The sequence below is a fragment of the Hyphobacterium lacteum genome, assembly GCF_036330345.1.
GTDB lineage: Bacteria > Pseudomonadota > Alphaproteobacteria > Caulobacterales > Maricaulaceae > Hyphobacterium > Hyphobacterium lacteum.
Map to the genome: position 1 here is coordinate 338,962 of NZ_JAZDRP010000003.1, position 110,340 is coordinate 449,301.

Here is a 110,340-nt window from a genome sequence, read left to right on the forward strand (position 1 = left end):
GATCGCATGACCACGAATTAACGTGCTCTCCTCCGTCCGGAGGGGAATAGTCCCCCGCCAGAACGAGGGGGATGAGATGATCCATTCTGCACGGCTATTCGCGGCCGCAATTTTGACCGCTGGCTTCAGTGCCGGCGCTTTCGCACAGGACCAGGACTCACTCGATGCGCTGATCGATGCGACCTATGCGGTGATTTCCGGCGGTGTCGGAGAGCAGCGCGACTGGGATCAGATGCGCAGCCAGTTCCTGCCAGACGGGTCGATGACGGTCGTCAATCCGCGGCCCGATGGCACGACACTTGCTCGCACGCTCACCGTCGACGATTACATCGAAGCCAGCAGTGAATTCCTGATGCAGGTCGGATTTGTCGAACGCGAAACCCGGCGCGCCACCTATATCTATGGAGAGGTCGCGACGGTGCTGAGTGCCTATGAAGGCTATCGCACAGATACGGACGAGGTCTTCGTCACCGGCGTCAACACATTCGTTGCGGTCTGGACGGAAGGCGAATGGAAAATCGCTTCCATCAACTGGCGCAACGGTGTCGCCATTCCTGTCGAGGATGCCTTCATTGATCGCGCAGAATAGGTCTGCACGCATAGAAAAAGCCCCGGAGCGGAAGCTCCGGGGCCTTTCCTGAAGCGGACGGCGTGGGTCCCTAGAGACCGGCCTTGGTCAGTTCTTCTTCCAGTTCTGGCAGGACCTTGAACAGGTCTGCCACCAGTCCGTAATCGGCGACCGAGAAAATCGGCGCTTCTTCGTCCTTGTTGATGGCGACGATGATCTTGGAGTCCTTCATACCGGCCAGGTGCTGGATGGCACCGGAAATGCCCACGGCGATGTAGAGCTCGGGGGCCACGACCTTGCCGGTCTGACCAACCTGATAATCGTTCGGCACATAGCCGGCATCCACAGCGGCGCGCGAGGCACCGACCGCGGCGTTCAGCTTGTCGGCAATCTTGTCCAACAGGACGAAATTGTCGCCCGACTGCATGCCTCGGCCACCAGAGATGACAATCTTGGCTGCCGTCAGTTCCGGGCGGTCCGACTTGGACAACTCTTCGGACACGAATTGCGACTTGAACGGACCCGCAGGCGCATCGATGGTCTCGACGCTGGCAGAGCCGCCATCGCCCACCTTTTCAAACGTGGTCGGGCGAACCGTGATGACTTTCTTCGCGTCGGAAGACTTCACCGTCATCATCGCATTGCCGGCATAGATCGGACGCACGAAGGTGTCGGCGCTTTCCACCGCGACGATCTCGGACAGCTGCATCACGTCCAGCTTGGCGGCGACACGCGGGGCAAAGTTTTTGCCCGTCGTGGAGGCGACCGCCATCAGCACATCGTAATTCGCCATCAACGGCACAACCAGCGCTTCCAGCGCTTCGGCCGTCGGTTTGGCGAAAACCTCAGCGTCGGCGTGCAGCACCTTGGCGACACCGTCGAGACCGGCAGCGGCCTTGGCGACGTCACCGGCACCGGATCCGGCGACCAGGACGTGAATGTCCCCGCCGATTGCCTTGGCAGCAGAGACGGCTGCGCGCGTGGCGTCATTGAGGGTGGCATTATCGTGTTCGGCGACGAGAAGGATGCTCATCAGATCACCCCTTCCTTGTTCTTCAGCTTGTCGACCAGTTCGGCGACGCTTTCGACCTTGATACCGGCTTCGCGCTTGGCAGGCTCGGTGACCTTTACGACCGACAGGCGCGGTGCGATATCGACGCCATAATCGCCAGGCGCCTTGATATCGATCGGCTTGCGCTTGGCCTTCATGATATTCGGAAGCGATGCATAGCGCGGCTCGTTGAGACGCAGATCGGTGGTAATGACCGCCGGCGTTTCAACAGCAATGGTTTGCAGTCCGCCATCGATTTCGCGGGTGACGCTGGCCTTGCCGCCATCAATCACGACTTCCGAGGCGAACGTCGCCTGCGGCCAGTCGAGCAGGGCCGCCAGCATCTGGCCGGTCTGGTTCGAATCGTCATCAATCGCCTGCTTGCCCAGAATGACCAGGCCCGGCGCTTCTTCTTCGACCACTTTGGCCAGCAGCTTGGCAACCGCCAGAGGCTCCACCGTTTCATCGGTCTGGATCAGGATGCCGCGATCAGCACCCATGGCCAGAGCGGTGCGGATGGTTTCCTGCGCCTGGGCCGGGCCGATCGACACCACCACGATCTCGTCGACACCGCCTTTTTCCTTCATGCGCACGGCCTCTTCGACCGCGATCTCACAGAAGGGGTTCATCGACATTTTCACATTGGCAAGATCGACGCCTGTCTGGTCGGGTTTGACCCGCACTTTCACATTATAGTCGATCACCCGTTTGACGGGCACGAGTATCTTCATGGAACTTCCCCGGTCTGCGCGGGCGTGGAACAGCCCGCATCAATCCTCTGGACAAGAAATAGGGCGCGAAACTGCAATTGCACACCGCGGAAGTCAACGCATCTGCCGCACCGCACAAACCCGCATGCACAAAGGCCGGCCCAAGCGGACCGGCCTCCGTTCAGAGTGACGTGGACGTCAGCTATTCGCCGTCGGTCGCCGCCACTTGCAGCTCGGTATTGATGGTGATGACCACCTCGTCGGAAACCGCCCCGGCATAGATGCCGATGGTCTGGCCCCAATCGGTGCGGGTAATCGTGCCCGTGGCGGTGAAGCCGGCCGTGCCATCATCGCGCAGGCGATTGAGCGTGACATCCAGCGAAACCGGAACCGTGACGCCGATAATCGTCAGGTCGCCGGACATCGTGCCGGTCACGCCATCCTCGGTTTCAAAGCCCGTGGCTACGAAATGCGCGGTCGGATATTCGGCGGTATTGAAGATCTCGTCCGAGTTCAGGTGGGCGATGAAACGGTCATGGTGTGCACCCACCCAGATGCCATCGACCAGGTTGAAAGTGATGTCGACGGTCGAGTTGGACGGATTGTCGAAGTCCAGCAGAAGCGTGCCGTCATAATCGGTCAATTGCAGGGATTGGCGCGACAGCCCCTGGTGCATCCAGCTGGCCTCGATCAATGTGTGAGCCCTGTCGAAATCATAGGCGACCGGATCGGCAAGGGCGGCCGTCGCGGTCAGTGTGGCAATGGCGGTGGCGGTCAGGAATTTCATGGGGAGGCTCCCGGTCTCTCATAAATCTGGTAGCAGCAGAGTGCCGATGACTGCAACAAATAGACGATTGCCGGTCAGCGGCTAGTCGGTGGGGTTGCAAATTGCTTGTTCCCGAGCGGAATTAATCGCGGGAAGCTCCGGGCACCCATTTGACGTCGGCCCGGCCTTCGTCATTGGCGATGCGCGCTAGCACAAATAGCAGATCGGACAGCCGGTTGAGATAGCGCACGGTTTCCGGGTTCAGCAGCGGATCGGTGTCAGCCAGCGCCACCGTCCGCCGTTCGGCACGGCGGCAAACGGTGCGCGCGACATGCAGGCGCGCTGCGGCTTCCGAGCCTGCTGGCAGAATGAAGCTGTCCAGCGGTTCCAGCTTCGCATTCCACTCGTCGATGGCGGTTTCCAGCGCTTCGACCTGTTTTGCGGTCACGCGCAGCGGTTCAAAACCCGGGTCTTCGCCGGTGTCCGGAACACACAGATCAGCACCCAGATCAAACAGCTCATTCTGGATCCGCTCGAGCAGCTTATCCAGCGGAGACCCCGCCAACATGACCCGCGCCAGCCCGATAGCGGCATTGGCTTCATCGACACTGCCATACGCTTCAACGCGGAGATCGGTCTTGCCGACCTCGGACATGTCACCCAGCCGGGTCCGGCCGGCATCGCCGGTCTTCGTGTAGATTTTGGTGAGGCGAACCAAGCGCTAGCCCGCCATCGACTGTTTGATCATGAAGCCCACCACCATCAGGATGATGGCGACGAACTGGATGCCGACCCGGTAGCGCATGAGCACGTTCGAGCGTGCTCCGGCGCCTTCGCCGCCCCGCGCCATATTCACGAAGCCGAGGACAAGCGTCACCAGTACAGCCAGAAGTGACAGGACGATCAATATGTTCAGGAACATCATCATGAGCGATTACCTAGGCCTCAGCGCGGTGCGCGTCCAATCACGCTTTGTCGCACCCTAGCTGCGCCAGCGCAGCGTCTTGTTTTCTTTCAGCGGATTGACGAAATCAGCGCCCTCCTTGCGATGCTTCTCCCAGTTCCGCCGCAGGGCGAGATACCATTTGGCCGGAATGTCGCTGTCATGGATGAACATCTGTGGCGGATCGTAGGACAGACCGATCGCCTGCGAGTCCACGGCCGTTGAATCCTGCTTCATGAAGACATGGATGGCGCGCCGGATCAGCCATTTCGGCACCAGCGAGACCGCGGCATGGTTCCAATAGAGAATGATCGAGATGATGGTCTTGTTGGCGCTCACCGGCGTGACAATCGTCACCGTGGTGACGTGCTTGTCGCCCGCCTTCATGTATTCCGGGCGCAGACCGGGCAGCTCCAGCTGGATCTCGGTCGTGATGTCTTTGCCGAACAGCTTGTAGATGAAGGAGTTCGAGGACGGCTTGTGCGGCAGCATGGAAAAGCCGCGATCGATCGGTCCGAACGTCTTCTGCTTTTCATGCATGGTCTTGGGCGTGCGCCACCATGACTGGTTATGGATATAGGGAATGTGCGCCGGATCCATCAGGCTGATAACGGCCGCATCCATGTCACAATGGAAATCGCACTCCTCATACATCCGGACTTTCGAATCCCGGGGAATGTCGAGGGTTGGCGGCGGCAGGCAGGGCTCGGCATCATGGTCATAGCCAAACCAGATCCAGACAATCCCGTAGCTTTCATGCACGCGATAGGTCTTGGCTTTGATCTTCGAGATATCCATCGCCTCGGTCTGATCGGCCGTCAGCGAGGGAATGAAGGCGCATTGTCCGTCGGGCCGGAAGCGCCAGCCATGATAGGGGCACTGAACCTCGGTGCCGGTCTCGCCCTTCACCATTTCGCCGCCGGACAGAAGAATCGCCCGGTGTGGACAGATATCCGTCATCGCAAAGGCTTCGCCCTCATGCGTGCGGCCAAACAGGATCAGTTCGCCCAGACGCTCCTTCTGGACCATCTGGCCGGGTTTGACCTCGTCCCCGACAATCCCGAAATACCAGAGATCGCGCAGGAAGACGTCATTTTGAGCGGTGTCGTTAGCCATGCCTTCGTCTCTAGCCCTTGCCGGGCGGTTTCGCCAAGCCGCGAGATGCCGCAGTGCGTGAACGCCGTTGCACCCAGTAGACGCCAGTCATCACCAGGGCGGCGCCCGCATATTGCATGGGCGCGAAGGCTTCGCCGAACATTATCCAACCGGCGATGGAGGCCACGACGGGCTGGATCAGGATAATGATCGAGGCCACCGGGGCGGGAACGCGGCCCAGCCCGAAGGCAACACCTCCCTGACCGATAATCTGTACGCCGACGGCGAGCCCGATCAACACCAGCCAGTCAGTCAGCGTGGGAGGCATGATGTCTTCACCAAAGCCAAGCGCTGTCAGTGCCAGGATGGGCGCCGTCACCAGAGCGGTGAAGAAAATCACTGTGCCGGTCGAGGCAAAGCGGCGCGCCTGCCGCACCGCCAGAATATAAGAGGCATACCAGACCGCTGTAGCAATCGAGAGCGCATCGCCCGGCCAGCGATCTGGGGCCACGGTCAGGTTTCCGGCTGAAAGGAGGGCCGCGCCGGCGACGGCCAGTCCGGCTGCCATCAGGAATTGCCGCGTGATGGTTTCCTTGAAGATCAGCCAGGCTGCCAACACCACGAAGACCGGCTGGAGATTGGCGAGGAAGGTCGCATTGGCGACGCTCGTGATCTTGATGCCGGCATGCCAGAAGGCGAGATCGCCAGCGAACAAGAGGCCGGGCAAGGCAAGATGGAGCCATTTCTTCGGGCCCGACGGTGCATCGGCCTTGGCGGGTGGGTTGCGGTCGAACTGCATCCACGCGAACGCAAAGGGGATCGTCAGCGCCATGCGCCAGAAACCGACGGTTTGCGGGCCCAGTTCCGACAGCTTGACCAGCGGTGCGGCCATTCCAATAGCCACTGCCCCCATGATCAGAACGATCAGGCCCACAAGCACAGATTTTTCGGACGTGTCGGTCATGCCCCCTCCTGATCGCCCGCTTATACCCCTTCCGGGGAAAGGCAAATCACCAATTGAAACCGAGCTGCAGACGCAGCTCGCGCGCGCTGATGCCGCTATCGCGGATGGATTTCAGCGTCAGGGATCTGTCCCGCTTGGCAAGCCGTTTGCCGTCCGGCCCCGTCAGCAGGGCATGATGCCGATAAACGGGGACGGGAAGGCCAAGCAGGGATTGCAGGATGCGGTGCACGGACGTAGCGAAAAACAGATCCTCGCCTCGTATGACATGGCTGATGCCTTGCAGCGCATCGTCCATGGTGACGGCGAGGTGATAACTGGTGCCGACATCCTTGCGGCCGATAATGACATCGCCAATCAGATCGGCCCGGATGGCGATCTCGCCCGTTTCGCCGTTGGGGCCATGGCCTTCCTCGATGAAGGTGAGCCGCGACAGATCGCCCAGCTCGGCCTCGACTGCGCGCAGAGACAGCCGCCAGGCAAAGGCCTCGCCGGCGTCCAGCCGTTCGGTTTCCTCGTCCGCGCTCATTGGTTCGGCCGGGCGGGGATAGATCGCGCCGTCCGGTCCTTCGCCGGGATGATGCGGCGCACGCGCAATATCCTCCAGGATTTCCTTGCGCGTCTTGAAACAGCGATAGACGAGGCCGCGAGCTGCCAGCTGATCAATGGCGGCATGGTATTCCGGGAAGTGCTCCGACTGACGTCGGACAGGGGCCTCCCACTTGAGACCCAGCCAGGCCAGATCACCATGGATCGCCTGCTCGAATTCCGGCTTGCAGCGCGTCGTGTCGATATCCTCTATCCGCAGCAGAAAACGTCCGTCTGCCGCGCGCGCAGCATCAAAAGCACTCAGCGCCGAAAAGGCATGGCCCTTGTGCAGATAGCCGGTTGGCGAGGGGGCAAATCGGGTCACGAATTCGCTCATGTCTTCAGTGTTTCGCGCCTGCGCTTGCCATCTTCAAGTCCCCGCGCTCAGCCCTATAGTCCGCAACGATGATGATTGACGGACCCAGACAGCCACCCGCCAACGGGCAAAAGCCGCGCAAGCTGGTGATTCTCGTGCATGGCTATGGCGCCAATGGCGAGGATCTGATCGGCCTGGCCGGTCAGTGGGCCCGCGATTTGCCTTATGCGCAATTTGTTTCGCCCAACGCCCCCGAGCCGGTGCCGGGCGCGCCCAATGGCTATCAATGGTTCCCGATCACCCGGCTGGATCCGGAAGAGGCCAATCGGGGCGTTGAAATGGCGGCGCCGATCCTCAACACCTTTATCGATCAGGAGCTGACCCGTTACGGTCTGACCGATAATGATCTGGCACTGGTCGGCTTTTCTCAGGGCACCATGATGTCCCTGCATTGCGGTCTGCGTCGGTCGCCCGGTCCGGCCGGTATTCTGGGATATTCCGGCGCCATGCCCAGCCGCATGACGCTGAAGGAACAGATCCGGTGCAAGCCGGCCATCCAGCTGATCCATGGCGACCGCGACGATGTCCTTCCGCTGGGTATGATGTTCGATGCCGCCGAAGGCCTCGCCGAGGCCGGCGCGTCCTGCCAGTGGCATATCTCGCCCGGCGTGCCTCATGGAATTGGTCCGGACGGGCTGGACATTGGCGGGCGTTTTCTGGGCAAGGTGTTTTCCGGCGCCTACGCCTGAGAAATCCCTGCTCAAGGGTTAACATCAGCGTCATAGGCGCGTTACGTATTTGGCGGTATAAATAGTCCATACGGAGATCGGCGTGATTCGCTGAGAATCCCGCCGCATCACCGTTCAGGGAGGTGCGTGTTCAGGACGCTTGCTAGGCATATGTGCATGGCCGGTCCCACCCCGCAAAAGGGAGGGCGCCATGCAAGTGCTTGAAAAGGCCCCGTCCGGATGGCCCTGTCTCGTTCTCAATGCCGATTATCAGCCACTGTCCTACTGGCCGCTTTCCGTGTGGAGCTGGCAGGAGGCGGTGAAGAATGTCTTCCTTGACCGCGTCACCGTGGTCTCGACCTATGAAGACAAGATCCGTTCGCCGTCCGTGGAAATGGAAGCGCCATCAGTTGTGGCTTTACATGAATACGTCGCCCAGAACCGGGCGCCGGCTTTCACCCGCTATAATGTCTGGCTGCGCGACGGTTTCGCCTGCGTCTATTGTGGCCGCGACAAGGTCGAGGATCTGACCTTCGATCACGTCATCCCGCGCTCGAAAGGCGGCTGCACCTCGTGGGAAAATATCGTCGCGGCCTGCTCGCCCTGCAATCTGAAGAAGGGCGGACGCACACCCCGCCAGGCCGGCATGCCCGATCCGCGCGCCTATCGCCCGAACATGCACCAGCTGCAGGCTCAGGGAAGGCGATTCCCGCCCAAATACCTGCATGCCAGCTGGATGGACTATCTCTACTGGGATGCGGAGCTGGAGCGCTAGAGTATTGCCAGCAAAAGTGGGAACCAGTTTTGCGGTTCGGCAATACGGCTGAAAGAGTCTTCTATATCTTTGTCGTCAGCGCGATGGCCGTGCGGCAGCCAGCTTCGATAACCCGCGACAGCACCGGATAGCCGAACGCCTCCCTCGCGCCTTCGTCGACGGCGAGGTCCTTGTGCGCGACTTCCTCGTCGCGGAACTGGGTGAAGCGCGTCGATAATTCGGTTTCACCGGCCGCTTCCAGCTCGGCGATCTGGTCGGTGTAATGGCCCTCGATCACCGTCTCGACCGCTTCGGTGCAGGCATGGGCAGCTTTCTCGCCCATCAGCGCCGTGGCGACGCCGAGTGTGCGCCCGGCAATTTTCCAGATCGGCATCAGCGCGGTCGGGCGGACACCGCGTGTGCGGATATAATCATCAAAGGCATCCAGATGCGCCTCCTCGTCTTCGGCCATATGCTGCAGCTGGTTGGCGATATGCGTCTTTGACGGGATTTTCGAGAACACGGCCAGCTGGCCCTCATAGATCGCCACGGCACCATATTCGCCGGCATGATCGACGCGAATCATCTCCGCCGTGCGGGCCTCGTCGGCAATTTTGCCGGGCAGTATGGGGCGCGGCGCGCGGCTCACCGGCGCTTGATCCCGATATAGGCCGAGGCAATGGCCAGGCCGAACGACATGATGGCATTATAGCCGGCCATGGAGATGCCCAGCAGTGTCCAGGCCGCTTCATCGCAGAGAACGACCGGGGCTGTTCCATCCAGCACCGCCATCAGATCAACCGTCGAGAAATCCACCGAGCCGGTTGTCGTGCAGCTGGCGGGGCCTTCCCACCAGTCATATTCAATCCCGGCATGCCAACCGGCGAAATAAGCGGAATAGGCCAGGATTGCCGCGAGTAAGATGCAGATCCACATGGCGTATTTCTGCAGGGCAGGGACAAACATCATGCCCAGCCCGCCAGCCAGCCCGGCAAGGATGACGGCCTTGTGGATATGGCGCTGGTCATAGCAGAGCGCGCACGGCTCATAGCCCAGCACATACTGGAAGAAATAGGCGCCCCCGAGGATCAGGGCGGAGGCGATCGCGGCCAGAATCGGCCAGCGCTGGGCAGTGAGGCAAGACGTGATCGAATTCATGGTATGGAGTTTAGGGCGTGGCAGGGGCTTGGAAAAGCGCGCATTCAGCCGCAGGGGCTATCCGCCACTCACAATTCCGCGACCCCATTCGATCAGCGCATAGATCAGCGCCGGGCCGCCAATCACCAGGATGGCGATCCAGACAATCCCGAGCAGCAATCCCAACAGGATCAGCAGACCGTCGCGTGTGATCAGCCCCAGAGATCCGATCGCCACGGCAATGCCCGGTGTCGAGTTTGTCAGCGGCAAGGGTGTCAGGATGGAGACGCAGAACAGGCAGAAGACGGCACCGACCACGCGCTCGCCGATATGGCCGGACAGGAATAAAAGACGCGGCCGCGCCAGACGTTCCATCCAGCCGAACCATTTGCTGGCCGTCCGCCCCATCCGCACCAGCCCGTCCCTGGTCATCTGGCGGGCGCGGAATTTTTCCGGAAACCAGGGTTCGTTGCGGCCCGCGGCCATCTGGAAGGCCAGGGCCGCCATGGGCACGGAAACGATTTGCGGGATGACGTAGAGGAAGGGAATCGTCACCGGAATTGCCAGTGCGAAAAGCATGACCCCGAAGGCCCGCTCGCCGAGCGCCTCGATGAATTCACCCAGCGAAATGCCGTCTTCCGGGGCCGTCTCTCCGATATGGACAAGGCGCGCCACCAATCCTTCGGAGGCATCTGAACCGGGATAGGAAGCTTCGCTCATTCCGCCCTCTTAGTGCGATTTCTCAGGAGTGAACAGACGCCGCGCGGGCCTATTGCATTGGGAAAGGGTTGCGGGCATTTTCCGCCTCCCGCAACGGAGCCCCTGTGGCGGAACTGGTAGACGCGACGGATTCAAAATCCGTTTTCTTCGGAAGTGCCCGTTCGAGTCGGGCCAGGGGCACCAGCCTTCGCTCGCTGACGCGAGCTTCGGCTGGGCAAGCCAGATGCCAGAGCGAAGATAGATCTTATCAGTCTCGGGTGGCGAACATCCTTCCCTGAGCATGTGCCAGTGCCGAGATCATCATCAGGCGTTAGTTCACCAGAACGATGCGCTGATTGGCGCTGGCATAAAGCTCGCGGGAAACCGGTGTCTCGGACGCGTTCGGATCGACCGTTACCAAAAGTGTGCTGCCACCAGAGTAGGTGAACGTATCCGCCACCAGAGCCGTATAGGGCGAAGGATTGCTGGTGATGCCACCGCCCGAAACCGTAAGGTGCTGATTTGGCAGGTAGATATTGCCCTCGTAATAGGTGCCCGCCCCGCCAGACAGATGACTTCTGTCTCCGATGTTCGGTTCATCCGGGTCGAGCATGACAAGCATGGAGCGCATCGGCCCGTCCTGCGGTGCCGTGAAATAATATTCGCCACCGCCTGACCATTCGAGGCCGGCGTCTTCACCCGTCAGGAAGAAGCTGACTTCCTCACCTTCCATCCGGCTGCCGCCCGTCGAGCGGAATTCACCAACGATCACGTAAACACCGGGGTGGAAGATCACATTGTCAGCGCTGGACACATTCAGCCCGCCACAATAGGTGCCCGGATAGAGGTCGAATGTTTCATGGCCAGATACGCGTACCTCCTCGTCATGATCACACGGACCAACGACGGGGCGGTAATGGCTGTAGAAAGGGTCTTCAATGACAGCACAGTCAGGCGTTGGCGCCGGTGTCATCCTCTCGAGGCCTTGTTTTACGCCACCGACGAAACAATTCTCGCCCGAGTTCAGCGAGCCGCCGCCGCTAAAGTTGACGGCTTCATCATTGTTCGAATTGACGTGTACGATGCAGTTCTCAGCATAAAAGCTGGAGCCGCCGGACGCTTCGATTCCACGGTCCTCAGTCAGGTTGAGCGCCAAAACACAGATCGGCAGTACATCGCCAGGCGTAACGCGAGCCGTCGCTGTCACCTCTGGCTCGATCGTATTGATGCCGACGAGTCCCAGAAAATTTGTCGGTATGGCGGTGGATATATCGACTGTCGCATCAGTGCTGGAGACCGAAACCGCGATCGAAAAGTCTGTCAGGTCGTTGAAGTCGGCAAGATTGTTGCGGGTCAGATCGGTAGCTGACTGCACACGAACCGCATCGGTCTGCCGGCGGAGTACCATGGCTTCAAGTGCCCCCGTGTCGGCAGCCTGCTGCATCCGGTCGCGGACATTCTCTGCACGCGCGAGGTCCAGGGCACCTCCGCCTGCCGCCGCCATGGGCAATAGCGCGAGCGAGAAAACAATGGCGACATTGCCACCTTTGTTCGTTAGCCAGCGTTTCGCCAGCTCTACGGTTTGAGCCCTCATTCCTGAGACCCAACGCATGTCAGCCTCCATAATTGGGACCGCTAACATACAATGCAGCTATTGATATCTGGTTTGGAAACACGGTGGATTTTTGGTTAACGGATGCCTGCCGGAAGAGATCGGATTGAGCTGGTTTGTCTTTCATGTTGGAGGGCGCCTCGCGGTCGACCGATGCGGAATGGTTTGCTCGCATTGCCATCCCTCACGCTGCGCGCCATGCTCGCTGCCGGGGGCATGAAATGACCGATTATGAAGCCGCGAGCCTGTTTGCCGACTATCTGAACACCGCCAACATGGTGTTCTCCAACTATATGGCCGTCCTGGTGGCGATGATCTCGGCCAGCTATTTCCTGGCGCACCGTATGGGCCGCTGGGTCGCGGCACTTTTCCTCGTGATCTACACGATCGTCGCGCTGCAGGCCGGCATGGGCGTGTTCTTCGCCTTCACCGATTTTTCCAGCCTCGGTTACTGGATTCACCAGACCCGGCAGGTTGATCCCGGTGATCTGGTTTGGCTGGGCCCGGTCGGGGAGAGTGGGGCCGGCATGCGCAACATGCCGCTTATGGTGGCCTTCATGGTGGTGGGATCCTATCTCGGCTCGATCGCTTTTTTCTTTGTTGTCCGCGCCAACCGGATTCATGCGGATGACGCGAACGACAAGGGCGGAAGCGGCTAGGCGACAACCGCCCCGGCGGTATCCGGACCCGACGATTGATGGCTTTCCCTTCGTGAAAGACGGCGTTTCTGGATGACTGCAGCCGGCAGGCCCCAGGCCAACATAATGGCAGCGCCCAACAGGAAACGTGGAATGGCTTCATCGGCGTTTGCCAGAGCCGGATTTACCCCACCTGCAGAGACGAAGGCCGCAGCATCAATAAACCAGTGGAGGAACAGCACGGTCCAGAGCGACCCACCCGCTGTTCTCACGGTGAACAGCACAAGACCGACACTGGCTGCAAAAATGCACTGCGCATAGATCAGAGCGTCCGGCAGGGGCGAAAACAGACCGAGCAGGTGGATGGCGCCGAAAGCGGAGGAAGTCACAATAGCCGTTGCCCAGTATCCGAGCGGCGCCATCAGCCGATAGAGCAGCCCGCGGAACACAGTCTCTTCACCGATCGACACGAAAAGCGCCATCAGCGCCCAACCGGCGGCAACCGCTAGCGAAACAACCAGTCCGGTTTGCAGCATTTGAGAGGCCAGCAGTAGCGAAAGCGCGATAACCGGTGTGCCGTAAACCAGTGAAGACAGGCCGGCAGGGCGCCTGAAACCGACGGCCTCGAGGCGCCCGAACAGGATTGCCAGCAAAATAATGAAGCCGGCGAACACACCCTTGATGAAAAGGTAGAGCAAGAGCGGATTGCTGTTTCCGACCAGCGCGACGGCGATCCCGCCTCCAAGCACTTGCCAGGCCAGCAGTCCAAGCACACCGATCAGGGCGGCGAAAAGGATGCGCAGATCAAAAGAACGATCAGCCTCAGTCATAGCGATCTCCTGTCATGACTATTTGTGAATATGAATTCGCAATGATATAAAGCGAATATGAATTCACATTTCAACCCGACGGCCGTCAGAATTATCCCGCCCACCCAGAAACGTGGCCGGGAGATGCAGGCGCGGCTGGTCGAGGCCACGCTTGAATTGCTTGAAAATCAAAGTTTTGAAGAAATCAGCATTGCCGACATAACGGGTCAGGCCGGTGTCGCTGTGGGTACTTTCTATCGCCGCTTCACGGCCAAGGAAGCGCTGCTTCCGCTACTCTACGAGGTCTACAATCAGCGCGTGGAGAAGTGGTTCGCGGCCATGATGTCGGATCCCGCCTTCGAATCGCCGGACAGGGAAATTCGGGTTCGCGCTGTCATCGGCCATATTCTGGCGCTGTTCGAAAACAATCGCGGACTTGTGCGCGCCCTCCATCTCAATAGCCGCGTCGATGACCGGATCGTTCCCGATAACGCCAACCCGTCCCGGCAGAATGTCTATCGTGCGATGGCTGAGCTGATATTCCAGGAAAACCCGACCGAAGCCGAGCGCCGTGTCGCGGATGCCATGGTTCTGATCTGCGTGAGCACGAGCGTCGAATACGTCCTCTATCCCAAGCAGACACCCACGGTTCTCCTGCCTGTGTCACGGGCCGAGCTCGTCGACGCCCTGACCATATCGTCTCTGGCCCTGTTCGCGCAGGTTTGACTTGGCCCCCCTGTGCTTTTGTCTACGCTGGCAACCATGACCCAACCCACCGATATCCTCCAATTCTGGTTCGAGGAAACCGAACCGAAGCTCCATTTTGTGTCGACACCGGAATTTGACGCGAAAATCCGCCGGAAGTTCGCAAGGACCATCGAGGAGGAAGCGCGCCGGTTCGACAATGGCATCCATCCCTGGATGGAAACGCCGGAGGGCGGGTTGGCGCTGCTCATCCTGTTCGACCAGTTCACGCGCAATGTCTGGCGCGGCTCGGGCAAGGCGTTCGATTTCGACTCGCTGGCCCGACAGATCGCCCGCACCATGATTGATTCAGGGCAGGACCGGGCATTGCCGGTGGCCCAGCGTTCCTTCGTCTACATGCCTTTCATGCATTCCGAGGATCTGGCCGATCAGGACATGTCCATCGAGCTGTTCACGACGCGCATGCCGGCCGGTAATACCAATCTCCATCATGCCCGCCTGCACCGGGATGTGATCGTCAAGTTCGGCCGCTTTCCCTATCGCAATGAAGCGTTGGGCCGTGCGTCTACGCCGGAGGAGCGCGCCTATCTGGACGGCGGCGGCTACGCACCCGGCTCAAAACGCCCGGCAGAAAAGACCTGACGGCAAAGCTGGCCGCGTGCGGGTCAGCCTGCATTCATCCAAGTCATTGAAAATGCTTTGCTCGGCGCTTACCCGGAATGGCAAGCAGCTTGCTTTGTCAGAAGCCAAACCCGTTTTGGAGCCAGATTGACCCATGATCACCGCCAGCCGCATCACCCCGTCTGACATGCTTTCGCTCGCCTTCCTTCTGGTTGACCGTCACGGTGCCAAGGCGCTGGGCTATGCCGATCTGGCGGTTGGTGAAATGGAAGAAGCCGGCGATGAAGAGCGGGCTGATGCCTGGCGGGCACTGAAAAGCGTGGTCGAAGATGCGCTGGCCGGCCGGCTCGAGCGCGACATGGACGTCACGCTTCACTAAATCGCATTGCGAATCCCGCGAGCCGCGCTTAACTGCTGGTCATGGCGAATTCCTTCAACTGGTCCGATCTGATGGAACGCGCGGGTCTGCCGGACCCGTTTGCGCCCGAGACCAGCCGCAAGAATGGCCGGACAGCCATGCGCAAGCTGGTGCCCTTCATGGAAAGTCCGGCACCGCCTGTTGCCGATGTCCAGGAAATCAGCGTGCCCGGTCCGGCCGGCGAAATCCCCGCGCGTCTCTATGTGCCGGATAATGCCGCTGATGCGCTGATCGTCTTCTACCATGGCGGAGGCTACGCGTTCGGGGATCTCGACAGTCACCATCGCGTTGCCCAGCGCCTGTGCGCCCAGACCGGATGCCGCCTTCTGGCCGTTGATTACCGCCTGGCACCGGAAGCCCCGTTCCCGGCCGCTTTCGAGGATGCCCTGGCCGCTCTGGACTGGGCAGCAAGCGAGCCGATCGGGAAACTGGCTGTGGCCGGCGACTCGGCCGGTGGAGGGCTGGCCGCGGCCGTGACGCTGGCGCGACGCGACAAGATCGATTTCCAGCTCCTCATCTACCCGCTCCTGCAACTGGCGGAGACAAGAAAGATCAAGCCGAAAATGCTTGAGGGGCACATGTTGTCTGCGCGCGCGCTCGACTGGATCCGCGATACGTATTGCGCCGGTACCGATCCCATGGATCCGCGGATCTCGCCCCTGTTTGCCGATGACCTCTCCGGGCTTCCGCCAACGCATATCGTGGCCGCCGAGCTGGATCCGCTGCTTGATGAAGGTCAGGCCTATCGTGATCGCCTGCAGGCAGCGGGCGTCGCGGTCAGCTATCAACTGGCCAAGGGATTGCCGCACGGCTATTTCAACATGACGCGCGTCGCAATCGGTGCCGACAAGCAGTGCGAGCAGGCGGCCAAGGTTTTGCGTGACGGGCTGGGCCTATGAGTTTTTCTCCCGTTTCGGCATTTGCCGAGCTGGGGTCCGATTTCGCCGATCCTGTTGATCCGGCAGATTTTCCGGACCTGAAACTGCGCTGGTGGAATGGGCGCTGGGCGAAGGAAATTGGCCTGGGCGATCTGACCGGAACGCAGAAGGAAGATCATTTTGCCCGGTTCGGGCCATTCGAGGGCTATCCGCACCCGCCGATGGCAATGCGCTATCACGGACATCAGTTCCGGAACTACAACCCGCAAATCGGCGATGGCCGCGGCTTTCTCTTCGCACAGATGCGGGATCCAAACGGCCGGCTGCTGGATTTCGGGACAAAGGGATCCGGGCAGACGCCCTGGTCGCGCACCGGTGACGGCCGGCTGACGCTGAAGGGTGCCGTGCGGGAAATCCTTGCGGCCGAAATGCTCGAGGCGCTCGGCGTCTATACGTCCAAGGCTTTCTGCGTGTTCGAGACCGGCGATCAGCTCCACCGCCATGACGAACCGTCACCGGCGCGCGGGGCCGTGCTCACACGCTTGCAGCACTCCCATGTCCGCTTCGGCACGTTTCAGCGGCATGCCTATGAACAGGCGCCGGACCGGATTGAGGCTCTGATCGGCCATGCTATCGCTGCCTACTATCCGGAGCTGAGCGGATTGAGCGGCCCGGCCCGGACGACCGCCTTTCTGGAGGCCGTGACAGGTGCCACCGCCCGCCTTGCCGCGCAATGGATGGCGGCCGGTTTCGTCCACGGCGTCCTTAATACCGATAATCTCAATGTCACCGGCGAGAGCTTTGATTACGGGCCCTGGCGTTTCTTGCCGACCTACAAGCCGGGCTTCACCGCAGCCTATTTCGACGAGACCGGTCTTTATGCCTATGCGCGCCAGCCCGAGGCCGTCTTCTGGGCGCTTCAGCAGCTGGCTTTGGCATTGCTGCCGGTGGGCGACCGTGACCAGCTGGTCGACGTGCTGAACACCTTCCCGGACGCTTACGAGCGCGAGATGACCATCGCCTGGTGCCGCCGCCTCGGCGTGGCGCAACAGGATAATTCCGGCGATATGGTCCGCGCCTTCATCGCCTTTATGGCGGCCAGCCAGTTGCCCTTTGAAGCGGCAATCTTTGATCATTTCTGCGGCGAGAAGGGGCGGATCAGTCAGTCCGACCGGGACTATTCCGGACCGGAATATGAGGCCTTCGCCAACCTGTTCGCAGAACATAAGCCGGAACGGCCGGAACGGCTGGCTCACTCCTGTTTCATGCAGACCGATCCAGTTCACATGACGATCGAGACGATGGAGGCCGCCTGGGCCCCTGTCCATGAGAGGGATGACTGGTCGGCGCTTCACAATCTGCTCAGTGCGGTTGAACAGGCGCGCGCGGGCTATGATCTTGGAAACAACCGCATCGGCTTTCTGCCGGAGGAGACTTTGTGAGCCTGCCGCTGATCCAATCCCCGATTCTGAACCGGCCCGGTCTGGTGCACGGCTTCACGACGCGTGCGGGCGGCGTTTCCACGGGGGCGTTTGCCAGTCTCAACCTGTCGCGCCGCGAAGGTGATCCCGATGCCAATGTCGCGGAAAATCGTAAACGGGTGCGGGCCGCGCTGGGCGTTGATCATCTGGTCTTTGCCCGGCAGGTCCATGGCAATCGCGTCATCATGATCAACCGTGCGCCGGCCGATGGCGTGGCCGGTGAGGGCGATGCCATGATCACCGACCGGCCCGGTATCGGCCTCGTCGCCCAGACCGCTGATTGCGTGCCGCTTCTGATCCACGATCCCGTCGCCAACACAATCGCAGCCGTTCATTCCGGCTGGCGCGGCACCGTCCAGGAGATCGCCCGTCAGGCGATTGACGCCCTCAATGTGGCCTATGGCTCGAAGCCCGCCGACCTGCTGGCGGCGATTGGCCCGGCTATCAGCCAGAACAATTACCGGGTCGGCCCGGAAGTGCTGGAAGACTTCGTGGATGTGTTCGGTTCGCTGGACGGTCTTGCCGGCCCTGTCGACGCCGAGGGCGGGGCAAAGCTCGACAATACCGCCGCTGTCCATCGCCAGCTGCTGGAGGCTGGGATTCCCGGAACCAATATCTGGGTGTCGGATGCCTGTACGTTCGCCGATGAAACCCTGTTTTCCTGCCGCCGCGCGAAAGGCGGACCGTTCGGCGGCCAGGGCGGGGTGATTGCGCTGGTCTAAACCACGCGCCCGCCATTCATCTCCATCAGCATGCGGCGCAGCTTTCGCATGCCACCCAGCCAGCGGTCTCTGTCGCCGGCCTTTTTCGCGAAGTGATCGGCGACCACCGGATGGGTGAGGATCAGAAAGCGGTTTTCCGCCACGCCGTCGACAATCGTCTTTGCGGCATCCTCGGCACTGATCATGCCATCGACCGATGTCATCACCTCGGGCAGATCCTTGGTCATGTTGGTCTTCACATATTGCGGGCAGATGGCGTGCGCCTGGATGCCATCATCGCCATGGCTGATGGAAATGCTCTCGGCCAGAGAGATCGCCGCCGCCTTGGTCGCGGAATAGGCCGCATCGCCGATCTGGGCGAGCAGGCCGGCTGCTGAAGCGGTAATCATGAAGGCGCCGCCGCCGCGCTTCGCCATACCGGGGATCACCAGCCGGGCCCCATACACAGCCTGCATCACATTGATGTTCCAGGCCTTCTCCCAATTGGCGTTGGGAGCTGACCCGGCACCGCCCAGCGGGCCGTCCATATAGCCGACCCCGGCATTGGCATAGAAAATGTCGACCGGTCCGAGATCCCGCTCGACTTCTGAAATGAAGACCGCCATCTCGCCCTCGTCAGCGACATTGACGCGCTTGCCGAACCCGCCGCATTCACTGGCAACCGCATGGGCCGCCTCGCCATCAAGGTCGCAGCAGGCGACTTTCACACCGCGTGAGTGAAATTCCCGTGCGACGGCTGCGCCGATCCCGCCCGCGCCGCCGGTGACGATTGCGATCTTGCCTTCCAGGTCCATCCGGATTCTCCCCGTTTTTCTGCCCGCACAATGACCGCAAGCCGGCCTGCCTGTCGAGATGCGGGCCTGACAAGACCGTCATCTCTCTCACGCGAAAGTGAAACCGGGTGACCTGCGGCCCGGCTAGCATTGGCTGGTTCGACTGGGGAGTGCGAGATGTTCAAATGGGCGATATCGGCCTTGGCGGTTCTGGTGTTCAGCGCTTCGGCTCTGGCACAGAATGCGCTGCTGACACGCGAAGGCGATGACGGACCGGGATATACAGGGCTATCGGCTAGCGCGCTTGATGCCGTTCCGGGCGACACGGTCACACTGACCCTGCCTGACGGCGAATACGCGGTCGCATTTGATCGTTCGGGCGAAGAAAACGGGACGCGTGTCTGGGTCGGTCATCTCGCAGAGGCAGGTGAGCCCTACAGGCTCATTCTGACCGAAGGTCCGGGTGCAGCCTTCGCCTATCTGGCGACTCCGAACGGCGCCTGGCGTCTCGCGCCTGCAGCGGCGGGACAAGCGTCCATCTGGCAACGCGATCATGGTGCGCCCCTGGAACCGGATACCGATTATCTGTCGCCTGTGCTGACGGACCGCGAATTGCCTGACATCTCGCTGGATGAAACGGCCATCGCCCGGGCCGTGGCAACCGGGTCGAATGGCACGATCGACATTGCCATTGTCTATACGGATGGCATGAGAAGCTTCTACGGGATGGGTCTGATGACCCGGTTGCAGCACCTGGTGAATGTGCTCGACCAGGCCCTGATCGACAGCGATACCGGGCTGCGGGCCCGTTTTGCCGGGGCCACGCCGGTTCCGGGCGTGTGGACCGAAACAACCTCGACGCTGGAATCCATCGACGATCTGTTTGCCGGCGCCAGTTTCGGCCATCCCGGATCCGAACCGGACGTCAATGGCGGCGAATGCTCGAACGGGCCGGGTGGCTGCATCAATAATGGCGATCTCTCGAGCCTCCTGGAATGGCGGAATGCGCTGGGTGCGGATGTGGTGGTGATGTTGCGCCGGTACTGGCGTGCCCAACAAACCTATTGCGGTGTCGCCTATGTCCCCGGTTTCGGGGCTGAAGAAGTCATCACACCTGAAGAAGACTGGGTGCTGGGAATTGCCGTGACCGGGGACGGACCTGACGGCAATGGCACGGCCGCCAATTGCGGTGACCTGACCTTTGCCCACGAGGTGGGTCACAATCTGGGGTCCACCCATAATGTCGAGAATACGAGCAGCCCTGCCGTGTTTCTCTATTCCTACGGCCATCGCATCGATTGCAGCATTCGCACCATCATGGCGTATGACAGCCGCCGTTCGGGCGTGAATTGCAACACCACCAATTATGCGAACGAAGCCTGGGTGCCGCGCTTTTCAAATCCCGGCCATTCCGATTGTTTTGGCCAGACCTGCGGTGCGCCACATCTCGCCGGTTCACCGGGAGATGATACGACGACACCGACGGACAATGCCCGCTCTATTCGGACCGCCGGTTTCAATGTGCGGGACTACCGGCCCGAAGGCATGCCGGTCGTGTCTGCGATCCTTCCCTACAGCCGCACCGTGGCGCAGGGAACACCAGCGACCGCTTTCCTGGCTATCATCAACCCGGCATCCAGCGGCAGTGTCGCCGAGGATTGTGGCCTGGAGCTTCATGGCGCATCGCCGGGCCAGTTTGTATTCAGACCGACAGACCCGGCGACCAATCTGCCCAGCGCGCCGGAAGGCACGCGTGTCGATATCCCCGCAGGCGGGCTGCAGACCTTTGTCTTTTCGTTAACGCGTCCGAGCGCCGAGGCTTTCAGCGATCTGAGGATTGATACTGTCTGTGCCAATCGGGCACCGGCACCCAGCCACGCCGGGGTGAATACCTTCCGCTTTTCGTCCACCAGCCTGTCCCTGCCGGACATTGTCGCTCTGGCGGCTACGATGGGAAATAACGGAATTGTCGAATTGCCCGCAGGCGGCGGAGCCGGTGCCTTTTCGGTCGCCAGTATCAATCTGCGCTCGCTGGGCACGGTAAACGTGACGCCTCAGGCGAGCGCCGGGACACCATCGCTGGAGCTGCTGGACATTTGCCGCACCAATGCCGTCACGGGCGAGTGCGAAACCGGTCGCGCAGCCTCGATATCCCTGACAATGGGAACGGATTCAACCGCGACATTTGCTGTTTTTGTGCAGTCGTCTGGCGATATTGCCAATGATCCGGCGGCCAACCGGATTTTCGTCAATTTCACCACGCCGGGCGGAACCTATGTTGGTGCGACCAGTGTGGCGGTTCGAACCGCCGCGCAGTGAGCATGGACCGGCCGCGTGCCTAGGCTGGACGCGTCCGCTCAATAATATCCAGCGCGCCCTGGCCGATCAGGTCCAGAGCTACTGCCCGTCCGAGGGCCCTGGGTTGATCCGCGGGGCCTGTTCCTTTTGCTCGAAGGCATGTCTGGCCATCGAGGCTGAGGACTTCGGCGGACAGGGTCAGCCCTCCATTTTCAAGCCGGGCATGAACCGCGATGGGTGAATTGCAATGCCCGTCCAGTGCCCACAACACTTCGCGTTCGGCTTCCGCTTCGAGTGCAGCCCTTGCATCACTGATGGCCATCAGTTTTTCCCGCGTTGCCCAGTCGTCCGCCACGCACTCGACGACAACGATTCCTTGTGTCGCCGCGGGCAGGATGTCTTCGGTCTCGAAGGTGTGGCTGATCCGGTCTGACAGGCCGACCCTGCCAAGTCCCGAAGCTGCCATGATCAGACCATCTGCGGGCGGCGTTGTACCGCCATCCGGCAGGGCCTGGCCAATACCATTGTCCAGCTTGTGAATGCGCGTATCGGCCGCACCGCGGAAATGGATGATCTCCACTCCGGGATAATGGCGGCGCAATTGCGCTGCGCGCCGGACCGAATTGGTCCCGATGCGAAAGCCTTCGCCCTGCGCGGCTTCGAATTCTTCAAAAGTCCGGCTCTGCGGCAACACCAGTGCATCGCGGGCATCTTCACGTGGGCGGTAGGCACCAAAAACCAGGCCAGGTGTTTCCTCGTTTCCGGGAACATCTTTCAGCGAATGCATGGCCATATGGATATCGCCACGGCGCATCATCTCACGGATCCCGGCAACGAAGGCACCACCCTTGCCACCATGAACCAGAAGCTTGCTGGTCTGGTCTGTATCGCCGGCTGTATCGTTTTCGGCGATTTCCACGCGAAGACCGGCATGCGAGACTTCCAGGGCCGCAATGATTTCATGCGTCTGGGCCAGGGCCATCTTGCTCTTGCGTGTACCGATTTTCATTCTGGATGACCCCGAACCGCTGACTGGTGACCCCGGCAGGATTCGAACCTGCGACCTCCAGATTAGGAATCTGATGCTCTATCCTGCTGAGCTACGGGGCCATGATGGACGCCCTAGCACAGCGGTTGAAAAAGGGGAAAGAGATCAGGCCGCTCTGGGGGAGGCCGCGAACACTGACGGTGTCAGCCAGCTGCTGATATTTCGCGTCAGGGCCGGCAATCCCTGGACATCCAGATCGCCAGCTGCCCGGGCGTCCTTGTAGGTGCGGTCACCCATCCAGACATCCGACATGGCTTTGAGTGTGGTCGTGAACCAGACATCCACCTCGCGCCCCGGATCATTCAGGCAAACATCGACCTTGTGCCCCTCTACGACAATCCACCACAAATTCTGCCGGTCGAGATCCCGGAATTCGAACCGGATGATCGTGGAATTTCCGGGCAGGTTCTTCGGGTCGATACTGCGTTCCAGATAAAGAAGCAGCATTTCCGGGTCGAAGTCCTCCGATACATTCTCCCGTGCCCAGCAAAGCCCCCATTCGCCCAGCGCGATAATGACAGGCAGTAATTGCTCGCAAGCAGGCGTCGGGAAATACTCATAGCCCCGGCCGCCCTTGATCTGGCGCCGGACGACCAGACCGTGGCCCTCGAACTGTTTGAGGCGTGTCGTCAGCAGCGCCGGCGATATGAAGCCAAGCCCGCGCTGAAGCTCGCTGAACCGGCGTCCGCCCATCAGCAATTCGCGCAAAATCAGCAGGGACCAGCGCTCGCCGACAATCTCGGCGGCTTTCGAAACCGGGCAAAACTGGTTGTATTTCATGGGTATGTCCTCCCCGGGAACCCTGGGGCCAGTATACCAACAAACTTCAGAATTTGTAGCGGTTTACTTCAAACCGTGAACTAAACCTGCGCGGCGGGTCCGGATATCTCCCTGTTCATCGGCAGGGCAACCAGCCGGTTGTTCTGAAAACCAAATGAGAAATTATTGAAAAGGAAGACTGACATGCCGCTCGTAACGATTGACATCATCAAGGACGTTTTTACCCACGATCAGAAGCAGGAAATGATCAAGAAGGTCACCGAGACCATGGTCGAGCTGGAAGGTGAAAACCTTCGCCAGGTCACCTGGGTCCGCATCAACGAAGTCCAGCAGGGCGATTGGGGCATTGGCGGCCATTGCCTGACCGCTGACGATGTTCATGCGCTCGCGAGGGGACAGGCTGCAGCCTGACCGCCAGCGATCTGAAACAGAAGGCCGCCTTTCCGGTAACGGGGAAGGCGGCTTTTCTGTTTTGGCCGGGTATTTCTTTTGCCTCGGCAATACGCTTCCAATCCGAAACAACCCCGAACGGCTTCGTCAACCAAGCGGTTTTCATTGTTGTGGCGTCTACCGACGGATGGACCTAGGCTGGCGCGTATTGCCTGATGTCTGCAAAAGAAGAGGGGGCAAGCAGCGCCATGAAACAGACAGTCATCGCCGTCTCGGGCGCCCTTATACTATCTCTCTTGCCGGCCGCTGCTCATGCAGGAGATTTGGGAGCAGCGATTTCGCCAGCGGCTCGCGCCGTCGCCTTGCCGTCTGGCGGCACGGCTGCCGCGACCACCTATGCAACGGTCATCAACAATACCGATCGCGCACTGGGTAACTGCGAGGTGAGCCTGCCCGGCCGCTTCGGCGATCTGCGGCTGGACTATGCCTGGACAGATCCGTCGACCAATGCGCTGGTGGCAGGAAGCGAGAACGTTCCCTTTTCTCTTGCACCGAGGGCGTCCCAATCACTGGTGCTGGCGATTACCGCGGACGCCGTTTTCGACGGTGTTGTCCCCCCTGTATTCGAGTGCGCCGACAGTACGCCAGCCGACCCGCTTTACGGTGTGAACACGCTAGAGCTCGTGGTTTCCGATACGCCTCCCGTCGATATATTGGCGATCGGTGTCGCGCTTCCGGATAATGACGGTGTCATACGGATAGCCAGCGAAGGTGGCACCCAGGCGATGGCGGTTGCCGCTATCAACATCGGAGCGGCCGGCAATGTCACCGTTCGGCCGGAAGGCGTTTATGGCCAGAATGCCGATTTGCCGGCAGATCTGACAATCTGCGAGACGGCGCCTGACAGCCAGTGTCTGGCGGCGCCGTCTGCGCAACTCATTCTTCCATTCTCATCAGATGAGGTCCGGACTTTCGCGGTCTTTGCACGGGCCTGGCCGGGCAGTGCGATTCCGCTGGACCCTGCCAACAGCCGTGTCGAGGTCCGTTTTCTCGTGAACAACCAGCTTGCCGCCGCCGCCAGCGCGGCGATTGCTGCCCCCGGGCCGGATTTTCAGGTCAGTTCTCGAGACGCTTTACGCCTCGCCCAGCAGGCCACTTTTGGCGCCAATCAGACGCTGATTGAAAATATCCGGCGGACTGGTCTCGAACCCTGGATAGACCAGCAATTGGCGATGACCGATTCGACTTATCAGGATCTGGCGACCGAGCTGGTCTCGACCAATTTTTGCCGCGACATGCCCAACCAATGCCGGGTGGACCATTTTACGGCGTTTCGCCTGCAAATGCGTTTTTTCCAGAATGCGATGAGCAATCCGGACCAGCTGCGCCAGCGCGTCGCCTGGGCGTTATCGCAAATACTTGTCGTCTCCGAGCACGAAGTGGAGGTGAACTACGCGCTTGCGAGATATCAGCAGATGTTACTGGAAAACGCGTTCGGCAATTACCGGGACATTCTCGAAGGCGTGGCGCAATCGCCCACCATGGGAGATTATCTCGACATGGTGAATTCGAGCGCCAGCGCGCCCAACGAGAATTTTCCGCGAGAGCTGATGCAATTGTTTTCACTTGGCGAAGCCCGTCTCAACCGGGATGGAACGCCGGTGCTCGACGGAACGGGCCGGATTGTTCCTGCCTACACAGAGGACGACGTCCTGGAATTGTCGCGCGCCTTGACCGGCTGGGTTTATCCGACACGCCCAAACGAGCTGCCGTCCTTCAACAACCCCCGTTATTATGACGCCGATATGTCGGTCTATGCGACTGAACACGATTCTGACCAGAAGACCTTTCTCGGCGTCGGCCTGATCGGTGGACAAAGCGCCGATGCCGATCTGGAGCAGGTGATCGACATCATTTTCAATCACTCCAATGTACCCCCGTTTGTGTCGCGTCAGCTGATCCAGCATCTTGTCACGTCCAACCCGTCGCCAGCCTATGTCGAACGGGTTGCGGCCGTATTCGAGAATAATGGCCAGGGTGAGCGTGGTGATTTACGGGCCGTGGTAAGGGCCATTCTGACAGACACAGAAGCACGCAATCCCGATCCCGACCCGAGTCGGGCGGGCAAGCTGCGTGAACCTGTCCTGCTGCTGACATCGATCATGCGCCTCGTGGGTGCGGAGACTGACGGTTACGCCTTCTTGCGGCGTCTTGGCGGCATGCATCAAATTCCCTTTGAAGCCCATCACGTCTTCAATTTCTATCCACCGGATTATGGTTTGCCCGGCTCCGACAGCCTGGTCAGCCCGTCCCAGGCGCTGATCAATATGAGCACGGTCTTCGAGCGACATAACGTCGTTTACGACTGGACCTATAACGGCAATGAAAACCGGTGGGACTGGCGGCCGACCTCCAATTTCGAGGGCGCGACGGGAACGCAGGTGGATTGGTCTTCCTGGGGACGGCTGGCGCAAAACCCCGGATTGCTCCTGAATGTCCTCGACGAGTATGCGCTGGAAGAAGACCTCACCCCGGAGCAGCGGCAATTGATCATGGATGCGATGGCGGCGCGGACCTATTGGGGCGATCCGCTGGAAGAATCGCGCCGGCGCGCACGGCTTGCGATTTATCTGATCGTGACCTCGCCCTACTTCCAGATTGATCACTAGGAGCGCGCCATGCCGATCAACAGACGAGAAATTCTGAAGCTTGTGGCCGGTTCCAGCGCAGCCGCGCTCATTCCGGCCTTTGCCCGAGCCCAGACCGTTGGCACCGGTGCCGGTTACCGGGCTATCGTGGCCCTCTTCATGCATGGCGGCAATGACAGTAATAACATGCTGATCCCCAATGATGTGCGTTATACCGATTATGCCAGTGCACGCGGTAGCGCGATTGCCGTTCCGCAGGACCAGTTACTGCCTCTTGCCGGGACGCCCATGGGCGTCCACCCCTCACTGTCGCCTTTGGTGCAATTATGGAATGAGGGTGATCTCAACTGGGTCCAGAATGCCGGGACACTGCTTCAGCCGCTGACGCGCGAACTTTACCAGGACCGTCCGGATCTGCGGCCGGTCAACCTGTTCTCCCATGATGCCCAGCAAAATCTCTGGCAAACCGGTGGGGCAGCCAGCGAACTGCTAACCGGATGGATGGGGCGCGTCGGTGATCAATTCGTGGATGCAGGTCATCGTTATCCGTCCGTCTCCTTGTCCGGCGCACAAAGAGCTCTGATCGGTGATCGCAATTCACCCCTGCTCATTTCCGGATCAAACCTTTCCCGAAACGGCTATGACCCGGGCAATACGTCAAACAGTGCCACGACCAGGCGGGCCGCTCTTGATGCGCTGATGGCTGCGCCACAAGTGTCGGATCTGGGCAATCTGACAACCGCCATCATGCGCAACGACCTTGAGGCGGGGGCTGTGCTGAATGATATCCTGAATGGTGACGCTTCCGTCGTCGACGCAGCGTTTGTCGATCCTCAGGGTAATCCGGTCACCGGAAATCTTGCGACATCCCTGAGGCATATCGCTCGGCTGATTGAAGCCAGAAATATCATTGGCTCGACGCGCCAGACCTTCATGGCCGAGACCAGCGGTTTCGATAATCACCGCAATCAGGCGGCGACGCATGCCGAGTTATTGTCGAACATTGCGCGCTGCGTGTTTGCTTTCCAGAACACCATGCGTGCGCTCGGTGTGGCGGATGACGTCACCCTGTTCTCCATGTCCGACTTCAACCGGGTCTTCCGGGGGAATGGCTCTTTGGGATCCGACCACGCCTGGGGCGGGCATCATTTCGTTGCCGGTGGCAGTCTTATCCCGCAGCAGATGTTGGGCACATTCCCGGATCTGACGCTCGGCGGCCCGGACGACATCCGTGATAATGGCCGCTGGATCCCGTCGACCTCGCTTGAGGAATATCTCGGTGCGCTGGTCAGCTGGCTGGGCGTCGGGGCGGCTGACATGCCCTATGTCTTCCCCAACTGGTCGACCTGGAATGGCGGTGGCCGTGGACCGGTTCGCCTGTTTGCCTGATCGCGCCGGGACTCGACTTTAGCGCGAGTAAGCGCTTTTCTGAGGGAATGAAGCCTCTCTACACCGCACTCTTTTTGGCACTCTGCCTGAATACGCATGCCATGGCGCAATCAGCCGGGGCGTATCGGGCAGACGATTGGGGTATCGTCTCGCTCGATGGGCCGGAGGGCGAGCCCATAAGTTTGCGGCTCGCCGGCGTGGAATTTCCCCGACCTGGATCGCCCGGGCATGCCCTGGCAATGCAGTTTCTTGACCGGCTATTGTCAGAAGCACCGTCAGTCATGGTGACCGGGAGCGGAAGCCGCACCGACCGCTATGGCCACTTCGTGGGCGACATTGATCTGGGCGGCCAGAGTCTTGCTGCCCGGCTGGTCAGCGACGGCTATGCCATGGCCTATTCCTGGCAGAACACACGCCAGGAAGGTGCCAGTCTGCTGGCAATGGAAAGTCAGGCACGGGAGAATGGGCGAGGTCTGTGGGCTGACGGCGTGTTTGTGGTGCGCTCACCGGATCCGAACTTGCTCGCGCTTTACCTGGAAACCGTCCAGATCGTGGAAGGCCGCGTCGTCGCGGTCGCAGAGGCGCGGGAACGAACCTATCTCAATTTCGGTTTCGACTACCGGACCGACTTCACGGTTTCGATAGCTGCATCCGATGTCAGCCTGTTTACCGAAGCCGGAATTGATCTGGCAGAGCTGGAGGGCCGCAATGTCCGGGTCCGGGGATGGCTGGGTGCGATCAACGGTCCATCTATGACAATTGATCACCCGGAAAGGCTTGAAGTGCTGACTCCGTTCGAGGCTGACTAGATCAGGCCGGCAGCTTCCGGATCACCAAAGCGGCTGGTCAGGGATTTTTTCAGCTTGGTGAGGGCCTGGTGTTCAATCTGCCGAACGCGCTCCTTGGAAATGCCAAGCCGCTCGCCGAGCGCTTCCAGCGTCACAACCTCGTCTCCAAGCTTGCGTTCGCGGATGATCAGTTGTTCACGGTCGGTCAGGCATTCCATGGCCTCGTAAAGCCATTGGCCCCGCTTCTCGGCGTCATGCGATTGCATGACCGCTTCTTCCGGTGCCGGGCGCTCATCTTCCAGAAGGTCCTGCCATTCGCCGTCGCCATCCTCCGTGAAAGGCGCGTTCAGCGACCGGTCGGACGCCGCCAGGCGGGACGACATTTTTTCGACTTCTGCTTCGGACACCCGCAGCGTCTTGGCGGTCTTCTTGCGATTCTCCGGAGACATCTCGCCGCCATTGATATCGTTGATCATGGCACGTACCCGGCGAAGATTGAAGAACAGCGTCTTCTGCGCCGATGTGGTGCCGGTGCGGACAATCGACCAGTTCCGCAGGACATAATCCTGGATGGAAGAACGGATCCACCATGCTGCATAGGTCGAAAAGCGAACTTCCCGTTCGGGTTCGAACCGGGCGGCCGCCTGCATCAGGCCGACATTGCCCTCCTGAACCAGGTCGGAGAAAGGCAGACCGTATTTCCGGAATTTCGAAGCAATGGCGATTACAAGACGCATATAGGCCTGAGTCAGCGCGTGAAGAGCTTTCTCGTCACCTTCATCCCGCCATCGGATGGCAAGCGATTGCTCTTCTTCGCGCTCCAGCAGTGGCGCGTCCATGGCAGTGCGAAGAAAGGCGCGGTCCGGATCAGCGGATCGCGTGCGGGCGGTGGGGTTGGTTGCCTGTGCCATGCCGGGTTCTACGGACCGGGCCACGGCGTGGATCACCCTTAGCTGCAAATAAAACACCCGGCGCAGAGGCCGGGTGTTTCAAAGTCGGATTTTTCGAGCTGAAAAGCCTAGGCAGCTTTCTTCAGCAGCGTCTTCGACAGCATGTCGCGGGCTGCATCGTGCTCGATATTCTCGACCGCAGCGACTTCACGCACCATCCGGTCGATGGCGGATTCATATAGCTGACGTTCGGAATAGGATTGCTCCGGCTGGTCTTCGGCGCGGTGCAGGTCGCGAACGACCTCCGCGATCGAGATCAGGTCGCCGGAATTGATCTTGGCTTCATATTCCTGGGCGCGGCGGCTCCACATGGTGCGCTTCACCTTGGCCTTACCCTTCAGCGTCTTCAACGCATCCTTGACGATGCGATCGGACGACAGCGGACGCATGCCGGATGTCTCCGCTTTTGCCGTTGGCACACGCAATACCATTTTGTCTTGTTCGAAGGTCACGACATAGACTTCGATATCGAAGCCCGCGACCGAATCTTTTTCCACACCCACTACGCGGCCGACGCCGTGCGCCGGATAAACAATATAGTCGCCCTTCTTGAAGGAGCGGTTGTCATTCGCCGTTTTTTTGCTCATGGACACTCTCGTCTGGACAAGGAAAAGACACACAGCTTCCCTTCTTCTGAAGACCCCTTTTTTCAAATAAAGTGGCCCTCAAAAGGGTGTGTGTCCTTCTCCCCCGGAAATAGGGCGTGCCTTCTGCTCCGCCCAACGCCGGTATTGTATATCATAATTTTTGGTTAAAAACAATTCGTTGCCGGACGAATGGTTCAAGAACCCTTGCCGGGCTTCTCCGAGAAGTACTTCTCGAACTTGCCTGTCTCGGTATCAAATTGTTCGGCATCAGACGGCGGATCAATCTTAACGGTAATGTTCGGCCAGATTTCTGCGAACTTGGAATTTACCTCCAGCCATTTGCCGTCGGGATCGTCCTCTGTGTCGGGTTTGATCGCCTCGACCGGACATTCGGGTTCGCACACACCGCAATCGATGCATTCGTCGGGATGGATGACCAGGAAGTTCTCGCCCTCGTAGAAACAGTCGACGGGGCAGACCTCGACACAATCCGTGTATTTGCAGCGCACGCAGGCGTCGGTGACTATGTACGTCATCGAATATCATCCCGGAGGGTTCGTCAGCGAAGGGCGCGGAAATGACCCTTCGGCGGTAAAATGTCAACTTTTCCGGGCTGCGGCCTCTGCGCGCGACCGTGCCAGTACCCGTTCGCGGTCATCGACGGCCAGCAAGGGTGCGATGCGCCGGATAAAGCTGTCCTCGAAGGGTGATTTCTCACCATCAGCCATCGCCACCGCCCAGAGGTGCTCGATAAGGGCGACGCGTTCGGAAGCCGGCAGGCAGGCTTTTACGACCTTGGTGAACTGGTGGTGATCCGTCGCGTTCTCGGCGAGATCTTCGGCTTTTTCCTGCATCGCCGCTGCCGCTTCATCGTCAAGATTGAATGCGGATTTCAGGATAAAGCTGATCTTTTCGGCTTCCACATCTGCATAAATGCCGTCCGCCAGCGCCGCCTCTACCAGCAGTGTTGCTGCCGCGACATGCGGGTCCAGCTCGGACCGTGCCTCAGCCGATTCACCACCGGTCATCATCTTTTTGATGGCTTCAAACATGGTTTCAGTCCTCTTCCGGATGGAGATCGTAGAGACCGCGCGCTTCCGATGCTGGTCCGCGCCTCTCTCCCAGGGCCGTGATCGTCAGCCGGACAATCCTGCTTCCAAGCGGGAAGGTCAAGGAATCTCCGGGCCGTACCAGTGTCGAGGGTTTCTCGATACGTCGCAGCGCGCTGCCTTCGCCGATCCGGATCCGGCCCTTGCCGACAAATCCTGTTGCCAGCGCCCTCGTTTTCACAAAGCGGGCGCGCCACAGCCAGATATCTATCCGCACGGCTTCAGTGCTCATTTCTTTGCTGTCTTACGCGGTTTCCGCCGGGGCCGATTGGCCGGCAGGGACGGCTTCAGCTCGGCGAGAGCCGCAAAGGGGGTGTCAACGGGAGCAGGCGGCGCCGCTGCCGCCTTGCGGTGCTGCAGATGGCGCCGTGCCCAGCGCTCGCCTTTCGCTTTTTCCGGGTCAGGCCCTTTTTTTACCCGCCGATAGCCCAGAGCGTTCAGAACGCCGCGAAGATCCTGGACCGAACACCCCATCAGCGAGGTCATGGCCGGCGTCGGCTCGAAATCACGCTTTGATTCCTTTTCCCTTACGTCCCGGATCGTATCGGCCAGCCTTTCCAGCATGTCGATGCGGACCGTTCTCGGACCGCAGCGCTGAAACCCGGCCGCGGCCAGATCGGCGGGTCCGAACCTGTCGTCCGAGGGAACGCTCATCAGGCCGGGTGCCGGCAGGAAGAGCCGGCCGGGATCATCTGCCTGGACCGAGCGCAGCAGGGCTGACAGGCTGGCGGCTTCCGGCTTGATCAGCGCAGGCATGAAAACCGCAAACTCACCGATCCGAATACCCAGCTGGCGAAGGCCGCGGCGCTCCTGCGGCGAAAGGTGACGCACATCTTCCTCGACCGCGCGGCGGGCAATGGCACCGCCATTCTCTGCCAGCCGGAACGCCAGGCCGCGTGCCAGGCCGGGCAATTCGCCAGCCTTGTCCTCGTTGAGCAATGTGACCAGTGGCGCCAGCTTGCGCGCAATCCGGTCATGCAGCTGTGCTTGCAGGTTCTGTTTTGCGCGTTCGCAAGCCTCTATCGACCCGAGCTCACCGCCAATCAGTGCAATGCCGGGCTTGTGAACGGCGGCACCGGGCACCAGCCGGGCGACTATCCAGTCATTCCACTCGATACGGGCGTCAGTACGAATGGTCAGATCGCCCGAAACAGTTCGGGCAAGAGCACCGAGACGCCGGTTGATCTCCGGCCGCAAGGCTTTCTCGGCGGCCTGCCGCAGCGCGCGAGCCTCCAAGGCTGAGCCTTCCGCATCGGCCCGGAAAACCAGACCTTCCAGATGACCGACCGTATGGCCCTCTACCATCACCGCGCCATCAGTCAAAAGGTCGGTCTCAAGCGCCTTGTCGGCTCGCAATCCCTTGACCAGTGCCGCCGTCCGGCGATCGACAAAGCGCTGGGTCAGATGGTCGTGCAGGGCATCTGACAAGCGGTCTTCCACTTCGCGCGCGCGCTCTCGCCAGACATCGGCTTCCTCGGCCCAGTCCCCGCGATGTGCGACATAGGCCCAGGTTCTGACCTGCGCGAGGCGCTGCGACAGGACTTGGACATCACCGCCGGTCTTGTCGAGGCGGTCGAATTGCGCCGCCATGGCGTCAACAGGAATCCGGCCCTGTGGCCCCCGCAGATGGCCAAGTATCTGGTTTATCAGCCGGACATGGGCATCCAGCGAGACTTTTCGGAAATCCGGAATCCGGCAAACATCCCAGATCAGCTCAGTCCCCTGCGGTGTCCGGCCCATATCCCCGATGGCCGGATCTTGCGCCAGCTGGTTGAGCGACATTTCGTCGATGGTTTCGCGGGTCCGTCGCAGCATGGGATCGCGGGACGGCCTTGCCAGGCTGGATTGCAGACGTTCGATCGACCGCAAATCCAGATCGCTGTTCCGCCACTGCAAATGGTCGAGATAGACAAAAGAATGGTTCTCGATGGCCGCGATCAGTTCGGTCTCGAAAGGCTTCGACTGCCCGGCTTCGCCGAACGTACCGTCCTGACGGAAACGTCCGGCCCGACCGGCGATCTGGCCGATCTCGTGCGGAAATAACTGGCGCCGCCGCCGGCCATCGAATTTCTCGCGTTCGGCGAAGGCGACATGATCGACATTCATGTTCAGACCCATGCCGATGGCGTCTGTGGCAATCAGATAGTCAACTTCGCCCGACTGGTAGAGCTCGACCTGTGCATTGCGGGTGCGCGGGCTCAGCGCGCCCATGACCACTGCCGCCCCGCCGCGCTGGCGCCGCATCAGTTCGGCGATCGAATAGACGCTTTCGGATGAGAAGGCGACGATCGCCGATCTGCGTGGCAGGCGCGCCAGCTTGGCCGGTCCGCCATAGGTCAGGGTCGAGAATCGCTCGCGGGTGATAATGTCCGCATCGGGCACCAGGTGCCGGATCACCGGGCGCATGGTCTCTGCCCCCAGCAGCATGGTCTCTTCGGTCCCGCGTGCATGCAGAATGCGGTCAGTAAAGACATGCCCGCGTTCAGGATCAGCGGCCAGCTGGATCTCGTCGATCGCCACGAAGGCCGCGTCGAAGCTCAGCGGCATGGCTTCGACGGTACAGATGAAATAGCGCGCACCGGGCGGAACAATCTTTTCCTCGCCCGTTACCAGCGCCGTCGCGCGATAGCCCTTTTCCTTGACCACCCGGTCATAGATTTCCCGCGCCAGCAGGCGCAAAGGCAATCCGATCATGCCCGAACGGCGCGCCAGCATGCGTTCCACGGCAAGGTGGGTCTTGCCGGTATTGGTCGGGCCGAGAACGGCTGTAAGGGCGCTGTAGGCAGACATGACCGCCATATAGCGGCGTTTGACCTATTCGGCGACCGGATCGACGGAAATTGAGCGGGCTTCGATCGTGATCGCACCGAAACCGGAATTGGTGCGGATACGGACCGGCAGATGAATCGCGCCATCCGCAAACGGTGCCAGCCACAGGACGACCGGTTCGGCAATGTCCGATTCGGTAGGCATATCTTCAGGATCATAGCCGGCGATTGGCTCGTAGAAGGCATGGCAACGGATCGTTTCGCCGCGATAGGCGCGGGTGCGCAGCGTATTGCCGCCAGCGACTTCCAGACGCAGATCATAGCGCGCCTTGCCGTCAAACACCGGGATGCGGCCCGAGCAGACGTCCGAAGGATCGCTGGTCTGGCGTAGCCCCAGGCGCAGAAGCGCGCTGATCGGATCGACCGCGCCATCGCGTTGTTCCTCATTGGCGGGCGGTTCGCCCATCGAGCCGAAAGGCGGGTTCACGTCTGCCGTGGCAACACCATCCGGGAAATTGATCCCGACTGTCCGACCGGATCCGCTGGAATGATTGAAGTGCTCATAGCGCCAGGGACGCAGCGCGCCGTCCGCATAGCCGGTGATCGAGGCCTCGATATCGGCATCAGAGAACAAGGCCGCCAGGCCGGCCGTGGTGAAGCGCGCATTGGCACCGTAATTCTCATCGGCGATTTCACCCGAAAGCGTAATGTTCGCGACCCGGAAAATCAGCACCGAACCGGAATAGTTCACACTGATCGCCAGCGGCGGCGGTGCCGCCATACTGGCCATATCGGCATTATCGGCCAGCGCACTGGACGACAGAAGAAGGGCTGAGGCAGCGAGACCCGTTACCAGCATTCAAATACTCCGTTACAACAAATCCCGCCCGCTGAGATCGCCCTTTCACCTATCGCCGATCCAACATGGCTGCAAGATGAATGCGGATAGCGCGCCGCAGTGCTTGACGAATGCATCCCGCTTGGGTAAGTCCCGCGGCTCTTCGCCGACAGAAGTGTCTGGCGATAACCGAATTCATTATTGCGAAGGTAGTAGCCATGTCCCGGCGCTGTGAACTTTCTGGTGTAGGTCCTGCAGTGGGTAACAATGTTTCCCACGCCAACAACAAGACCAAGCGCCGCTTCCTGCCGAATCTGTGCGACGTCACGCTCGCTTCGGAAGTCCTCGGCCAGTCCTACAAGCTGCGCATTGCCGCCAAGACACTGCGCAGTGTCGACCATGTCGGCGGTCTGGATGCCTATCTGTTGAAGGCTGGCGATGATCAGCTGTCTGATCGCGCTCTAAAGATTAAGCGCGCCCTGAAGAAGGCTGCGGCGACGGCCTAGCTCTTCCGCCAAGGATGAAGTTTGAACGCCCGTAGCCACGCTGCGGGCGTTTTCATTTGGAGTTGCCGATGATCCTCGTTTTGCCGGTCGATATCCAGAAAGGTCTGGATGAATACGCCTATTGGGGCGGCGAGCGCTCCAATCCGGCTTTTGAGGCAAACGTTGCCCGGCTGCTCGCAGCCGCCCGGCAAATGGGTCACGAGATCATCCATATCCGCCACGATTCCACCAACCCGAAGAGCCCGTTGCGTCCCGGCCAGCCCGGCAATGAGTTCAAGGCGCAAGCGGCGCCCATGGAGGGCGAGCCGGTGATCGCCAAGTCGGTCAACTCGGCCTTTATCGGTACCGATCTCGAACAGTGCCTGCACGATTTGGCCGCCGATCATCTGGTCATTTTCGGCCTGACCGCCGAGCATTGTGTCTCCACAACAACACGCATGGCCGGCAATCTCGGCTTCCGTGTGTCGCTGGTGGGTGATGCCACAGCCGCCTTCCCCACGGTGACGCCGGATGGCGAGGCGATCGATGCGGAAACCCATCACCGCGTTCACCTCGCCGCCCTGCATCGCGAATTCGCAACCGTGATCACCACAGATGAAGCGGTTTCCCTTCTGTCGGCAGGCGACTAGTTTCCTTTTCGAAGAGAAGGGGACAATTCATGCGTTTCATCAGTCTTATTGCCGCCATCGCTCTGGCGGCCTGCTCGCAACAGGAACAATCCATGACGGTGGACGCCGGCATGGAAACCGCCCAGCCGGCCGCAGACAGCATCTTCTTCGGCGGTCCCATCTACACGGCTGACGAAATCCCCGATTTGACTATGGAAGAATCGGTCAATGCCGACGACACAGTCGACATGGTGGCGGTGCGCGACGGGATCATCGTCTTCGCCGGTTATATCGATGAAGCACCGGAATATCTGTTCGGTGAGCAAACCGAGATGATCGATCTCGACGGCGCCGCCATGTATCCCGGCTTCACCGATGCCCATGTTCACGTCATGGGGCTGGGTTCGCGCGAGCGGCTTTTGAATCTGGAAGGCACAGATTCCATTGAGGATCTGCAGGCGCGTGTCGCAGAGGCCGCGGCAGACCTGCCGGACGGCTCTGTCCTGCAGGGTCGCGGCTGGATCGAAACGCATTGGCCGGAAGGCCGCTTTCCCAACCGGCAGGATCTGGACGCCGTGGCGCCGGACGTCGCTGTTTTCCTGACCCGTGCTGACGGTCACGCACTGGTGGCCAACTCACTGGCGCTGGAGCGCGCCGGTATCAACGCCGGCAGCGTTGCTCCGGAGGGTGGCGACATCCTGCGCGATGATGATGGTGAACCCACCGGCATGCTGATCGATGCGGCGATGGGCCCCGTGCGGGCACTCGCAGGCGGATTTACCGGGCAGGATCGCGCTGATGTCTATCTGGAGGGTGCCTGGTCGGCGGCCCGTTATGGCTGGACGGGCGCTCATGACATGTCCGTGCCCTGGGCCGATGTCGCAATGATCGAGAGCCTGTCGGAAGAGCTGCCGATCCGCGTCTATATCTCCGCCAATCCGGATGGGCTGGCACCGCTGGTGGCCGATGGACCGGTGTTCAGTGATAACCGCCGGGTCATCGCCCGGGCGGTGAAGATGTATATGGACGGTGCGCTGGGATCACGCGGGGCTGCCCTGTTGGAACCCTATAGCGATGATCCGGCCAATTCCGGCCTGGTGCTCAGCCGGGAAGATGAAACCCTGTCGGCCATGGTTCTGGCGCTGGAAAACGGTATCCAGCTGAATATCCATGCCATCGGCGATCGCGGCAACCGCATGCTGCTCGACTGGATTGAGGAGGCGCAGAACGCCACCCCTGCCGGCGAAGATGCCGCCGCCAACGGCCGCTGGCGCGACGAGCACACCCAGATCGTCGACCCCGCGGATATCCCGCGCTTTGCCGAGCTGGGGGTCATTCCGTCCATGCAGCCCAGCCATGCCATTGGCGACCTCTTCTTTGCTCCGGACCGTCTGGGGCCGGATCGGCTGGACGGCGCCTATGCCTGGCGGGCGCTGATCGATTCAGGCGTGGTGATCGCTGGCGGCTCGGATGCGCCGGTCGAGCGCGGTGATCCGCGTATCGAATTTTACGCCGCCGTCGCGCGCCGTGGGCTGGACGGTACCCAGACCGAGGACTGGCGCCCGGATCAGGCTGTGACGCGGGCCGAAGCCCTGCGCATGTTCACGGCCTGGCCAGCCTATGCCTCCTTCCGTGAGGATGAGGTCGGCCGCATTGTCGAAGGTCTGCGCGCTGATTTCACCGTCTTTTCGGACGACATCATGACGATCCCGGAAGAGGATATCCTGACCGTTGAACCGGTGATGACGGTGCTGGATGGCGAGATCGTCTGGCGGGCGGAATAGGTCTGTCTCTTTTTCCTCCCCCGTTCACGGGGGAGGTGGCAGCGAAGCTGACGGAGGGGGGCAATGGCAAGCGAAAGCCCCCCTCGGCCTTTTTCCCCGCTTTCGCGGGGACAGGCAGGCCACTCCCCCCGCAAGCAGGGGGAGAAAACTACTCGGAATACTCTTCCGTCAGCAGACCGGGCAGTGCAAAACTGAGCAACAGCGTCCGCTGGCCGGGATTGTAATTGTCATCCGAGAGGATGAAGAGGCGCCTCTCGCCATTCACCTCGCCAATGGAAATGCCCTCGAAATTGTCGATCGTCATGCCGGGTTCGAGTTCGGCGAGGACATTCCAGCCGGTTGAATATGCACTGAGTGTGACATGGTCCGGATTTGATCCCACGGGGTCGGGATGGCTTGTAATCCTTATGCGGTTACCGATGTCTCGCGAATAAAATCGTTCGAGCACCAATAGACCGAATTCGGATGTCGCCAGACCCGTAATGCCAAAACCCTCGGCGGCATCATGATCAACGACTTCCGGCTCTTCGCCATTTTGCATATGCCAGATCGAATGCGGGCGGCCTTCAACGATCGGATATTCGATCCCCGCCCAGTACCCGCCTTCAACGGGTGCCAGGCTTTCAATTCCGCCATTCTCGCGCAGACGATCCGTGCCCGGCGGGGCGGGCAGGGGCGTTGGCATCGCGATGGCGACGCCCGACCAGTCCGGTGCGATGTCATAGCGGGAGATACGGTGTTCTCGCTCGAAGCTGACCGCATAGGCACCATTACCCAGCGGGGCGAGGCCTTCGGCATCGGCGGCATCACCGGTCAGGTGTTGGCCATCCGGCCCCAGCATGGGCGCATAGAAAGTCTGCGACAGGCCGGTCAGCCAGCCATTGCCGTCAAACTCCAGATGCGCGGTCAGCCAGTAGGCGGAATCGGAAATCGCCAGCATCCTTTCGCCTTCGATTTCCATGGCCGACAATCCACCGAACCGCTCATCCGCCGAGGTCAGCACCAGGCCGCCGCGATACTCCAGCCCGCCGACATCCGTGCGTTCCGGCGTCTCCGGATAGAGCGGCACGCTTTCCGTCTCGATGCGGATCGGGCCGGGCTCGTCAGCCCCGCTACAGGCTGCAACGGCCAGTACAGCAACAAGGATCAGCGCTCTCATATCTTCGCTCCCAGCTCGGCCCAGTCGGCCTTCTTCAGGCCGCGCGTAACGTTCGACGACGACGGATTGATGGCAGGGCCCTTCACCGCCGCATCCTTGTCGAACAGGGCGGCCAGCTGCTCGGTCATCGCCCCGCCCAGCTGTTCGACATCGGTGATTGTCACCGCGCGCCTGTAATAGCGGGTCACGTCATGGCCGATCCCGATGGCGAGAAGCTCGATGTCGGACCGGTTCTCGATCTGGGCGATCATCTCGCGCAGATGGCGCTCCAGATAGGCGCCCGGATTGGCCGATTGCGTACCGTCATCCACCGGTGCCCCGTCCGAAATCACCATCAATATCCGCCGTTGTTCCGGCCGCATGGACAGGCGCTTCCATGCCCACAAAAGGGCTTCGCCGTCGATATTTTCCTTGAGCAGGCCTTCGCGCATCATCAGGCCGAGATTGACCCGGCTGCGCCGCCAGGGTTCGTCAGCATTTTTATAGACGATATGGCGGATATCGTTGAGGCGGCCCGGATTGACCGGCTTGCCGGCCTCGATCCAGGCTTCCTTGGCGCGCCCGCCCTTCCAGGACCGGGTGGTAAAGCCGAGGATTTCCGTCTTCACGCCGCAGCGTTCCAGCGTCCGCGCCAGAATGTCTGCACACGAGGCCGCCGTCATGATCGGACGGCCGCGCATGGAGCCGGAATTGTCGATCAGAAGGGTGACGATCGTGTCGCGGAATTCGGTTTCCTGTTCCTGCTTGAAGGAGAGCGGCGAGGTGGGATCGGTGACCACGCGTGTCAGCCGGGCCGGGTCCAGCACGCCTTCTTCCAGATCAAACGCCCAGGAGCGCGTCTGCTGGGCCATCAGCCGGCGTTGCAGCCGGTTGGCGAGACGCCCGACCGCGCCCTCAACGCCCTTCATGTGCTGGTCGAGATAACGGCGCAGCCGGTCCAGCTCTTCCTCATCACACAGATCTTCCGCGCGGATGATTTCGTCGAATTTGGTGGTGAAGATGCGATAGCTTTCCGCCGGCCGGTCCTCGAAGCGGACATGGTTGGGGCGCTCGGCACGCGCCGCCTCGCCACTGTCTTCCTGGCTGTCCAGCTCGCCCATATTCTCGTCGGACTGGAAGTCGATCTCGTCATCATCCGCCGACTGGCCTTCGGCGTCGACGTCTTCCCCCTCATCGCCATCAGGCTCGCTATCGCCATCATCCTCGCCGGTCTGTTGCTCGCGCTCCATGCCGGCATCGTCATCATTTTCCTTGTCGGACTCTTCCGGATCACCGCCCAGCTCGTCCGCCAGGTCCAGATCCCGGATCACGTCTTCCAGCGCTCGCGCGAATTTCTTCTGGTCACCGGCATTCTCGGCCAGCGCATCCAGCGCTTCACCGGCGCGTTCTTCCAGATCATCGCGCCAGACCCGCATCAGCCCGTCGACGGCCGGGGTCACCGGTTCGCCGGTAATCCGCTCACGCACCAGCATGCCGACCGCTTCGTGCAGCGGTGCCTGCTGGCGATCCTCCACACGGTTCCAGCCTTTGGCGATGGCTTTCGCTTCCAGAGCGGCGTTCAGATTGGCCGCCACGCCGCGCATCGCCTTGGCCCCGAGGCCTTCGACGCGCGCCTGCTCGGCGGCCTCGAAGATGGCGCGGCCCTGCGAGCCTGGCGGCAGGGTTTCGGAAAACACCTGCTTGTTGTGGTGCAACAGTTTCAGCGCCAGGGCATCGGCCCGCCCGCGTGCGGCCTTGGCTTCAGCGGCGCTCACCTCGCCGGGATTGGGCAGGGTCAGCTTGCCCTTGGCATAATTGGCGATCTCGCCGCCAAAGCGCACTTCCAGATCCTTGTCCTGGGCAATCGCCCGGGCGGAAATGGCCAGAGCGCGCTTGAACGCATCGGCGAGGGGATTGTCGGTCATTCGGCGTTCTTTTTGATCAGACGAAAGGCGGAGTAAACGTAAGCGGCAAGAAGCGTGATCATGATGAGCCCGAAGAAGCCCATTGCGATGCCAAATCCAATACCGCCGCTCACGAGGCCCCATAAACTATGCGCCAGCAGGTAATAGGCTAGCGCTGCAACGAGGAGTCCAAACACCAGAGTGACGACGAGTATGAACGCCGCCCTCAACATCGTGCCCTAAGCCGCGCTCGCGGGCTTGGCCGGGGTCGGCTTCAGCGGCGCTTCGGGCAAATCCTCGCCGAAGACGCGCTGATAGAATTCAGCAATCGTCGGGCGTTCCAGCTCGTCACACTTGTTGAGGAAGGTCAGGCGGAAAGCCTGTCCTATATCGCCGAATATCTCGGCATTTTCCGCCCAGGTCAGCACGGTGCGCGGGCTCATCACGGTGGAAATATCGCCATTCATGAAGGCATCGCGGCTCATATCGGCCACCTTCACCATGTCGGCGATGGCCTTCTGGCCTTCCGGTGTGCCGCCGAATTCTTTCAGGCGCGAGGCGATGATCTTCTCTTCGGTCTCGGCCGGCAGATAGTTCAGCGTTGCCACGATCGACCAGCGGTCCATCTGGCCCTGATTGATCTGCTGGGTGCCGTGATAAAGGCCCGTCGTATCGCCCAGGCCCACCGTATTGGTGGTTGCAAACAGGCGGAAATAGGGGTGCGGACGGATCACCTTGGTCTGGTCCAGCAGCGTTAGTGAGCCCGAGGCTTCCAGCACGCGCTGGATCACGAACATCACATCCGGACGGCCGGCATCATATTCATCAAACAAAAGCGCGACCGGGCGCTGCAGCGCCCAGGGCAGAATGCCTTCCTGGAATTCGGTGACCTGCTTGCCATCGCGCAGCACGATGGCGTCCTTGCCGACCATGTCGATGCGGCTGACATGGCTGTCCAGATTGATCCGGATCATCGGCCAGTTGAGGCGCGCGGCGACCTGTTCGACGTGAGTGGATTTCCCGGTGCCGTGATAGCCTTGGATCATCACCCGGCGATTACGGGCAAAGCCGGCGAGGATGGCGCGCGTGGTGGCCGGATCGAAGACATAGGCCTCGTCCACCGGCGGTGTGTGCTCGTCAGGTACGGAAAAGGCGGGCACTTCGAAACCGGGGTCGAAACCGAAAAGGGCTTCGCAATCGGCAATCGTATCGGGCTCGGAAAGAGGGAAATTATCGCTCATGGCACTCATATATCGGGCAGGGCGCGCTCAAGACCAGCACGCGAGTCATCTGCTCACTAGCACGGGGTCTGCAGCCGGGAAAAGAGCGCACACGGTCACACCGTGTTACGCCATCCCCGCATTCTTCAGGATCTGGTAGGCGTGGATCACCCGGCCCAGCTGTTCTTCGGAGGAGCGGTCGCCACCATTCGCATCCGGGTGAAAGCGTTTCACCATCTCGGCATAGCGCTTCTTGACCACGCCCTTGCTCTCGGATCCGTCGAGTTGCAGCGTTTCCAGAGCAGCGGCCTGCAGCTTGCCGAAGCGGCGGCGATTAGGCTCGGGAGCGGGATCGCCTTGCGGCCGCTTGCCAAACAGGCCGAACGGGTCGGCAAAGCCGTCGCGGAAATCCTTTGAGGCTTTCTGCGCCTTCCTGTTCTTTCCGGTATTGGACCGGAAATTCCAGGTCGGGCGGTGGCCATAATGTGCCGAGGCATTGAAGGCCGCGACCGCGTCCTCATCCATGTCCTCGAAGAAATTCCAGGACTTGTTGTATTGCGCGGCATGGCTCTGACAGAACCAGTGCACATCATTGAGGTCGGCTGTGCCTTTCGGCGCGCGGCAATCTCCGTGCGCGCGGCATCCCGGCCATTCGCAGACACGCTCTTCCGGCGCCGCCTTGTCGGTCGGCGGCTTGATGCGGATGTCCTTGAACCGCGGGCGGTATGTAAAATCGCCGTCCATTGCCCTAAGTATGGGGCCCAAGGCCTTAAGCGGCAACAAACAGGAGGTGCAATTGGCGGGTGAGGTTCAGCAGCGGATCGAGGAAAAGCTCAAATCTGCCTTTTCTCCGCAGGAATTGGCGGTAACTGATGAAAGTGCCCTTCACCATGGTCATGCTGGCGCGCCCGAAGGCGGGCAGAGCCATTTCCATGTCGAGATCCGGGCCGATTCGCTGTCCGGCCTGTCCCGGGTCGAGCGCCAGCGGGCGATCAACAAGGTGCTCGCCGAGGAACTCGCCGGGCCGGTGCACGCGCTGCGCATGACGGTAAGATAGTTTCCTCCTCCGTTCACGGGGGAGGTGGCAGCGAAGCTGACGGAGGGGGCCATGCCCCCTCGGCCTTTCAGGCCACTCCCCCCGCAGGCAGGGGGAGAAAATTCAAGCCTCGAAGGACGGCCATCAGAATGACCCTCTACATTGATGCCGATGCTTGCCCGGTAAAGGACGAGGCGATCCGCGTGGCCGAGCGTCACCGGACCGAGGTGAAACTGGTCTGTGATGGCGGGCTGCGCCGCCCGCAGAGCCCGTGGGCCCAGCTGGTCATCGTTCCGGAAGGCGCCGATGCCGCCGATGACTGGATCGCAGAGCGGATCGGTCCGGGCGATATCTGCGTCACGGCAGACATTCCGCTGGCGGATCGCTGCCTGAAGGCTGGCGGTGCGGCCATTGATCATCGCGGCAAGCCTTTTGATGCCGACAATATCGGCTCGGTCCTGGCAACGCGGAATCTGATGGCAGATCTGCGCTCGGCGGGCACGATGGAAGGTGGTGGCGGCAAGCCGTTTTCCGCCCGCGACCGCTCGGATTTCCTCAACGGTCTGGAAATCCTGTTCCAGAAACTGAAGCGCTAGCCCTCTTCCGGCAATGCCGATACCCGCATCTTGGCGATCTGGTTACGGCGCCGCTCGACGATCTCGAAACGCTTGCCATGAAAGCTGAAAACCTGGCCGGTTTCCGGAATGGTCTGGCTCTCATGGATGACGAGGCCCGCCATCGTAACGGCTTCCTCGTCCGGCAAATCCCAGTCCAGCGCCCGGTTGACGTCACGGATCGGGGTTGCGCCATCGATCAGCCAGATCCCGTCTTCCTCCATCTTGACGCCTTCAACGGTAATGTCGTGCTCGTCCTCGATCTCGCCGACAATTTCTTCGAGAATGTCTTCCAGCGTGACCAGACCCATCAGCGCGCCGTATTCATCGACCACCAGGGCGAAGTGCTCGCGCTTCTCGCGGAAGGCGTTCAGCTGGTCCAGGAGCTCAGTGGTTTCCGGCACAAACCAGGGCTCGCGGCAGACCGCCTTTAGATCGATGGCTGATGGATCGCCGGCGGCCTTGAGCAGTGCCCGCGCCAGATCGCGGGCATGCAGGACGCCGACAATGTTCTCGGCATCGCCCTGAAAGAGCGGCAGCCTGGTATGCGGACTATTCAGCGCGTAGGCGAAAATATCAGCCACCGGCAGTCCGGCATCGATCATGGTGATGTTCTTGCGATGCACCATGACGTCATCGACGGTCAGTTCACGCAGATCGAGAACGCCGCCCAGCATGTCACGGTCATCCTTGACCACGCCGCCTTCCTGGTGGTGCAGATCGATATGGCCGCGCAATTCGTCATGGCTCGACAGGACCGGGCCTTCGACATTGGCGCCAAAAATCCGAAGCGTTCCCCGGACAATCGCCTGAACTGTCGCAACGATCGGCGCGAACAGCGTCACGAATATGGAAATCGGCAGGGCGACGGCCTGGGCAAAACGGTCCGGATTGGACAAGGCATAGGTCTTGGGAAGGACCTCGGCAAAGATCAGGACCAGCATGGTCATGACCAGCGTGGCGTAAGCAACGCCGGCTTCGCCGAAAAGATGAAGGAAAACCGCTGCAGCAATCGATGAGGCGAGGATATTTACCAGGTTATTGCCCAGCAGGATCGCCCCGATCAGGCGCTCGCGGTCCTCGGTCAAATGATTGACACGGCGGGCGGAAACCTCGCCGTCCTTTTCCAGTTGCAGCATGCGCGCCCGCGAAACAGCGGTCAGCGATGTTTCCGAGCCCGAGAAAAAGGCGGAAAACAGGAGCAGGAGCACAATTCCGCCAAGCGAAATCAGGATCCAGGTCTCGATCATTGTATCTTGTCTTTCAGGAAGTTGAGAAGATCGGCCTCATCGGCCACTTCGTGAATAAAGGCATTACCGATGCCGCGCGCAAGAACGAGGCGGATTGCCCCTCCCGCATTCTTCTTATCATGGCGCATGCGTTCGACCATAGCCTCGGCAGTAAACGGCGCGCCGGGCAGGCTGCCCAACCCGGTCTCCAGCCCGACCAGCTTCAGATAATCCTTCACTCGCCGGGCATCGTTTTCCGGACAAATCCCCAAGCGGACAGAATAGTCGAAGGCCAGCGCCATGCCGGCGGCCACCGCTTCACCGTGCAGCAGCGCACCTTTCGCATCGCTCTCCAGCGCATGACCGAATGTGTGACCGAAATTGAGCAGCGCCCGCTGTCCGGCTTCGCGTTCATCGGCCTCGACAATGTCCGCCTTGAACTGGATGGCGGTCTTCAGATGCGCCTGCAGATGCAGTGCGGTAAGGCTGTCCCGATTGGAATATTCAAGCTGGTCGAAGAAATCGGCATCGCCGATCAGGGCCGCTTTGATGATTTCGGCATAGCCGGCCAGCAATTGGCGCTTCGGCAGCGTGTCCAGAAAGGCAAAATCGGCGACAACCAGGCGGGGCTGGTGGAACGCGCCGACCAGATTCTTGCCCTGGGGCATGTTGATGGCGGTTTTTCCGCCGACCGAGGAATCCGCCATCGCCAGCAGCGTAGTCGGAACCTGGATGACATCAATGCCGCGCTTGTAAATGGCCGCGGCAAAACCGGCGAGATCGCCGGTAACACCGCCGCCGATGGCAATGATCGCATCACCTCGCTCCAGCGCGCGCTCCAGTAGCTGGCTCAACACGATTTCCAGCATGCCAAAGGATTTGGCTGTTTCTCCTTCCGGGATCTCGATCGGGGCTCCGGCAATCTGAAGGTGGCCCAGACCGGTTTCGACGAAATCTTTGTGCAAACGAAGCACATTGGCGTCGGCCAGCACGGCATACCGGCGCTCAGGCGATACGGCTGCAAGGCGCTGGGCGATCGACCAGGCGCCCTGTCCGATCAGGATTTCATAGCTGCGCTCGCCGAGGGATATGGTGACCAGTTCAGTCATTGACGGCCTTCAATGGAAACCCGAGCGGCACCAGGGCTTCCAGTATCCGTTCCACGGCAGTGGCATGCGGGCCCTGATCGCCCTCGATCTGGATATCCGCCTCGGCATAGGCCGCTTCGCGCTTGGCCATCAGTTCGGCCATGACCGCGCGGGGATTGTCGGTTCGAAGCAAGGGGCGGTTGTCACGGCGGGATACGCGCTCCATCAGCGTATCGAGATCGGCCTTCAGCCAGATCGAAATCGCCTTTTCGCGCACCAGCTTGCGGGTCTCGTCATTGACGAAGGCGCCGCCGCCCAGGGCAAGAACGGCCTGGCCCTCTTCCAGCAGCCGCGCGATGACGCGGCGCTCTCCGTCCCGAAAGGCGGCTTCACCGAAATCCGAGAATATATCCGCGACAGGCCGGTCGGCCGCTTTCTCGATCTCTTCATCGGCATCCTTGAACGGCAGTTCCAGCGCAGCGGCAAGCCGCCGGCCGACCGTTGTCTTGCCTGCGCCCATCAGCCCGACCAGCACGATGGGGCGGCCGTCTGCAGCGCCGGATGCAGAATCTTCACTCATGTCTGCACCATATAAGCCTTCGCCGTGGTCTGGAAATTGCCGCATTCAGCCGTAATGTGACGCCAAGCCTTGGAGCCTGCAATGCGTAACACCTTGATTGCCCTCGTCATCGGACTTGTTGTCCTGATCGGCGGATTTTTCGCGCTCGCCGCTATTGGCGGCAATGCCCAACCCGATCGTGAGGAGGTGCGTGTCGATGTCACCGATGAACTCACTCGCTAGTCTCGCGGCGATCCTGTCTCTCGGCACGGCCGCGGCCCAGGATATCGAGGTCCGCCAGCTTGGTTCGCTCGATCCGTTGGAAGTCGGTGTGGCGACCAACGGGCTCGGCGAGAATTTGTGGGCCGGATCGACCGTGCAGACCGCGCTGAATGCCCTGGAAGGCCTGCCCGCCAGCAGCGCGGAGTACCGCTCGCCAGCTCGCGCCAATCTGGTGGCACTGGCCCTGTTGTCGGGTGGCACACCGCCCCAGGGTGGGCGTGGCAACAATTCGCTGGCCAGCCTTCGCGCCGATCGCCTTCTGGCGGCATCCGGCGCTGAGGCGGTCTACAGCCTGCTCGAACGCACGCCGGGGCTCGACAGGGCACCTGACCTTGCCCGTCTGCATGCCGAGGCCGCCTTCGCTCTGGCGGCCAATGAAGCAGCCTGCCGCACAACGAATGGCCTCGTCATCGGCCGCGACCAGCCATACTGGCTCCGCGCCCGGGCCTTCTGTCATGCCCTGGCGGGCGAAGCTGCAGCCGCAGAGCTGTCCGCTGATCTTGCCCGTGTGGAAGAGGCGGATGCGAATTTCGACGGTCTTCTCTATGCCATCACAATCGGCCGCTGGACGGTTGATGAGGCGTCTGCCGATACCGGGCTCGACTGGGCACTGGCGGCAGTATCTCCGACAGAAGGCCGCCCGGTCGTCGATCTGTCCGATGCCCCGGGATGGCTGGTTGATGTCGCTGAAGCATCGTCAGCTCTGCCGGATCTGACCGCGGAACCGGCTCTGGCGCTGGAGGGGCTGTCCATGCAGGAAGGTGCCGCACGCGCCCAGACGCTGGAACAGCTGATCTATCAGGATTACGACCGGCTGGTCGCCGCGCAAGCTTTGGGACTCGCCTTCATCGAAGCGGATCGCAACAATGATTTCATGCGCGCAGCCCGGCGTTATGGCCGGCAGGTCGCGACCCTGCCTGTCACCTTCGAGACCATGGATCATGCCGGCCGTTTTGCTCTGGCCGCCTTGTCTGTGGGCGATATCGCAACGGCGACCCGCTGGCGAGAGGCGCTGGAAAACGGCCCGCCGGCGCGGACGCCCGTCTACGATCCCACCAAGCCGGATGATCTGATCGGTGCAATTCCGCAACCGGATCAGGCGGAATGGAATCCGCCGTCGCCCGCCTACATGGTGGCGCTCGATCTGGCTTTCCGCATTGCCCAAAATCAGGTGCGCCGGTCGTCGACCGATGCTCTGGTGCAGGCGCGTCTTGAGTCCGGAGCCTCCGGTCTGGGCGATGTCGCCGGCCTTGCAGGCCTGGGCATTTCCGTACCGCCGGATTTCCGTCTCGCCCTGTTCAATGCCGAGCCGGAAACGGTTTCACCGATGCTGGCAGCGATGGATGCCGCCGCCATGGCGGGGGCGCGTGCCGAAACCGCCTTGCTGGCAGCACAGATACTGGATGACGGCCCGTCAGGTGCTTCACCGATGGAGATGATGCGGATTACCGGCGCGCTGGACCGTGTCGGTCTTCGCGATATTGCCCTGTCGGTTGTCCTTGAGCGGATCATTGTGGAGCTGGCGTGAGCGACACGCAGCTCATTGATCTGTTTCTGGACATGATGGCCGCTGAACGCGGCGCATCAAAAAATACGCTGGATGCCTATCGCCGTGACCTGGAGGACATGTCCATGCGGCTGTCGTCGCGCGGCCGGAGCTTCATGAGTGCTTCAACGGGAGATATCGAGGCGTGTCTGGCGGAAATGGCACGCGAAGGTCTGTCGGCCTCAACGACCGCAAGACGTTTATCGGCCACCCGGCGTCTTTTCCGCTTTCTGCTGGCAGAAGGCCGGCGGGCCGACGATCCGGCACGATCCATGTCGGGACCGAAACGCGGACGGCCCTTGCCAAAAGTCATGTCCGAAGCTGACGTCGATGCGCTGTTTGCGGCTGCTGAGGCGCTGGAGGGGGTTCGCGGCGCGCGCGCTCGGGCGCTGCTGGAAATCCTCTATGCCGGCGGTCTCCGGGTGACCGAGCTGGTAACCCTCTCGCTCAATGCGGTCACCCGCGCACAAAGCACGCTGCATGTGACCGGCAAGGGCGGCAAGGAAAGGCTGGTTCCGCTCACCCCGCCGGCGATGGAGGCGATCCGGGACTGGCTGACCGTTCGCGAAAACAGCCTGCCCAAGGGCAATCCATCGGCGATGACCAGGGCTCAGCGTTTCCTGTTTCCCTCCTCCAGCGCCGCCGAAGGGCATCTGACGCGCGAACAGTTCGCACGTATCCTCAAGGACATCGCCGCTGCGGCCGGGCTGGACCCGAAAAAAATTTCGCCCCACGTCCTGCGCCATGCATTTGCGACACACCTTCTGGCCAACGGCGCGGACCTGCGCAGCGTGCAGACGCTGCTGGGTCATGCTGATATCTCGACCACCCAGATTTACACTCACGTTCTCGAAGAGCGATTGAAGACATTGGTTGAAACCGCCCATCCGCTGGCAAAGCGCTGATATCCACCGGCATTCGCGGCTTGTTCCTTGCAAGCCGGATGGCTAGGTTGCGCGGCGCTTCCGCAACCGGATGCAAAACAAGACAGGCTACATGTCAGACCCGACCCGGACCTATCTCGATTTCGAACGCCCCGTGGCCGAGCTCGATGCCAAGATCGAGGAACTCGAATCACTGGCCGCGTCCAATTCCGCTGACGTGCCGGATGTGGCCGACGAGATCGCAAAGCTGCGCCAGAAATCGGCCGATCAGCTGGCCAGCCTCTATGAGAAGCTGGATCCCTGGCGCAAGACCCAGGTCGCCCGCCATCCCGAGCGCCCGCATTTCCGCGATTACCGCAAGCATCTGATCGAGGATTTCGAGGAGCTGTGTGGCGACCGGCGTTTCTCCGAGGATCCGGCGATTGTCGGCGGCATTGGCCGCTTCAATGGCCGGTCCGTCGTGGTGATGGGTCATGAGAAGGGCCGCGATACGGCCTCGCGCCTGAAGCACAATTTCGGCATGGCGCGTCCGGAAGGCTATCGCAAGGCGATCCGCCTGATGGACATGGCCGAGAAATTCAACATGCCGGTCCTGACCTTCGTCGATACGGCCGGTGCCTATCCCGGCGTCGGGGCCGAAGAACGCGGTCAGGCCGAAGCCATTGCCCGCTCCACCGAGCGCTGCCTGTCGCTTGGCGTGCCGCTGATCTCGGTAATCGCGGGCGAGGGTGGTTCAGGCGGCGCTGTGGCTCTGGCCAGCGGCAACGCCGTCATCATGCTCCAGCATTCCATCTATTCGGTGATCTCGCCGGAAGGCTGCGCCTCCATCCTGTGGAAGGATTCGGCGCGGGCCCGCGATGCGGCCATCGCCATGAAGATCACCGCCCAGGACCTCAAGGGCCTGAAGATTATCGATCACATCATCAAGGAACCGGTCGGCGGCGCGCATCGCGCACCGGAAGACACGATCCGCAAGGTCGGTGAGAAGATCGATTCAGTGCTGTCCGGTCTGGAAGGCCTGAAGGCCAACACGCTGCGCAAACGCCGCCGCGAACGCTTCCTGGCGATTGGCCGGCTTGAAGCGAGCGAAAGCTAGAGCCGGTATTCCAGCCAGGGCAATAAACGGCCCGGAAACACGTCGGACGGCCGGTCGGCGATGAAGTCCGCGCCCATCTTTTCGTAAAAGCCACGCGCATCGGGATCCGACAGGATCGTCATCACGCTGTCGCCGGCTTCGCGCAGGCGCTGGGCGGCTTCCTGGAACAGCACACGCCCGGCACCGGTGCCAATGGCGTCAGGCTCTATGAACAGGAGATCCAGCGTGCCCGCGGGCGCATCACCGGGGTGCAGCTGGCATACGCCGAGAATCCGGTCTTCATGATCCAGCGCGACAAAGGCCAGGCCTTTTTCAACGCAGTCTTCCTCGACGCGCAGATAGGGCGCACAAGCAGCAATGAAATCATCATCATAGCCCCAATGGGCTTTTGATCTCAGGCACAGGGCTGACAGCGCCTCGCATTCATCAAGGCGAGCATCCCGAATCCGTAAAGGCTCAGGTCGAGACGGTGGGGCTGCCGATTGCGCCATGGCAATGCTTGTATTTCTTGCCGGATCCGCACGGACAGGGCGCATTCCGCTGGACTTTGCCCCAGGTGGCCGGATCAGACGGATTGCCGGCCATCGCCGTGCGGCGCTGGGTCGGGGCCGTCCGGGCCGCGACCGGACCGTCAGACGGATCGCCCATCTCGTTGCGGCCGGTCCGCGGGTCGATATGCGACGGCTTCATGTCCGGCAGAGGAGCCGGTTTCGGTGGAGCCGCCTGCACGCGCACCTTCATCATCACCTTCGTGACGTCCTCGCGCAGCGAGGACAGGAGGTGTTCAAACAGGGCAAAGGCCTCTGTCTTGTATTCGTTCAACGGGTCGCGCTGGGCATAGCCACGCAGGCCGATCATGGAACGCAGCGAATCGAGGCGTTGCAGGTGTTCCCGCCATCCACGATCGATGGTTTCCAGCAGGATCTGTTTTTCCACCTTGCGCATCAGATCGGCGCCGGTCTCGGCTGCCTTGGCGGCATAAGCCTTGTCGGAGGCGTCTTTCAGACGGTCGCAGATCTCTTCGTCGGCAATGCCTTCTTCCTCGGCCCAGTCGGCGACTGGCGCATCGAGATTGAGGTTTTCCTTCACCGCTTCGTCGAGCCCTTCAATATCCCACTGATCGGGCAGGGCGCGGGGCGGAATGAAGCGCGCAACGGTGTCCTCGACTGTTTCGTGACGCATGTCCTGGATGACGTCAGACACATCTTCATCGGTCATGAATTCGATGCGCTGTTCGAAGATCGCCTTGCGCTGATCATTCATCACATCATCGTATTTGAGGATGTTCTTGCGGATTTCGAAATTGCGTTGCTCGACCTTTTTCTGAGAGGTCTCCAGCGCCTTGGACATCCACGGGTGCTGGATGGCTTCGCCTTCCTTCAGGCCCAATGTCCGCATGATTGTATCGAGCCGTTCCGGCGCGAAAATGCGCAACAGATCATCCTCGACGGAAATGTAGAATTTGGTGCGCCCCGGATCGCCCTGGCGGCCTGACCGGCCGCGAAGCTGATTATCAATGCGGCGGCTTTCATGGCGCTCGGTCGCCAGCACATACAGGCCACCGGCTTCCAGCGCCTTGGCTTTCAATTCCGATACTTCGGCAGCGATTTCCGCGCGCTTGGCAGAAATCGCAGCGTCGTCAGGCTCCTGGCCTTTCGCGCGTTGCTCTTCCTTCCAGTCCTCGAGACGGAAATCGACATTGCCGCCCAGCTGGATGTCGGTGCCGCGGCCCGCCATGTTGGTAGCAATGGTCACTGCGCCGGGTACACCGGCCTGAGCCACGATCCGCGCTTCCTGCTCGTGATAACGCGCGTTCAACACCTGGTGCTTGATCTTCTTCTTCTTCAGAAACTCGGAAAGATCTTCGGATTTCTCGATCGAGACGGTACCGACCAGGACCGGTTGCCCTTTTTCGACCGATTGCTTGATGTCGGTGACAATCGCCTCGTATTTTTCCTTGGCGGTGCGATAGACCTCGTCGTCTTCATCGGCCCGGGCGATCGGCTTGTTGGTCGGGATTTCGGCCAGGCCCAGACCGTAGATCGAATGAAACTCGTCGGCTTCCGTGGAGGCCGTACCGGTCATGCCGCCCAACTTGCCATAGAGGCGGAAATAATTCTGGAAGGTGATCGATGCCAGCGTCTGGTTTTCCGGCTGGATATCGGCGCCTTCCTTGGCTTCGATGGCCTGGTGCAGCCCGTCTGAAAGACGGCGGCCCGGCATCATGCGCCCGGTGAACTCATCGATCAGCACGACCTTCCGGTCCTTGACGATATAGTCCTTGTCCTTCTGGTAGATCTTGTGGGCACGCAGGGCCTGGTTGAGGTGGTGCACAACCATGACGTTCTCCGCGTCATAGAGGTCGCCCTCTTCCAGAAGGCCACGCTCGCGCAGCAAATCCTCGATCTTTTCGTTGCCATCCTCGGTGATCAGGATGGAGCGCGACTTCTCGTCGATCTCGTAATCGTCCTCGTCCAGCAGCGGGATGAGGGCGTCCATCGTCTTGTAGAATTCGGTCTTGTCTTCAGTGCGTCCGGAAATGATCAGCGGCGTTCGCGCCTCGTCGATCAGGATGGAGTCCACCTCGTCGACGATCGCATAATGGTGCCCGCGCTGAACCATGTCCTTCAGCGAATACTTCATATTGTCACGTAGATAATCGAAGCCCAGCTCGTTATTCGTGCCGTATGTGACGTCGCACGCATAGGCTTCGCGGCGTTGATCATCGTTCAGACCGTGCAGGATCACGCCCGTGGTCAGGCCCAGCTTGGCATAAACCTGGCCCATCCATTCCGCGTCACGCTGGGCGAGATAATCGTTCACTGTGACAACGTGGACGCCCTTGCCCTGAAGCGCGTTGAGATAGACGGGCGCTGTTGCCACCAGCGTCTTGCCTTCACCGGTCTTCATCTCGGCAATGTCGCCCTCGTGCAGGACGATGCCGCCGACCAGCTGCACATCATAATGACGCTGGCCCAGCGAGCGCTTGGCGGCTTCGCGGACGGCAGCGAAGGCCTCCGGCAGAAGCGCATCCAGTTTTTCACCGTTTTCGAGACGCTGTTTGAACTCGGCCGTCTTGCCAATCAGCTGTTCATCCGTCAGGGCTTCGAACTCGGGTTCCAGAGCATTGATCGCAGCGACCTTGGGCTGAAGCTTTTTGAGCCGGCGGTCATTGGTCGAGCCGAAGATTTTGCGGGCGATGGAAAGCATGAATGAACCTGTGCATCCGGACGGCGGGGTCTCTGCCGGGTGTCAGACAACTTGACGTCACCCCGTTGGCGGCCCCATTGAAAACCGGACTTGACTTAAGGACGCGTGGAATAGGTGTCAATGAAACGCGGCTGCGACACACATATGTTGAAAACAAAAGCCTTACTGATACTCGCCATGGCCAGCCTTTCCGCTTGCGCGGGGCCGGATTCTTCCAGTGAGGAATCGGCTGAACTTCCACCACCGGATAATGCTGTGGCGGTGGTCGATCAGACCGTGATCTATAATGCGGCTGTGCAGCGCGAGGCGCTTGCCCAGGGCCTGGTCGGGGACGGCGAACGCCTCTCCCCGGATGACCCCGAATATGACCGCCTCGTCGATGAGCTGGTGGATCAGCGCTTGCTGGCGCTGGAGGCCCGCCGCCGCGGCCTCCAGAATTCGCCGGAGGCCCGCCGCCGGATCGCAGCCGCGGAAGAACGCATTCTCGGCAATATCCTGCTGGAAACGGAAATTGCGGTTCAAGTGACGGATGAGGCCGCTCAACGCCTTTACAGCGAGCAGACCGGCCTTGCCCGTCCGGGTGAGCAGATCCGGGCGCGGCACATCCTGGTCGATAGCCTTGAGGCGGCCGAGGCGATCATTGCGCTTTTCAATGATGGCCGGGACTTTGCCGAACTGGCAGTGCAGTATTCCCAGGACGTGGCCACGCGCATTCAGGGCGGGGATCTGGGCTATTTCTCACGCGATGGCGTGTTACCGGAAATTGCCTCCGCAGCCTTTGCCGCCCGGGAGGGTGAACTGGCCGGACCGATCGAGACGGAAGCCGGCTGGCATGTCCTGCTGATTATCGACCGCCGTGCTCCCTCTGGCCCGTCATTTGAGGAAATTCGCCCGTCTATCGTACGCTTTCTGACCTTTGAGACGATATCCCGGCTCGTTGACAGTCTGCGCGAGGACGCCAGCATCGAAATCGTCAGCCCGGAAAGTGAAATCGCTACGGAATCACCGGCGATTGCGCTGGATGCGCCTGAGGCGGAAGCCGGGGAAGGCGCAGAAGATAATGGAAATTAACCCTGTTTTCTCACGTGATTTTAAGGACAAACCTGCAGGATGAGTGACGTCAGACCGGTCCTGCTGGTAGCAGCCTGTGCCCTTTGCGATGCCGATGGGCGCGTGCTCATTGCGCAAAGACCCGAGGGCAAGGCCCTGGCCGGCCTCTGGGAATTTCCCGGTGGAAAGGTCGAGGCCAATGAGACGCCCGAACAAACCATTGTTCGGGAATTGCGCGAGGAACTCGGGATCGAACCATGCGAAACCTGCCTGCAACCGTTCGCTTTTGCCTCGCACCCCTACGAGCGCTTCCATCTTGTCATGCCGCTTTTCATCTGCCGGCGCTGGGACGGTTTCATCGCGCCGCAGGAAAACCAGCAGATCGCCTGGGTCCGCCCCGACAAGCTGGGCAGTTTCGATCTGGCGCCGGCGGACAAGCCGCTGGCTGCCGAGCTGCGCGATCGCTTGCCACCCGCTTCCTGACCGATGAGCGTGGCGGGACAGCTATCGAATATTCCGTGATTGCCGTGATCATCACTGTTGCGGCCGTTGGCGGTCTCGCACTGATTGGCCCGCAGGTCCTGCAGATGTTTACGGATGCCGGTGGAGCCTTCTAGCGGCCGGCTTTTTCGCCCGCAGAGTTTTCCACCACCCCCAACGCGTCGGCCAGGCGCGCCGTGGCCGAGCCCGGCCGTTTCGGGCGCGGTTGATCGGGGTGAGGCGCCCAACCGCCCGCATGAATGATCTCGAAAGTCGCCGGGATTTTCCCGTCGTCTCCGGCAAAACGCTCGGCATAGATTTCCGCGGTTCTCACAAAGAAGCGTTTGCTGACCGGCCGGCGTGAACGCTCGGCGAGATTACTGGTTTCGCCCATCGCGCGCAGATCCCGCATCAGTACAAAGGAATTGCCGTACCGAACCGTCACGCGGTCGACATCTGTGACCGGCATGGCGAAGCCGGTGCGTTGCAGAAGCCCGGCCATGTCCATCGTGTCCGCAAAAGGCGAAACCCGCGCCGAAGCACCACCATGGATCTCGGTTTCGGCCGCCAGCATCGACTGGCGTAACTCCTTCAGGCTGGCTCCCCCGAACACCGCTGCGGCGAAGAAGCCATCGCTCTTCAGCGCCCGGTTGATCTGGATCAGGACACCCGGCAGGTCATTGCACCAGTGAAGCGCCAGGGGGGAGATCACCAGATCGAAACTTTCGTCGGCAAAGGGCAGGCACTCCTCGTCAACGCAGACCTGTCGCGCCAGCTTTTCGGCTATATCCGTCTCGATCAGCGTGCCGATCTTGGCGGCAGCTGATGGGCGTTCGGCCAGCATTTGCCCGAAAACACCGCCTCCACCGAGAACCAGCACGCGCTCGAAATCCCGGTTGATGCTTTCCACCCGGTCGAGCAAATCGTCAATCACACGTTGCAACAGAAAGTCGTATTCGGGCAGACTGGCCGCCGCACGGTTACGGCGCTGACGCAACAGCGCGCGATCAAACAGGATGGGCGGGGATGCACTCATGCCTCCGATATGGCGCGGCTGGCGCTTTAAAGAAAGCCGGGAGCGCAATTGCCGATGTGCTCTGGCCGCCCGTGTCACCGCTGACGGGAGAAACAGTTGGTGCGCGCGGCCAGCTCGAAGCGGACACATGGAGCCGTATCCATTTCCTCGCTGCTCCCTGGTGCGAGACCTGTGGTCTGCCATTTTCTTTCCCGGTCGGGGCAGGGGCGGAATGTGCAGCCTGCATTGCGCGTCCTCCGCGGACTAACAAGGCCCGCGCGGCACTGGCCTATGGCGACGTTTCGCGGCGTCTGGTGCTGGACTTCAAGCATGGCGGACGTCTTGATGCGCTCGACCAGATGGCCCGATGGATGGTGCATGCCGGGAAGGATGGTCTGGCCGGCGCCCAGGCCCTGATACCGGTCCCCTTGCATCCCTCCCGGCTGTTTTCGCGCCGCTTCAACCAGTCCGCCCTGCTGGCGGACTCCATGTCCCGGCAGACAGGAATTCCGCTCGAGACGGGCTGGCTGGTCCGGTCACGCCGCACACCGACGCAGGCGGGCCAGTCCGGCCGGGGCCGCCGCCGCAATGTCGAAGGTGCGTTCCGGGTCACTGCAGAAGGCCAGCACTCTCTGCCGGGGAAAACCGTCGTTCTGATTGATGACGTGATGACCACAGGCGCAACATTCGAGGCCTGTGCTGCGCCCTTGCTGCGCGCGGGGGCCAGCGTCGTCAACGCTGTGGCCATTGCACGCGTTGTGAAACCGACAGATCCCACTACATAGTGGAAAAGGAAAGCTGGAGATTCGATCATGGCGAAGGTCACGATCTATACGCGCGCCATGTGTGGTTACTGCACACGCGCGGTCAATTTGCTGAAGAGCAAGGGCGTTGACTTCGAGGAGATCAATGCCGGGTTTGATGCAGCCAAGCGGCAGGAAATGATCCAGCGTTCGCATGGTGGCCGGACGTTTCCGCAAATCTTCATCGGCGATGACCATATCGGCGGAAGCGACGATCTGATGCGGCTGGAACGGGCCGGCAAGCTCGACGCACTTCTGCAGGCCTGAGGCATGCGTGTCGGCCTAATCCAGATGCGCTCCGGCATCACCATCGATGCCAATCTTGCGGCTGCTGAAGAGCTGATCCGAGCAGCCGCAGCCGATGGCGCAACATTTGTCGCAACACCGGAGACCACGCATCTGGTCCAGAAGGACGCGGACGGGCTTTTCGATGTCCTGCAGACGCCCGACACCGACCCGGCGATGGCGTTCTTTGCCGGGCTGGCGAAGGAATTGGGCATTACGCTGCTGATTGGTTCGATGGCGCTGAAAACTGGCGAGCGACAGGCCGTCAACCGCTCCTGCCTGTTTGGCCCGGACGGCGCTCTTCTTGCCACATACGACAAGGTCCACATGTTCGATGTCGGTCTCGGCGCGGGCGAGACCTATTCGGAATCGACGAATTACCGGGCCGGTGAGAGGGCCGTAATCGCCGACATCCCCGGTGCCCGTCTGGGCCTTACCATCTGCTATGATGTCCGCTTCGCCTATCTCTATCGCAAGCTGGCGAAGGCCGGTGCGCAGATCATCACTGTCCCGTCAGCTTTCACCCGTCCGACCGGCAAGGCGCACTGGGAAGTGCTGCTGCGCGCGCGTGCGATCGAGACGGGCAGTTACATTCTCGCCCCGGCGCAGGGTGGTTTGCACGAGGATGGCCGCAAGACATGGGGACATTCGATGATTGTTGACCCGTGGGGCGAGATCATCGCCTGCCTGGGTCATGACGAGCCGGGAATTCTGATCGCCGATCTGGATCTGGCGAAGGTGGATACAGCCCGCACGCGCATTCCCTCGCTGGCGCATGATCGGCCGTTCAGCGGGCCGGATTGACGGCTTCACTTGGCGTTCAACGCTTTCATGCCCATATATATTCCATGATCCGCTATGCGCTCATATGTGACGGCTCGCATCAGTTCGAAGCCTGGTTCCGCAATTCCGGGGATTTCGACACCCAGTCGGAAGCCGGTCTGGTGGAATGCCCGCATTGCGGCTCACCCTCCGTGCGCAAGGCGGTGATGGCGCCGGCGGTCTCGACCGGCAAGGCCAGGACAGCGCCGGATCCGCAGAAGGTCATGATGGAAATGGCGGGCAAGATCCGCAGTCATATTTCCGAGAATTTCGACTATGTCGGCGATAAGTTCGCGACCGAAGCGCGCGCCATGCATGAGGGTGCCAAGCCAGAGCGCGCCATCTATGGCGAAACCACGCCGGAAGAATCGAAAGCCCTGGCCGATGAAGGCGTGCCTTGCGCGCCGCTGCCCGATCCCTTCGTGCCGAAGGAAGCGAAGAAGCTGAACTAGGCGTCACTTGACCTTCCACAAATTCGCCCTGCCAATGGCTGAATGACCCATTGGCATCGCTTCGGCCTGTTCTTTTTGCTGTCCATCCTGCTGCTGGCACTTGTGCCATTGATCGACCTGGCCGCAGGCGGCGGGCTGATGGATTTCCAGGCCCAGGCCAATCGCGCCAGCGAAGCCACCGGAATTCTCTGGACGTCCAATCTGGTCAATCTTGTACGCCTCGCCCTCGTTGAACCGGGCTTGTGGCTTTTGGTGCTTGGAAGTGCCGTACCGACACTGGCCGGCCTGATATTGCTGGCCATGTCGCCCGCTGCTGCGCGGCAAAGATTTCTGGCAAGGCTCAACCCGCTGGGTATCCAACGGACCAGCCCGCTGTCGGCTCTTGGCAGCTACGGTCTTATCATCCTGCTTCTTGTGACGGCGCTCATTATAGCTGGCGGTATCCGCTACCGGTTGGGTGGTTCCTATATTTTTGCTGTCGATCTCGCCAGCCTGTCCCTGTGGCCCGCCATTCTTTCGGCGGCTTTCCTCGATCAAGGTGCGGTGCTGGAAGAGGGCGGCTGGCGCGGTGTCGGCCAGTCCGTCCTGACCGATGCCGGCGTCTCACCTTTGCTGGCAGCCATCGTGATCGGGCTCGCCTGGGGATTATGGCATGTGCCACGCGACATCTTTGCCGGTTTACCGGGCAGTCTGGGACTGGACACCTACCTTGCGTTCTATCTGCCTGCATTCCTGCTGGGCACGGTAACGACGTCCATTGTCGCCATCTATTTCATGAACCGGCTGAATGGTGCGCTGCTGCCGGCCATCATGGTGCATGGCCTTGTCAACGATTCCATGGGCCTGTCGGGCATCGCCCCGATCGAGGTGGCGCTGACACCTGTTCACCAGATCACCAAGGCGCTGCCCTTGTTGGCCATCTGTCTCGTGTTGATTGCCTTGACAAAGGGCCAGCTGGGCCAGCTCAAGCCTTCACCGCCACCATCAGATAATTGACGCTGGCATCACCGGTGATCTCGAACGCGTCCTGCAGCGGATTATAGCTGACACCTTCGGCTTCGCGGACGCTCATGCCTTCCGATGACAGGGCGGCCCGGACTTCCTCCGGCTTGATCAGTTTTTCGAACCGGTGCGTGCCGCGCGGCAGCCAGCGCATTACCCATTCCGCGCCGAATATCGCGAAGACGAAGGCCTTGGAGGTGCGATTGATACTGCCGACCACCATGATACCGCCGGGTTTGAGCAGTTTGGCGCAATCCTTCAGGAACTGGTCCGGATTGGCGACGTGTTCGACGACTTCCAGGTTCAGAACGACATCGAACTGCGCGTCGCCTTCTTCCAGCAATTGTTCGGCTGTGCCGTGGCGATAATCGATTTCCAGACCCTGTTCCTCGGCGTGAACGGTCGCGGTCTTGATATTGGCCTCGGCCGCATCGACGGCTGTGACGCTGGCGCCCAGCCGCGCCATGGGTTCGGCGATCAGCCCGCCGCCACAGCCGATGTCGAGCAGTTTCAGGCCGGTCAGTGGTGTCTCACCGGGCGCGCGTTCGTAATGCGTCAGGATGGCATCGCGTATATAGGCCAGCCGCGCCGGGTTGAATTTGTGCAGCGGCTTGAACTTCGAGTCCGGGTCCCACCATTCCGCGGCGATGCGCGAGAATTTCTCGATCTCTTGGGGGTCCACCGAGGGGCGGGAGAGTTTTTCCGGAGCGTCTGCCTGGGCCATGTCTGCCACTCTTTTTTCTGCGGATAATTGTGACTGCCTTAATATGGCCTCGTGAACTAGCACTTTCGAGCCCGGCGTGAAGCGGTTATACGCCGCAGCAGAGCATGCGAGGGTCCGGCTTGACCACGAGAGTCCTGAAATTCGGCGGAACATCTGTGGGATCGCTGGAGCGAATCCGGGCGAGTGCGGCCATCGCCGCGGCCGATATCCGACGCGGTGACAAGGTTGCGGTCGTGGTCTCGGCCATGGCGGGCGAGACTGACCGCCTGCTGCGCCTGGCTGGCGGGCTTGGGCATGGGCTGGGCGACGAGGAAACCGATGTTGTCCTCAGCGCCGGCGAACAGGTCAGTGCTGCCCTGATGGCGATGGCATTGCGGTTGGAAGGTCTTGAAGCCCAATCCTTCCTGGGTTGGCAGGCCGGGATCCGCACCGATGGTCCGCCGGGCGCGGCCCGCATCAGCGGTCTGGACGCCTCCCCGATTCGCGCGGCCATGGAGAAAGGCCATGTGCCTGTCATGGCTGGTTATCAGGGCGCGTCGAAGGAAGACCGTTTGCGGACGCTGGGACGGGGTGGCACGGATCTGTCGGCGGTTGCGCTGGCAGCGGCGCTGGAGGCGCATTGCGACATCTACACCGATGTCGATGGCGTTTTCACGACCGATCCGCGGATCGAGCCGGATGCGCGCCGCATCGAAAAAATAAGCTATGATGAAATGCTGGAACTCGCCGCGCAGGGGGCAAAAGTGCTACAGACGCGCTCGGCGGAGTTTGCCAAGGCCCGCAATGTTCCCTTGCGGGTCTTGTCCAGCTTCGCAGAGCCGGGCCAATCGGAAGGCACGATGATCATGCAAGCCGAAGATATCGCAGAACGCCGCATTGTGTCGGGCATCGCTTATGCGCGCGACCAGGCTCGAATTGCGCTGCGCGGCCTGTCCGGTGCGCCGCAATCGGCCGCCAGCGTGTTTGCTGGCCTGGCCGATGCTGATATCGGCATCGACATGATTGTTCAATCGCCGGCCAGCGAATCCGGGCGGACAAATCTGGAATTCACCATCGATTATCGCGATCTCGACAAGGCGCTGGAGAAAATCGGCGAGAGTGATGCGCGCGAAGTGCTCAGCGAGACTGGGCTGGCGAAAGTGTCGGTCGTCGGGCTTGGCCTCAATCGCCGGGCGGATGTGGCGCGCATTCTTTATAACGCGCTGGCCGAACAGAAGATCGGTATCCGGACGGTGTCGACTTCCGAGATCAAGATCAGCGTTCTGATCGAGAACGACGCCGTGGAGCAGGCGGTGCGCGCCCTGCATGCCGCCTACGGGCTGGATGACGCCTGATGGATGATGTCCTCAACAATTCCGAGGCCAGGGATCTGGCACCGGGCCCGCGGCGGCTGTTATCGCGCCTTCGCAGCCTTATGGCGGCTCAGGAAAATGCGCAAAAACGTCTCGATCATCTGACCGGCATGATCGCCGAGGAAACCGGTGCCGACGTGTCGTCCATCTATCTCGCCCGCCGCTCTGGCGCGCTGGAATTGTGTGCGACTCACGGGCTCAAGCAGGAAGCCGTCCACAATACGCGTCTCCAGCATGGCGAAGGCCTGGTCGGCCAGGTCGCGTTGACCGCCAAGCCCTTGTCCGTAGCCGATGCACAGCAACATCCGGCCTTCTCCTATCGCCCGGAAACCGGCGAAGAGCCTTTCAAATCCTTTGTCGGTGTGCCGATCCTGCGCGGCGGCCGGCTGGTCGGGGTCCTGACCAGCCAGACCATCGATGGCCGCCAACTGGCCGATGGCGAAATCGAGACGCTGCAAACCGTGGCCATGATCCTCGCCGAGATCATTGCCTCCGGGCAGATCATCGCACCGGAAGATCTTGCGGGTCTGGATGTCCGGCCGTCAAAGTCCGAGCGGTTCCAGGGCGGTGCTTTCTCACCCGGCCTGGCGATTGGTGTGGCCGTGGTCCACGAACCGCATGTCTCGCCGGTTCGTCTGATCGCCGACGATCCCGACGACGAGGAAGCCCGGCTGGACATCGCCATCAATGAACTTCGGCGCGCGATCGACGACATGCTGGATGCCGGCCGCCTGCCATTTGGCGGACCGACCCGCGATGTGCTGGAAGCCTACCGCATGTTTGCCCATGACCGCGGCTGGCTGCGCCAGTTGCGCGATGCGGTGAAACAGGGGCTAACGGCAGAGGCTGCTGTCGAGCGGGTCCGTAATGAACACCGCGCACGCCTGATGCAGGCCAAGGACATGAATTTCCGGGAACGGCTGCATGATCTGGAAGACCTCGCCAACCGGCTGCTGCGCCATCTCGACGAAACAACAAAGGATGCCGGCGCGCCCTTGCCGGACAATTCCGTTCTGATTGCTCGCTCGATCGGGCCGGCTGAGCTGCTGGATTATGACCGCTCGAAATTGAAGGGGCTGGCGCTTGAGGAAGGGTCGGCCTCCAGCCATGCCGTAATCGTGGCCAAGGCGTTGGGCATCCCGCTTGTGGGCCGCGTCGAGGGTGCGCTGGACCGTGTGGAGACCGGTGATCCGGTCATTCTCGATGGCGAATTCGGCCTGCTCCATATCCGCCCCAATGAGGAGGTGCGCGAAGCCTATGCCGATCGCGCCGAGGCGATCACCCGTCAGGCTGCTGAATTCGCCAAGCTGAAGGACACGCCGTCGGTAACTGCCGATGGCCAGGCGTTCGAGCTGCATCTCAATGCCGGTCTGCTGGTCGAATTGAAGCGGCTCGAGGAAACCGGTGCGGCGGGTATTGGCCTCTTCCGGACCGAATTCCAGTTCATGGTCGCCGATACCCTGCCCATGGTGGAAGAGCAGACGACGCTCTACAGCGCGGTGATGGATGCCTGTGGTAGCCGCCCGGCGGTATTCCGGACCCTGGATCTGGGCGGTGACAAGGTCACCGCCAGTGCTCCTGCCATGCGCGAGCCCAACCCGGCGCTGGGCTGGCGGGCAATCCGCATGGGCCTCGACCGTCCCGGGCTTCTGCGCCTGCAATTACGCGCCCTGATCCGCGCCGCTGCCGGACGGCGGCTGGATGTTCTTTTCCCGATGATTGCCGCACCGTGGGAATTCTTTGCCGCCTGCGACATGCTTGAAGCCGAGATCGAGCGCGCCCGCAAGCATGGCCACCAACTGCCGGAAAGCTGGCATGCCGGCCTGATGCTGGAGACACCCGGCATGGCTTTTGCCATCGAGGAGGCTCTGCCGCGCGCCGACTTCGTGGCTGTCGGGGCCAATGATCTGATGCAGTATTTCTTTGCCGCCGACCGGCTGAATGCCCGTGTATCGGATCGCTATGATATCCTGTCCCCACCGGCCTTGCGGTTGTTCCGGCATGTCCAGCAGGCTTGTGCGGCGCAGAATGTTCCGGTCTCGATATGCGGGGAGACAGCCAGCAAGCCGCTGGAGGCGGCTGTGCTGTTGGCGCTGGGCTATTCCAAGCTCTCCATGGCCGCATCCAGCATCGCGCCGGTCCGGACTTTGCTGAACGATGTCGACGTTAAAAAACTTGGCGCGTGGCTTGCATCACGGCTGGATCAGCCGGGCCGCACCTTGCGGACCGGGTTGCTGGAAGCCGGAGATGATGCAGGATTACCGCCAGAAGCTGTTGATAACTCGCGTATCATCTGAAATTATCAGCACCTACGCGCTTGTCAGGCGAGCCTCGCGCGGATCAGAAAACCAGGGCAATCAGAGCCTTAGAAAGCAGGAAGCGTGATGTCCCAAGGGACGTCGAATACGGGATTTGTGCCTGTTGATGCGGTGTATTCCGACAATGGAGGCGCTTACACGCGCCTGTCTGCCGGTGAACGCCTGAAAGAAGCCCGGACCAAGAAGGGTCTGACGCTCGATAGCGCCGCGGCCCGCACGCGCATCCGCCGGGACTATCTTGAAGCTCTGGAAACCATGGATCCGCGTGGCCTGCCGGCCCAGGCCTATGCCATCGGCTATCTGCGCACCTATGCCCGCTTCCTCGAACTGGACGATTCGGCGCTGGTCGAACAGTTCAAGGCCGAAGCCGACACCCAGACCGGCCGCGCCACGCCGACGGCCCCGCAACAGCAGCGCGAAATCAAGCTGCCGCGCGGGTTGATCGGGGTGGTCGCCATCCTGGTTCTCGTTGCCCTGGTGGCCTGGTGGTATTCCAATGCCATTTCGGGAGACAGCGTCTTCGACGATATCCCGCCACCACCGGATTCGGAACTTTCGGCCAATGGCGGCAATGACGTCTTTGCCTCGGATTTGCCGCGCGTGGCGTCGGCGGATATCTGGGCCGATCTGCCGACCCTCAACCCGGCCGATGATGAAGTGCCGGACGTCGTCCTGCGCGCCAGCGCTGCGGTCTTTCTGGAGGTCCGTGATGGTGCCGGGCGGATCCTGTTCTCACGCGAGCTGGCGGTGAACGAGGTCTATCGCCCGCTTTCCGAAGCCGGGCTGACGATTTCCGCAGAGGATGGCGGTCTGCTGACGATAGAGGTCGAGGGCCAGAACCCGCGCCTGTTGGGCGAGGTCGGCCAACCGGTCAACGATATTCCTCTGGTTCCGGTCGAGACCGCCGACCCGGCGTAAGGCCGCACCCCCTCGCAACCGGGTTCGAACGGGGCTATATCCGCCCGGCTAGCTTTTTGAGTACCGGTCCATGCACGAACAGCATCGCGAAGTCCGTCCCTGGCGCATGATCGAGCGCCGGCAGAGCCGCAAGATCCATGTCGGCAATGTCGCTGTGGGCGGGGATGCGCCGATCAGCGTGCAATCCATGACCAATACGCCGACCGCGGATGCTGATGCGACGATCGCCCAGATCCGCCGTCTGGAAGAGGCAGGAGCCGATATTGTCCGTGTGTCCTGCCCGGATGAGGACTCCACCCGGGCGTTCAGGACCATCGCGAAATCGGTTTCCATACCGCTCGTGGCGGATATCCATTTTCACTACAAGCGCGGCATCGAGGCCGCCGAGGCGGGCGCTGCCTGCCTGCGCATCAATCCCGGCAATATCGGATCGATGGACCGGGTAAAGGAAGTGGTGGCGGCCGCCCGCGATCATGGCTGTTCCATCCGCATCGGCGTCAATGGTGGTTCGCTGGAAAAGCATTTGCTGGAAAAATATGGTGAGCCGTGCCCTGAAGCCATGGTCGAGAGCGCGCTGGACCATGCCCGCATCCTCGATGATCTGGGCTTCCATGAATACAAGATCTCCGTGAAGGCCTCCGATATTTTCCTCACCGTCGCCGCCTATCAGATGCTGGCAGACGCCACCGATGCACCGCTGCATCTCGGCGTCACCGAAGCCGGTGGCCAGCGCATCGGCTCGGTGAAATCCGCAATCGGCATGGGCAATCTGCTCTGGTCCGGCATCGGCGATACGATCCGCGTCTCCCTCTCGGCCGATCCGGTCGAAGAGGTGAAGGTCGGCTATGACATGCTGAAATCGCTGGGCCTGCGAACCCGCGGCGTAAATATCATCGCGTGCCCGTCCTGCGCCCGGCAGGGCTTTGACGTCATCAAGACGGTCGAAACGCTCGAAGCGCGACTGGCCCACATTTCAGAGCCGATCTCGCTGTCGATCATTGGCTGCGTGGTGAACGGGCCGGGCGAGGCCATGTTCACCGACCTCGGCTTCACCGGCGGTGGCAAGGGCTCGGGCAAGATGTATGTGTCCGGCAAGCCGGATCACAACGTCACCAATGAGGAAATGGTCGAGCACATTGTCGAGATGGTCGAAGCCCGCGCCGCCGAGATGCGCGCTGCGAAGGATGCGGCGGAATAGGAAATGAAACTCTACGGCCTGAAAAATTGCGATACCTGCAAGAAGGCAATGAAGGCGCTCGACGCGGCCGGACAGGCCTACACCTTCGTCGATATTCGCGCCGAGGCCGATGTGGCCACTTTGGCACCTGAATGGCTGAAACAGGTCGAGACGGCGAAGCTGATCAATACCCGCTCCACCACATGGCGGCAGCTGGACGAGGCCCAGCGCGCCCGCGCGGAAAGTGATCCCGCCGAACTGCTGGCGGATAATCCGACACTGGTGAAACGCCCGGTGATCGAACAGGGCGGCAAGGTCCTTGTCGGCTGGACGAAGGACGTCCAGGCGGCTCTGGGCGCCTGATGCCCGCCGGTCCGGCTGAGGCGGCCGCCCTCCGCAATACCTGTGATATCCGCATCGGTTTTCCGCGCGGCGATGCCGGCACTCCGGCCGACTGGCTGCGCGCGATTGCCGATTTCGTTGAAGCGGAAAAGGTCAGCGACGAGATCTACATGGCTGGCGAGTTGGCTGGCCGGCTGGAGGATTATTGCGCCGATCTGATGGGCAAGCCCGCCACGCTCTGGTTCCCGACAGGCACCATGGCGCAGATGGCTGCCGCCCTGATCCATGCCGGCGCCACTGGCCGCTCGACCATTGGTCTTCACCCCACATCACACCTCCTCCTGCACGAGGATGACGGCATTTCCGAACTGGCCGGGCTGACCCCGGTCAGAATCGGTGAGTGGTCCCGCGTCATCGAAGCGCGTGATGTTGAACAGGCCGGCGATCTCGCCTGTCTCTTCATCGAACTGCCACAGCGCCATAATGGCGGGCTATGCCCGGACTGGCAGACGCTGAATGCGGCAATCGACGCGGCCCGTGCCGGCGGGGCCCGCCTGCACATGGATGGTGCGCGCCTGTGGTCCACACGAGAAGCCATGGGTGGCCGCTCCTATGCCGAAATCTGCGCGCCTTTCGACAGTGTCTATGCGTCCTTCTACAAGGAAGTGGGGGCGCTTGGCGGCGCGATTCTCGCAGGCGATGAGGATTTCATCGAAGAAGCCCGGCTCTGGCGTCATCGGCAGGGCGGGCTGCAGGTCCGCGGCTGGCCGCTGATGGCGGACGCGATGCGGCGCCTGCCTTCCGTCATCGACGCCATGCCGGACTGGATAAACGGCGCGCGTGAGATCGCGGCGCTGATCCACGAGTGCGGTTTTGATATCGAGCCCCTTCCCGTCCAGACCAACATGTTCCATGTGCGCCTTTCCTGCGCGAAGGCGGACTTTGCCGATTTGCGCGACCGCATCGCCCGCGAAATGAAAGTCTGGATCGGCGGGTCCGGCTGGGATCTTGATGGCCGTCCCGGCATGTCGCTGGAGATCGCCGTCGATGGCATTCTGGCATCGGCCGATCGGTCTCGCCTGCGGGCGGCGTTCGAGCGCCTGGCAGAATTGCAGGGCTGATGGGCATTCTGGCCGCATTGGGCAGATTTCGCGATTCCTCCTGTATCCTGTAGTTATTCATTCGCAGTCTGGCATGGAGGGTCGCCATGGGAGCCGTGGATTCCAGCTTCACCGGGTCTATTCCGAGGAATTATGATCGTTATTTGGGCCCGAATATTTTCGTTGATTATGCCGCCGATTTGGCAAGCCGGGTGGCGGCGTATGAACCCGCTTCGATCCTGGAGCTTGCGGCCGGCACGGGCATTGTCAGCCAGAAAATTGCTGAACGCGCTCCAGTAGCGTCATTCACGATCACTGATCTCAATGAAGACATGCTTGCGATTGCTGCCGAGAAAGTCGGGCCGCGGGTAAAAAGGCAGGTTGCAGACGCAATGAACCTTCCTTTCGAAGCTGACAGCTTCGACATTATCGCCTGTCAGTTCGGGGTCATGTTTTTTCCAGACAAAGCCGCCAGTTTCTCCGAAGCAAGGCGCGTGCTGAAGCCCGGCGGGCGCTACGTTTTCAACGTCTGGGCCAAAATGGCGCGCAATCCCTTTTCGGAAACAGCTTTTGATGCGGGCAGCCGTTTTCTGCCGGACAATCCGCCTCAATTCTATAAAGTACCTTTCAGCTATCCTGATCCGGAAATCGTCGTTGCGGACCTGAAGGCTGGAGGCTTTGCCCATATCGAGTTCGAGGTGCTTGATCTTGAAAAGCCGGTGGCCAACTGGCGCGACTTTGCCAAAGGCCTTGTTCACGGAAACCCGTTGAGCATCGAGTTGCAGGCTGGCGGCGTGGATCCGGATCAAGTGGTTGAAGCAATTGGCGATGCGTTGATTTTGCGTTTCGGCGAAGGCGGTACCATGCCCCTTCAGGCCCTTGTGTTCACGGCAGGCTAAGAATATCGGGGGTTCCAGACAGGCAGAATCTCTCCACTCTCCTTTCATGACCAAGCTTGCCTCCATCTGCGTCTATTGCGGCTCCAATGCCGGTACCCGCCCGGAATACGCAGCGGCGGCAAAAGCCATGGGCAAGGCGATCGCGGACCGCGGCTTGACGCTTGTTTATGGTGGCGGAAAGGTCGGGCTGATGGGCATATTGGCCGATGCCTGCCTGACAGCCGGCGGCCGGGTTGTGGGCATCATCCCGGAATTCCTGGCCCTGAAAGAGGTCGCGCACCCCGGACTGACAGAGATGGTCGTCGTCGACTCCATGCATACCCGCAAGGCCGAGATGGAGCGCCGCTCGGATGGCTTCATTGCCTTGCCCGGCGGGATCGGCACGATGGAGGAATTGTTCGAGGTCTGGACCTGGAGCCAGCTGGGACAGCACCGCAAGCCCTGCGGCCTGCTGGACGTGACGGGTTATTATGCCGACCTAAACGCCTTTCTTGATCGTATGGCAACGGACGGTTTCGTCAATCCGGAACATCGCGGCATGCTTCACGTCGGTGAGGACCCGGTCTCATTGCTCGATGCTTTCGCCGCTTATGAAGCGCCGCCGGCCGATATCCGCATCAAGGTCCAGCAGACCTGAGGCCTTCCCCTGCATCGCGAATTACGCCTAACTCCCGTCCAACAGGGAGGCTCAAACATGGATTCTATTCTTACCCCGGCCTTGGCGCTGATCTGCTGGACGCTCGTCATGTGGATCTGGATGTATGCCACGCGCATTCCGGCCATGCAGAAGGCAAAAATCAATCCGGCTAAAATTACCAGCAAATCGGATCTTGACGTCTTGCCAAAGGAAGTCACCCGCATTGCTGATAATTACAATCATCTGCACGAGCAGCCCGTCGTGTTCTATGCACTGGTTTTCTATGCCGCCGCAGCCGGTTCGGACACATCGCTGATGATCATGGCCGCCTGGCTTTATGTCATCCTGCGTATTGCGCACAGCCTTATCCAGGCGTTGTGGAATTTCATTCCCGTGCGCTTCCTGGTCTTCAGCCTGTCCTCACTCGTTCTCTTCCTGATCGCCGGCATCAATGTCGGGCATCTGTTCGGGAGCTAACAGCTGATCCGGCAGGTAATTGCCCTGTGGCGCTTCCGGCACCAGAGTCTGGAAATACACCGCTGCTGCAGGATCATACGGCTCCGTCATCTGGCTGTTTAGCCAGGTGCCGATGAGATGCAGCCCGTGCACATCGCAAACGGAAGCTGCCATTAGCGCTGCATCCGAGGCCAGTTGCAGACGCCGGTTCACATCGTCCTCTGAAGCAGGGATGTCCCCATTCAGATAGGACCGAGCCAGTGTTGCCATGGCGATATGCTCGCCAGCGGCGGCGGCCTGTCGCAGCCAGTGTTCGGCTATTGCCGGATCGACGGGAAAGCCGAGCTCGCCGGTCAGGTGCGCGTTGCCCACCTCATTCATCGCCGTCGGAGAGCCGTCTTCCGCAGCCGCCAGCAAGGCGGCTCCCAGATCCGGGTCGGATATCGGGTCATTGCCACGCGCATAATTGAAGATCACCAGCACCGCCCGGGCTTCAGCATCGCCGCGTTCAGCACGCGCGATCAGGTCCGGCGGCGCATCGGTGAGGTCTGTCGCCCACAAGCGCTCCAGCTCATTTGCCGAACGCAGCGCCACCATGCTGTCGCGATCGCAGATTCGCGCCTGCGCCAGCCAGAGTTGACGCAGACTGGCAGCGCGTTCGAGGTCGAAGGACGCCGGATCGGAAGGCCGGGAATCCAGCCAGGCTCCAACCGCGGCAAACAGGGCCGCGCCGGCGATGACGAAGAGTAATTCCTTGATATAAAGCGGCATCACAGAGAGCGAAGCGTAATAATGTTCTGCTTTCTATTGGGTCGGCCCCGTTTTCGGCATCGTGCCGCCCCGCCAATAAACAGCGCCCAACGCATGACATCTCTCCCCCTCGATGCGGGAGGCAGGATAACCGCGGCCTCTATCTGGCTTCAAGCATTTCCCGTTCCCGAAAATCCCGCTAATGAAGCGCCATGCACGCACCTGAAGCCCGCCTGGAACAGGTCATTGACCGGTTCGAACATGTTGAAGCCCGCCTTGGCGCTGCCAGCGATGGCGACGAGATCGTCAAGCTGTCGCGCGAGCACGCCGAGCTGAAGCCCGTCGCCGACAAAGCCCGCGAGCTGAAGGCCGCCCGTGCCGAGCTCTCCGATCTCGAAGAGATGATGGAGGGCGACGACAAGGATATGGCGGAAATGGCGCGCGAGGAGTTCTACGCGCTGAAAGAACGCCTGCCGGACCTCGAACGCGAGGTCTCGCTGCTGCTCATCCCGAAAGACAAGGATGACAGTGCCAACGCCATGCTGGAAATTCGTGCTGGCACCGGCGGCGACGAAGCCGCGCTTTTTGCCGGCGATCTCTACGAGATGTATCGCCGGTATGCCGAGACCCAGGGCTGGAAATTCGAGCTTGAATCCGCGAGCGAGGGCGATGCGGGCGGATATAAGGAAGTCATCGCGTCCATCTCCGGTAATGGCGTGTTCGGTCGCCTGAAATTCGAATCCGGTGTTCACCGCGTCCAGCGCGTTCCGGCTACCGAGAGCCAGGGCCGTATTCACACCTCGGCGGCCACAGTAGCCATCCTGCCTGAGCCGGACGAGATCGAGATCGATTTGAAGGACGAGGATATCCGCGTCGACACGATGCGGGCCTCCGGTGCCGGTGGTCAGCACGTCAACAAGACGGATTCCGCGGTGCGCATGACCCACATCCCGACCGGGATCGTCGTGCTCTGCCAGGAAAAATCCCAGCACCAGAACCGCGCCCGCGCCCTGCAGCTGTTGAAGACCAGGCTCTACGACATGGAACGTGAAGCTGCGGATGCCGCCCGGGCCGGCGCCCGCAAGTCGCAGGTCGGATCCGGCGACCGCTCGGAGAAGATCCGCACCTATAATTTCCCGGAGAACCGGGTCACCGATCACCGCATCAAGCTGACACTCTACAAGCTTCAGGACATCCTGTCCGGCAATGCGCTCGACGAGGTCGTCTCGGCCCTCATTGCTGAAGACGAGGCCGCGCGCCTGGCCGCCATGGAAGAGGCATGACGGGCAGGGTTGTTTCTCTCGCCCGCCATCCGATGAAGGGGTTCACCTCCGAACCGTTAGATACGGTCCAGCTGAGCGCGGGAGCGCATTTCCCCGGAGACCGGCTCTATGCCGTCGAGGACGGCCCGTCGGGATTTGACCCGGATTCTCCCGAGCACATCAGGAAAATGGCGTTCACTGTCCTCGCGAAATTGCCGTCTGTCGCCGCGGTCCGCACAAAATGGGATGAGGATGAGGGCAGCCTGACAGCCTGGCATCCGGATTTTGGCGAAATCACCTGCGATCTCGATGGCGAGGCCGGACGAAACATGTTCGCGGTCTGGCTTTCGGGCGTGCTGGCCGGGCAGGTTGGTGGCCCGCTGAAAGTGGTCGCCGCGCCGAATGGCTACCGTTTCATGGACAGCCGCTCGGGATATGTCTCTGTCATCAATTTGGACAGCGTACGTGACCTGGAGGCGAAGACCGGCCGCCAGATCGATCCGGCGCGCTTTCGCGGCAATATCATGGTTGAAGGCTGGCCGGCCTGGTCGGAACTGGACATGGCCGGCCGCGAGTTGCTCATCGGTGGCGCACGCCTGGGAGGCTTGAAGCCGATCGAACGCTGCGTCGCGACCCATGTCGATCCGCATTCCGCGGAACGCGACATGGATGTTGTCTCCATGCTGCGCGAGCATTACGGCCACTTCAATTGCGGGCTTTACGTGGAAGTGCTCGGGAGCGGACGCGTCCAGCCCGGTGATGAGGCGCGGTTGGTGTGAGTTTCTCGCCCGAACAGACGGCAAAATGGCTGGAGAGCTTGAAATCGGCCGGCATTGACGAGGCCAGCCAGGATTTGCGCCACCTGATCCTCGCCGGGGATTCAATCGCTGATATCGATGCCATGGTGGAGCGGCGCTCAGCCCGCGAACCGCTTTCACAGATCCTGGGCGACAAGCCCTTCTGGACACTGGATCTGAAAGTCACGCCTGACGTTCTTACCCCGCGGGCTGATACCGAGACACTGGTGGAAACGGTTCTCAAACAGATCGAAAGCAAGACAGCCAAAGTCGAAATCGCCGACTTCGGCACCGGGTCGGGAGCCATCCTTCTGGCGTTGCTGGCGGAATGTCCCAACGCGTCCGGTCTGGGCATCGATATCAGCGAATCGGCTCTGGAAATCGCGAAAGAGAACGCCTTGCGGAACCAGCTCGCTGATCGGGTGGAGTTTCGCATCGGCAACTGGGCGGAGGCGATTCCGGATGAAAGCCTTGATATTGCGGTTTCCAATCCACCCTATATTGCCAGTGCCGTCATCGATACACTCGATCCAGAGGTAAGGGATTACGAGCCGCACCTTGCTCTGGATGGCGGAGACGACGGGCTCGATGTCTACCGCATTCTTTTACCAGAGCTTTTTCGCGTCTTATGCCCCGGAGGCCTGATGGCCGTCGAGATCGGATATGATCAGGCAGATACCGTCATGGTGCTGGCAAAGGCAGCCGGTTTTGAAAACCCCGTCATGACGCGCGACCTCGTCGGGCAACCCCGCATTATCCATGGATTCAAGCGGGAAAACCGAGGTGGCAATACCCTCTTGGAAAATGAATGAAGCCGGGCTAGCTTTACAGACAGGTTGTTGGACGCGCTCAGGGGCGAGGCTGTCGGGCGCGAATAACCAGCAGACTTATCGTCCGTTTTCGTTATCAATTCTGATCTTCAACGGATGATGCGCGCCGCGAGTACACGGGGGAAAGCGGCTCAGGAACAGCCTTCAACTTGCGAGGATTGGCGGCATGAAGCGTCAGCGCGGACGGGGCCGGGGTAAACCCGGCGGTAATAACAACAACCGCAATTTCGAAAGCAATGGTCCGGATGTGAAGATCCGGGGCAATGCCTCGACTATCCATGAAAAGTACATGCAGCTGGCTCGCGATGCCTCTTCATCCGGTGACCGGGTGATGGCCGAGAACTACTACCAGCATGCCGATCATTACTTCCGTATTGTTGCTGTGCAGCAGGCCGAGCAAGAACAACGCCGTCAGGCGCGCCAGCAGCAGGAAGAAAACAATAATCGCCGGAATAACCGTCACCAGAACAATTCCGACGATGGCGGCGATAGCCAGCAGCCGCAGGGCGCCGAGCAGAACCAGGGTGATCAGGGCGAGAATGACCGTCCGCGCCGTGGTCGCCGGCCCAAGCGTCAGCCGTCCGAGGACAAGCGCGATCCGCTGGAAGTCGTTGATCCGGGACAGGGTGAGCAGCCGGACATGAAGGCGGAAGGCGGCGATGATGAACAGCCGCGTCCGCGCCGCGGCCGCCGCCCACGCAAATCCGGTGATGGCGAAACCGGGGGTAGCTCGGAAACCGAAGCGGCCTGATCTGTTGCCATTCCGAATAAAAGAACCCCGGTCAACGCGCCGGGGTTTTTTGTTGCCTTGCCGCACTTGTGTGTTGATTGGGCAACACCTATCTGAGTCTCAGAAACATTGCCGTGCTTCGAGCAAGGCGGCATCCAGTTTGCAGTCTCGCCTGATGGGGGATGAATAGAAACATGAATTTCGAGACCTATACTGATCGTGCACGATCCATCGTGCAGCGCGCCCAGCAGGACGCGCTGGCCTCGCGCCACCAGCAATTCACGCCGGAACACGTCCTCAAATCCCTTCTGGATGATGAGGGCGGCCTGGCCGGGAATTTGATCAAGGCCGCCGGCGGCAATCCGCAAACCGTTGTCGATCTGACCGAGCAGGCGCTGGTGCGTCTGCCAAAGGTCGAAGGCTCGGGTGCCGGCCAGATCTATCTGGCGCCACAGACGGCCGAAGTCTTCAAGACTGCCGAGGAAGCCGCCAAGAAGGCCGGTGACCAGTTTGTATCGGCCGAGCGCCTGTTGCAGGCGCTGTCGATTGCAAAGGGTGCCCATGCCGCCGATATTCTCAAGAATGCCGGTGTCAGTGCTCAATCATTGAACAATGCGATCAATGACATGCGGGCAGGCCGTACTGCCGACAGCCAGTCGGCGGAAGACAGCTATGAAGCACTGAAGAAATATGCCCGCGATCTGACCGAGGCTGCGCGTGATGGAAAGCTGGACCCGGTCATCGGCCGCGACGAGGAAATCCGCCGCGCCATCCAGGTTCTCTCCCGCCGCACCAAGAATAATCCGGTCCTGATCGGTGAACCCGGAGTGGGCAAAACGGCCATCGCCGAAGGTCTGGCCCTGCGCATCGTCAATGGTGATGTACCGGAAAGCCTCCACGACAAGCGTCTACTGGCGCTCGACATGGGCTCGCTGATCGCCGGTGCAAAATACCGCGGTGAGTTCGAGGAACGCCTCAAGGCCGTTCTCGGCGAGGTCGAGAATGCCGGTGGCAATATCATCCTCTTCATCGACGAGATGCATACGCTGGTCGGCGCCGGCAAGACCGATGGCGCCATGGATGCGTCCAACCTTCTCAAACCGGCTCTGGCGCGTGGCGAATTGCACTGCATCGGCGCGACTACGCTGGATGAATACCGCAAGCACGTCGAAAAGGACGCTGCCCTGGCCCGGCGTTTCCAGCCGGTCTTTGTCGGCGAACCCACGGTCGAGGACACGATCTCCATCCTGCGCGGGCTGAAGGACAAGTATGAAGTCCACCACGGGGTGCGTATTTCTGACAGCGCGATTGTCGCTGCCGCCACCCTGTCCAACCGCTACATCACCGACCGTTTCCTGCCCGACAAGGCCATCGACCTGATGGACGAGGCGGCTTCGCGCCTGCGCATGCAGGTCGACAGCAAGCCGGAGGAGCTGGACGAGATCGACCGCCGCATCATGCAGCTGAAGATCGAGGCTGAAGCCCTCAAGAAAGAAACCGACGATGCCTCCCGGGCGCGGCTGGAAAAGCTGGGCAAGGAAATTGCCGAGCTGCAGTCGAAATCCGATGAAATTACCGCTGCCTGGGTGGCGGAAAAGGACAAGCTGGCGTCTGCGACCGAGGTCAAGGACCGGCTCGATCGGGCCCGCGCCGAGCTGGCCGATGCCGAACGCCGGGGTGATCTCGGCAAGGCCTCGGAGCTGAAATACGGTGTCATCCCGGAGCTCGAATCGAAAATTGCGAAATCCGACGAGGCCGAGGACGGTGCCCTGGTGAAGGAAGTCGTCGATGACGAGCAGATCGCGGCCGTCGTCTCCCGCTGGACCGGCGTGCCGGTCGACAAGATGCTGGAGGGCGAGCGCGAAAAGCTCCTGAAAATGGAAGACGCGCTGCGCGCCCGCGTGGTGGGCCAGGACGAAGCGCTGGCGGCTGTGTCCGATGCCGTGCGCCGGGCGCGAGCCGGGTTGAAGGACCCCAATCGTCCGATCGGCTCCTTCCTCTTCCTCGGTCCCACCGGGGTCGGCAAGACCGAGCTGACCAAGACGCTGGCCAACTTCCTGTTCGACGACGAACAGGCCGTGACCCGCATGGACATGTCGGAATACATGGAAAAGCACTCGGTGGCCCGCCTCATCGGCGCCCCTCCGGGCTATGTCGGCTATGACGAGGGCGGGGCGCTGACCGAAGCGGTTCGCCGCCGGCCCTATCAGGTGATCCTGTTTGACGAGATCGAGAAGGCCCACCCGGATGTCTTCAATGTGCTCCTGCAGGTGCTTGACGATGGCCGCCTGACCGATGGTCAGGGCCGTACGGTCGATTTCCGCAATACGCTGATCATCATGACCTCCAATCTGGGGGCCGAATTCCTGATGGCCGCTGAGGATGTCGAAGCGGCCCGCGAACAGGTCATGGGCGCCGTGCGTGCGCATTTCCGGCCTGAATTCCTCAACCGCGTGGACGAGATCATCCTCTTCCGCCGGCTGGAAAAGCAGCACATGGGCGCCATTGTCGATATCCAGATGAAGCGCCTGTCAAAGCTGCTTGCCGATCGCCGCATGACAATCCAGCTCGATGATGCTGCCCGTAACTGGCTGGCCGAGAAAGGTTTCGATCCGGCCTATGGCGCGCGGCCATTGAAGCGCGTGATCCAGAAAGAGCTCCAGGACCCGTTGGCGCGGCTCCTCCTGGAAGGTGATCTGAAGGATGGTGACGCCATCAAGGTGTCGGCCGAGGCCGGCCATCTGGTGATCAACGGTACTGCCATCGCCTCACGGGACGCCACGCCGCCCCCGGATGTGAAGGTGAACTGATCACGAGGATCAAAAGGGCCTGCGCCATAAGGCTCAGGCCCTTCCTCTATGCGGCATTGGCTCGTAGCTGCATGAAGACGCCCAGCCGGTCAGCGACCTGCCAGTGGCTATTCAATAGCCCGCCCTCGAAGCCGTAGATCGTCATCCCGGTCATCGTTATGATCTTGCCCGTGGCTTCAAAGCCCGCCACCGGCCCCAGATGCGTGCCCTGCCAGTTCCAGGACACAGCGATCGCATCGTCATCGGCCAGCATGGAAACCACGTCGAACGACTGATCCGGGAAGGGCGCCCGCGATTTTTCAATCCGGTCCCGGTAACCGGGATGGTCCAGGACCTGACCTTCCCACGGATCGCCGGGGTCGTTCAGAATGGCATAGCGCTGAGCAATGAAGTCCGGAATCGCGTCGTAGTCGCCGCGGCTCCAGATCCGGTCGAGGAATTCGGACAGGATTTGTTTTTTCTGATCGCCGGTCATGCTGCGCCCTCCAGATCGAGCCGCAAATGCGGTTCGCCGTTCGAGGTCCGGGTCACCGTCTCGCCATTGCGTTTGATGGTCGCCTGGATACGCCGCCGGAAGGCGGAGAAACTTTCAAACGTCACCACATCGACAGCTTCATCGAGGTCGAGCGAGATCCGCATATAGGCTTCATCGCCGCCAAGCGGTTGCAGGGCGACAATGCGGGCCTTGAAAGCCTGTCCCAGATAGCGGCCGCCAATCGTGCCGCCGACAGCCAGCGGAAGGGGTGGCCGGTTACCGGCAGCGGCATGCAGGGTGTTCCAGTCACGATAGCCATATTGCCGGGCCACCAGTTCCAGCGATTCACCATGCTTGATGAAGTCACCGTCTTCGGCGAGTGCGTTGCGCAATCGCCGGGCTTTTGCCTTGAGGTCTGCCAGTGAAGGCAGGGGCGTGGAATGAGTCATTGTTCCGATCCTTCGTCAGGATCCCGATACGCGCAGAAGGGGTCCGCATTGCCTTCATTCCGGGATCACGAAAGATGCCGAAACAAGTTTACAAGGGGCTTTCACCAGAGGATTGCTGATCCCGCGGACGGCCGGCAGCCCTGACCGGTCGCGGTGAATACGCGCGCCTGGCACCAAGGTCAAGTGAACAGGACTATTGTGCGCCCGGCGTGCCCTCGGCGGAGACGATGCGGGAAGCGGGTGTGTCACCCACTTCGGCGGCGTTCCGGGCATTATCGCGAATGGCGATAATACGGTCGCGTTCGGCCTCGAACAGAGGGATTTCACCTTCTTCCAGCGTCCGGCCGGTCGGAAGATCCAGCGCCATCGGGTTCACCGACTGGCCATTATGGTGCACCTCATAATGCAGGTGCGGTCCGGTAGAGCGGCCAGTCGTGCCGACATAGCCGATCACCTGGCCCTGCTGGACACGCGCGCCTGCGGTCACACCGCGGGCAAAACCCTGCATGTGCGCATAGGCAGTCTGGAAGCCGTTGGAGTGACGGATGCGGACATAATTGCCGAAAGAACCGAAGCGGTCAGCGCGTTCCACCACGCCATAACCGGCCGCATAGATGGGCGTGCCCCGCGGCGCGGCAAAGTCGGTACCCCGGTGCATCCGGTTGTAACCGAGAACCGGATGGTGGCGCATGCCATAGTGCGAGGACAGGCGTGCGCCATTGATCGGTGTCATCATCAACAGGCGCTGGGCGCTTTCGCCATCGGCGTTGAAATAGGCGACCTCGCCATCCTCGGCCTCATAACGGAAATATTCGAGCGGCTCGCCGCGTCCGGCATACATGACGTAGAGCACGTCGCCGGTGCGCATCACATTGCCGTCTGAATCCAGGAAGCGTTCGAAGACCACATCAAAGCGGTCGCCCTCACGGATGGAGCGCTGGAAGTCGACCGCATAGGCCAGAACGCCGGCGAGCTCGACGACAATCCGGTCGGTCGAACCCGCGGCCAGTGCATCGACATAAAGGCTGGTCGTGATGGAGCCGGAAGAGCGGACCAGTTCGCGCTCGAACTCGGCGGTCATCTCGCGGGCCCGGTAGGAACCGTCTTCCAGGCGTGAAACGGTGATCGAACGCTCGATATCCGGCCGGAAGGAAAAGCCGGTCAGGCGTGGCCCCTCATCCTCGGCAGCATCCCGCGGCGTTTGCAGATATACCGTGATATCCTGTCCGGCGCGCAGGCGGCGCACTTCGAACACCGGTTCCAGCGAATTGACGGCGCGGGCGACTTCGCCGGCGGGCGCGCCGGCATCATTGAGGACGCCGGCCAGGGTTCCGCCACTGGGCACGGTGGCGACAATCGTCTGCGTGTCCAGCGGACAGGCCACGCAATCCGTGTAGAATGCCGCATGTTCCAGTGCGCGCAGCTCATCAACACTCGTGATCGTGTATTCCAGCTCACTGCGCTCGATCTCGATCGCTTCGACGGCCTCCGCCGAAACCTCTGCAAGTCGGGCCGGTTCGGTGGCCTCGGCCGGCTCTGCGCCCAGACGGCTGATAATCAGCGCGGCGAGCAGCACAACCGACAGCACAATGCTGGCGATTACCGCCACCGAACGGCGGCGAACATCATCGAGGGAACGTACATCAAAACCGGACATTTCTGGCCTTTAATGGATAGCTAACTTGCTTCGTTCAACGATTAGCAAGAACCGCGCCCGCTGCGGTCCGACATCGTTAGTTTCCAATGCGGGCAGGACAATGACGTGACCGAAGGATATTGCCAAGTGTTTACTGACAGTACGTTTACGTAAGATCAGGACAATGCGGCAGAATCATGTATCAGGATAAAACATGACCGAGACCAGCCCCGCCGATATGGCGCCCGAACAACTCGCCGCGCTGCTGTGCGCCCGTCTTTGCCACGATCTTGTCAGCCCGGTGTCCGCCATGGGCATGGCGTTCAGTGTGCTGGATGACGAGGACGCTGATTCCATGCGCGAGGATGCCATCGAACTGGTCCGGGAAAACGCCCGCCAGGCCGAGGCCAAGCTGTCTTTCGCCCGCATCGCGTTCGGCGCTGCTGGCTCCGCGCCGGGGGTCATGGAGAGCGGCGAGCTGAAAAAGCTCGCCGAGGATTATTTCTCGACCCTGCGCCCGGACCTGGTCTGGAAGGTTACCGAGGCCGGCCTGGAAAAAACGGCAGCCCGTCTCCTGCTCAATCTGTGCATGGCGGCGGGATCGGCGGCGGCCCGCGGCGGTACGGTGACGGTGGAAGCCAATGATGACGGCGCGGGCGGAACCCGCATGCGCCTGGTGGCCGAAGGTCCGCGCGCCGAGCTGAAGCCGGATTTTGAGGCTGCATTGAATGGCCGTGAACCGGAGGATGGTTTCAATGGCCGCTCGATCCAGCCTTACTATGCCGGGCTGATTGCGCGTTCGGCTGGCGGCCGCGTGACAGCCAATCAGGGCGAGGACCGCGTCGAGTTCGTGGCGCTGATCGCGCCCAAGGCTTCACTCGCAGCCTGATCCCTCAAAGTCCTGTTAACCAAAGCGGGTGACGATTCTGTTCCCAATGCGATGCATCGCGTAAGGAACTGGAATACACCATGAAATCTTGCCTTGTCGTGGACGATAGCCGGGTCATCCGGAAAGTGGCCCGCCGGATTATCGAGAGCCTCGGCTTTCACGTGGATGAGGCGTCAGACGGGGCAGAAGCCCTTGAGACCTGCCGCGCGGCCATGCCGGATGCGATCCTTCTGGACCGCAACATGCCGGTGATGAACGGCATCGATTTCGTCAAGACGCTGCGTCAGGACCCCGGCGGCGACAAGCCGGTCGTCATCTTCTGCACCACAGAAAATGACATTCCCTCGATCACCGAAGCGCTGCGTGCCGGGGTCGACGAGTACATCATGAAGCCTTTCGACGCCGAGATCGTGCAGTCGAAATTCCAGCAGGTCGGACTGATCGGGGAGGAACGCCGTGCTGGATAACGGGGCCATCAAATCCATCTCCGCCGAGGCCCGCCGCCGTGCGGGTATCGCCATTCCCAAGGGCCAGACCTATCTGGTGGAAGCCCGTCTCGCGCCCATCGCCCGTTCAGAGGGCTATGAAAGCCAGGAAGACCTGATCAACGCGCTGGCGCAGGTGCCGGAAGACCGGCTCTGGCGCCGCGTCGTCGAAAGCCTCGCAGATCACGAGACCTGGTTCTTCCGCGACCCGGCCCCGCTCGATCATTTCATGTCCGATATTCTGCCTGTGCTGGCCCGCATAAAGGCACGCAAGGCACCGATCCGCATCTGGAGCGCAGGGTGCGGCACCGGGCAGGAAGCCTGGTCGCTGGCCATGCTGCTGGAGGAACACAAGGACCGTCTGGCCGGCATCGATATCGAGATCGTCGGCACCGATATCTGCAGCCGCGCGATCGACCGGGCCCAGACCGGCGCCTATTCCCAGTTCGAGGTTCAGCGGGGCCTGTCCATCCATCGCCTGATCGAACATTTCAAACCGTCGGGCAATCAATGGGTACTGAAGGATTCCGTGAAGCGCTGGGTCCGTTTCGAGCGCGGCAATTTGCTGAAGCCCCAGGAAAATCTGGGCGAGTTCGACATCATTTTCTGCCGTAATGTCCTGTCAGGCATGACCCCGGATGCGCGCAAGCATACGCTGGCGCAATTGGCGACGCGGCTCGCACCGGCCGGCTATCTGGTGCTCGGTCCGGGAGAAACCATTGCCGGGGCCGGTGACCTCTACCGGTCTCTGACCGGTGCACGCGGTGTCTATGCCCGCACCATGGACCGGCAGTCGAAACAGGCGGCCTGAAAGGGTTAGCCCCGGTGGGGTGAACAATACCGAGCCTCACAAATACGGCATCATAAACACTAGCTCGAACGTGAGCTCCACTGACTCGTTCCTCCCCACCCAGTAGAGCGAATAGCCCGAACTGTCTTGGATGCCCGCAATCCACTCCTGGGAGATGGGGTTTTCATACAACAAGTAGACTTCGGCTGGCCCAAAATGACCAATACCTTGGGCGGGGGGTTCGCGATCATCGACGATTATTTGATCGTCCAACAAGTCGAAGACGGCTGCAGCTCTCGGCGTGACTGAGAGGACATCAGAGATCGTTGGGCTTGAAGGAACTCTAGCGCAGTCATGGTCAATGAATTCCGCAGAAAGGTCGTTCAAACGCCCCGAATAAAACTCTGATGCCGCTCTTCGACCGGCCTGGGAAAAATAGGCGCTGCAGATTCTTTGCCTCGGCGCGACATGCAGAATTATTCCGCTTTCGCGGAGTATTGCGAGATGGGTGTCTTCGAGAGCGGGCAAGTCGGTATTTAGGCTCTCTGGCCAGCGTATCCGGATTATTCCATCGTCGCGCCTGCAGGCTTCGAGGTTCGGGATGTTCTGCGTCATTTCCGAAAAGAACTGATTGGCAGTTCGGGTCGGATCCAAAATTTCTTCGAAAATCTCCGCGTAATAGGCGCTAAAACAACGAATGTGGAATTCATAGCTTTCTCGGTCTTGGAAAGAGAGCCGCGCTCGCCGAGCAATGGTTTGAACCGCAGCAGAAAATGCATTTTGAGCATCCTCTGAACGGCCTGAATCCAGATAGGCAGCAGCGATGCCAGCATGAATTTGTAGTTGTCTGGCATTGGCATGATCGCGAACATGCGCATGCGGTGGAACGAACCGGGTGAAGAGCGGTTGTTGTTCGAGGGGCAGGCCTTCGTATCGGTCAATTGCGGGGCGCTCTTCTCCCGCCTCCAGCAGCATCTGGATAGCGAATAGATCGAGCGATAATCGAGCTGAGGCTCGGAGGTCGTCATTGCCTCGCTGCGACGCCAGAAATGACACAAGCTGCCATTCGGCATTTGGAAAAAACACAGGATTTCGAGATTCCAGATACCAACGCGCGGTATCCACCGACATATCCGGCCTCGCAAAAACGTCTTCCAGAAAATTGTCATCCGCATTGTAGACGGCCACATCCGCCAGCACTTCCACGGCAAACGGCCATCCTGATAAAAGGTCCTCGAACGGTGCGCGATTAGTCCTCGATACGACCGACTGACCGGCATATTTCAGCAATTCCGTGCCAAGCGGATGAGATTTAATATCGTCGAATGCCTCAAGCAGGTCTGGCCGCTGAGACAGCTCGCAAACGTTTCCCCAGCCACTGACATTCCAGAGAGGGCAGGTTTCGCGCCAACGATCCAATCGGAGAATGAACCGCGCGGCTTCCTCCGCGTGTTGAATAGACAAATCTTGATTTCGTGACAGCGCCGCCAAAGCCTGGCGTCTGTTTTCGCTGGCCATCGAATACCAGAACTCGATTGCCGGTAGATCATTCAGGGGCGCGCCCCACCTTGATCGACCCCTTTCCTGAATAGCCTGGAACTCAACGTGATCCGCATCCGAGTAGATGGGCTCACGCAACCCGCAAGCAGCTAAAACGAGAACAAGGGCGAGGACGAACAACCGCATCGCTATTCCATAATCGCCCTAAAATTGTGGGTCAATCGGAGGAGTCGAAACGGTGCTATCTCCCTCTCCTCCGGCTCCAGCCGGATCTGCTCTGCCAAGGCATAAGCCATACCCCCGCGTCACCACACTCCTGATATCAGGCAAAGAAAAAGCCCGGAGCGGGGGCGCCGGGCTTTTCCTGCTCGAATGAAGGATGATGGCGTCAGGCCACGTCCTTCTGCTCAACCGGATCTCGCAGCACATAGCCACGGCCCCAGACGGTCTCGATATGGTGCTGACCGCCGGTGGCCGAGGCGAGCTTCTTGCGGAGCTTGCAGATGAAGACGTCGATGATCTTCAGCTCCGGCTCGTCCATGCCGCCATAGAGGTGATTGAGGAACATTTCCTTGGTCAGGGTCGTGCCCTTGCGCAGGGAAAGCAGTTCCAGCATCTGGTATTCCTTGCCGGTCAGATGCACGCGATGACCGTCGACCTCGACCGTCTTGGCATCCAGGTTCACGGCAATATCGCCCGTCTTGATGATTGACTGGGCATGGCCTTTCGAGCGGCGGACAATGGCGTGAATCCGCGCCACCATCTCGTCCTTGTGGAAAGGCTTGGTCATGTAATCGTCGGCGCCGCAGCCCAGACCGCGCACCTTGTTGTCGATATCGGCATTGCCGGTGAGGATCAGGATCGGCGTGTCGATTTTCGACATGCGCAGCGTCTTCAGGACGTCGAAGCCGGGCATATCCGGCAGGTTCAAATCCAGAAGAATAATATCGTAGTCATAAAGCTTGCCCAGATCGACGCCCTCTTCGCCGAGATCTGTCGTGTAAACGTTGAAGCCTTCTGACTTGAGCATCAGGTCGATCGATTGCGCTGTCGCACGATCATCTTCAATCAGCAAAACCCGCATGGAGTATCTCCGCCCCGCTGCGCAACGAATCACTCCGTTGCTAATTCCATGGTTAACGTGCTTCGGACGGTAGATGCAAAGCGTTAACGAAAGTTAACCGCGATTTGACTCAACTGGCAGAATCGAGTCCGTCCCCGATTCGTTCCCCACGCCTGCCCTGACTCGCAATTCCACCCGTTTTGGCGCTAGTGTGCCTGCAATTACGTATCGGGGAGGTTGAAATGCGTTTTGCAGCGGGAGCGATCGCAGCATTAATTATTTCTGCGGCGGCGGTGGCACAGAACCCCGTTCAGATGTCGGTTTTACCCAGTGCACGCGCTGGCGGCCTCAACGAGCCCATCACTTTCCTGGCGACGATCGCGAACGGAGATGACATCGATTATGATTGTCAGGTCCTGTATGGTGGATTCTTCCCGGGCGCCCAGGGCGGCCGGGCGCTCTATTATCCCTGGGATGAAACGAACATCACCGGCCCGGCAAACGGTGTCGTCAGCATACCGGCAGGCGGGCATCAGGATTATATCGTCGAGATCACCGTACCGAATGCCTATTTCGGACCGCTATACAGCGCCATCCAATGTGACGGCCCCGGCGGAGAAAGGCTGAACATTCCCCGTCTGACCAACGTCAATGATTTCTCGGTCAACATCTCGAACAGCAATCAGCCCGATATTATCACCATTGGCGCGACCCCGTCCGGGGATGGCGTTGCCCGCATCCTCGAGGGAGGGCCACGCATCGCCCTGATGACGCTGGCGGCCATCAATATCGGCGATACCACAAACGGTATCATTGCCGAGCCGCGGATCAGCAATTTCGATATTCTCAACGACAACTACAACATCACCGTCTGCGAGATCGACGCCTCTGCCATCTGTATCGGCGAGGAGGCGCGGCGTCTGACGCTGGATTCCTGGGAGAATGGCGAAGTGCGCCTGTTTGCAGTGCGCGTTCCGGTGCCCGCTGAGCTGGGCATTCCGTTCTTCCCGGACATTTTGCGCCTGGGCCTGGACTTTGTGCCGGCCGGTGCAGCAGCGCTCAAACAGCCGGGCATTGAAGCGCCGCAGGCCGAGTGGGAAGTCCGTGTCGGGGGTTTCTACAATGCGCTGGTCGCCCATGGATCCGGGGGGGACACGCCCGATCCGGTCCAGGAATGTCACGTCAATCCGGGCGGCGATGTCGGTGATATCCTGTCGCGCAATCGCGGTGTGTTCATTTCCAGCTTGCCGGACAACGGGAATGGCATTCTCTATGGCGGCATCATGTTGGCGGACGATCAGGCCGATGAACGCGACCGGGATTTTGTCCCGCTGTTCGGAATTGTTGACCCGTCATCATCCTCGGTTGCCATGACCGCCCACGGTACGGGCACCGGCAATACCCAGGTTACCGATGCCATCATCAATATGACATTGACCGGATTCGGCACGCTGAATGGGGGCATACAACTGACCTGGGAGGGTGAAACCGGTCAGTCCAACGATTTTGGTTCATCCGGACAGATCCGTTGTGCGCCTGCGCCATTTGGCGGAGCGATTGATGGATCCATCCCGGTGGCGGGCAGCTTCGGCAATATAATGATCAACGAGTATTCCGGGGATGACATTATCGAAGGTGGCGTCATCGACTTCGTCGACGGTGACATGACTATCGGTGAGCAGAATTTCGGGCCGGTCACCTATTTCACCGACGAAAATGACACCGCCGCTCAGATCGGAGCCGCGAGTGTGTCGCAGCCGGTCTACACGTTCGGCGCTCCACAACTCGGCTTTCACGGCTTCATGCTTGGCGGAAGCTGGGGTGAAACCAATGAAGCCGCCGGGAATGATGCCGATTGTCTCTTCCTGGTCACCTCGGGCCTGCCGGACCCGAGCGCAGGCGAAGGCGCGACGATGGATGCCGGTGTTTATCGCCTGGCACGAATTGATGACGGCACGGGCGAGCCCATTGCCATTCCGGCGCCGGCCTGCCGTTTCTGATTGGATTAACGGTTCAGCATCGATGCAGCGGCTGAGAGCTGCGTCCGCTGAATTTGCTTCGCCGCGTTTACGTGCCTCTAACCCCGATTTGATAGCTTGAGCCTTCACTGCGCCCAAAACAGGCGCTGAAGGATCAAGAATGCAGGCACTGATCGACCGCATCGAGAAGCTGGACCCGCGTGTCATGACAGGGCGCGTCACGGGTGTGAATGGCTTGCTGGTCGAGGTCGAGGGGCCGTCCAGCGGATTGGCGCTCGGCTCACGCGCCAGTGTCGGAACCGCTACGGGCATGGCCAATTGTGAAGTCGTCGGCTTCAAGGGCCCGTCTGCCATCATGATGCCATTCGAGCCGGTCGACGGGATCAGGCCCGGCGCTCCGGTCGCGCTGGATCCGACCGTCGCGACGGTACGCCCGTCTTCAGGCTGGCTGGGCCGCGTGATCGACGGGTTCGGAAAGCCCCTGGACAATGACGGCCCGCTACCCAAGGGCCATATCTCCTATCCGCTGCGGGGCGCGCCGCCTTGTGCCCATGGCCGCGGCCGTCTGGGACCGCGCATGGATCTGGGTGTCCGCGCTCTCAATGTTTTTGCGCCGATGCGCCGCGGACAGCGTCTTGGCGTCTTTGCCGGATCAGGCGTTGGCAAATCAGTGATGATGTCCATGCTCGCGCGCAATGCCGATGCCGACGTCATTGTTATCGGCCTGGTCGGCGAACGGGGCCGGGAGGCCCGCGAATTTGTCGAGGACGTGCTCGGACCGGAAGGCCGCCGCAAGTCGGTGGTCATCACCGAAACCTCTGATGCGCCGGCGCTGGCGCGCCGTCAGGCCGCCCAGCTGACACTCACCGTTGCCGAATACTTCCGGGACCAGGGACTGGATGTGCTTTGCCTGATGGACAGCGTCACCCGCGTGGCTCTGGCCCAGCGCGAGATAGGCCTTGCCGCTGGCGAGCCGCCGACCACGCGGGGCTATACGCCGTCTGTCTTTGCCGAATTGCCGCGCCTTCTGGAACGCGCCGGGCCGGGGCCAAGCGGAACCGGATCCATCACCGGCATCTTTACCGTGCTGGTTGATGGCGACGATCATAACGAGCCCGTTGCCGATGCTGTGCGCGGTATCCTCGATGGTCACATCGTGATGAGCCGCGACATTGCCGAGCGCGGCCGCTATCCCGCCATCGATGTATTGCGCTCGGTCAGCCGGGTTGCGCCTGAAGTCTATGAAAACAATGAAGCCGAGCTGGTGCGCGAAGCCCGCCGCACGCTTTCGGTCTACACCGACATGGAAGAATTGATCCGTCTCGGCGCTTATGCCGCCGGATCAAATGCCCAGACGGACCGCGCCATCGCGCTCAATGATCCGCTGGAAGCATTCCTCGCCCAGGGCAAGGACGAAGCCACATCCATAGAAGAGAGCTTCGCCACTCTGGCCGGGATTTTGGGTGGTGATGGAGAAACACAATGACACGGTCTCACGAACCGCTGATCCGGCTGGCCCGGTTCAAGGTGGAAGAGCTTCAAAAGCAATTGGCCGATATCGACCGGGTGCGCCAGTCGCTGATTGACCAGGTCGAGCGGCTTGAAGCGTCCGTCCCTGAAGAACAGGCTGCCGCGACACAGAACAAGGATGGCTTCCTGGCCTATGGCAGCTATGCCCAGGCGGTGATCAAGCGGAAGCAGAATATCCGCGCGTCCATGGACGAGGTCGACCAGCAGGCCGACGAGATCCGGGAACGCCTGGAAGGCGCTTTCAGGGAGCTCAAGAAATACGAGCTCCTGGAAGAACGCCGTGTGGCGCGGGTCGAAGAAGCACTACGGGCGGAGGAACAGGCGGAAGTGGACGAGATCGCCCAGTCCCGCCGCCGGGCTGCGCACTAACGATTGCCGGAGAAGAAGGCTTCAAACAGCGGCGCAGCCGCTTCGCTGTAATAGAGAGCCTCGGGGATGTCGCGGCGAACCGCGGCACGGGCCGAGAAGAAGGCGGCGAAGACCGGGGCCCGGGCATCCGGTGCGCCGAATGCGCTTTCGAAATCCGACTGCAGATCATCCAGCTCGCTTTCCTCGACCAGCACCCAGACATGCGTCAGGGCACCATCGGCAAACACGAATTCTGCTAACCGCTCCGCGCCGAAATAGTCATAGCCCTGACAGTCGACCTGGACGTGACTGGTCGTCGCCAGCGGCATCTCGGCAATGTCGAACTCGCGAACGATATGGCTGTCGCAGATCGCGTCGAAATCATGGGTTTCCGGCCCGGCGCCAAAGTGGAAGTCGACAGGGGCGCCAACAGCGGGCGGGGACAGGCTGAGCGAAACGGCAGCAATCAGAGACAACATGGGAAACTCCTTGGTTTCCCTGACAGATGCCCGCCGGCGGCTAAACAGATGCGGGCAATGTCAGTCCGTGGTGCCGGCCGCTACCGGTACCGGTGCGGGACACATGCCGGGATCGCAGGAGCGCAGCGAATGGATGAGCGTTTCCGCGTTTGATATCTCGCCTTCGCTGGAGGCCTCGATCCAGGCATGAAGCCAGCGTGGGATGCCCGCTGCCTCGGCCCAGACGCGCTCGATATAATAATCGATCCGGCCTTCACCATCGGCCCGCCACCTGACGGTTTCCAGGCCCTGCCTCCGTTCCGACCACTCGCCACCGACGGCGGTCTCTGTGTCGAAGCTGACGGCGACAAAAGCCTGCGAACCGTCTTCGAACCGGAAGTGATAGATGAAGGGATCGGTCTGATCCCGCGGCGCTTCAAGAACGGCATTTGCGGGCATCCGGACACAAAAACTCCACCCTGGCAGTGTGCAGCCATTCGGCAGAAGCGCCGCGCTGAGGGCGGAGGCCAGCAAGGGGCCCATCAGGCCCGGAACCGGCCTTTCAGCGTGAACAATAGGCCGATCAGCACGAAATAGATGAAGACGGTCGACAACAGGACCAGGCCGCCGCGCCCGTCCAGCCGGGTCAGCATGTAGTTGAAGGCGAGATCCGGCGGCATGCCGGTGCCAATCCGGAAAAAGTAGGGTGTCACCGTGTCAGCCACGAAGGCCAGACCGACAACAACGGGCAGCTGTGTCATCCGCCGCATGATCAGGGCGCCAAACAGCGACCAGACAAGAATCAGCCACCAGTCCATGGCTGTAAAACCGTCTGAAACCCTGTCGATCACTGCGTCCATGGCATCAGACCTTACGCTGCTTCGCGTCCTGCGGCGAGCCCGGCTGCGAGACAGGCAATATCCTTCATGGCATCGCAGTCCGGCGAACGCAGGCTAAGCGGTGACTGGGCACGGATCGCCAGCGGCACATGCTCATCACGTGAGACCAGACCGGCGAGCGCCGGGGCAAAGCCGAGAAAACTCTGACAGGTCTTGCGGAAGGCACCGTAGGCTTCGCGCGCCTTGTTCAGCGTCGGGGCATTGTTGACGACCACCAGTGGAGCGGCGCTTTCATCGCGGATGCGCAGCCGTTTCACAAAGGCATAGGCGTCAGTCAGAGAGGTTGGCTCATCATTGATGACGATCAGCACATCATCAGCTGCCATGGCGAGGCGCAGCGTGGAATCGTCGGCACCGGCGGCCAGATCGAGAATGGCGCGCTCGTAGGACAGCGCGATGGTTGCGCAGGCAGCGGCCAGCCGGTTCACGGCATCCGGCCGCAACCCGGCCAGTCCGCCGGAGCCCGAACGCCCGGAGATGACATCAAAACCGCCAGGTTTTGCCGGGCCGCCCAACACAGGGATGCAGGCATCTTCCAGAAGGACCTGTCCGGACATCACGGCGGCCAGATCGGCATCCGGCTGCAATCCCAGCTGAACGTCGATATTGGCCATGCCCAGATCACCATCGATCAGCAAAAGGCGTTCGCCTTTGCTGGAAAAAGCCTGGGCGAGGGCGGCGGCCAGAACGGTCTTGCCAACACCCCCCTTGCCGGATGCAACGGCCAGTATCCGCCCCGCAGGGGCATGAGACGGCAGGTTCATGCCTCGTCTCCCTCCAGCATCGCGTCCTCGGGCAGATCCTGCAGATCCAGCAGGGTGCGGGCGAAACGCAAGGGTGTCGCCGGAGCCAGCCCGGCACCGATATAGGGGCTGGCCGACAGGTGCGCATAGGCCAGGCCGGCCTCACCGGCGGCCAACATGGCGCCCTTGCGCCGGGCACAATCGGCTTTGGTGATCAGTGTCCGGCAGGCACCGATCGAAGCCATCAGTGACGCGGCCTCGAAGGCATCATCAGGGCTGGTTCCGGCTTCGATCACGGCGATGATTTCGGCCTCCGCAGCGGCTGCGAAAGCCGCCGTCATGTCGAGATCATCCAGATCAAACGGATTGGCGGCAGGCGCATCGATCAGCACCAGCTGGTCGCCGGCCGCCTGCACGAGAGCTTCTGCATCGCGCGGATCGTCGGCCAGCGCATGAGGCAAACACAGCTTTTCGGCCAGTTCTGTAATACGCGCTTCCGCGCCCGCGCGCTCGCAATCAGTGGCGATCAGCAGCGCTGGAACGCCGTGCGCGGCCGCGCGGGCCGCGACCCGGGCCAGCGTTGCGGTCTTGCCGGAACCGGGAGCGCCGGCAAACAACAAGACTTCGCCGGGCTGTCCTTCAATGGGAGCAAAGCGGTAGCGGCTTTCCATGCCCTGGGCCAAAAGGTGTGCAGCCGGACCGTCTTCCTGCATTTCGCAGAAGCGGGCCAGAGCCTCGATGGCGCTGTCGGGAACGCGGTGAAAGCCAAGCGCGCGGATAATGCGGTCTATACCGTCGGCATCATCGCCGCGCTGACGCACAATCTCGCTATGGATTCGTTCGGCGCGCTCGCGCGGAGCCTCCATGACATCGCCGCCCATGGGCTGATCTGACGCTGCGCGGACCTGAACACCGCCACCAGGCGCATCGCTGGTGGCGACGATGATGGCATCCTCGCCCAGCTCCCGCCGGATGCTGGCCATCGCTTCAGAGAGGGAAGGGGCGGAAAAGGTCTTCAGCCGCATTGCCTAGATATGCCCCATGGTTTTCAGACGGGCCGTCGGGTGGATCTCGTTCTGCCCCATGACGATGGTATTGGCGCGAAAGCGCTCCACCAGCGAGCGCACATAGGGGCGAACGCTGGGACTGGTCAGGATGGCCGGCGTCTCGCCCTGCTCGGCGGCCCGCTCGAAGGCGTCGCGGACGGCTGCCACAAACTCGTGCAGTTTCGACGGAGCCAGCGCCAGCTGTTTGCGCTCGCCATCGCCGATCATGGCCTCGGCAAAGGCCTGCTCCCATTGCGGAGACAGGGCGAGGATGGGCAGCTGACCGTCAGGACCGGAATTCGCATGGCAGATCTGGCGGGCCAGACGCGTGCGCACGTGTTCGGTAATCGCGTCGACATGCTGGGAATGCGCGCTGGCTTCAGCAATGCCTTCCAGAATGGTTGGCAGATCGCGGATCGAGATCCGCTCCTTGAGCAGGTTTTGCAGGACACGCTGGATACCGGCGCGGGAAATCTGCGACGGCGAAATATCGTCGACGAGCTTCTTGTGCTCCTTCGACAGGCCGTTGATCAGCTTGTCGACCTCGGCATAGGACAGAAGCTCCGGCATGAATTCCCGCAGGATCTCCGTCAGGTGTGTCACCAGAACTGCCGACGGATCGACAATCGTATAGCCGCGGAACGTGGCTTCCTCGCGCATATTCTCGTCGATCCACGTGGCCGGCAGGCCAAAGGCCGGTTCCTTTACATGCTCGCCTGGCAGGTCGATCTGATGACCCTGCGGATCCATGACCAGCAGATGCTTCAACATCACCTGGCCTTCACCGGCCTGCATCTCCTTGACCCGGATCACATAATCATTCGAGCCGAGGCGCATATTGTCGATGATCCGCACGGACGGCGTCACGAAGCCCGTCTCTTCCGCCATGGTCCGGCGCAGGGCACGGATCTGGTCGGTCAGCTTGCGGCCTTCCACATCATTGATCAGCGGCAACAGGCCGTAGCCCAGCTCGATCTTCAATTCGTCGATGGCCAGGGTTTCCCCGATCGGCGGTTCGGCCGCTTCGGCCTCGGCCGATTCCTCCGCCACTTTTGCGGCTTTTTCGGTTTCCTGATTAGTGGCTTTTCGGTTTGCCGTCATGGCCAGGCCGACAGCGCCGGCAGACATCAGCGCAAACGGGATCAGCGGCATGCCGGGCAGAAGGCCGATCACGCCAGCGGTCGCTGCGACCATGTAGAGGCCCTGCGGATTCCCGGCCAGCTGGCCATAAAGAGCCTTGTCGGCCTCACCTTCAACGCCGGCCTTGGAGACCAGCAGACCGGCAGCCACCGAAATGATCAGCGCCGGGATCTGTGAGACCAGGCCATCGCCAATGGTCAGGGTCGAATAGGTCGAGGCGGCGGTGCTGAAATCCATGCCCGACTGGGCAATGCCGACGACCATGCCGGCAATAAGGTTGATGGCCGTGATCAGAAGGCCGGCCATGGCATCGCCGCGGACGAATTTCGAGGCACCGTCCATGGCACCGAAGAAATTGCTTTCGCCTTCCAGCTCCTTGCGCCGCGTGCGGGCCTCGTCCTCATTGATCAGGCCTGCCGACAGGTCGGCATCGATCGCCATCTGCTTGCCGGGCATGGCATCGAGGGTGAAGCGGGCGGCAACTTCCGCGATCCGGCCGGAACCCTTGGTGATGACGACGAAGTTCACAATCACGAGGATGATGAAGACAATGACGCCGATCACGACATTGCCCTGCATTACAAAGGCCCCGAAGGCCTCGATCACCTGACCGGCCGCATTGGTGCCTTCTGCGCCATTCGACAGGATCAGCCGTGTCGAGGCGATATTCAGGCCCAGCCGTAAGAGGGTGGCGATGAGCAATACGGCCGGGAAGGCCGAGAATTCCAGCGGCTTCTTGATAAACAGCGCTGTCATCAGCACCAGAACCGAGAGGGAGATGGAAATCGCCAGCGCGATATCCATCAGCAATCGCGGCATCGGCAGGATCAGCATCACCAGGATGCCCATAATGCCGATCCCCAGAGCGATATCGCCCCGCAGGCCCTTTTTCAGGAAGCCTAGAAGGTCAAACCCGCCCTGGCCGGTCCGGGAGGAGGCTGTTGCGTCTGCCATCTATTCTTCAGGCCGCACCCGCACGTGTTTCACCCGGTTGCGGTACGCTGACGCCCTGCTCTGTGTAGAGCTTGAGCTTGTTACGCAGCGTCCGGATCGAAATGCCCAGAATGTTTGCGGCATGGGTCCGGTTGCCCAGACAATGATCCAGCGTTTCAAGGATCAGATCCTGTTCCACTTCCGCCACTGTCCGGCCGACCTGGTTGCGCTGGGCCACATCGGCGGCTTCCGCAGCGCGGGAGGCGGTTGTCGTCGCCGAGCCGGTAAACAGCGAGCCATCCGGCATGCGGATCGCTTCCGGACCGATCTCCTGACCCGAGGCCAGCAGCACGGCACGGTGCATGGTGTTTTCCAGCTCTCGCACATTGCCCGGCCATTCGCGGGAGATGAGCGCTGTTTTCGCGGTTTCCGAAATCGGGCGGTCGCCAAGGCCGTTGGCAGCCGCATATTTGCGGGCGAAATGCTCAGCCAGCGCAATTATGTCTTCCGGGCGTTCGCGCAGCGGCGGCAGCGCCAGATTGACCACGTTCAGGCGGAAAAGCAGGTCTTCACGGAATGTGCCTTCGGCAACCGCCTTTCGCAGATCGCGGTTGGAGGTCGCCAGAACACGGATGTTCACCTTGACCGGGCCGTTTCCGCCAACCCGGTCAATCTCGCGCTCCTGAAGCGCCCGCAACAGCTTGGCCTGCAGCCTGGCGTCCATCTCCGAGATTTCGTCCAGCAGCAGCGTACCGCCATTGGCTTCCTCGAATTTGCCGATCCGGCGGGCCACGGCGCCGGTAAAGGCGCCTTTCTCGTGACCGAACAGCTCGGATTCCAGCAGGTTTTCCGGAATGGCGGCGCAGTTCACCGAGATGAAGGGCGCAGCCGCCCGCTTCGACTTGTTGTGAACATAGCGGGCCATCACTTCCTTGCCCGAACCACTTTCGCCGGTGATCAGCACGCTGGCATCGGAAGCCGCGATCTGGTTGGCGAACTCGATGACTTTCTGCATCGCCGCGTCGCGCGCGATCATTGGTTGCTCATCGTCCGCAACGGCTTCGAGGACAGCGGCAATCAGATCGGCTTCGGGCGGCAGCGGAATGAATTCCTTGGCCCCGGCACGAATGGCGGAAGCTGCAATGTCCGGCTTCACATTCACACCGCAGGCGACCACGGGAACCGTGATACGCTCGGATTCGTTGGCGGCAATCAGTGCGGCGATATCCAGTGAGGCATCGACCATCAGTAGGTCGGCACCCTTGCCGGCCCGCAAATGATTGGTGGCCTGGTTGATTGTATCGACCTGAGCGACCTTGGCGCCGCGATCAATAGCGATTTTCGCCGCTGTATGGAGTTGTCCTCCAAGGCTTCCTACGATGAGCAAGCGCATGGCCTAACCCTCCTTGCCGTTGCCGAACGAATTTGCGGTCATGCCGAATCTCCGTCCTTGATGATTTCCGTCATGGTCACGCCCAGCCGGTCATCGACCACGACGACTTCGCCGCGTGCGACTAGACGGTCGTTGACATAGATGTCGATGGCTTCGCCCACTCTCCGGTCCAGCTCGACAACCGAGCCGGCCTTAAGTTTCAAAAGCGAATTCAATTCGATATGAGTTTTCCCGAGCACCGCCGAAACATTCACTGGAACATCGAAGACGGGCGCCAGATCCGTGGCTGACTTCTCATCCTCATCCGCCAGTGTTGCGGCGATGGCACCGGCCTCCGCCTGAGCGGGTGCCGGGACATCGGCGCCCGGCGCGTCTGCCTGGCCGTCGAAATCCGGAAGTTCGAGATCGTTTTCTTCGGACATGGTCCTGCTCCTTATCCCTCAGCCGGTCCGGCGTCGGGGTCTTCGTTTCCAGGCGCTTCCGGCCGGTCCTCCGGCGCCGCCGCCTGCCATTCGGCGACAAGCGCCTCGATTCTGGTCTCCAGATCGGTCTGCGAACGCTCGATCGTGCCTGATCCCCAGGCGAGCCGGCAGTCAGCGCCGGCCATATCCGGATTGGCGCGAACCTTGATCGCACCTTCAAACCCGATTTCTGCGGCAGTCTGTTCGAGGACCTGCGCCACAATGCCGGCGATCGGCCCGGCGCATTCGACAGCAAAATGCGGTTCACCACGAAGATCTGTCATGATCTCCTCGATAAACCGAACCACGCCTTCGGCAGCATTTTTGTCGATTGCGGCTCCGGCAATCTTTCTGGCGGCAATCAGGGCCATACGAGAGGCGTCAGCTCGCAGACTTTCGGATTCACCCTGCAGGCGTGAAAGGATCATCTGCATTTGCGAAGCAACCGCCTGCACCGCCGCGGCCTGCTGATTGGCGGCCTGAGCGGTTTCGGATGCGACGCCGGCCTCGAAGGCTTCCTTGCGGACGATTTCCACTTCATCCGCAGTCAGTATCCGCTTGACGCGATCACCATCGCGCAGCACTTCGCCGTCCTTGGAAAAGACGGTTCCGAAGTCAAATTTGCGCGCTGCGTCGGTCATTCATGCCTTCCTAGTAGATCAACTCGTCTTCGCCGCCGCCTTCGGCCAGCAGGATTTCGCCCTTGGCGGCCAGGTCCTTGGCGCTGGCAACCATGGCGGTCTGGGCCTGGTCGACATCTTTCAGGCGGACCGGGCCCATGGCGGCCATGTCGTCCTTGAGAATCTTGGCCGCGCGTTCGGACATGTTCGAGAAGAAGAGATCGCGCAGGCTGTCGGACGCGCCCTTGAGGGCCAGGCCGAGCTGATCCTTGTCGACAGCGCGCAAAAGCGTCTGGATGCCACCGGGGTCGAGCTTCGAGAGATCCTCGAATACGAACATCAGGGCGCGGATCTTCTCGGCGCTGTCGCGATTGCGTTCTTCGAGCGCGGCGAGGAAGCGGTTCTCGGTCTGGCGATCGAAATTGTTGAAAATATCCGCCATCATTTCATGGCTGTCGCGCTTGGATGTGCGCGCCAGGTTCGACATAAATTCGGTGCGCAAGGTTTCCTCGATCTTGTCGAGAATCTCCCGTTGGACCGGCTCCATGCGCAGCATCCGCATGACCACTTCCAGCGCGAAATCCTCGGGCAGAGCCCCCAGAACGCGCGACGCATGTTCGCCTTTCACCTTGGACAGGATAACGGCGACGGTCTGCGGATATTCATTCTTCAGATAATTGGCGAGAACGACCTCGTTCACATTGCCCAGCTTGTCCCACATGGTCCGGCCTGCCGGACCGCGCAGCTCCTCCATGATGCCTTCGACTTTTTCGTCGGGCAGGAAGGAATTGAGCAGGCGCTGCGTGGCCTCGAACGAGCCCATCAGGGAACCGCCCTGGGAAATCTGGCTGGCAAAGTCGACGATCAGGCGTTCGACCGCCTTCGAAGATACATTGCCGAGATTGGACATGGCCTGGGAAACCTCCCGGATTTCCTCCTCGTCCATCATCTCCCAGAGCTGGTGCTCCTCATCGCCCAGTGCCAGCAGGATCACCGCAGCGCGTTCCGGCCCAGCCAGTTTGCCGGGATCGTCAATCGTGCGTTTTCCGTCGCGAGACATCGGTTTCTTACTCACTCATCCAGGTGCGGAGGATCGACAACGACTCATCCGGGTGGGAATTCACAACGCCGGCAACCTTCTTGATCGAGGAGGCTTTCACCTGACCGTCAATCTTGGCGATATCGATGCCGTCATCTCTCTCGGCCGGTGCGGCGCTTGCTGAGGGTTGCGGCATCTGCCGGCCGCTCTGATCGGCGATGGCGGGTTGTTCTCCGCCACTTTCAATGGCGGCTGCCACGCCGGCACCTGCGCCGCCCGAACTGGCAATGGCGAGGGCCGGGCCGGCGGCCGCGGCATTCTTGGCCAGCGGCCGCGCGACCAGGAAAATCACCAGCAGCGCCGTGATGAACATGACGCCGATCTCGGCGGCCCGCATGATGTCATTCTTGTTGATCGAGAAACCGGATGCGGCCGGCGTTCCCAGCGTCGGATCGGCGCGGGCAAAGCGGATATTGGTGACTTCCAGACTGTCCTGGCGTCCGCCTTCGACCTGTGTGAAGCCCATGGCCGAGCGAACCAGAGCCGTGATCTGTGCCATTTCTTCAGCGCTGCGCGGAACGTAGGTCGTGGTGCCGTCTTCTTCGGTCTGTACCGTGCCGTCGACAGCCACGGCCACGGACATCCGTTCGACCTGGCCGGCTTCGGTCACGCGTGTGGTCGTTGTCCGCGACAACGCAAATTCCTGCTGATCGTTGGAGCTTTCACTCTGACGGGCCGATTGCGGTCCCTCGCTGCCGGCCGTTCCGTCATCCGGAAGGTTTTCCGAAGCCGACACGGCATTGGAAGATCCGTCGGTCTCGGTGCTTTCCTCCGATGATCGCGTGCGGCTGCGCAGGACCGACCCTTCCGGGTCATAGAGCTCCTGGCTTTCGGTAATCGAGTTGCGGTTCAGTTCGAGGCTGACCTGGACGCGCGCCGCGCCGGGCCCGACGACACCCTCGACCAGATCAAGAATGCGCTGGCGGTAAACCTCTTCCATCTGCGCCCGGCGGCCTTCCAGAGCAGCAGCACCGAGGGAATCGCCCTCTTGCGGACTGGCCAGCAGCCGTCCGGTCGTATCGGCGATGGTGATATCATTGGCCGACAGGCCGCTGACGGCACTGGCGACAATATTGCGGATAATGCCGGCATGCTCTGCGGTCAGGTTTCCGCGTGCGGAAATAACGATCGAAGCGGACGGTTCGGCGGCATCCCGCTCGAACAGGCGGCGCTCCGGCATGACGAGATGGACGCGGGCGGAATCGATATTGTCGAGGGACTGGATGGTGCGGGCAAGCTCGCCTTCAAGCGCCCTCTTGGCGTTCATGTTCTGCACAAAGCTGGTCGAGCCCAGCGCATCGGTCTCATCGAAGATCTCATATCCGACGGAACCGGAATTCAGTGCGCCACCGCTGGCAACGCGTACACGAGCCTCATCGACCTGGTTGCGTGCAACATAGATGGATGAGCCGCCACCGCGGAATTCGTAGGCGATGCCCGCCGTGTCCAGTGCTTCGCTGACCCGGGCAGAATCCGACGGATCCAGACCGGAATAGAGCAGCGCCTGACTGCCGCCGCCCATATTGAAACTGAAAAAGAGCAACGCGGCCGCCAATCCCGCACTCAGGCCAAAAATGGCGATGAGGCGCATGGCACCAAGCGATCTCAACTGATCCATCAAGCTGTTCACGTGGGTTCCCGCCGAATCATTGCGCTGCTCCGAAGCAGCTACCCGGCAACTTTTTCCCACTGCCCGCGTAAACGGGGGTTTAATAAGAAGGCGCCCGGCTCATCGAGCCGGGCGAATTTTCCTGGTTTTTCGCAGTTTCCAGGGAAGATCAGGCTCCCAGCATGTCCGGCTTGCCGCGATAATGCTGGATCCGGGTTGTGCGCAGGCCGGCAAGGCCGTGCTTGTCGATGGCGCGCTGCCAACCCAGGAATTCCTCGACCGTCAGACGATAGCGCTCGCAGGCTTCTTCCAGCGAGAGCAGGCCTCCGCGGACCGCAGCAACCACTTCGGCCTTGCGGCGGATAACCCAGCGCTTGGTCGTCGGATTGGGAAGGTCAGCGAGCGTCAGCGGGCTGCCGTCCGGACCAATGACATAGTTTTCCTTGCGAAGCCGAGCTTGCATATCCACCACCCTTGTTTTCACCCGTTGGACGCTCTTTGTCGTCCTTAGTTGAGGGGAAGATACGCCAAGCGTCTTAAATTCCGCCTAAACGCCGTGGTAAATTGTCATTTAACTCAATAACTAAAATGCAAAGGACCTCCCGCCGGGGCGGAAGGTCCTTCACTCAGGAAGTCAGGTCAGTTCAGCGCTAGCGCTTCATCCTGATGGCTTCGTCCAGCATTTCATCGGCAGTGGTGATGATCTTGGACGAAGCGGAGTAGGCCCGCTGCGTGGTGATCAGGCTGGTAAACTCGGTCGCCAGGTCGACATTGGAATTCTCCAGCGTCGAGGAGGCAATCGTACCGGCCGAAGCTGTTCCCGGGATGTTGAAGGTGTAGCTGCCTGAATCCGGCGTGACCGAGAAGGCACCGCCCGATTCAACATTCAACCCGTTTGCATTCACGAAGGTCGCGATCGGCACCTGATACGTCTTGCGGATAATACCGTTGGAGAATTTCGCATAGACGAAGCCGTCACTGTCGACCTCCACACCTGTAAAGGTGCCGAAGGCCGAGCCATTGACCTGCGTGGAGGTCAGGGCGGACGGGCTATCATATTGCGTCATGCCGCCGGGCTGGGTCGGCGAACCGATATCCAGATCGATGGATTGGCCGGCTACGCCGGTCGAGGCCGCCCACTGGAACTGGGTCGCGCCCAGCGGGGCCGTATTGTTCGAGGCCAGGAAATCCAGCGTCAGCGGCAGCGTGGTGTTGGTCAGATCAATCTCGCCATTGGCATCAAACGCGATTGTGCCGGTGGCGATCTGACCATCAACCAGGCCTGCGCCGGTTGTAATGTCGGTCGTGGGCGAAACGTGCAGCTCGGCATGCCACTGATTGGCCGTAGAGCTTTTCAGCATCGAAATGGTGATCGTCCGCGCGCCGCCCTGGCTGTCATAGACTTGGATATTGCGCTGGAAGTCCGGCGTCACACCGCCTGAAGCCATATTATTAGCGCTGACTGTGGGGTCATATGTGGCTTCCGATGCCGACACGGGCTGGCTTGCCTGCAGGTTTGCATTGAGACCGACCGAGGTCGTGGCTTCCGCCGCACCGCCGATGGAGGAGAGGTTGATCGCCTCCAGCCCGGTCAGGTCAGACGGGTTGGTCGTGACCGACCCATCCTGAGCAACCGGCCAGCCGTAAAGGAAGAGGCCGGCATCATTGCGCAGATTGCCTTGCGAATCTGCGGAGAAGGAACCGGACCGGGTGAACAGGACGGCATCCGTCGCCGATACATTGCCGGCTACGGGACGGACTACGAAGAAGCCATTGCCGGCAATCGCCATATCTGTCGGCGAGGTGCCCGGCGTCAGAAGGCCGCCCGTGGTGATTTCGAAATTATTGGTGGTGGTCACACCGCCGGCAGCATAGCGCGATGTCACGCCGTGCGAGTCATAGACCGGGCGGAAAACCGCCGCTGCGCGCTTGTAGCCAACCGTATTCACGTTCGCGATATTGTCGGAAACAGCGGCCAAGGCGCTGGAGTTCGCCAGCAGGCCGGTCGCGCCGGCCCAAAGGGCTGAATTGATACTCATGTGTTTGCTCCCTGAGTTTGTTAGGAGCGTTCTGCTTTTTATCATCCACCCGGCAGATTTCTTTTGCCAAGCGTGGGCCTTTATTGGCCCGTCTGGTTAAACCTCCCTGATGCTGCGGACAGACGACAGCAGCACCTCGATATCGCCCATCTGGACGACAACTTCAGAGCCCGAGAAATCAACGCCAGTGACCCGGGCCGTGGTCTGGATATCAGCCGTGATAGGCTGACCATCCGCATTTAGCGCTGTTATGGACATGGAGTAGACGCCATCATCCAGCTGCCCGCCATTGATATCCGTCCCGTCCCATTCAACTGTGTGACGGCCGGCTGTCACTTCACCTTCGAAGGTGGCGACGGTGCGGCCATTCTCGTCAGTAATTGTGACCAGCGTTCCCTGCGTGTCTTCGGGCAGTACATAGGTCCACTCGGCCTGGCCATCCTGCAAAACGCCCTGCGGCGTGCCGACAGTAGCTTCGCGGCCGATGAAGCCGACCGCCGTACTTTGCGCCGCGGCCGCCTGGATTGTGATCAGGCTTTCAAGATTCTGGTTGGAGCGGATTTCCTGCTCGACACTCGAGAAATTGACCAGCTGGTTCACGAATTCCGTTGAATCCAGGGGGTTCAGTGGATCCTGAGCTTTCATCTGCTCGGTCAGCAGGGTCAGGAACATCTCGAAATTGTTCGCCAGGGCGGACTGTGAATTCCGTGTCGTGCTGCTGAGGCCTAGGCTTTCGATACCGGTTGTCATGGTCTTGCTCCTACAATCTCACATCCACACTGCTCGAACGCGCCAGCTGGAAGCCGTAGAGCTCCCTGGGCAGCGCGGCAGCGACAACATCACCGGCAGCGTTCTCGGCAAAGGCCAGTTCGCTGAAACCATTCGATGATGAGGAATTTCCGTCATTCTCATCGCGATCCTGCGACAATTCGAAGGACAGCCCGTCTCCGGCCAGTTCAAGTCCGGCATCAGCCAGGGCCCGTTCCAGCTCGCGGATATGCTGGCGCATGTCCTGAAGTGTTTCCGGACGGTCGGCGCTGAGCACGGCATGGACACGATTGTCGTGGCTGACATGCATCTTCACTTCGACCCGGCCCAGCTCGGGCGGATCCATGCGGATTTCAAAGCGGCGCTCGCCATTCTGGAACCGTGAGGCGATCTGCGCAGCCAGCGTTCCGGCATTGGCGGGAGTGAAACGGGCCGTGCCCGCTGCCGTTCCCGGGCGCTCGGCCGCACGGCTGGCTTCGGCATGGCGCGCCTGACTCAGCTCGACGGTTTCGCCCTCGGATTCGGGGGCTGGCGGCGGCGTCTCTATATGTATGGGCGTCTGCCCGCCCTTGTCGAAGGACGATTTGCCCAACAGCGCCTCAACGGCCTGTTCCGGCGGCGTCAACTGGACAGAAGGGCCCTGAGGCGTTGCCGGCGTGGCTGGGCTGGGCTGCGCATTGGCCGTCTGCGCGGGCAATTGCGGCGTGGTGGCCGCTTTCGCGCCTGGTGCAGCGCGTGTCAGCGGCTCGAAATCGCCGGCATTGCCGGCCCGGCGCCCCTGAACCCCGGCGTCCGGGCTGGCGGCCGCCATGATCTCCGGTGCGGACATGGCGGCTGTTGCCAGCTGACCGTTCACGGCCGTCACCGCCACGGCGGCATCGGGTTCAATCCCCGCGCCGGACGGTGCTGCAGCTCGGTGGCTGAGGCCTGATGCCGGCTGGACCGGTACGCCGCCTTGTTGCGGTTGCGGCATTTGCCTGGCAGGGCGGGGCGCTCCGGGTTCGGTTGTTGACGATGCCACGTCTATATGATCAGCCGCCGGGCCTGTTCCCGGCATAGCGGTGGGCGCCTGCCCGGTGAGGGGCGGCACGGTTTCTGTTGTATCCGTTACGGTAGTGGCCGCGCTGCCATCGGCTCGCTCGCCCGACGGTTCCACAGCCATGGAGCCGGAACCTGCAGAAATCGTGTCCGGCGGCAGATCCGGCGCGCCGGTATTCACCAATCCCGTGGTGGGGGAAGGCGAAGAGGTGGTGGTTGCCGCGGTCAGTGACGCAAGAACACTACCCGTTTCGGCAGTCTGCGGTGCCGGGGCTGTCAGATCGAAGGGTGTGGCATCGGCATTCTGACCCTGCCGATAGGTCACCGGGACAACAGGCTGGATGGCGCCATTTGCCTCGGTAATGCTGGCAAGAAGGGCATCAAAGCCGCCCGCCGCCGCAGGCTGTCCGGCACTCTTGCCGGTCCCGCTGGCGGACGTCTGTCCGGAAAGGATCGCAAACAGTGCGTCCATGCCGGTTTTGCCTCCCCGAAATCTCCGACGAACCCCGATGACTCGCCTGTCCGCGTGTGGAGCTGCAAAAGACGGGCCACACCATTAATCATATAAGGCATTGATATATTGATGGAAAAAATGAGGTGCCACAGGCGGGTTTCTGCCTGTGGGCAGGAATCTCCCCGTGCCGCAGGGCGGAATCTGCCGGGCTGACAGGTGGCCGATCATCTGGCCCGCACTTTGCGCCGCTTTTCACCGACGGAAATTCTGACGTGCAGGAGAAAAGGCCGCTCCATGTCGAAAAACGACGCGATTTCAATACCAAGGCAAACATTTAACGTTTGCGCGGCCTTGGCTGCCTGCCGTGAAAACCCGGCAAGAACTGCCGTCGGCCCGGCAGAAATGCACGTCCGCGCCCCTGCGCGTGAAGGGAGGTCTCCATGTCGCTAAGTGCCATTCTCGGAAGTGCGCTGTCTGGTCTTCAGGCCAGCCAGATCGGCATCCGGGCCTCGTCCAACAATGTCTCCAACGTCAACACGCCAGGCTATGCCCGCGTCGAGGCCGGCCTCTCCACGCGAGTTGTCAATGGTGTCGGCTTCGGCGTCAGTGTCACCGGCGTTGTCCGGGTAGCAGATGCCTTCCTGCAGGCGGCCTCGATCCGGGCGACTGCCGTTGCCTCGGAATCCGATATTGTTGCCGCAGCACTGGACCGCTTCCAGGCGCAGGTCGGCACATTCGATGATCAGGGATCAATTTTCTCGCGCCTCAACCAGGCCTTCACCTCGATCGGATCGGCCGCCGTCGATCCCGGCCTTAGCGTGTCGCGCCTGTCTGTGGCGGCGGACCTGCAATCCTTCTTTAAGGAAGGCCGCCGGCTCTATAACGAGCTGCGCATCCAGCGCCAGGAAGCGGACTCCCGCATCGGTTCCACCATCGAACGGGTCAACGAGCTGACCGCCGAGATCGCCGCTTTGAATCTGGAAGTGCAATCCCTGTCCGCGGCGGCCGCCGACTCCACTGGCGCCCAGAACCGGCAGGCCGAGCTGATCGACGAGCTGGGCAAGTTTGTCGATGTCCGCACCTCCACCCAGCCGGATGGCCGCATCTTCGTGACCACGACGGATGGCGTGGGCCTGGTTGAAAACGGGTCCGCCATACTGCGCTATCCGCCCTCGGGCTCCGGCGCGGCGGGTGTCGACTATGCCCGCATCACCATCCAGCCACCGGGCGGCACGGTACAGCGCGACTTCAATGCCCATATTTCGGGCGGTGAGCTGGCGGGCCTGATCCGCCTGCGCGATGACGAATTGCCGGCCCTGATGGAAGAGATTGCCGAACTGGTGTCCTCGGCAGCAGATGCTCTTAACAAGGCGCATAACGACGCCACCGCCTATCCGCCGCCGACCACGCTGACAGGTCACAATACCGGTCTTCTGGGCACGGACGCGCTGAACTTCACGGGCGCCACGACGATCGCGGTGACCGGCAATTCCGGTGCGCTGGTCAAGCGCATCGACGTCGATTTCGACGCCGGAACCTACAGCGTCGATGGTGGCGCTGCCGTGGCATTCGGCGGAACCAGTGTCGATGATTTCATCACCTCGCTGAACACGGCGCTGGGCGCGGACGGCTCTGCCAGTTTTACCAATGGCGTTATGTCGATCTCGGCCACGGGCACGAATGGCATCGCCACGCTGCAGGATGCCACCACGCCATCGGATCGTGCCGGCCGCGGCTTCTCGCACTTCTTCGGTCTCAATGATCTGGTCGACTCCATCCGCCCGGTTCACTTCGCGACGGGCCTGCAAACCACGGACAGCCATGGCTATACGGCGGGGCAGGAGCTGATCTTCTCGGTCACGGCGCCGAACGGCTCGGATGTCGGCGACATCACCATTGGCGTCACCGGTGCGACCATGGGAGATATGCTGACCGCGCTCAATGACCCGACGACCGGGCTGGGCCGCTATGTCACCTTCTCGCTCGATGCCAATGGGCGCCTGGTGCAGACGCCGGTGGCCGGCTTCCAGGATTTCGGCGTCGAACTGAAAGCCGACAATACCGAGCGGGGCACAACGGGTATCAGCTTTTCCTCGCAATTCGGCCTGGGCCTGGCGGCCAAGGTGACACGGCTCGACGCTATGAATGTCGCCGAGCGGATCCGCGCGGACTCCTCGCTGCTCTCGCTCGCCAAGCTTGACCTAGATGGCGCGCCGGCCATTGGCGATATTGTTGTGGCCGCTGGTGATGGCCGCGGGGGGCACGCCTTGCAGGGCGTCATGACTGCCCAGCGCAGCTTTGATGCCGCCGGCGGTTTCACCGCCAGCACAGCCACGCTGGAAGCCTTTGCCTCACGCATCGCCGGCGATATCGGTTCCCGCGCTGCGCGGGCCGAGCGGGCCATGCAGTCGGCCCAGTCCCTGAAGGCCGCTGCCGACCAGAAGCGCGCTGATGTCGAAGGCGTCAGCCTCGATGAAGAGCTCGCCAACATGACCCTGTTCCAGCAATCCTATAACGCCTCGGCCCGCCTCCTTCAGACCGCGAAGGAATTGACCGAAACGCTGATCAATCTGATCTAGCGGAGGATCTCATGACCCGTATCGCCACTGCCGCCGCCGCCCAGACTGCCCTACTTGACCTGATGCGTTCGCAGCGCACGGTTTTCGAAACCCAGCAGCAATTGGCCACGGGCAAACTCAATCCGGACCTCAAGGGCGCCGGCCACAGGGCGGAAACCATCGCCGCGGCCTATGGATCGCGCGACCGGGCGGAAGGTTACAAATTTGCCGCCGAGCGGGTCGCCAACAAGATGGAAATCACCGCGACCGCGCTGGACAAGCTGTCGGAAGCGGCCACCGATCTGCGCGTGGCGATGACGACGATTGACGGCACCCACATCATGAGCACGGCCCGCGAGGCGTTCGAGCGCGCCCGCGACGCGCTCTCCACCCAGTATGCCGGCGGTTATGTCTTCGGGGGCACGCGCACCGATACGCCGCCGATCAGCGCCGACTCTTTGAGCGACCTTGTCGCGGCACCGACAGCCGCCGATGTCTTCGTCAATTCCAGCCGCCGCCCGGTGGCAAAACTGGATGACAATTACACTCAGGAAGTCGGCCTGCTGGCCAGCGAGGTCGGCACGGATCTGATGGCAGCCTTCAAGCGCCTGGCCGAATTCGATGCCGGACCGGACGGTCCTCTCAACGGCCCGTTGACCGAGGCCCAGCAGACCTATCTGCAGGGCGAGATCGCCAATGTGCTGACCGCCTTCGACCGGATCAATGACCGGGTAGGGGAGAATGGTGCCCTGCAATCGCGGGTCGAGGCCATGATCTCGAACCAGGACCAGAAGGCCGATTATCTGACCAAGCTGATTGGCGATCTGGAAGATGCCGACATGGCCGAAGCGGCCACCCGCTTCCAGCAGGCACAGACGGCGGTGGATGTCGCGGCGAAAACCTTCTCCACCCTCAGCCAGGTGTCGCTCTTGCCGTTCTTGCGATAGACTTCAGGAATCGTCCCACCATGAACCCGAAAAACAAGAAATCGCTTCACGAAATAGTTCACGAGCGAATTCTGGCATTCTTTGGTGTTGGCGCGCTTGCATTCATCATTTCGTTTTTCGGCGGGTGGGTTTCTGGACAGCCGCTTCAAGACGCCTTTTGGATTGCAACTTTTGCCGGACTGTTTGCGGGTGTTATGGCGATGCTAATCGGCCCAAAGATTATCCATTACCTGGGCGGTCTGAGCTGACCCTTCCTTATTTCCCGCTTTTCGCCTATATCCGCGCTCCCTTAAACGACTGCTTCGGGCCTTGACCCCGTGGGAGAGCGTGATGACGACGAAAATGCGCGACGGCGGCAGCCGCGCTGATACCCTTATCCGTGAGTTCGGCCTGGATGGAGACATTCTCGGCCTTGGCGGCAACCCGGCCGACCACCGCGTCGTGGTCGCGATGTCGGGCGGTGTCGATTCCACCGTGACGGCGACCCTTCTGCACAAGGCCGGTTATGACGTGGTGGGGGTGACCCTCCAGCTCTACGATCATGGTGCCGCCATCAAGAAGAAGGGCGCCTGCTGCGCCGGGCAGGACATCTATGATGCCCGCCGCGCCGCCGAGGAAATGGGCTTTCCCCATTATGTGCTGGACTATGAAAACCGCTTCCGCGAAGCGGTGATGGACGAGTTCGCCGATACCTATCTGGCGGGCGCAACGCCCATCCCGTGCGTGCGCTGCAATGAGCGGGTGAAGTTTGCCGATCTGCTGGCGCAGGCCAAACAGCTGGGCGCAGCCTGCATGGCGACGGGTCATTATATCCGCCGCGTGGAGGGCCCCAACGGGCCGGAACTGCGCCGCGCCGAGGATGCCGGCAAGGACCAGTCCTATTTCCTCTTCGCCACCACGCGCGAACAGCTGGACTATCTGCGCTTCCCGCTGGGCGGCCTGACCAAGGACCAGACGCGCCAGCTGGCCGAAGCCTTCGGTCTCGCCATTTTCGACAAGCCGGACAGCCAGGACATCTGTTTTGTACCGGACGGCAATTATGCCGACATTGTCGAGAAGCTGCGCCCCGGCGCTGCCGAGCCCGGCGAGATCGTCCATGTCGATGGCCGTGTGCTGGGCACACATGACGGTGTGCTGCGCTATACGGTCGGTCAGCGCCGCGGTCTCGGCGTAGCCACCGGCGAACCGCTCTATGTTGTCCGTCTGGATCCGGCAAACCGGCAGGTCATTGTCGGTCCGCGCGAGGCCCTGCGCGTCAATGAGATCCGCCTGCACGAGGTCAACTGGATCGGCGATGAGGCCATTGCCGGACAGGACGGCTCACAAGTGCTGGTGAAGGTGCGGTCCACCCGCCCGCCCGTGCCTGCCGTTCTGCAAGTCGAAGACGGCAAGGTCTCTGTCCTGCTGGATGAAGGCGAGGAGGGCGTCGCGCCGGGTCAGGCCGCGGTGTTCTACTCGCCCGCAGACAATGCGGCCCGCGTGCTCGGCGGCGGCTGGATTACGGGGACGGTTTAATCCACCAGCCTGCGCATCGCCCACTCCACCGGGCCGCGCTTGTGATAGCGCCGCCAGATCGAGGCGAAGATCACCGAGGCGATGAAGAAGGTGATCACAATGCCGAACAGCCACCAGATCGATTCCCACTCCTCGGGCAGGAACCATTCAATCCCGGTCACGCCGATAAAGACGTGGGCGAGATAGAGCGTCAGCGCCATCTGGCCGGCATGGATCACCGGTTTGACGAATTTCCGGCGCGCATCCGAGGCACACAGCATCAGCGACAGGGACAGGACAATCATCCCCACGCCCAGCCCGAACATCACGTAGAAGGGTGTCGGCGGATAGGCAGAGGTGCCGAACAGATCGGCAATGTAGTTGAGTGCATAACCCGGACCCCAGTCCTCGACCGGCAGGACTTTCACGAAGTTGAGGCTGAGCATGGCGAACTTCGCCGCCTTGGCCAGCGCGATCAGGATCACCCCGCCGATCAACAGCCGCCAGTGATTGGCGGATTTGTGCAGATCAAGTTGGCCGACGGCCATTCCGGCGATGAAAAAGGCGAACCAGGGGAAGACGGGATGGTGACCGGTGAAGAAGACATCGCGGAACGCCACCAGCGGATTATGGAAGCTGGGGCTCTCCCAGTAATCCCAGCCAAGCAGCGGCGGGAAGGCCAGATACTCGGCGACGAAAATCAGCGGCGTGACGATCGCGAAGACGACCAGCCAGCGCTTGCTGAACGTGAACAACAGACCCGCCAGCGCCAGATAGACGCCATAGAAGTGCAGGATGTCATAGGGCCATTGCGCGCGGAACGAGACACCGACGATGAACAGGAACAGGCCGCGCTTGAACAGGGACATTCGCGCGGCGCGCCGGTCCTCGACGCTGCGCGAGCGCCGCCAGCGTGCCGTCAGCAGCGCGGTGCCGATGCCCGCGATGAAGACGAAGGTGGCTGCGGCCCGTCCGGAAAACAGGCTGGCGAACTGGGTCGCCCAGCCCGGATCGGTATCGGCATTGTGAATGTAGATATGGAAATTCACCATCATCATGCCGAGGAAGGCGATGGCGCGGGCAAAATCGATGCCCTCCAGCCTTGCCGCAGCCGGCGCGGTGATTTCCGAAAGGGACGGATCAGAGCTGTTAGCCGCGTCGGTCATCAGGGGTGATCCTCCGGCATGTCTGGCGAGTCCGCCGGTGCAATTTCAGGCGTTGAAGCCGGTTCCGGGCACGGCCGGTTCGACGCCGCCCGGATCCGGTCTCCGCCTTCACCGTGGCCAATCGGGTCTGAACCAAAACCGGTATCCGTGTCGGTTGCGCGCCGGCCCGGCCCCCGGCCTTCGCCGGCCGGGTCGGCATGCGCCCCGCGATCCCGGTCGGTGAACGGACCGTTCCCGCGCCCATTGCCGGCCGGATCCGCGTTTTCACCGCTATCGGAGTCAGAAAAACCTGAAGAGCGGCCATTACCCACCGGATCGGCTTCGGATCCGCCATCACGGTCGGTTACGCCTGAGCGGCAGGCCGCATATTCAGCGCTCCAGGTCCGATTCTGGGCATAGGCCGGTGAGATGATCGAGACGCTGCCGGTCAGTGCGGCACTGCCGACAATCTGACCCAGAAAGGATCGCCGGCTGGGCCGGCCCTTGGCTCTGGACATGTAATTCCCCCGTTCCCCTTGCCGGTGTAGCCGAGCACCGGGGTCAGGAAAAGCCGCTAAATTCCGGTGTTTGCGAAAACCCGTGTAAAATCGCTTGTGTGCAGCGCAGCAAAATCCCCGCTGTCAAGGCTTGACGAATGCGCGGCCGCGCCGTTCACATGCGCGCCCACACGCCACAGTCCGCAAAATTGCGAGGAGTGACTGACTATGAGTGCCAAGGAAGATCCGATTGTCATCGTCGGCATGGCCCGCACCCCGATGGGTGGCCTGCTCGGCGATCTCGCCCCGATGTCCGCCAACGAGCTGGGCGCTATTGCCGTCAAGGCCGCGCTCGATGAAGCGGGTGTCTCCGGCGATGATGTCGAGATGATTTACATGGGCAATGTGCTGCCGGCCGGTCAGGGCCAGGCCCCGGCCCGCCAGTCCGCTATCAAGGCCGGCCTGCCGAAATCCGTCGAAGCCACTACGCTGAACAAGATGTGCGGTTCGGGCATGCAGGCCGCCATCATGGCGCGCGCCTCGCTGTCGTCCGACGATGCCAGCGTCATAATCGCCGGTGGCATGGAATCCATGACCAACGCCCCGCACATGCTGCCCAATCACCGCACCGGCTTCAAATACGGCCACGACACCGTCAAGGACCACATGGCCCAGGACGGTCTCGAGGATGCCTATGAGAAAAAGCCGATGGGCGTCTATGCCGACATGATCGCGAACGAATACCAGTTCACCCGCGAGCAACAGGACGCCTACGCTCTGGAAACCCTGGCCCGCGCCCAGCGCGCGACCGAAAAGGGCGATTTCAAGCGCGAGATCACACCGGTCACGATCAAGGGCCGCAAGGGCGATATCACGGTCGATACCGATGAATTGCCGCGCAAGGCCATGCCGGAGAAGATCCCGTCCCTGCGCCCGGCCTTCTCGCCGGATGGCACGGTGACAGCAGCCAATGCTTCGGCCATTTCCGACGGTGCTGCTGCACTGGTGATGATGAAACTGTCCGAAGCCGAGCGTCGCGGGATCAAGCCGCTGGCGAAGATCGTGGCGACGGCGGCTCATGCCCATGAGCCGGCCTATTTCACCACTGCTCCGGTTCCGGCCATGCGCAAGGTGCTCGACAAGGCCGGCTGGTCGACGAGCGATGTCGATCTCTGGGAAATCAACGAAGCCTTCGCCGTGGTCCCGATGATTGCGATGAAGGAGCTGGGCCTCAGCCATGACGTGGTCAACGTCAATGGCGGTGCCTGTGCGCTGGGTCACCCGATCGGTGCGTCCGGTGCCCGGATCATGGTGACGCTGCTGGCCGCGCTGGAAAAGCACGGCAAGACAAAGGGTGTGGCCTCGCTCTGCATTGGTGGCGGCGAAGCCACGGCGGTTGCGCTGGAACGCCTGAACTGAACCGGCTGACCTCTGGAAGACTGGAAACCCCGGACCGATGGTCCGGGGTTTTTCTAGAAATCAGCCTCGACGTGAAGGCGGCCGCCTTTAAGCAAATGATCAAGCGGCACGCCATTATTGTCCTTCACCCGTTTCAATATGACGTGTGAACTGTT

At 61.1% G+C, this 110,340-nt stretch carries 117 protein-coding genes and 2 tRNA genes (2 of these 119 cut by a window edge); 59 read left to right on the forward strand and 60 right to left on the reverse strand.

Annotated features, from left to right (window positions below; translation table 11 throughout):
- Together V0U79_RS06485 and V0U79_RS06490 are read left to right on the forward strand one after the other, a co-directional pair.
- Positions 1–2, forward strand: a 2-nt sliver of a protein-coding gene (locus tag V0U79_RS06485) for a TlpA family protein disulfide reductase (protein ID WP_330198667.1). 583 nt of this gene lie to the left of the window's left edge; only 2 of the gene's 585 nt are visible here; its start codon lies beyond the left edge, outside the window; the stop codon is cut by the window's left edge — 2 of its three bases fall inside, at positions 1–2.
- A 74-nt stretch (positions 3–76) separates the two neighbouring features.
- Positions 77–589: a hypothetical protein gene (locus V0U79_RS06490; protein WP_330198668.1), complete on the forward strand. Its 513-nt coding sequence runs from the start codon at positions 77–79 to the stop codon at positions 587–589.
- Positions 590–659: 70 nt separating this feature from the next.
- On the opposite strand, the gene V0U79_RS06495 is transcribed toward V0U79_RS06490, so the two are convergent.
- The 8 genes from V0U79_RS06495 to gluQRS form a co-directional block, all read right to left on the reverse strand.
- Positions 660–1,601 carry an electron transfer flavoprotein subunit alpha/FixB family protein gene (locus V0U79_RS06495; RefSeq protein WP_330198669.1) on the reverse strand — a complete coding sequence of 314 codons (942 nt, stop codon included), beginning with the start codon at positions 1,599–1,601 and terminating at the stop codon, positions 660–662.
- Positions 1,601–2,350 carry an electron transfer flavoprotein subunit beta/FixA family protein gene (locus tag V0U79_RS06500; RefSeq protein WP_330198670.1) on the reverse strand — a complete coding sequence of 250 codons (750 nt, stop codon included), beginning with the start codon at positions 2,348–2,350 and terminating at the stop codon, positions 1,601–1,603. Before V0U79_RS06500 ends, V0U79_RS06495 begins: the two co-directional genes overlap by 1 nt.
- 181 nt (positions 2,351–2,531) lie before the next feature.
- On the reverse strand, positions 2,532–3,116 hold the full coding sequence (locus tag V0U79_RS06505) for a YceI family protein (protein WP_330198671.1): 585 nt from the start codon (positions 3,114–3,116) through the stop codon (positions 2,532–2,534).
- A 121-nt stretch (positions 3,117–3,237) separates the two neighbouring features.
- On the reverse strand, positions 3,238–3,813 hold the full coding sequence (locus V0U79_RS06510; RefSeq protein WP_330198672.1) for a cob(I)yrinic acid a,c-diamide adenosyltransferase: 576 nt from the start codon (positions 3,811–3,813) through the stop codon (positions 3,238–3,240).
- Positions 3,814–3,816: 3 nt separating this feature from the next.
- On the reverse strand, positions 3,817–4,023 hold the full coding sequence (locus tag V0U79_RS06515; RefSeq protein ID WP_330198673.1) for a twin transmembrane helix small protein: 207 nt from the start codon (positions 4,021–4,023) through the stop codon (positions 3,817–3,819).
- Positions 4,024–4,077: 54 nt separating this feature from the next.
- Positions 4,078–5,154 carry a Rieske 2Fe-2S domain-containing protein gene (locus V0U79_RS06520; protein WP_330198674.1) on the reverse strand — a complete coding sequence of 359 codons (1,077 nt, stop codon included), beginning with the start codon at positions 5,152–5,154 and terminating at the stop codon, positions 4,078–4,080.
- A gap of 10 nt (positions 5,155–5,164) precedes the next feature.
- A complete protein-coding gene (locus V0U79_RS06525) occupies positions 5,165–6,097 on the reverse strand; it encodes a DMT family transporter (protein ID WP_330198675.1) in 933 nt (310 codons plus the stop codon).
- 46 nt (positions 6,098–6,143) lie between these two features.
- Positions 6,144–7,019, reverse strand: a complete 876-nt coding sequence (gene gluQRS / locus V0U79_RS06530) for a tRNA glutamyl-Q(34) synthetase GluQRS (protein ID WP_330198676.1) — start codon at positions 7,017–7,019, stop codon at positions 6,144–6,146.
- A 68-nt stretch (positions 7,020–7,087) separates the two neighbouring features.
- On the opposite strand from gluQRS, the gene V0U79_RS06535 reads away from it, so the two are divergent.
- A complete protein-coding gene (locus tag V0U79_RS06535; RefSeq protein ID WP_330198677.1) occupies positions 7,088–7,747 on the forward strand; it encodes an alpha/beta hydrolase in 660 nt (219 codons plus the stop codon).
- 190 nt (positions 7,748–7,937) lie between these two features.
- Positions 7,938–8,501 carry an HNH endonuclease gene (locus V0U79_RS06540; RefSeq protein WP_330198678.1) on the forward strand — a complete coding sequence of 188 codons (564 nt, stop codon included), beginning with the start codon at positions 7,938–7,940 and terminating at the stop codon, positions 8,499–8,501.
- A gap of 61 nt (positions 8,502–8,562) precedes the next feature.
- On the opposite strand, the gene V0U79_RS06545 is transcribed toward V0U79_RS06540, so the two are convergent.
- The 3 genes from V0U79_RS06545 to V0U79_RS06555 are packed head-to-tail and all read right to left on the reverse strand — an operon-like array spanning position 8,563 to position 10,337.
- Entirely contained in the window at positions 8,563–9,066 is a 504-nt protein-coding gene (locus tag V0U79_RS06545) for a demethoxyubiquinone hydroxylase family protein (RefSeq protein WP_373696452.1), read from the reverse strand.
- Between the two features lie 59 nt (positions 9,067–9,125).
- Entirely contained in the window at positions 9,126–9,638 is a 513-nt protein-coding gene (locus V0U79_RS06550; RefSeq protein WP_330198680.1) for a disulfide bond formation protein B, read from the reverse strand.
- A 57-nt stretch (positions 9,639–9,695) separates the two neighbouring features.
- Positions 9,696–10,337: an exopolysaccharide biosynthesis protein gene (locus V0U79_RS06555; protein ID WP_330198681.1), complete on the reverse strand. Its 642-nt coding sequence runs from the start codon at positions 10,335–10,337 to the stop codon at positions 9,696–9,698.
- Positions 10,338–10,435: 98 nt separating this feature from the next.
- Between V0U79_RS06555 and V0U79_RS06560 the strand changes: the two genes are divergently transcribed.
- Positions 10,436–10,520 (forward strand) — tRNA-Leu (locus V0U79_RS06560).
- A 127-nt stretch (positions 10,521–10,647) separates the two neighbouring features.
- Here the strand turns inward: V0U79_RS06560 and V0U79_RS06565 are convergent.
- On the reverse strand, positions 10,648–11,928 hold the full coding sequence (locus tag V0U79_RS06565; RefSeq protein WP_330198682.1) for a TadE/TadG family type IV pilus assembly protein: 1,281 nt from the start codon (positions 11,926–11,928) through the stop codon (positions 10,648–10,650).
- 221 nt (positions 11,929–12,149) lie between these two features.
- Between V0U79_RS06565 and V0U79_RS06570 the strand changes: the two genes are divergently transcribed.
- Positions 12,150–12,587: a hypothetical protein gene (locus V0U79_RS06570; protein ID WP_330198683.1), complete on the forward strand. Its 438-nt coding sequence runs from the start codon at positions 12,150–12,152 to the stop codon at positions 12,585–12,587.
- Here V0U79_RS06570 and V0U79_RS06575 read toward each other — a convergent pair.
- Positions 12,584–13,396 carry a CPBP family intramembrane glutamic endopeptidase gene (locus V0U79_RS06575; protein WP_330198684.1) on the reverse strand — a complete coding sequence of 271 codons (813 nt, stop codon included), beginning with the start codon at positions 13,394–13,396 and terminating at the stop codon, positions 12,584–12,586. The two genes, V0U79_RS06570 and V0U79_RS06575, sit on opposite strands and share 4 nt — an antisense overlap.
- Positions 13,397–13,453: 57 nt before the next feature.
- Between V0U79_RS06575 and V0U79_RS06580 the strand changes: the two genes are divergently transcribed.
- The 6 genes from V0U79_RS06580 (at position 13,454) to pgeF (ending at position 18,200) form a co-directional block, all read left to right on the forward strand.
- Entirely contained in the window at positions 13,454–14,101 is a 648-nt protein-coding gene (locus V0U79_RS06580) for a TetR/AcrR family transcriptional regulator (RefSeq protein ID WP_330198685.1), read from the forward strand.
- Between the two features lie 36 nt (positions 14,102–14,137).
- Complete coding sequence (locus V0U79_RS06585) at positions 14,138–14,722, forward strand: DUF924 family protein (RefSeq protein ID WP_330198686.1); 585 nt, start codon at positions 14,138–14,140, stop codon at positions 14,720–14,722.
- Positions 14,723–14,855: 133 nt separating this feature from the next.
- Positions 14,856–15,080, forward strand: coding sequence for a hypothetical protein (locus V0U79_RS06590; RefSeq protein WP_330198687.1), 225 nt, complete (start codon positions 14,856–14,858; stop codon positions 15,078–15,080).
- Between the two features lie 41 nt (positions 15,081–15,121).
- A complete protein-coding gene (locus tag V0U79_RS06595) occupies positions 15,122–16,018 on the forward strand; it encodes an alpha/beta hydrolase (protein ID WP_330198688.1) in 897 nt (298 codons plus the stop codon).
- Entirely contained in the window at positions 16,015–17,439 is a 1,425-nt protein-coding gene (locus tag V0U79_RS06600) for a protein adenylyltransferase SelO family protein (RefSeq protein ID WP_330198689.1), read from the forward strand. Before V0U79_RS06595 ends, V0U79_RS06600 begins: the two co-directional genes overlap by 4 nt.
- The gene (gene pgeF / locus V0U79_RS06605; RefSeq protein WP_330198690.1) at positions 17,436–18,200 is read left to right on the forward strand and encodes a peptidoglycan editing factor PgeF; all 765 of its coding nucleotides are present in this window, start codon (positions 17,436–17,438) and stop codon (positions 18,198–18,200) included. Before V0U79_RS06600 ends, pgeF begins: the two co-directional genes overlap by 4 nt.
- Here the strand turns inward: pgeF and V0U79_RS06610 are convergent.
- The gene (locus V0U79_RS06610; RefSeq protein WP_330198691.1) at positions 18,197–18,994 is read right to left on the reverse strand and encodes an SDR family NAD(P)-dependent oxidoreductase; all 798 of its coding nucleotides are present in this window, start codon (positions 18,992–18,994) and stop codon (positions 18,197–18,199) included. The genes pgeF and V0U79_RS06610 overlap by 4 nt on opposite strands.
- 156 nt (positions 18,995–19,150) lie before the next feature.
- Here V0U79_RS06610 and V0U79_RS06615 point away from each other — a divergent pair, with 156 nt between their 5' ends.
- On the forward strand, positions 19,151–21,292 hold the full coding sequence (locus tag V0U79_RS06615; protein WP_330198692.1) for a reprolysin-like metallopeptidase: 2,142 nt from the start codon (positions 19,151–19,153) through the stop codon (positions 21,290–21,292).
- A 19-nt stretch (positions 21,293–21,311) separates the two neighbouring features.
- Here V0U79_RS06615 and hemC read toward each other — a convergent pair whose 3' ends face one another.
- The 3 genes from hemC to V0U79_RS06630 all read right to left on the reverse strand — a co-directional run bounded on the left by hemC (position 21,312) and on the right by V0U79_RS06630 (position 23,099).
- Positions 21,312–22,280, reverse strand: a complete 969-nt coding sequence (gene hemC / locus V0U79_RS06620) for a hydroxymethylbilane synthase (RefSeq protein WP_330198693.1) — start codon at positions 22,278–22,280, stop codon at positions 21,312–21,314.
- Positions 22,281–22,304: 24 nt separating this feature from the next.
- Positions 22,305–22,381 (reverse strand) — tRNA-Arg (locus V0U79_RS06625).
- Positions 22,382–22,424: 43 nt separating this feature from the next.
- On the reverse strand, positions 22,425–23,099 hold the full coding sequence (locus tag V0U79_RS06630; protein WP_330198694.1) for a winged helix-turn-helix transcriptional regulator: 675 nt from the start codon (positions 23,097–23,099) through the stop codon (positions 22,425–22,427).
- A 183-nt stretch (positions 23,100–23,282) separates the two neighbouring features.
- On the opposite strand from V0U79_RS06630, the gene V0U79_RS06635 reads away from it, so the two are divergent.
- The 4 genes from V0U79_RS06635 to V0U79_RS06650 all read left to right on the forward strand — a co-directional run bounded on the left by V0U79_RS06635 (position 23,283) and on the right by V0U79_RS06650 (position 28,335).
- Positions 23,283–23,510 (forward strand): tautomerase family protein, encoded by a 228-nt coding sequence (locus V0U79_RS06635; protein WP_330198695.1) that lies wholly within the window; start codon positions 23,283–23,285, stop codon positions 23,508–23,510.
- 227 nt (positions 23,511–23,737) lie between these two features.
- Positions 23,738–26,158 (forward strand): DUF1800 domain-containing protein, encoded by a 2,421-nt coding sequence (locus tag V0U79_RS06640; RefSeq protein WP_330198696.1) that lies wholly within the window; start codon positions 23,738–23,740, stop codon positions 26,156–26,158.
- 9 nt (positions 26,159–26,167) lie between these two features.
- Positions 26,168–27,526 carry a DUF1501 domain-containing protein gene (locus tag V0U79_RS06645; protein WP_330198697.1) on the forward strand — a complete coding sequence of 453 codons (1,359 nt, stop codon included), beginning with the start codon at positions 26,168–26,170 and terminating at the stop codon, positions 27,524–27,526.
- A gap of 47 nt (positions 27,527–27,573) precedes the next feature.
- Positions 27,574–28,335, forward strand: a complete 762-nt coding sequence (locus V0U79_RS06650; protein ID WP_330198698.1) for a thermonuclease family protein — start codon at positions 27,574–27,576, stop codon at positions 28,333–28,335.
- On the opposite strand, the gene V0U79_RS06655 is transcribed toward V0U79_RS06650, so the two are convergent.
- The 7 genes from V0U79_RS06655 to V0U79_RS06685 all read right to left on the reverse strand — a co-directional run bounded on the left by V0U79_RS06655 (position 28,332) and on the right by V0U79_RS06685 (position 34,587).
- A complete protein-coding gene (locus V0U79_RS06655; protein WP_373696453.1) occupies positions 28,332–29,225 on the reverse strand; it encodes an RNA polymerase factor sigma-32 in 894 nt (297 codons plus the stop codon). The genes V0U79_RS06650 and V0U79_RS06655 overlap by 4 nt on opposite strands.
- Positions 29,226–29,332: 107 nt before the next feature.
- Entirely contained in the window at positions 29,333–29,851 is a 519-nt protein-coding gene (locus V0U79_RS06660; protein ID WP_330198700.1) for a CarD family transcriptional regulator, read from the reverse strand.
- A gap of 194 nt (positions 29,852–30,045) precedes the next feature.
- The gene (gene fdxA / locus V0U79_RS06665) at positions 30,046–30,387 is read right to left on the reverse strand and encodes a ferredoxin FdxA (RefSeq protein ID WP_330198701.1); all 342 of its coding nucleotides are present in this window, start codon (positions 30,385–30,387) and stop codon (positions 30,046–30,048) included.
- A gap of 63 nt (positions 30,388–30,450) precedes the next feature.
- The gene (locus V0U79_RS06670) at positions 30,451–30,903 is read right to left on the reverse strand and encodes a tellurite resistance TerB family protein (protein WP_330198702.1); all 453 of its coding nucleotides are present in this window, start codon (positions 30,901–30,903) and stop codon (positions 30,451–30,453) included.
- A 4-nt stretch (positions 30,904–30,907) separates the two neighbouring features.
- On the reverse strand, positions 30,908–31,192 hold the full coding sequence (locus V0U79_RS06675; RefSeq protein WP_330198703.1) for an RNA-binding S4 domain-containing protein: 285 nt from the start codon (positions 31,190–31,192) through the stop codon (positions 30,908–30,910).
- A complete protein-coding gene (locus tag V0U79_RS06680) occupies positions 31,189–33,750 on the reverse strand; it encodes a helicase-related protein (protein ID WP_330198704.1) in 2,562 nt (853 codons plus the stop codon). The genes V0U79_RS06675 and V0U79_RS06680 overlap by 4 nt, the downstream gene beginning before the upstream one ends.
- Positions 33,751–33,774: 24 nt before the next feature.
- Positions 33,775–34,587 carry a DUF3108 domain-containing protein gene (locus V0U79_RS06685; protein WP_330198705.1) on the reverse strand — a complete coding sequence of 271 codons (813 nt, stop codon included), beginning with the start codon at positions 34,585–34,587 and terminating at the stop codon, positions 33,775–33,777.
- A 197-nt stretch (positions 34,588–34,784) separates the two neighbouring features.
- Here V0U79_RS06685 and rpmB point away from each other — a divergent pair, with 197 nt between their 5' ends.
- From rpmB to V0U79_RS06700, 3 genes are all read left to right on the forward strand, one after another.
- Positions 34,785–35,072 carry a 50S ribosomal protein L28 gene (gene rpmB / locus V0U79_RS06690; RefSeq protein WP_330198706.1) on the forward strand — a complete coding sequence of 96 codons (288 nt, stop codon included), beginning with the start codon at positions 34,785–34,787 and terminating at the stop codon, positions 35,070–35,072.
- Positions 35,073–35,140: 68 nt separating this feature from the next.
- Positions 35,141–35,701, forward strand: coding sequence for a cysteine hydrolase family protein (locus tag V0U79_RS06695; RefSeq protein WP_330198707.1), 561 nt, complete (start codon positions 35,141–35,143; stop codon positions 35,699–35,701).
- 29 nt (positions 35,702–35,730) lie between these two features.
- Complete coding sequence (locus V0U79_RS06700) at positions 35,731–37,464, forward strand: amidohydrolase (RefSeq protein WP_330198708.1); 1,734 nt, start codon at positions 35,731–35,733, stop codon at positions 37,462–37,464.
- Between the two features lie 148 nt (positions 37,465–37,612).
- On the opposite strand, the gene V0U79_RS06705 is transcribed toward V0U79_RS06700, so the two are convergent.
- The 5 genes from V0U79_RS06705 to V0U79_RS06725 all read right to left on the reverse strand — a co-directional run bounded on the left by V0U79_RS06705 (position 37,613) and on the right by V0U79_RS06725 (position 42,470).
- Positions 37,613–38,623: an esterase-like activity of phytase family protein gene (locus tag V0U79_RS06705; protein ID WP_330198709.1), complete on the reverse strand. Its 1,011-nt coding sequence runs from the start codon at positions 38,621–38,623 to the stop codon at positions 37,613–37,615.
- The gene (gene cobT, locus V0U79_RS06710; protein WP_330198710.1) at positions 38,620–40,527 is read right to left on the reverse strand and encodes a cobaltochelatase subunit CobT; all 1,908 of its coding nucleotides are present in this window, start codon (positions 40,525–40,527) and stop codon (positions 38,620–38,622) included. The genes V0U79_RS06705 and cobT overlap by 4 nt, the downstream gene beginning before the upstream one ends.
- Positions 40,524–40,736, reverse strand: coding sequence for a hypothetical protein (locus V0U79_RS06715; protein WP_330198711.1), 213 nt, complete (start codon positions 40,734–40,736; stop codon positions 40,524–40,526). The genes cobT and V0U79_RS06715 overlap by 4 nt, the downstream gene beginning before the upstream one ends.
- Before the next feature lie 9 nt (positions 40,737–40,745).
- Positions 40,746–41,747, reverse strand: coding sequence for a cobaltochelatase subunit CobS (gene cobS, locus V0U79_RS06720; RefSeq protein WP_330198712.1), 1,002 nt, complete (start codon positions 41,745–41,747; stop codon positions 40,746–40,748).
- Positions 41,748–41,852: 105 nt separating this feature from the next.
- Positions 41,853–42,470, reverse strand: a complete 618-nt coding sequence (locus V0U79_RS06725; RefSeq protein WP_330198713.1) for a J domain-containing protein — start codon at positions 42,468–42,470, stop codon at positions 41,853–41,855.
- A gap of 52 nt (positions 42,471–42,522) precedes the next feature.
- Here V0U79_RS06725 and V0U79_RS06730 point away from each other — a divergent pair, with 52 nt between their 5' ends.
- Positions 42,523–42,783, forward strand: coding sequence for a BolA family protein (locus tag V0U79_RS06730; RefSeq protein WP_330198714.1), 261 nt, complete (start codon positions 42,523–42,525; stop codon positions 42,781–42,783).
- Between the two features lie 128 nt (positions 42,784–42,911).
- Entirely contained in the window at positions 42,912–43,358 is a 447-nt protein-coding gene (locus tag V0U79_RS06735) for a YaiI/YqxD family protein (RefSeq protein ID WP_330198715.1), read from the forward strand.
- Here V0U79_RS06735 and V0U79_RS06740 read toward each other — a convergent pair.
- From V0U79_RS06740 to V0U79_RS06750, 3 genes are read right to left on the reverse strand one after another with little or no spacing between them, the layout of a single operon-like run.
- A complete protein-coding gene (locus V0U79_RS06740) occupies positions 43,355–44,626 on the reverse strand; it encodes an HlyC/CorC family transporter (protein WP_330198716.1) in 1,272 nt (423 codons plus the stop codon). The two genes, V0U79_RS06735 and V0U79_RS06740, sit on opposite strands and share 4 nt — an antisense overlap.
- The gene (gene aroB, locus V0U79_RS06745; RefSeq protein ID WP_330198717.1) at positions 44,623–45,714 is read right to left on the reverse strand and encodes a 3-dehydroquinate synthase; all 1,092 of its coding nucleotides are present in this window, start codon (positions 45,712–45,714) and stop codon (positions 44,623–44,625) included. Before aroB ends, V0U79_RS06740 begins: the two co-directional genes overlap by 4 nt.
- Positions 45,707–46,273: a shikimate kinase gene (locus tag V0U79_RS06750; RefSeq protein WP_330198718.1), complete on the reverse strand. Its 567-nt coding sequence runs from the start codon at positions 46,271–46,273 to the stop codon at positions 45,707–45,709. Before V0U79_RS06750 ends, aroB begins: the two co-directional genes overlap by 8 nt.
- Positions 46,274–46,354: 81 nt before the next feature.
- On the opposite strand from V0U79_RS06750, the gene V0U79_RS06755 reads away from it, so the two are divergent.
- From V0U79_RS06755 to V0U79_RS06770, 4 genes are all read left to right on the forward strand, one after another.
- The gene (locus V0U79_RS06755; RefSeq protein WP_330198719.1) at positions 46,355–46,495 is read left to right on the forward strand and encodes a hypothetical protein; all 141 of its coding nucleotides are present in this window, start codon (positions 46,355–46,357) and stop codon (positions 46,493–46,495) included.
- Positions 46,479–48,062: a hypothetical protein gene (locus V0U79_RS06760; RefSeq protein ID WP_330198720.1), complete on the forward strand. Its 1,584-nt coding sequence runs from the start codon at positions 46,479–46,481 to the stop codon at positions 48,060–48,062. The genes V0U79_RS06755 and V0U79_RS06760 overlap by 17 nt, the downstream gene beginning before the upstream one ends.
- A complete protein-coding gene (locus V0U79_RS06765; RefSeq protein WP_330198721.1) occupies positions 48,059–48,985 on the forward strand; it encodes a site-specific tyrosine recombinase XerD in 927 nt (308 codons plus the stop codon). Before V0U79_RS06760 ends, V0U79_RS06765 begins: the two co-directional genes overlap by 4 nt.
- Positions 48,986–49,076: 91 nt before the next feature.
- Positions 49,077–50,060 (forward strand): acetyl-CoA carboxylase carboxyltransferase subunit alpha, encoded by a 984-nt coding sequence (locus V0U79_RS06770; RefSeq protein ID WP_330198722.1) that lies wholly within the window; start codon positions 49,077–49,079, stop codon positions 50,058–50,060.
- Here V0U79_RS06770 and V0U79_RS06775 read toward each other — a convergent pair.
- Together V0U79_RS06775 and secA are read right to left on the reverse strand one after the other, a co-directional pair.
- Positions 50,057–50,551 carry a GNAT family N-acetyltransferase gene (locus tag V0U79_RS06775; RefSeq protein ID WP_330198723.1) on the reverse strand — a complete coding sequence of 165 codons (495 nt, stop codon included), beginning with the start codon at positions 50,549–50,551 and terminating at the stop codon, positions 50,057–50,059. The two genes, V0U79_RS06770 and V0U79_RS06775, sit on opposite strands and share 4 nt — an antisense overlap.
- Positions 50,517–53,270 carry a preprotein translocase subunit SecA gene (gene secA, locus V0U79_RS06780; RefSeq protein WP_330198724.1) on the reverse strand — a complete coding sequence of 918 codons (2,754 nt, stop codon included), beginning with the start codon at positions 53,268–53,270 and terminating at the stop codon, positions 50,517–50,519. The genes V0U79_RS06775 and secA overlap by 35 nt, the downstream gene beginning before the upstream one ends.
- Before the next feature lie 177 nt (positions 53,271–53,447).
- Between secA and V0U79_RS06785 the strand changes: the two genes are divergently transcribed.
- Genes V0U79_RS06785 through V0U79_RS06795 form a run of 3 tightly spaced genes read left to right on the forward strand, consistent with a single transcriptional unit; the run spans position 53,448 to position 54,937 of the window.
- A complete protein-coding gene (locus V0U79_RS06785; RefSeq protein ID WP_330198725.1) occupies positions 53,448–54,341 on the forward strand; it encodes a peptidylprolyl isomerase in 894 nt (297 codons plus the stop codon).
- A gap of 39 nt (positions 54,342–54,380) precedes the next feature.
- A complete protein-coding gene (locus V0U79_RS06790; RefSeq protein WP_330198726.1) occupies positions 54,381–54,803 on the forward strand; it encodes a (deoxy)nucleoside triphosphate pyrophosphohydrolase in 423 nt (140 codons plus the stop codon).
- 35 nt (positions 54,804–54,838) lie between these two features.
- On the forward strand, positions 54,839–54,937 hold the full coding sequence (locus V0U79_RS06795) for a hypothetical protein (protein ID WP_330198727.1): 99 nt from the start codon (positions 54,839–54,841) through the stop codon (positions 54,935–54,937).
- Here the strand turns inward: V0U79_RS06795 and V0U79_RS06800 are convergent.
- The gene (locus V0U79_RS06800) at positions 54,934–55,836 is read right to left on the reverse strand and encodes a methyltransferase domain-containing protein (RefSeq protein ID WP_330198728.1); all 903 of its coding nucleotides are present in this window, start codon (positions 55,834–55,836) and stop codon (positions 54,934–54,936) included. The two genes, V0U79_RS06795 and V0U79_RS06800, sit on opposite strands and share 4 nt — an antisense overlap.
- Here V0U79_RS06800 and V0U79_RS06805 point away from each other — a divergent pair.
- The 5 genes from V0U79_RS06805 to V0U79_RS06825 are packed head-to-tail and all read left to right on the forward strand — an operon-like array spanning position 55,827 to position 59,173.
- On the forward strand, positions 55,827–56,600 hold the full coding sequence (locus tag V0U79_RS06805; RefSeq protein WP_330198729.1) for a ComFC family protein: 774 nt from the start codon (positions 55,827–55,829) through the stop codon (positions 56,598–56,600). The genes V0U79_RS06800 and V0U79_RS06805 overlap by 10 nt on opposite strands.
- A 27-nt stretch (positions 56,601–56,627) precedes the next feature.
- A complete protein-coding gene (grxC, locus tag V0U79_RS06810) occupies positions 56,628–56,885 on the forward strand; it encodes a glutaredoxin 3 (protein ID WP_330198730.1) in 258 nt (85 codons plus the stop codon).
- A gap of 3 nt (positions 56,886–56,888) precedes the next feature.
- Positions 56,889–57,707 (forward strand): carbon-nitrogen hydrolase family protein, encoded by an 819-nt coding sequence (locus V0U79_RS06815; protein ID WP_330198731.1) that lies wholly within the window; start codon positions 56,889–56,891, stop codon positions 57,705–57,707.
- Entirely contained in the window at positions 57,704–58,177 is a 474-nt protein-coding gene (locus V0U79_RS06820) for a DUF1178 family protein (RefSeq protein WP_330198732.1), read from the forward strand. The genes V0U79_RS06815 and V0U79_RS06820 overlap by 4 nt, the downstream gene beginning before the upstream one ends.
- 42 nt (positions 58,178–58,219) lie before the next feature.
- Positions 58,220–59,173, forward strand: coding sequence for a CPBP family intramembrane glutamic endopeptidase (locus V0U79_RS06825; RefSeq protein ID WP_330198733.1), 954 nt, complete (start codon positions 58,220–58,222; stop codon positions 59,171–59,173).
- Here the strand turns inward: V0U79_RS06825 and ubiG are convergent.
- Positions 59,142–59,903 (reverse strand): bifunctional 2-polyprenyl-6-hydroxyphenol methylase/3-demethylubiquinol 3-O-methyltransferase UbiG, encoded by a 762-nt coding sequence (gene ubiG, locus V0U79_RS06830; RefSeq protein WP_330198734.1) that lies wholly within the window; start codon positions 59,901–59,903, stop codon positions 59,142–59,144. The two genes, V0U79_RS06825 and ubiG, sit on opposite strands and share 32 nt — an antisense overlap.
- A 119-nt stretch (positions 59,904–60,022) precedes the next feature.
- On the opposite strand from ubiG, the gene V0U79_RS06835 reads away from it, so the two are divergent.
- The 9 genes from V0U79_RS06835 (at position 60,023) to V0U79_RS06875 (ending at position 69,123) form a co-directional block, all read left to right on the forward strand.
- Positions 60,023–61,237 (forward strand): aspartate kinase, encoded by a 1,215-nt coding sequence (locus V0U79_RS06835; protein ID WP_330198735.1) that lies wholly within the window; start codon positions 60,023–60,025, stop codon positions 61,235–61,237.
- Positions 61,237–63,552 (forward strand): phosphoenolpyruvate--protein phosphotransferase, encoded by a 2,316-nt coding sequence (gene ptsP / locus V0U79_RS06840; protein WP_330198736.1) that lies wholly within the window; start codon positions 61,237–61,239, stop codon positions 63,550–63,552. Before V0U79_RS06835 ends, ptsP begins: the two co-directional genes overlap by 1 nt.
- An 87-nt stretch (positions 63,553–63,639) precedes the next feature.
- Positions 63,640–64,491 carry a helix-turn-helix domain-containing protein gene (locus V0U79_RS06845; protein WP_330198737.1) on the forward strand — a complete coding sequence of 284 codons (852 nt, stop codon included), beginning with the start codon at positions 63,640–63,642 and terminating at the stop codon, positions 64,489–64,491.
- Positions 64,492–64,561: 70 nt separating this feature from the next.
- Positions 64,562–65,689, forward strand: a complete 1,128-nt coding sequence (gene ispG / locus V0U79_RS06850; RefSeq protein ID WP_330198738.1) for a flavodoxin-dependent (E)-4-hydroxy-3-methylbut-2-enyl-diphosphate synthase — start codon at positions 64,562–64,564, stop codon at positions 65,687–65,689.
- 3 nt (positions 65,690–65,692) lie between these two features.
- The gene (locus V0U79_RS06855; protein ID WP_330198739.1) at positions 65,693–66,031 is read left to right on the forward strand and encodes a Spx/MgsR family RNA polymerase-binding regulatory protein; all 339 of its coding nucleotides are present in this window, start codon (positions 65,693–65,695) and stop codon (positions 66,029–66,031) included.
- On the forward strand, positions 66,031–67,131 hold the full coding sequence (locus V0U79_RS06860) for a threonine aldolase family protein (protein WP_330198740.1): 1,101 nt from the start codon (positions 66,031–66,033) through the stop codon (positions 67,129–67,131). Before V0U79_RS06855 ends, V0U79_RS06860 begins: the two co-directional genes overlap by 1 nt.
- An 86-nt stretch (positions 67,132–67,217) precedes the next feature.
- Positions 67,218–68,009 carry a class I SAM-dependent methyltransferase gene (locus V0U79_RS06865; RefSeq protein ID WP_330198741.1) on the forward strand — a complete coding sequence of 264 codons (792 nt, stop codon included), beginning with the start codon at positions 67,218–67,220 and terminating at the stop codon, positions 68,007–68,009.
- A gap of 46 nt (positions 68,010–68,055) precedes the next feature.
- A complete protein-coding gene (locus V0U79_RS06870) occupies positions 68,056–68,646 on the forward strand; it encodes an LOG family protein (RefSeq protein ID WP_330198742.1) in 591 nt (196 codons plus the stop codon).
- A gap of 57 nt (positions 68,647–68,703) precedes the next feature.
- The gene (locus V0U79_RS06875; RefSeq protein WP_330198743.1) at positions 68,704–69,123 is read left to right on the forward strand and encodes an MAPEG family protein; all 420 of its coding nucleotides are present in this window, start codon (positions 68,704–68,706) and stop codon (positions 69,121–69,123) included.
- Here the strand turns inward: V0U79_RS06875 and V0U79_RS06880 are convergent.
- Positions 69,067–69,873, reverse strand: a complete 807-nt coding sequence (locus V0U79_RS06880) for an SEL1-like repeat protein (protein ID WP_330198744.1) — start codon at positions 69,871–69,873, stop codon at positions 69,067–69,069. The genes V0U79_RS06875 and V0U79_RS06880 overlap by 57 nt on opposite strands.
- 191 nt (positions 69,874–70,064) lie before the next feature.
- Here V0U79_RS06880 and prfA point away from each other — a divergent pair, with 191 nt between their 5' ends.
- From prfA to clpB, 5 genes are all read left to right on the forward strand, one after another.
- Positions 70,065–71,135 (forward strand): peptide chain release factor 1, encoded by a 1,071-nt coding sequence (gene prfA, locus V0U79_RS06885; protein ID WP_330198745.1) that lies wholly within the window; start codon positions 70,065–70,067, stop codon positions 71,133–71,135.
- Positions 71,132–71,893 (forward strand): MOSC domain-containing protein, encoded by a 762-nt coding sequence (locus V0U79_RS06890; RefSeq protein WP_330198746.1) that lies wholly within the window; start codon positions 71,132–71,134, stop codon positions 71,891–71,893. Before prfA ends, V0U79_RS06890 begins: the two co-directional genes overlap by 4 nt.
- Positions 71,890–72,723 carry a peptide chain release factor N(5)-glutamine methyltransferase gene (prmC, locus tag V0U79_RS06895; RefSeq protein WP_330198747.1) on the forward strand — a complete coding sequence of 278 codons (834 nt, stop codon included), beginning with the start codon at positions 71,890–71,892 and terminating at the stop codon, positions 72,721–72,723. Before V0U79_RS06890 ends, prmC begins: the two co-directional genes overlap by 4 nt.
- Positions 72,724–72,907: 184 nt before the next feature.
- Positions 72,908–73,492, forward strand: coding sequence for a DUF4167 domain-containing protein (locus tag V0U79_RS06900; RefSeq protein ID WP_330198748.1), 585 nt, complete (start codon positions 72,908–72,910; stop codon positions 73,490–73,492).
- 173 nt (positions 73,493–73,665) lie between these two features.
- Positions 73,666–76,281 (forward strand): ATP-dependent chaperone ClpB, encoded by a 2,616-nt coding sequence (gene clpB / locus V0U79_RS06905; RefSeq protein WP_330198749.1) that lies wholly within the window; start codon positions 73,666–73,668, stop codon positions 76,279–76,281.
- Between the two features lie 46 nt (positions 76,282–76,327).
- Here clpB and V0U79_RS06910 read toward each other — a convergent pair whose 3' ends face one another.
- The 3 genes from V0U79_RS06910 to V0U79_RS06920 all read right to left on the reverse strand — a co-directional run bounded on the left by V0U79_RS06910 (position 76,328) and on the right by V0U79_RS06920 (position 78,862).
- Positions 76,328–76,756: an ester cyclase gene (locus tag V0U79_RS06910; RefSeq protein ID WP_330198750.1), complete on the reverse strand. Its 429-nt coding sequence runs from the start codon at positions 76,754–76,756 to the stop codon at positions 76,328–76,330.
- Positions 76,753–77,205: a glyoxalase superfamily protein gene (locus V0U79_RS06915; protein WP_330198751.1), complete on the reverse strand. Its 453-nt coding sequence runs from the start codon at positions 77,203–77,205 to the stop codon at positions 76,753–76,755. Before V0U79_RS06915 ends, V0U79_RS06910 begins: the two co-directional genes overlap by 4 nt.
- Before the next feature lie 193 nt (positions 77,206–77,398).
- Entirely contained in the window at positions 77,399–78,862 is a 1,464-nt protein-coding gene (locus V0U79_RS06920) for a M23 family metallopeptidase (RefSeq protein ID WP_330198752.1), read from the reverse strand.
- 193 nt (positions 78,863–79,055) lie between these two features.
- On the opposite strand from V0U79_RS06920, the gene chpT reads away from it, so the two are divergent.
- From chpT to V0U79_RS06935, 3 genes are all read left to right on the forward strand, one after another.
- Positions 79,056–79,730: a histidine phosphotransferase ChpT gene (chpT, locus tag V0U79_RS06925; protein ID WP_330198753.1), complete on the forward strand. Its 675-nt coding sequence runs from the start codon at positions 79,056–79,058 to the stop codon at positions 79,728–79,730.
- 80 nt (positions 79,731–79,810) lie between these two features.
- A complete protein-coding gene (locus tag V0U79_RS06930; protein ID WP_330198754.1) occupies positions 79,811–80,197 on the forward strand; it encodes a response regulator in 387 nt (128 codons plus the stop codon).
- Positions 80,187–81,026 carry a CheR family methyltransferase gene (locus V0U79_RS06935; protein ID WP_330198755.1) on the forward strand — a complete coding sequence of 280 codons (840 nt, stop codon included), beginning with the start codon at positions 80,187–80,189 and terminating at the stop codon, positions 81,024–81,026. The genes V0U79_RS06930 and V0U79_RS06935 overlap by 11 nt, the downstream gene beginning before the upstream one ends.
- Before the next feature lie 36 nt (positions 81,027–81,062).
- On the opposite strand, the gene V0U79_RS06940 is transcribed toward V0U79_RS06935, so the two are convergent.
- Together V0U79_RS06940 and ctrA are read right to left on the reverse strand one after the other, a co-directional pair.
- Entirely contained in the window at positions 81,063–82,691 is a 1,629-nt protein-coding gene (locus V0U79_RS06940; protein ID WP_330198756.1) for a hypothetical protein, read from the reverse strand.
- A 202-nt stretch (positions 82,692–82,893) separates the two neighbouring features.
- Complete coding sequence (ctrA, locus tag V0U79_RS06945) at positions 82,894–83,589, reverse strand: response regulator transcription factor CtrA (RefSeq protein ID WP_330198757.1); 696 nt, start codon at positions 83,587–83,589, stop codon at positions 82,894–82,896.
- Positions 83,590–83,810: 221 nt separating this feature from the next.
- On the opposite strand from ctrA, the gene V0U79_RS06950 reads away from it, so the two are divergent.
- From V0U79_RS06950 to V0U79_RS06960, 3 genes are all read left to right on the forward strand, one after another.
- Positions 83,811–85,568 carry a hypothetical protein gene (locus V0U79_RS06950; RefSeq protein ID WP_330198758.1) on the forward strand — a complete coding sequence of 586 codons (1,758 nt, stop codon included), beginning with the start codon at positions 83,811–83,813 and terminating at the stop codon, positions 85,566–85,568.
- Positions 85,569–85,707: 139 nt separating this feature from the next.
- The gene (fliI, locus tag V0U79_RS06955) at positions 85,708–87,033 is read left to right on the forward strand and encodes a flagellar protein export ATPase FliI (protein WP_330198759.1); all 1,326 of its coding nucleotides are present in this window, start codon (positions 85,708–85,710) and stop codon (positions 87,031–87,033) included.
- Positions 87,030–87,446 (forward strand): flagellar FliJ family protein, encoded by a 417-nt coding sequence (locus tag V0U79_RS06960; RefSeq protein ID WP_330198760.1) that lies wholly within the window; start codon positions 87,030–87,032, stop codon positions 87,444–87,446. Before fliI ends, V0U79_RS06960 begins: the two co-directional genes overlap by 4 nt.
- Here V0U79_RS06960 and V0U79_RS06965 read toward each other — a convergent pair.
- The 15 genes from V0U79_RS06965 to V0U79_RS07035 all read right to left on the reverse strand — a co-directional run bounded on the left by V0U79_RS06965 (position 87,443) and on the right by V0U79_RS07035 (position 102,143).
- Positions 87,443–87,904 carry a hypothetical protein gene (locus tag V0U79_RS06965; RefSeq protein ID WP_330198761.1) on the reverse strand — a complete coding sequence of 154 codons (462 nt, stop codon included), beginning with the start codon at positions 87,902–87,904 and terminating at the stop codon, positions 87,443–87,445. The genes V0U79_RS06960 and V0U79_RS06965 overlap by 4 nt on opposite strands.
- 60 nt (positions 87,905–87,964) lie before the next feature.
- Positions 87,965–88,342 carry a hypothetical protein gene (locus tag V0U79_RS06970; protein ID WP_330198762.1) on the reverse strand — a complete coding sequence of 126 codons (378 nt, stop codon included), beginning with the start codon at positions 88,340–88,342 and terminating at the stop codon, positions 87,965–87,967.
- Between the two features lie 83 nt (positions 88,343–88,425).
- Complete coding sequence (locus V0U79_RS06975; RefSeq protein ID WP_330198763.1) at positions 88,426–88,743, reverse strand: hypothetical protein; 318 nt, start codon at positions 88,741–88,743, stop codon at positions 88,426–88,428.
- Positions 88,744–88,754: 11 nt separating this feature from the next.
- Entirely contained in the window at positions 88,755–89,546 is a 792-nt protein-coding gene (locus V0U79_RS06980; protein WP_330198764.1) for a nucleotide-binding protein, read from the reverse strand.
- Positions 89,543–90,508 (reverse strand): flagellar biosynthesis-like protein (FlhF), encoded by a 966-nt coding sequence (locus V0U79_RS06985; RefSeq protein WP_330198765.1) that lies wholly within the window; start codon positions 90,506–90,508, stop codon positions 89,543–89,545. The genes V0U79_RS06980 and V0U79_RS06985 overlap by 4 nt, the downstream gene beginning before the upstream one ends.
- Positions 90,509–90,553: 45 nt before the next feature.
- Complete coding sequence (gene flhA / locus V0U79_RS06990; protein ID WP_330198766.1) at positions 90,554–92,665, reverse strand: flagellar biosynthesis protein FlhA; 2,112 nt, start codon at positions 92,663–92,665, stop codon at positions 90,554–90,556.
- A 7-nt stretch (positions 92,666–92,672) separates the two neighbouring features.
- On the reverse strand, positions 92,673–94,037 hold the full coding sequence (flbD, locus tag V0U79_RS06995; RefSeq protein WP_330198767.1) for a sigma-54-dependent transcriptional regulator FlbD: 1,365 nt from the start codon (positions 94,035–94,037) through the stop codon (positions 92,673–92,675).
- Between the two features lie 38 nt (positions 94,038–94,075).
- Positions 94,076–94,459 carry a flagellar motor switch protein FliN gene (gene fliN, locus V0U79_RS07000; RefSeq protein ID WP_330198768.1) on the reverse strand — a complete coding sequence of 128 codons (384 nt, stop codon included), beginning with the start codon at positions 94,457–94,459 and terminating at the stop codon, positions 94,076–94,078.
- Positions 94,460–94,470: 11 nt separating this feature from the next.
- A complete protein-coding gene (locus V0U79_RS07005; RefSeq protein WP_330198769.1) occupies positions 94,471–95,139 on the reverse strand; it encodes a FliH/SctL family protein in 669 nt (222 codons plus the stop codon).
- A 10-nt stretch (positions 95,140–95,149) separates the two neighbouring features.
- Positions 95,150–96,178, reverse strand: coding sequence for a flagellar motor switch protein FliG (gene fliG / locus V0U79_RS07010; protein ID WP_330198770.1), 1,029 nt, complete (start codon positions 96,176–96,178; stop codon positions 95,150–95,152).
- A 7-nt stretch (positions 96,179–96,185) separates the two neighbouring features.
- Positions 96,186–97,835 (reverse strand): flagellar basal-body MS-ring/collar protein FliF, encoded by a 1,650-nt coding sequence (gene fliF / locus V0U79_RS07015; RefSeq protein ID WP_330198771.1) that lies wholly within the window; start codon positions 97,833–97,835, stop codon positions 96,186–96,188.
- Positions 97,836–97,995: 160 nt separating this feature from the next.
- A complete protein-coding gene (sciP, locus tag V0U79_RS07020) occupies positions 97,996–98,289 on the reverse strand; it encodes a CtrA inhibitor SciP (protein ID WP_330198772.1) in 294 nt (97 codons plus the stop codon).
- A 187-nt stretch (positions 98,290–98,476) separates the two neighbouring features.
- Complete coding sequence (locus V0U79_RS07025; protein ID WP_330198773.1) at positions 98,477–99,865, reverse strand: flagellar hook-basal body complex protein; 1,389 nt, start codon at positions 99,863–99,865, stop codon at positions 98,477–98,479.
- A 96-nt stretch (positions 99,866–99,961) separates the two neighbouring features.
- Positions 99,962–100,615 (reverse strand): flagellar hook assembly protein FlgD, encoded by a 654-nt coding sequence (locus V0U79_RS07030; RefSeq protein WP_330198774.1) that lies wholly within the window; start codon positions 100,613–100,615, stop codon positions 99,962–99,964.
- A gap of 10 nt (positions 100,616–100,625) precedes the next feature.
- Positions 100,626–102,143 (reverse strand): flagellar hook-length control protein FliK, encoded by a 1,518-nt coding sequence (locus V0U79_RS07035; RefSeq protein WP_330198775.1) that lies wholly within the window; start codon positions 102,141–102,143, stop codon positions 100,626–100,628.
- A gap of 422 nt (positions 102,144–102,565) precedes the next feature.
- Between V0U79_RS07035 and flgK the strand changes: the two genes are divergently transcribed.
- From flgK to mnmA, 4 genes are all read left to right on the forward strand, one after another.
- Positions 102,566–104,704: a flagellar hook-associated protein FlgK gene (gene flgK, locus V0U79_RS07040; protein ID WP_330198776.1), complete on the forward strand. Its 2,139-nt coding sequence runs from the start codon at positions 102,566–102,568 to the stop codon at positions 104,702–104,704.
- Between the two features lie 11 nt (positions 104,705–104,715).
- Complete coding sequence (locus tag V0U79_RS07045) at positions 104,716–105,630, forward strand: flagellin (protein WP_330198777.1); 915 nt, start codon at positions 104,716–104,718, stop codon at positions 105,628–105,630.
- A 20-nt stretch (positions 105,631–105,650) separates the two neighbouring features.
- Positions 105,651–105,878, forward strand: coding sequence for a hypothetical protein (locus V0U79_RS07050; RefSeq protein ID WP_330198778.1), 228 nt, complete (start codon positions 105,651–105,653; stop codon positions 105,876–105,878).
- An 82-nt stretch (positions 105,879–105,960) separates the two neighbouring features.
- On the forward strand, positions 105,961–107,145 hold the full coding sequence (gene mnmA, locus V0U79_RS07055) for a tRNA 2-thiouridine(34) synthase MnmA (protein WP_330198779.1): 1,185 nt from the start codon (positions 105,961–105,963) through the stop codon (positions 107,143–107,145).
- Here the strand turns inward: mnmA and V0U79_RS07060 are convergent.
- The gene (locus V0U79_RS07060; RefSeq protein WP_330198780.1) at positions 107,142–108,290 is read right to left on the reverse strand and encodes a DUF418 domain-containing protein; all 1,149 of its coding nucleotides are present in this window, start codon (positions 108,288–108,290) and stop codon (positions 107,142–107,144) included. The two genes, mnmA and V0U79_RS07060, sit on opposite strands and share 4 nt — an antisense overlap.
- Positions 108,290–108,787, reverse strand: a complete 498-nt coding sequence (locus V0U79_RS07065) for a hypothetical protein (RefSeq protein WP_330198781.1) — start codon at positions 108,785–108,787, stop codon at positions 108,290–108,292. Before V0U79_RS07065 ends, V0U79_RS07060 begins: the two co-directional genes overlap by 1 nt.
- 207 nt (positions 108,788–108,994) lie before the next feature.
- Between V0U79_RS07065 and V0U79_RS07070 the strand changes: the two genes are divergently transcribed.
- The gene (locus V0U79_RS07070; protein WP_330198782.1) at positions 108,995–110,185 is read left to right on the forward strand and encodes a thiolase family protein; all 1,191 of its coding nucleotides are present in this window, start codon (positions 108,995–108,997) and stop codon (positions 110,183–110,185) included.
- 53 nt (positions 110,186–110,238) lie between these two features.
- Here V0U79_RS07070 and V0U79_RS07075 read toward each other — a convergent pair whose 3' ends face one another.
- Positions 110,239–110,340, reverse strand: the 3' portion of a protein-coding gene (locus V0U79_RS07075; protein ID WP_330198783.1) for an Lrp/AsnC family transcriptional regulator. It continues 402 nt past the right edge of the window; the window shows 102 of its 504 coding nt (coding positions 403–504); its start codon lies off the right edge, out of view; its stop codon occupies positions 110,239–110,241.

Excerpts from the sequence above, each read along its gene's own strand:
- V0U79_RS06490 (WP_330198668.1), top strand. The coding sequence starts at position 77 with ATGATCCATTCTGCACGGCTATTCGCGGCCGCAATTTTGACCGCTGGC.
- V0U79_RS06495 (WP_330198669.1), bottom strand. The coding sequence starts at position 1,601 with ATGAGCATCCTTCTCGTCGCCGAACACGATAATGCCACCCTCAATGAC.
- V0U79_RS06500 (WP_330198670.1), bottom strand. The coding sequence starts at position 2,350 with ATGAAGATACTCGTGCCCGTCAAACGGGTGATCGACTATAATGTGAAA.
- V0U79_RS06505 (WP_330198671.1), bottom strand. The coding sequence starts at position 3,116 with ATGAAATTCCTGACCGCCACCGCCATTGCCACACTGACCGCGACGGCC.
- V0U79_RS06515 (WP_330198673.1), bottom strand. The coding sequence starts at position 4,023 with ATGATGATGTTCCTGAACATATTGATCGTCCTGTCACTTCTGGCTGTA.
- V0U79_RS06520 (WP_330198674.1), bottom strand. The coding sequence starts at position 5,154 with ATGGCTAACGACACCGCTCAAAATGACGTCTTCCTGCGCGATCTCTGG.
- V0U79_RS06525 (WP_330198675.1), bottom strand. The coding sequence starts at position 6,097 with ATGACCGACACGTCCGAAAAATCTGTGCTTGTGGGCCTGATCGTTCTG.
- gluQRS (WP_330198676.1), bottom strand. The coding sequence starts at position 7,019 with ATGAGCGAATTCGTGACCCGATTTGCCCCCTCGCCAACCGGCTATCTG.
- V0U79_RS06535 (WP_330198677.1), top strand. The coding sequence starts at position 7,088 with ATGATGATTGACGGACCCAGACAGCCACCCGCCAACGGGCAAAAGCCG.
- V0U79_RS06540 (WP_330198678.1), top strand. The coding sequence starts at position 7,938 with ATGCAAGTGCTTGAAAAGGCCCCGTCCGGATGGCCCTGTCTCGTTCTC.
- V0U79_RS06545 (WP_373696452.1), bottom strand. The coding sequence starts at position 9,066 with ATGATTCGCGTCGATCATGCCGGCGAATATGGTGCCGTGGCGATCTAT.
- V0U79_RS06550 (WP_330198680.1), bottom strand. The coding sequence starts at position 9,638 with ATGAATTCGATCACGTCTTGCCTCACTGCCCAGCGCTGGCCGATTCTG.
- V0U79_RS06555 (WP_330198681.1), bottom strand. The coding sequence starts at position 10,337 with ATGAGCGAAGCTTCCTATCCCGGTTCAGATGCCTCCGAAGGATTGGTG.
- V0U79_RS06565 (WP_330198682.1), bottom strand. The coding sequence starts at position 11,928 with ATGCGTTGGGTCTCAGGAATGAGGGCTCAAACCGTAGAGCTGGCGAAA.
- V0U79_RS06570 (WP_330198683.1), top strand. The coding sequence starts at position 12,150 with ATGACCGATTATGAAGCCGCGAGCCTGTTTGCCGACTATCTGAACACC.
- V0U79_RS06575 (WP_330198684.1), bottom strand. The coding sequence starts at position 13,396 with ATGACTGAGGCTGATCGTTCTTTTGATCTGCGCATCCTTTTCGCCGCC.
- V0U79_RS06580 (WP_330198685.1), top strand. The coding sequence starts at position 13,454 with ATGAATTCACATTTCAACCCGACGGCCGTCAGAATTATCCCGCCCACC.
- V0U79_RS06585 (WP_330198686.1), top strand. The coding sequence starts at position 14,138 with ATGACCCAACCCACCGATATCCTCCAATTCTGGTTCGAGGAAACCGAA.
- V0U79_RS06590 (WP_330198687.1), top strand. The coding sequence starts at position 14,856 with ATGATCACCGCCAGCCGCATCACCCCGTCTGACATGCTTTCGCTCGCC.
- V0U79_RS06595 (WP_330198688.1), top strand. The coding sequence starts at position 15,122 with ATGGCGAATTCCTTCAACTGGTCCGATCTGATGGAACGCGCGGGTCTG.
- V0U79_RS06600 (WP_330198689.1), top strand. The coding sequence starts at position 16,015 with ATGAGTTTTTCTCCCGTTTCGGCATTTGCCGAGCTGGGGTCCGATTTC.
- V0U79_RS06610 (WP_330198691.1), bottom strand. The coding sequence starts at position 18,994 with ATGGACCTGGAAGGCAAGATCGCAATCGTCACCGGCGGCGCGGGCGGG.
- V0U79_RS06615 (WP_330198692.1), top strand. The coding sequence starts at position 19,151 with ATGTTCAAATGGGCGATATCGGCCTTGGCGGTTCTGGTGTTCAGCGCT.
- hemC (WP_330198693.1), bottom strand. The coding sequence starts at position 22,280 with ATGAAAATCGGTACACGCAAGAGCAAGATGGCCCTGGCCCAGACGCAT.
- V0U79_RS06630 (WP_330198694.1), bottom strand. The coding sequence starts at position 23,099 with ATGAAATACAACCAGTTTTGCCCGGTTTCGAAAGCCGCCGAGATTGTC.
- V0U79_RS06635 (WP_330198695.1), top strand. The coding sequence starts at position 23,283 with ATGCCGCTCGTAACGATTGACATCATCAAGGACGTTTTTACCCACGAT.
- V0U79_RS06640 (WP_330198696.1), top strand. The coding sequence starts at position 23,738 with ATGAAACAGACAGTCATCGCCGTCTCGGGCGCCCTTATACTATCTCTC.
- V0U79_RS06645 (WP_330198697.1), top strand. The coding sequence starts at position 26,168 with ATGCCGATCAACAGACGAGAAATTCTGAAGCTTGTGGCCGGTTCCAGC.
- V0U79_RS06650 (WP_330198698.1), top strand. The coding sequence starts at position 27,574 with ATGAAGCCTCTCTACACCGCACTCTTTTTGGCACTCTGCCTGAATACG.
- V0U79_RS06655 (WP_373696453.1), bottom strand. The coding sequence starts at position 29,225 with ATGGCACAGGCAACCAACCCCACCGCCCGCACGCGATCCGCTGATCCG.
- V0U79_RS06660 (WP_330198700.1), bottom strand. The coding sequence starts at position 29,851 with ATGAGCAAAAAAACGGCGAATGACAACCGCTCCTTCAAGAAGGGCGAC.
- fdxA (WP_330198701.1), bottom strand. The coding sequence starts at position 30,387 with ATGACGTACATAGTCACCGACGCCTGCGTGCGCTGCAAATACACGGAT.
- V0U79_RS06670 (WP_330198702.1), bottom strand. The coding sequence starts at position 30,903 with ATGTTTGAAGCCATCAAAAAGATGATGACCGGTGGTGAATCGGCTGAG.
- V0U79_RS06675 (WP_330198703.1), bottom strand. The coding sequence starts at position 31,192 with ATGAGCACTGAAGCCGTGCGGATAGATATCTGGCTGTGGCGCGCCCGC.
- V0U79_RS06680 (WP_330198704.1), bottom strand. The coding sequence starts at position 33,750 with ATGTCTGCCTACAGCGCCCTTACAGCCGTTCTCGGCCCGACCAATACC.
- V0U79_RS06685 (WP_330198705.1), bottom strand. The coding sequence starts at position 34,587 with ATGCTGGTAACGGGTCTCGCTGCCTCAGCCCTTCTTCTGTCGTCCAGT.
- rpmB (WP_330198706.1), top strand. The coding sequence starts at position 34,785 with ATGTCCCGGCGCTGTGAACTTTCTGGTGTAGGTCCTGCAGTGGGTAAC.
- V0U79_RS06695 (WP_330198707.1), top strand. The coding sequence starts at position 35,141 with ATGATCCTCGTTTTGCCGGTCGATATCCAGAAAGGTCTGGATGAATAC.
- V0U79_RS06700 (WP_330198708.1), top strand. The coding sequence starts at position 35,731 with ATGCGTTTCATCAGTCTTATTGCCGCCATCGCTCTGGCGGCCTGCTCG.
- V0U79_RS06705 (WP_330198709.1), bottom strand. The coding sequence starts at position 38,623 with ATGAGAGCGCTGATCCTTGTTGCTGTACTGGCCGTTGCAGCCTGTAGC.
- cobT (WP_330198710.1), bottom strand. The coding sequence starts at position 40,527 with ATGACCGACAATCCCCTCGCCGATGCGTTCAAGCGCGCTCTGGCCATT.
- cobS (WP_330198712.1), bottom strand. The coding sequence starts at position 41,747 with ATGAGCGATAATTTCCCTCTTTCCGAGCCCGATACGATTGCCGATTGC.
- V0U79_RS06725 (WP_330198713.1), bottom strand. The coding sequence starts at position 42,470 with ATGGACGGCGATTTTACATACCGCCCGCGGTTCAAGGACATCCGCATC.
- V0U79_RS06735 (WP_330198715.1), top strand. The coding sequence starts at position 42,912 with ATGACCCTCTACATTGATGCCGATGCTTGCCCGGTAAAGGACGAGGCG.
- V0U79_RS06740 (WP_330198716.1), bottom strand. The coding sequence starts at position 44,626 with ATGATCGAGACCTGGATCCTGATTTCGCTTGGCGGAATTGTGCTCCTG.
- aroB (WP_330198717.1), bottom strand. The coding sequence starts at position 45,714 with ATGACTGAACTGGTCACCATATCCCTCGGCGAGCGCAGCTATGAAATC.
- V0U79_RS06750 (WP_330198718.1), bottom strand. The coding sequence starts at position 46,273 with ATGAGTGAAGATTCTGCATCCGGCGCTGCAGACGGCCGCCCCATCGTG.
- V0U79_RS06755 (WP_330198719.1), top strand. The coding sequence starts at position 46,355 with ATGCGTAACACCTTGATTGCCCTCGTCATCGGACTTGTTGTCCTGATC.
- V0U79_RS06760 (WP_330198720.1), top strand. The coding sequence starts at position 46,479 with ATGAACTCACTCGCTAGTCTCGCGGCGATCCTGTCTCTCGGCACGGCC.
- V0U79_RS06770 (WP_330198722.1), top strand. The coding sequence starts at position 49,077 with ATGTCAGACCCGACCCGGACCTATCTCGATTTCGAACGCCCCGTGGCC.
- V0U79_RS06775 (WP_330198723.1), bottom strand. The coding sequence starts at position 50,551 with ATGGCGCAATCGGCAGCCCCACCGTCTCGACCTGAGCCTTTACGGATT.
- secA (WP_330198724.1), bottom strand. The coding sequence starts at position 53,270 with ATGCTTTCCATCGCCCGCAAAATCTTCGGCTCGACCAATGACCGCCGG.
- V0U79_RS06785 (WP_330198725.1), top strand. The coding sequence starts at position 53,448 with ATGGCCAGCCTTTCCGCTTGCGCGGGGCCGGATTCTTCCAGTGAGGAA.
- V0U79_RS06790 (WP_330198726.1), top strand. The coding sequence starts at position 54,381 with ATGAGTGACGTCAGACCGGTCCTGCTGGTAGCAGCCTGTGCCCTTTGC.
- V0U79_RS06805 (WP_330198729.1), top strand. The coding sequence starts at position 55,827 with ATGCACTCATGCCTCCGATATGGCGCGGCTGGCGCTTTAAAGAAAGCC.
- V0U79_RS06800 (WP_330198728.1), bottom strand. The coding sequence starts at position 55,836 with ATGAGTGCATCCCCGCCCATCCTGTTTGATCGCGCGCTGTTGCGTCAG.
- grxC (WP_330198730.1), top strand. The coding sequence starts at position 56,628 with ATGGCGAAGGTCACGATCTATACGCGCGCCATGTGTGGTTACTGCACA.
- V0U79_RS06815 (WP_330198731.1), top strand. The coding sequence starts at position 56,889 with ATGCGTGTCGGCCTAATCCAGATGCGCTCCGGCATCACCATCGATGCC.
- V0U79_RS06825 (WP_330198733.1), top strand. The coding sequence starts at position 58,220 with ATGACCCATTGGCATCGCTTCGGCCTGTTCTTTTTGCTGTCCATCCTG.
- ubiG (WP_330198734.1), bottom strand. The coding sequence starts at position 59,903 with ATGGCCCAGGCAGACGCTCCGGAAAAACTCTCCCGCCCCTCGGTGGAC.
- ptsP (WP_330198736.1), top strand. The coding sequence starts at position 61,237 with ATGGATGATGTCCTCAACAATTCCGAGGCCAGGGATCTGGCACCGGGC.
- V0U79_RS06845 (WP_330198737.1), top strand. The coding sequence starts at position 63,640 with ATGTCCCAAGGGACGTCGAATACGGGATTTGTGCCTGTTGATGCGGTG.
- ispG (WP_330198738.1), top strand. The coding sequence starts at position 64,562 with ATGCACGAACAGCATCGCGAAGTCCGTCCCTGGCGCATGATCGAGCGC.
- V0U79_RS06855 (WP_330198739.1), top strand. The coding sequence starts at position 65,693 with ATGAAACTCTACGGCCTGAAAAATTGCGATACCTGCAAGAAGGCAATG.
- V0U79_RS06860 (WP_330198740.1), top strand. The coding sequence starts at position 66,031 with ATGCCCGCCGGTCCGGCTGAGGCGGCCGCCCTCCGCAATACCTGTGAT.
- V0U79_RS06865 (WP_330198741.1), top strand. The coding sequence starts at position 67,218 with ATGGGAGCCGTGGATTCCAGCTTCACCGGGTCTATTCCGAGGAATTAT.
- V0U79_RS06870 (WP_330198742.1), top strand. The coding sequence starts at position 68,056 with ATGACCAAGCTTGCCTCCATCTGCGTCTATTGCGGCTCCAATGCCGGT.
- V0U79_RS06875 (WP_330198743.1), top strand. The coding sequence starts at position 68,704 with ATGGATTCTATTCTTACCCCGGCCTTGGCGCTGATCTGCTGGACGCTC.
- V0U79_RS06880 (WP_330198744.1), bottom strand. The coding sequence starts at position 69,873 with ATGCCGCTTTATATCAAGGAATTACTCTTCGTCATCGCCGGCGCGGCC.
- prfA (WP_330198745.1), top strand. The coding sequence starts at position 70,065 with ATGCACGCACCTGAAGCCCGCCTGGAACAGGTCATTGACCGGTTCGAA.
- V0U79_RS06890 (WP_330198746.1), top strand. The coding sequence starts at position 71,132 with ATGACGGGCAGGGTTGTTTCTCTCGCCCGCCATCCGATGAAGGGGTTC.
- V0U79_RS06900 (WP_330198748.1), top strand. The coding sequence starts at position 72,908 with ATGAAGCGTCAGCGCGGACGGGGCCGGGGTAAACCCGGCGGTAATAAC.
- clpB (WP_330198749.1), top strand. The coding sequence starts at position 73,666 with ATGAATTTCGAGACCTATACTGATCGTGCACGATCCATCGTGCAGCGC.
- V0U79_RS06910 (WP_330198750.1), bottom strand. The coding sequence starts at position 76,756 with ATGACCGGCGATCAGAAAAAACAAATCCTGTCCGAATTCCTCGACCGG.
- V0U79_RS06915 (WP_330198751.1), bottom strand. The coding sequence starts at position 77,205 with ATGACTCATTCCACGCCCCTGCCTTCACTGGCAGACCTCAAGGCAAAA.
- V0U79_RS06920 (WP_330198752.1), bottom strand. The coding sequence starts at position 78,862 with ATGTCCGGTTTTGATGTACGTTCCCTCGATGATGTTCGCCGCCGTTCG.
- chpT (WP_330198753.1), top strand. The coding sequence starts at position 79,056 with ATGACCGAGACCAGCCCCGCCGATATGGCGCCCGAACAACTCGCCGCG.
- V0U79_RS06930 (WP_330198754.1), top strand. The coding sequence starts at position 79,811 with ATGAAATCTTGCCTTGTCGTGGACGATAGCCGGGTCATCCGGAAAGTG.
- V0U79_RS06940 (WP_330198756.1), bottom strand. The coding sequence starts at position 82,691 with ATGCGGTTGTTCGTCCTCGCCCTTGTTCTCGTTTTAGCTGCTTGCGGG.
- ctrA (WP_330198757.1), bottom strand. The coding sequence starts at position 83,589 with ATGCGGGTTTTGCTGATTGAAGATGATCGTGCGACAGCGCAATCGATC.
- V0U79_RS06950 (WP_330198758.1), top strand. The coding sequence starts at position 83,811 with ATGCGTTTTGCAGCGGGAGCGATCGCAGCATTAATTATTTCTGCGGCG.
- fliI (WP_330198759.1), top strand. The coding sequence starts at position 85,708 with ATGCAGGCACTGATCGACCGCATCGAGAAGCTGGACCCGCGTGTCATG.
- V0U79_RS06960 (WP_330198760.1), top strand. The coding sequence starts at position 87,030 with ATGACACGGTCTCACGAACCGCTGATCCGGCTGGCCCGGTTCAAGGTG.
- V0U79_RS06965 (WP_330198761.1), bottom strand. The coding sequence starts at position 87,904 with ATGTTGTCTCTGATTGCTGCCGTTTCGCTCAGCCTGTCCCCGCCCGCT.
- V0U79_RS06970 (WP_330198762.1), bottom strand. The coding sequence starts at position 88,342 with ATGCCCGCAAATGCCGTTCTTGAAGCGCCGCGGGATCAGACCGATCCC.
- V0U79_RS06975 (WP_330198763.1), bottom strand. The coding sequence starts at position 88,743 with ATGGACGCAGTGATCGACAGGGTTTCAGACGGTTTTACAGCCATGGAC.
- V0U79_RS06980 (WP_330198764.1), bottom strand. The coding sequence starts at position 89,546 with ATGAACCTGCCGTCTCATGCCCCTGCGGGGCGGATACTGGCCGTTGCA.
- V0U79_RS06985 (WP_330198765.1), bottom strand. The coding sequence starts at position 90,508 with ATGGCCAGCATCCGGCGGGAGCTGGGCGAGGATGCCATCATCGTCGCC.
- flhA (WP_330198766.1), bottom strand. The coding sequence starts at position 92,665 with ATGGCAGACGCAACAGCCTCCTCCCGGACCGGCCAGGGCGGGTTTGAC.
- flbD (WP_330198767.1), bottom strand. The coding sequence starts at position 94,037 with ATGCGCTTGCTCATCGTAGGAAGCCTTGGAGGACAACTCCATACAGCG.
- fliN (WP_330198768.1), bottom strand. The coding sequence starts at position 94,459 with ATGTCCGAAGAAAACGATCTCGAACTTCCGGATTTCGACGGCCAGGCA.
- V0U79_RS07005 (WP_330198769.1), bottom strand. The coding sequence starts at position 95,139 with ATGACCGACGCAGCGCGCAAATTTGACTTCGGAACCGTCTTTTCCAAG.
- fliG (WP_330198770.1), bottom strand. The coding sequence starts at position 96,178 with ATGTCTCGCGACGGAAAACGCACGATTGACGATCCCGGCAAACTGGCT.
- fliF (WP_330198771.1), bottom strand. The coding sequence starts at position 97,835 with ATGGATCAGTTGAGATCGCTTGGTGCCATGCGCCTCATCGCCATTTTT.
- sciP (WP_330198772.1), bottom strand. The coding sequence starts at position 98,289 with ATGCAAGCTCGGCTTCGCAAGGAAAACTATGTCATTGGTCCGGACGGC.
- V0U79_RS07025 (WP_330198773.1), bottom strand. The coding sequence starts at position 99,865 with ATGAGTATCAATTCAGCCCTTTGGGCCGGCGCGACCGGCCTGCTGGCG.
- V0U79_RS07030 (WP_330198774.1), bottom strand. The coding sequence starts at position 100,615 with ATGACAACCGGTATCGAAAGCCTAGGCCTCAGCAGCACGACACGGAAT.
- V0U79_RS07035 (WP_330198775.1), bottom strand. The coding sequence starts at position 102,143 with ATGGACGCACTGTTTGCGATCCTTTCCGGACAGACGTCCGCCAGCGGG.
- flgK (WP_330198776.1), top strand. The coding sequence starts at position 102,566 with ATGTCGCTAAGTGCCATTCTCGGAAGTGCGCTGTCTGGTCTTCAGGCC.
- V0U79_RS07045 (WP_330198777.1), top strand. The coding sequence starts at position 104,716 with ATGACCCGTATCGCCACTGCCGCCGCCGCCCAGACTGCCCTACTTGAC.
- V0U79_RS07050 (WP_330198778.1), top strand. The coding sequence starts at position 105,651 with ATGAACCCGAAAAACAAGAAATCGCTTCACGAAATAGTTCACGAGCGA.
- mnmA (WP_330198779.1), top strand. The coding sequence starts at position 105,961 with ATGACGACGAAAATGCGCGACGGCGGCAGCCGCGCTGATACCCTTATC.
- V0U79_RS07060 (WP_330198780.1), bottom strand. The coding sequence starts at position 108,290 with ATGACCGACGCGGCTAACAGCTCTGATCCGTCCCTTTCGGAAATCACC.
- V0U79_RS07065 (WP_330198781.1), bottom strand. The coding sequence starts at position 108,787 with ATGTCCAGAGCCAAGGGCCGGCCCAGCCGGCGATCCTTTCTGGGTCAG.
- V0U79_RS07070 (WP_330198782.1), top strand. The coding sequence starts at position 108,995 with ATGAGTGCCAAGGAAGATCCGATTGTCATCGTCGGCATGGCCCGCACC.